This is a genomic window from Acinetobacter sp. ANC_7511, assembly GCF_056779975.1.
This window is the reverse complement of sequence record NZ_JBWYIY010000011.1, coordinates 1-115,343: the sequence shown is the minus strand read 5'-3', so window position 1 is coordinate 115,343 and position 115,343 is coordinate 1. Positions and strand designations below refer to the sequence as shown.

The window sequence follows — 115,343 nt, the reverse complement described above, 5'->3', positions numbered from 1 at the left end:
CGCTTTGATGCGTGTAGATTCAATTAAAGTGACTGAGCAACTTGAAGCCCTACCAGAGTCTAATCGAGTTACAGATCTAATCGATCAGCAATTGCCAGTCTCCATGGCACCAGCACTCGCTCAGCCTGCTGGCGCAACTACACTGAACTCAGCTCCATTAGCAACTCATGTTGCCTATCAACTGGATGAGCAACTCAATCTTCTTAACCAAGATCAAAAGAAAATTACTCATTTAAAAGATTATTTAAATGATTCAACACGACGTCATATTCCGCTATTAACGATCAATTCAGAAAAAACAATCCGAAATTTGAAAACGTTGACAGAAAACTATGATCTCGCTGATATCACCTTGGTGTCGGATCAGCCTGAACTCTTACGTAAAGCTCGTGTTGAAATCCCTGTATTGCGTACAGCACTCGACTATTCAAAACAATCTGGTTTAACCAATAGTAAATCAGATATTGTAAAAATTGCGCATAATACCAATTCTTCTTTATCAAAAATTGTCATTTTACCGCCGCACTTAGTGCAATCAGAAGTCGTATCTCATCTACAACGCTTATTGATTACACCTTGGGCAAGCACACTTCATCCAGATCAAAAAGATGGCATTGATGCATTCAAAGCAGCTGATATTTTAAGCACTGGGATTAATGGGATCTATACAAAACAGCCAGATGTTTTCCAAAACATTATGAAGCAGATGGCACCGAATACCCTGTTAAGAAAACCCCTGATCACAGGCCACCGTGGCATTCCAGCTTTAGAGGATGAAAATACTTTAGAAGGAACAATTAAAGCTATTGAGGTGGGTGCTGACGCAGTTGAATATGATGTTTATCTATCGAAAGATGGTCATGTTTTCCTGATGCATGATGGAACATTAACTCGTACCACAGGTGATAATAGAAATACTGAAGATCTTACCTTAGCTGAAATTCGTCAGTTACGAACGATTCCCAATGGTCGCCCAGTTCCAACCATGGATGAGGTTTTGGCTGCAGTCAAAAAATATCCCCATGTGACCAATTTCATCGAAATTAAAAGTGCTAAGCCTGAAATTGTAGCGAAGATTAAAGAACTTTTAGATAAGCACAATGCCTATGATCAATCGATTGTCATCAGTTTTAATGGTGATCAAATCTTACAGATGAAAAATACCTTACCGGGTGTTTCTACAGGCTTCTTAACGAGTACGCCGAACGCACAAAGCAATATTGTAAACACACGTCGAATATTAGACGCGACTCAAAAATATTCATCTACATTTAACCCGTCTTTTGCAGGATTAAGCAAAGAGTTAATGTCGATGGCGAGTTTACGTGGCGTAACTTTCTGGCCTTGGACTTTCCGCACCAATAAAGATGATTTTAATCGTATGTATGTACAAGGAACACATGGCTTAACCACCGATTATGCTCATGAATCTTCTGATTTAGTCGTCAAGATCAATACTCCAGGTCAAATTACTGCGAAAGTGGGACAGACTGTTGTTTTTAGTGGAGAAAAAGTTACTCAAATAGGTAAGGCTTCAGCACAAAACTTTAATTCAATGATTGTTCTGCCTGGTTCTGCCAAATATAGTAAAAATGGTCAGTCGATTACGTTTAGTGAAAAAGGCAAAGCCTATGTCATGCCGAGCTATCAATACACGATTGCTCCGAATTATAGCTACACCCTGTACGGTAAACCCGTGACAGTCACGATTCAGTAAGAAACTTTAAATTTACATGCCCAATTGTTAAGTTTAAAGCTTCAATTGGGCATTTCTTATTTTTTTAAATTTTGAATCACTTCGGGTAAAAAAGAACGGTGAAATCCATCATAGGCTTGATTATTCTCAGCCGGACTTAATGGAAATATACGTGTGCCTTGAGAAGCTGCGCCATCAATCCGTATCGTGACACCCGATATAAATTTAGACGCTTCAGACAATAAATAGACGATCGCTGACGACACCTCAGCTTCCGTTCCCATGCGTTGCAAAGGAACTTTCTCCGCCATACTTGGAATCACTTTTTCAGCCATTTCACCAGTATATGTATCCATACCTGATGACAAAATCCATCCAGGTGCTACGGCATTCACACGAACTCCAGATTTGCCCCATTCGACAGCAGCTGTCTTGGTCAGATTATCAACCCCTGCACGGGCTGCCCCTGAATGTCCCATATTCGGCATACCTCCCCACATATCAGCAGTCATGTTGACAATACTTCCACCATGCTTATTCATCCACTGATTGTAAGCTTCGCGCATAAGATAGAATGTAGCGTGTAGATTGTTTCGAATGACAGCATCAAATCCATTGGCTGAGATTTTTTCTAAATGCGCTGGAAATTGTCCGCCTGCATTATTCACCAAGCCATCAATTCGTCCGAATTTTTTAGTTACTTCGCTAATCATGGCTTTCACTTGTGCTTCATCACGATTATCACAAGCGATGCCATAGGCTCTACCACCATCTTCCATGATTTCAGCAACAACTTTATCGAGTTTTTCTTGGGTACGCCCTGTAATAATCACTTGTGCATCCAATGATGCAAGCTCATGAGCTGTACAACGTCCAATACCAGAACCACCTCCTGTCACAATGATGACCTGATTCTGAAATAAGTTTTCCTTGAATACTGAGTTATATGTCATGCCAATCCTTAGGTTGTAATTTTTATCGACTTGCAAAATTATCCCGATTTTTTAACAGTTGCAAGATCATAGAATTTTATAATTGTTGTTTTAAATGCTAATCAAACCTTTCATTCAAGGGCTATGGTATCGTTTTTACAAAACGCATTAAGATTTTTCTTACCACAGGTAAAAATATTAAGATCAATGGAAATGCGATTAACCAAGACATTGCCCACGTCTTTATCCAGACCGCCCAGATCCCATCAAAAAATCCACGATTCATTACAATATTAATTAAAGAAATTGAACCACTCATCAAACATGACAAAATTAACGGCATCAGCCAATTGAGATGTTTGGGGTGAAATTTTGGGAGTGCTTTATTCATTGTAGCGCCTAATCATTTCATCTCATTTAATTTAGCACCAATGCAATCACTATTCCTATATTTTTCAAGTTTCAAGCACACAAAACTAATCCAATATCGTTAAAATTTTGAACCTTGAGGCATGATTTAATAATTTTTCTTAGTAAATGTATATTAAATAGAATGGATTAGTTTCCATCTTAATCAAGACTCATGAGCAATAAAAAAATATTTAACTTTAAACGATGATTTTATTTTTTAGCTTTTCTACTCTACGAAAATGTTTTAAGTTTTTAGTCCAATTTTACCGTTAATCTCAATTCTTTAGATTCGAAGCATTTTTTTTGCAGTTTTTGCATAGCTTCTCTAGGCATAGGCGCTGTCATCATTTGTTGGTATTCTAAACAAGCTTTACTAGGGTGTTTTTGTTGTATCGGAGCATTAACACATGCTGTTAAGAGCATCAAAAGCAAATACGCTACTATTTTCATCATATCTCGAATTTATCGTTAATGTTCATTCTATCTTAGCTCATTAGGGCTAGTGTGGTCGTTATTGAATTTTAAATAAAAAAACCCGCCATCAGGCGGGCTTTTTTAAATCAGTCAATCTTAAAGACGAACCAATTCCACAATCTTCTCAGCCAATTCTTCAGCAGCTTCTACTTCAAAACTTGCATCCGTACCTGTTGCAGTATCAGTAATGACCACCACTCCAGTTTCACGTAATAATGCAACTTGCTCAGCAGTTAAACCAGCTTTAGCTATCGCGACAACACCTTGTTGGATCAATAAGCTTTCTAATACTTGTGCATTCACAATTGCAGCATTTGATACAGTTACCGCAGCAGGTTTTTGACCCAATCGCGCCGCACGTGCTTCTGATGTTACAGGCTCATTATGTGCAGTCCACTCAACTGCCTCTTCAACCATACCTGCACCAACTGTAACGTTGCTCAAGCGGTCAATAAAGATAAATGAACCTGTGTAACGGCTATCTTGATAACGGTCAAATACTACTGGTGCATCAAATTCAATCGTTACATTCGCAATCGCATTCAGCTCTAAGTTTTCAACTTGAACTTTTTCAAGCGTATTTACGTTTGTACGGAAGTTAATTGCTGTTACCTTAGCAGGAACAGTTTGCGTACCAATCTTCACGTTATATAACTTACCAATCGCAAGCGGTTGGTCAGCCATCCATACAACAGTCGCTTGAACAGAACGAGAAATTGCCGGTACTTCTTGGTCTGCACGTACAAGTACGTTACCACGAGAAATATCAATCTCGTCGTTTAACGTTAATGTCACTGCTTGACCGGCAACTGCACGTTCTAAGTTACCATCAAAAGTAACGATTTCTTTAACTGTAGATGATTTACCTGATGGCAACGCAGTAATCGTATCTCCAACGTTGATATCACCTAGGGCGATCGTACCGCAGAAACCACGGAAATCGAGGTTAGGACGGTTCACATACTGTACAGGGAAGCGGAAGTCAGCTTTAGCTGAAGTACGATTAATCTCTACAGATTCAAGCGTACCCATCAAAGTTTCGCCTGTGTACCAAGGTGTATTTGGTGATTTGTTTACAACGTTATCACCATTTAACGCAGAAATCGGCGTAAAGATGATGTTAGATGGTTTACGATCGCCAAGTTGTGCAACAAAGCCTGCGTATTCTGTTTGAATTTCATTGAAACGAGTTTCAGAGAATTCAACCAAGTCCATTTTGTTGATCGCAACAATAATGTTCTTAATACCAAGTAAGCTTGCAATATACGTATGACGACGTGTTTGCGTCTGAACACCGTAACGCGCATCAATTAAAATGATCGCAAGATCACACGTAGACGCACCTGTAGCCATGTTACGTGTGTATTGTTCATGCCCCGGAGTGTCGGCAATAATGAACTTACGTTTTTCTGTAGAGAAATAACGGTAAGCTACATCAATCGTAATACCTTGTTCACGCTCTGCTTGTAAACCATCTACAAGTAACGCTAAGTCAGGTGCATCACCTGTTGTACCGACTTTTTTAGAATCACGTGTCACTGCTTGCAATTGATCTTCATAAATCAATTTTGAATCGTAAAGTAAACGACCAATTAAAGTTGATTTACCATCATCTACGTTACCGCAAGTCAAAAAGCGTAATAAGTCTTTATTTTCGTGTTGTTTTAAATAACCCAAGATATCTTGGCTAATCAAATCTGATTGATGAGACATGGCTCATAGCTCCACAAATATGTTGAAATCGGTGTATTTGAATCCCCCTCGTTCCCCCTTTGAAAAAGGAGGATGACTCCTCTCTTTTACAAAGAGAGGAGCAACGCTGCTGCGCAAGAGAGATTCTAGAAGTAACCTTCTTGCTTTTTCTTTTCCATCGAGCCGGCTTCATCATGGTCAATCATTCGACCTTGGCGCTCAGAACTCGTTGCAAGCAACATTTCTTGGATAATTTCTGGCAAGGTGTTAGCAGTTGACTCCACCGCACCTGTCAATGGGTAACACCCCAAAGTACGGAAACGAACCGATTTCATTTGTGGAACTTCACCTTCTTTTAAAGGCATACGCTCATCATCCACCATAATTAATGTACCACTACGCTCAACAACAGGACGTTCTGCCGCTAAATACAATGGAACAAGTGGAATACTTTCTAAGTAAATATATTGCCAAATATCAAGCTCAGTCCAGTTCGACAATGGGAACACACGGATACTTTCGCCTTTATTCACTTTACCATTGTAAAGATTCCAAAGTTCTGGACGTTGGTTTTTAGGATCCCAACGATGTTTATCATCACGGAATGAATACACACGTTCTTTGGCACGTGATTTTTCTTCATCACGGCGAGCACCACCAAATGCAGCATCGAACTTGTATTTATCTAATGCCTGTTTTAAACCCTGAGTTTTCATGATATCAGTATATTTCGAACTACCATGATCAAATGGGTTAATCCCAGCATCCTTACCTTCTTTATTTTGGTGGACGATAAGATCGAAACCGTGTTGCTTAGCCATATTGTCGCGGAAAGCAATCATGTCCTTAAATTTCCAACCTGTATCTACATGTAACAGTGGAAAAGGGAGTTTTGCAGGATAGAATGCTTTAAGCGCTAAATGCAGCATAACTGCCGAGTCCTTACCAATCGAATAAAGCATGACTGGATTTTCGAATTCTGCAGCAACTTCGCGAATGATATGAATACTCTCAGCTTCAAGCTGTTTAAGATGAGTAAGTCTTTCCTCATTTAATGACATGGACAACACCAGCTAGAATATGTGTACTTATGACACTTTTGAAAATTTATATTCATTATAGTGATTTAGACAACGGAGCTTTATCTCGTTTTTTTATATTAATATACTCAAATAGAATATAAGCAAAGAGACAATCTAATTATGATAACAATTACAGGCCTTTCTAATATAAAATACCAAGAATGGTTAGCCCTTTGGTCAGCTTACCTTGAATTCTACAAGACCGAATTGAATCCTCAACAAGCGGCTCTGACTTTCAAACGATTATCTGATGCGTCGCAAACCGATATGTTTGGCTATGCCATTATAAAAAATCAAAATGTCGTCGGAATTGTACATCTCATTTCTCACGCAAGCACTTGGACTACACTCCCTTATTGTTATCTCCAAGATTTGTTTATTGATGCAAATTACAGGAATCAGGGCTTAGCCAGGAAATTAATAGAATTTAGCTATGATGAATGTAAAAATAATTATGATAGAGTGTACTGGCTAACCCATAAAAGCAATGATAACGCTAGACTTTTGTATAATCGTGTTGCAACCGAGACAGGATTCATTCAATATAAAAAATCTCTAAATTAGTTATTTTTATCTCCCATGCTTAGCCTTGAATCTCTTAAACAACATTTAGAGCGAGCTCAAATTGCTGGTCATATTTATCAGCATCATCAAATTCTAGTGTTACAAGAACCGTTTACTGAAAATGGTTCTGCTTTAAATATTTTTGTTCAGCACGAGTTAACTGCTGATCAAATTGGCTTACAGTTTGCTGTTGAACATACTGATCAAAAACTAAAGTTCTTGATTGGCGTTACACATAGCAATCAAGATCATAGAAGTGAAATTAGTATTGGTCATTTAAAAGGCAATCAAAAAGCTTTTAATTTGTGCTACGCCTTTTACAATTATCCAAAACACTTTTTTGTAGTTGAAACAGATTTATATGCGAACGCTGAGCAATTTAAAGACTGCTTAGAAAAGCAATTATTCAGTCAGCCTGAGCTTAGTTTTTTAGACACAGCCACTAAAGTAAATCCAATGGGACAGAATTACCCATGGATGAAGGATTATATCGCGCAACTTAGCTTAGAAATGAAAGTTCGGATACAAACAAGTCTCATATAAAAAAAGCCACCTTTTTAGGTGGCTTTTTCAAATGCTAATCTCAGAATATTAACGTCCCAGTTTTTTGACATCTAAAGGTATTTCAATACCAACAGAAGCACCTGCATCATTACCATGACGATCTGAATCTGCAATCCAACCATTAATCTTTAATGGCAAATTCGGCTTCACAAAATGCGTCCAAGTTAAATCTAATGCTTGGATATCATCTTCCTCAGAAAATGCAGCATTGGTATCTCGATTTGATTGATTTACTTTTGCAAATAATACGCGACCTGAAAGTCTATTCATGGCATCAAAACGAATATTTCCACCCAAAGAAATCATCTCACCATCTCCTCCAATCGCATGTGCAAGAGGATAGCCATGTTGATAATATCCATCTGTATAAACACTGTGATTATAAGATATTCCTTGGGCCTTCCCATTTGTAGTGGTGTCTACCCACTCAGCATAAACCTGATAAGGCATTTTTTTTAAAGATGAAGAATAATCCACCCCAGCCTGATACATTTTCTTAGCAGGTAAGCCACCTGCTTCATCTTCCCCCACGTATTGAGCATAGACGCCGATTGGCTGGTTCAATAAATAGCTTAGATTCAAACGCGCATCAAATCCAGCAATCTGGTTAGATGGATTAACAGTATCCCCGTAAACATTATCTTTACCAATCCAAGCATCCCAGAGAGTTCCTAAATCCTCAGGGCGACCTTCACCACCCCATTGAATAATGCGTGATGCACCGAACTCTAAATAAGGTAGTGGTTGTGCGGTCAAACGTAAACCAATAATTTTAGCATCAGGAACTGCTTTATAATCATCTACCTGGCCGCCAAAAGCTTGGTATTGCCAAGGCCCGATCCATGAGAGCCATTTATGATCAAAAGCAGACTGTTCAGCACGCTGTAGAGTGAAACCATATACTGGTCGACTTGCATCTCCACGTATCAAACTACCATCGTGTCCAGGTCCCCAGTAGGTTGGAATCTGACCAGCAATGAGCCATTGATTCCAAAGTTTACCCGCAAGATATGAGCCTTCTAGGTTAACGTCTTGCCCATTGTCTATCTGAGGGTCTTTTTCACCTCTAACTTTGAGCTTCGCATCCCAATTTTGCCCCCCAAGATTTAACTCTGCACCAAGCGCATATTGTGCTTTTTGATGATCGGCAAAAGATTGTGGGATTTTCTTTTGATCACTCTCCGCGAAAGCATCAACTTTTAATGTTTCATTTTGCTGCTTAATCGCTCTTTCGACTTCCTGAATAACCTTTTGTTGTTCAATGGAGTTAATTTTAGCATTGGAGAGGGCACGTTGGACTTCATCACCACTTAGCGGCCATGTCGAGGTGCTTATTTGAATCACACCTTGTTGATTCAGCCAATTTAAATCATCTCTCAGGTTTTCATCGTTGAGGAGAATACCATTGGCAAACACCAGTGGACTAGAAAATAGTAAGCTCGATGATAGGATTTTTATAAGTCTATTCGGGTTCATCACAAATCAATTTAGGATTATATCTTATTGATTATTTGAATTTTTAATTTATAAATCCATTAACTTTACATTAAGCATTTAATTAGATACATTTAATAACATTGTATAAATATTTTGATAAACATACAGCTGGTTAAACAGATTAGCCTTAATGATAATTTTCTATATTTTTTATCACCTTAATTAAATATTTTGTGATTAAAACCTCAAAATGCACTCACACTAAAAAACATTTAAATTTAATTTTATGTTAAGAAAAATTAAAAAAGCCCTTCAAAGAAGGGCTTTTTTAATTTCGCTATTACGCATTTTTGTGACGCATATGTGGGAATAAGATCACATCGCGAATACTTGGCGCATTGGCAAATAGCATTACCAGACGATCAATACCAATCCCTTCACCTGCTGTAGGAGGTAATCCATATTCAAGCGCCTCAACGAAGTCGGCATCATAGTGCATTGCTTCATCATCACCCGCATCTTTTTCAGCTACCTGTGCTTGGAAACGCTCAGCCTGGTCAATTGGGTCATTTAACTCTGAGAAGCCATTTGCAAGCTCACGACCACCAATGAAGAATTCAAAACGGTCAGTAATGTGCGGGTTGTCATCGTTACGACGTGCCAATGGAGAGGTTTCCGCAGGATATTCAGTAATGAAGGTCGGTTGACGAAGTTTCGTTTCAACAGTTTCCTCAAATACAATCGTTTGAAGCTTACCTAGACCAAAACCTGGCTTCACTTGCTCTTTAAGTTCATTCTTAACAAACTCAGCTAAGAACTCACGATCATTTACATTTTCAGGTGTAAATTGTGGGTTATGTTCAAGAATTGCATCAAACATTGAGATTTTCTTGAATGGACCTTTGAAGCTATACACTTCTTCGCCATAAGGTACATCTGTCGAACCTAAGATATCAATTGCTAGTTTTTCTAGCATTTGCTCTGTCAGTTCCATCAAGTCTTTGTAGTCTGCATAAGCTTGGTAGAATTCGATCATGGTGAATTCTGGGTTGTGACGTGTAGACACACCTTCATTACGGAAGTTACGGTTAATCTCAAACACACGTTCAAAACCACCTACAACCAAACGCTTTAAGTAAAGTTCTGGTGCAATACGTAAGAATAATGGCATGTCTAAGGCATTGTGATGCGTTTCAAATGGACGCGCAGAAGCACCACCTGGAATCACATGCATCATTGGCGTTTCAACTTCCATATAACGTTTTTCAGTCAAGAATTTACGAATACCAGCAACTACTTTTGCTCGAATTTCAAAAGTCTTACGCGTTTCTTCGTTAACGATCAGATCAAGATAACGTTTACGGTATTTAACTTCTGTATCTGTTAGACCGTGGAACTTATCTGGAAGAGGACGGAGTGATTTAGTGAGGAGTTCAAAATGTTCAATATGCACATAAAGATCACCTTTGCCTGAACGTCCAATGTAACCTTCAACGGCAATAATATCACCTAGATCAAGACCTTTAATGGTGTCTAAAGTCTCTGCAGATAATTCTTTACGTGCAACATAAAGCTGAATACGGCCGGTCATGTCTTGGATCACCATGAACGAACCGCGGTTCAACATCACCCGACCAGCAACTTTGACATAAACTTTTTCACTGCCTTCAATTTCTTCTTTTGATTTATCAGCAAACTGATCCTGAAGGTCTTGTGCATAATGTTCACGCTTAAACGTGTTTGGCCAAGGGCTCGTACCCTGCTCTTGAGCCTTATCTTGAATCTGTTTTAACTTGGCATGACGCTGTGCGATTAAATCGTTTTCGGAAATGGCTTGTTCAGAAGTCGATTGAGCGTTTTGTTGCGTCATCTCTGCCTCGTAATTTTATTTAAAAAAGAAGTTGCATAGCATAGCAGAATTCAAAGTACTTGAGCATTAGAAAAAATAATCAGCCATTTGAAAAACGCTTAATTTCATCCACTAAAGTCTAGGTCTGAACATTTCTTAGACCAAAAGCTAAGTTGTACTTTGAATACAGCACTCTACAATCATCCTATAAATTGTGGAAAAGTATACTTTCAACAATCATAAAAAATAGAATGGATTTAATGATGACTTATGAACACTCAAGAGCCTAAAGTATTGTTTATGCATGGATTAGATTCTTCAAGAGAATCTACCAAGTTTCAGGCAATTCTTTCTAAAAATAAATATTGCATTAATGTTGATTATCGAAATTTAAAATACGCTGCTGTTGAACGTTTTTATATCGATATGATCGAGAAAATTAAACCAGACATTTTAGTAGGACATAGTCTAGGTGGTTACTGGGCATTAAAGATGTCAAATCGATTTCAACTTCCTGCTGTGATTGCAAATCCGAGCCTAATGCCATCTTTTGATCCTGATTATCCAGCGATTACAATTGAGGAGCTTCAATCCAAAACCTCATCTCAAATCGCTTATATCGAACTTGGTGATGAACTGATTGATATGCATAGTACCTCTGACTTATTAGAGCCATACATGTACGTTGAAAGTATTATTGGTGGCCGTCATCAACTGGAAAACCCTGATCGCCTGAATTACCTGATCGGATTAGTCAGCCACTCAAATCATCAATCACATTAAAAAAGCCTTGTGAATCACAAGGCTTTTCGACTTAAATTTGAGGTTTTGATTTATCGTCCAAAACAGACCAAATATTCATTCCTAAATCCGCGTGTAAGTCTGGCAAATCAAGGAAAATACTCGCCCCTAAAACAGTGTGCTGACATTTATCCATCAATTGCTTAACTGCTTTTAATGTACCACCTGTGGCCAATACATCATCAACAATAATCACTTTTTGAGCCTGTACATCCGCAGACATTTCTAAACGGTCCATGCCATACTCAAGGCTATAGCCCACACCAATTACTGGTGGTGGTAATTTTCCAGCTTTACGAACCAACAACAACCCCTTACCAGTACGTTGCGCCAACAAACTCGCCAAAACAAACCCACGTGCTTCAACCGCAACGAAACTCTCTACCTCTGCCAATTGCTCCGCAGGAATACTTTCGATTAAGGCGTCAGTTAAAGGTGCAATGCTCTGCATGAACAAAGGAGTTAAATCAAAGAAACAAATTCCTGGTTTTGGAAAATCTTGGACCGTACGAATGTGTGACCACAATGATGTAGACAAAGAAGTAGACATAGGAGATAAAAATTAGACAAAAGAATGCGTGAATTTTAACGAATTATTGACAAAAAATATAGCAAACATGAGCTAAGAAAAAATACCAACCAATATAACTTATTGATTTTTAATAAACCATTTTTTAATTAAATAACAAGTATAAAACACAAACAGTATAAATTTTATATGAATAGCTAGTAAATCAATACGCGACAAAAGTCTGACAATTTTTTTTAAATCATAATACATATAATTTTGGCAAATATTTCAAAGATTTAATGCTCAGTCCTATCATGCATTAGCATAATTAGCATGCGTTTTGTCCTAATCTGCCATTCAGCTTCTCTTTTAGTCAGCTAAACTCCGTTATTTACTTTACTTTCCACCTCGAACTGCGTAAAAATTTGCTTGAATATGAACGATAAAAATTCATATCACTCGAGTCTAGGTGTGAGAAAGATTTTGGCTGACACCAATAAATGGAATTGTCAGTATTTTTTGGAGAATCAAATGAAAAAATATCAATGCATCGTTTGTGGATGGATTTATGACGAAGCAGAAGGCTGGCCACAAGATGGCATTGCTGCAGGCACTAAATGGGAAGATATTCCAGATGATTGGACTTGCCCAGATTGCGGCGTATCAAAAGCAGATTTTGAAATGATTGAAATCTAATACAGATTTCCTTTAAAGACCATTTTGATATGGTCTTTTTTCTTATTTACTAAAAAAATTATCAGTATTGGAGAGTACTATGCAACCGATCATCATTGTTGGCTCTGGCATGGCAGGTTACACATTAGCGCGAGAGTTTCGCAAACTGAATGCTGAACAAGCACTTGTTATGATTTGCTCAGATGATGCGGTGAACTATGCAAAACCAACTTTATCTAATGCACTTGTAGGTAAAAAAGCGCCAGAGCAAATTGCCTTAGGTGATGCTGAGAAAATGTCTGCGCAATTGAATATGCAAATTATTCATCATGCGACTGTAACTTCAATTTCTGCAAATCAACATCAATTGACCTACACAAAAGATGGACAAGCTGAAAACCTTATATACAGCAAATTAATATTAGCTGTAGGTGCTAACCCTATTCGTTTAGCCATTTCAGGTGATGGCGCTGATGATATTCATGTAGTTAACTCACTGATTGATTATCGTGAATTTCGCTCTAAGCTCGACCTTAAACAAGACAAGCGTGTTGTCATTTTAGGTGCAGGCCTCATTGGGTGTGAGTTTGCCAACGATTTACAGAACACTGGTCATCAAGCGACTGTGATTGATCTTGCCCCACAACCTTTGGGTCGCCTTCTACCAGAACACGTTGCACATGCTTTCCAGCAAAATCTTGAAGAAACAGGTATTCAGTTTGCATTAAGTACCACCGTAGATCGGGTAAGTAAAAACTCAGACGAAAGCTATACCGTAACGCTTGCAAATGGACAGAGCTTTACAGCTGACGTTGTTCTTTCTGCTGTTGGCCTGCAACCCAATACATCAGTTGCACAAGAAGCAGGAATCCATACCAGCCGTGGGATTGTGACTAACACTTTAATGGAAACCAATAAAACCGATATTTATGCATTAGGTGATTGTGCAGAAGTAAATGGTTTACTGCTTCCGTATGTCATGCCAATTATGCAACAAGCACGTGCTTTAGCTAAAACATTGTCTGGTGAAAATACACAAGTTCATTATCCAGCGATGCCAGTTGCAGTGAAAACTCCTGCTGCACCACTGACTGTATTACCTGTACCTCAAGGTGTAGAGGCAACTTGGGAAACTGAAGAACTCGATGACGGAATGATTGCTAAAGCACTTGACCAAGAATCAACGCTTCGTGGATTTGTGCTACTTGGACCAACAGCAGCGAAGCAACGTTTAACATTGACCAAACTGGTCCCAGATTTAATTCCAGCTGCCGTTTAATTATTCAAAGATTTAGGGTATTTTCAAATGAAAGTACCCTTTTAGTTTGGACACAATAAAAATGAATAACGCACTAGAATATCAAGTTTCACCTTATGCTCCATTCATGCAAGAAAGTAAAGTGAGTCTAGGCAATGGGATCGACCTTCATATTGAAGTTGGAGGCAAGGCTGAACATCCTACGATTATTCTCATCATGGGACTGGGTGCGCAGATGCTTTTTTGGCCAGATTTTTTTTGCAAATCTTTAATAGACCAAGGTTTCAGAGTCATTCGTTTCGATAACCGAGATATTGGCCTCTCAACAAAAATTAAGCACAAGGGACCTCGCCTCAATACATTTAAACTTATGGGTCGATTTGCTTTTGGTCTAGGAAATCAAGGCTCTCCTTACAATTTATATGATATGGCTGAAGATGTAGCGTTACTCATTGAACGATTAGGTCTTGAAAAAGCGCATATTATTGGTGCATCAATGGGGGGAATGATCGCTCAGATATTGGCAGCAAAATATCCAGAAAAAGTGGATAAACTAGGATTATTATTTACCAGTAATAATCAGCCATTTCTTCCGCCACCATTTCCAAAACAATTATTTAGTCTTATTGGTCGCCCTGCATCGAATGATGAAGATGGTATTGTAAATCATAGTATTAAAGTCATTCAGACGATTGGTTCACCTGGTTACGTCAATCAATTAGAAGTTATTCAAAACGCGCGTAAATTATATAAGCGTAGTTATCATCCAGCGGGTGTACTTCAACAGTTTTTAGCAATATTATGTACAGGCTCATTAGTTTCTATCGATAAGCAAATTCAAAAGCCAACACTGGTTGTACATGGCTCAAAGGATCGTCTACTCCCTTTTAGCCACGGCAAGGCAGTATCAAAAGCAATATCAGGCGCAAAGTTTGAATTAATCGAAGGAATGGGGCATGATATTCCTGCGCATTTCATCCCACAACTGAGTGGTTTGTTTGCAAAACATTTTAAATGATAAACACTAGGACACTATGGCTGCATTACCATCCCTAAGACAGCTGTCATATCTCGTGACTCTGTCTGAGACGTTGCATTTTACAGAAGCAGCACGTCGCTCATTCGTTACTCAGTCTACGCTTTCTGGCGGGATTATGGAGCTCGAGCGTTTATTGGGTGGCGTTCTCGTTGAACGTGATCGCCAAAATGTACGTTTAACCCCTCTCGGTGAGCAAGTGGTTGCACGAGCACGTGTCCTTCTTGCTGATGCTCAAGATCTCATGCGACTGAGCCGTGAGATGAGCGAACCACTTACTGGTGATCTTCATTTAGGAATTATTCCAACGATTGCACCATTTATTTTGTCGCAATTGTTAGAAGAAGTTCATAAAGAGCTGCCTAAAATTCAACTACATCTTCATGAAGCACAGAGTGAACATTTGGTTGAAAAGCTAGAACATGGCAATTTAGACATGATCATGTTAGCGCTCCCATTCGACACACGTGGCTTAAAAGTCGCTGAAGTTGCGAAAGAGAGTTTGTACTTAGTTGCAAACAAAGCTGACCACAAAACGGCGCAAGCTAAATCTCTAGAAGACCTTGATTTGACACACCTCATGTTGCTTGAAGAAGGTCATTGCTTAAGAGACCATACTTTAAGTGTATGCCCTATCGGTGAACGCAAGAATGATCATCGCCTTAAAGCGAGCTCATTACCAACCTTGGTTGAAATGGTGAGTTCTAATCTGGGCTTTACATTACTACCTCAGATTGCGGTAAATACACATATGCTGAAAAATAATGATCAATTGGTGATCCGACCAATTGAGAATGCCCCTTCACGCATTCTGTCATTAGTGACGCGTAAAAGTACGCCATTGCAAAGCGAATTTGATGTCCTTTTACAAATTCTACAGCGCATTACTGCTGATATTTGCTAATAAGTCATCACAAAAAAGGAGCCATTTGGCTCCTTTTTTTATAAAAATCATTTAAGATTTAAAGAGTTCAAGCAATTTATGTTGCGCATTATGAGGAGTCTCACCTTCATCGCATTGCGCACGTGACCAAGTTCCATCACCATTTAACAACCAAGCTTGTTGATTATCTTTCATATAATTCAATAAACCATGTTGATAAATGTGCTTTCTCAAAGTTGGATCCTCAACAGGGAAACAAACTTCAACACGATTAAATAAATTACGATCCATCCAGTCTGCGCTTGAACAATACAGTCGTGGTTGCCCTGCATTTCCAAAATAATACACACGTGTGTGCTCTAAGAATCGTCCAACGATAGAGCGCACACGGATATTCTCAGAAAGCCCTGGCAAACCTGGTCTTAAACAACAAATTGAACGTATGATTAAATCAATCTGCACACCAGCTTGTGATGCTTCATAAAGTTTATTAATCAGTTGCACTTCAGTCAGCGCATTCACTTTCACAATAATCTGAGCTGGCTTACCCGCTTTGGCGTGAGCAATCTCTTCATCAATATAACTAATTAACTGTGTATGCAACGTAAATGGCGCATGAAGTAATTTCTTCAATTTTGCCATTTTGCCCATTCCAGTCAACTCTTGGAATATACGATGCACATCTTCACAAAGCTCTTTGTCCGTTGTCATCAATCCGTAATCGGTATAGATCCGGGCATTGGTTGCATGATAATTCCCTGTACCTAAGTGCACATAACGAACCAATTTATTATTTTCACGGCGCACAACGAGAATCATTTTTGCATGTGTTTTATAGCCTACGATGCCATAAACCACCACAGCACCAGCCTCTTGCAAAACATTTGCTACCGCAATATTTGACTCTTCATCGAATCGCGCTCGAAGTTCAATGACAGCTGTGACTTCTTTACCATTACGTGCAGCTTCAGCCAACACTTGAACAATCTCAGAATCAGGCCCACTTCGATATAATGTTTGCTTAATCGCTAAAACTTGTGGATCTCGTGCTGCCTCACGTAATAAATTAATAACTGGAGCAAATGATTCGAATGGATGATGTAAAAGAATGTCCTGTTTCTTCATCGCAGAAAAAACATTTTCAGACTTCTTTAATACTTTAGGAATGACCGGCGTATGTGAGTCATATCTCAAATGCGGACGTTTAAAATTAGACACTAAACGTGCCAAGTTCACAGGTCCATCAACTTTATATAATTGTTCTTCATGCAAGTCGAATTCGTTGAGAAGGTAATCATAAATATGTTTTGGGCAATTTTCTGTCACTTCTAAACGGACAGCACGTCCAAATCGACGAGAGTTTAACTCCCCTTTTAATGCTTTTGCCAAATCTTCGACATCTTCATTAAGGGCTAAATCCGCATTTCGCGTCACACGGAATTGATAGCAACCTGTCGCAGTCATTCCTGGGAATAAATCAGAGACATGCTCATGAATAATCGCTGACAGCATCACGTGGTGTTCTTTACCATCGGTTAACTCGTCAGGTAAACGAACCACACGTGGTAAAGAACGTGGCGCAGGGACAACGGCTAAATCAATCTGTCGTCCAAAAGCATCTTTGCCTTCTAGCGTGACGATAAAGTTGAGTGATTTGTTGACTAAACGCGGGAATGGATGTGCTGGATCTAAACTAATTGGAGTAAGTACTGGCGCAACTTGTTCCTGAAAATATTTTTTAATCCATTGGGATTGAGCAGGTGTCAACTCTCCACGACGTAAGAAGCAGATATCTTCTTCACGTAATTTTGGAAAAATTTCATCATTCAAAATACGATATTGACGCTCTATTGCAGCATGCGCAGTCTGTGAAATTTTCTCAAGAACTTGCTTTGGTGTTAACCCATCTGGACTACGGCTTTCATTACCGAGCTCCAATTGCTCCATAACACCCGCAACACGAATTTCAAAGAATTCGTCCATATTTCTTGAAAAAATCAATAAGAAATTCATTCGCTCAAGCAATGGATGCAATGGATCAACCGCTTGTTCTAAAACACGAAGATGAAAATCTAAAATTGAAAGTTCACGATTGATATATCGTTCATTATAAGTATATTCAGTTGGAGTATTTGTCATCGCGGTATTCATACCACAAAACCTGCATGCTAAAGATCTGTCTTAAGTATGCTTCAAATTTATGACAATTTCATAAAAAATGCACATGATCACTGTGCATTTTTGATCTCACGAAAGTTTTTTAGACAATTACATTTCACGGAATTCTTGAAGCATTCATGTAACGCAAAATAATTCGCTGTTTATTTTTGAGTTTACGATCTTGACGGTGGTGTTGATAATAACGCGGATTCGGCAAGATCGCTGCCAAAAATGCGGCTTGCTCACGTGTTAGACTGCTTGCCGATTTTCCAAAATAATGACGTGCTGCAGCTTCCACACCAAAAATATGATCTCCAAATTCAATGGAGTTCATGTATACCTCAAGAATGCGTTGTTTTGACCACATACGCTCCATCATGACAGTAGCGACCGCCTCTTGTCCTTTACGTAAAAAAGAACGCTTATTAAATAAAAATAGATTTTTGGATAATTGTTGGGAAATGGTAGATCCACCCGCAACCACTTGTTCTTTTTCTTTATTTCTTTCCAAAGCATGTTTTATGCCGTCAAAATCAAAGCCATGATGTTGCATAAATTTAGCATCTTCAGCTGCAATAATCGCACGTTTCAGATGATCACTGATATTCTCATAATCACGCCATTGATGCTGAATAGGCTTCGAACTGTCGGTCCAATATGTCCAACGCATGAGCATCGTTGTATCAACAGCATTGGTTCTCCACCATGCAAGACTTGAAAAAATCCATAGTTGAATTACAAGGATGATACTGACAATGACCAATAAAGTTCGAACAATAAATGCTTTCATGTCAGTGTGTTGCTCCTTTTGTTAGCGTAGTACATGCTTGACCTTAATCCATATCATTATCACAGAATACAATGACATGACTGAAATGCAACCACCCCAATTTCAAAGCCAATCACGTCTACCCTTAAGTCAGATTACGTTTTTAATCATTACACTGAATGTTGGACTTTTTATCTGGCAAATCTTTAGCGGGGTGGATATATCAAACCCAGCAACAATAGATGCTTTGCGCTGGGGTGCTGATTATGCACCGCTGACTTATTTAGAGGAACCCCTCCGAATCTTCAGCAGTACATTTTTTCATTTTGGTCTTATTCATTTAATGCTCAATATGTGGGCATTGTATATCTTTGGCAATGTCGCTGAGAAAACACTTGGACACGTTTATTTTTTAGGCTTGTATCTATTAGCAGGCATTATGGGAAGCTTGATCAGTGGACTGATTGATATTCGGAATAGTTACGAGTTATTGGAGCATGTCAACCATGATTTATTTCCACGTGTATCCGCAGGTGCATCAGGTGCCGTTATGGGTTTAGGTGGTGCTTTAACGCTCTTATCTCTTTTTCCCCCTTTACCACAACAACAATTTCTCTTTGATCGTAAATCGTTGCTGATCATCTTGGCATTAAATATTGGTATGGGATTCATGATCCCTGGAATAAATAATGCAGCGCATATTGGTGGAATGTTGATGGGTGCAGTCATGGCTTTATGTTGGTACATCGGTCAACGATCTAGACTAGGCTTCACCACCACCATCGTGGTACTTCCTCTAGGCATCTTCTTATGTTGGCTCATGTATCAATATAACTTAGGCTTAGTGAGCGGAATACAACCCATTTGGGCTGAAATGTTGCAGCAAATGAAAATGCAATTGGCGTATTAATTCCAATTGCATTTTTTAGACCTCATAAATTTTATGATTGATTGAGTTCGCGCAAGCTTTTTAATGGAGGAATCTCAGTTAAGTAGCTTAAACGATAACGACCAATCAGCGCACATAAGATCATCATGCTCATAGGTAGAATCACCCAGATTTCCCAATGCGGTTGTATTGCGAGATCCATTTTATAACTGGCGATCGCACTGATGACCTCAGCAAAAAAACACGATACTAAGCCAGCCATAAAGCCGATAAATCCAATTTCTAAACTCAGCATATTTTTCAAATTGGATTTTGAGCTGCCAAATGATCTTAAAATCGCGACTTCTCGCTTTCGCTCATCCATCAATAAATTAATGCAAGCAATCAACACCAAAAAACCTGAAACACTGACGAGAAGCGCAAGAATGGTAATAATCTGAACCAGAACAGATACTAAGTTTTTAATTTCCTCTAAAATTAAGGAAACATCGATAAATACAGTATTTGCGAACTGCTGAATCAGATTGACCAACTTGGATTTTTCATCTTGAGGTACAAAAAAACTTCCTAAATAACTTCCAGCATTTTCATCCATCGTATTCGGTGCAAAAATGAAGAAAAAATTTGGACTGAAGCTTTCCCACTCGACTGTTCTTAAATTTACAACTTTGGCTTGAAGTTCACCTTCTGGCAAGCTAAAGCTGAGTTGATCACCCACTTTTATCCCTAACTCTTCAGCAAGATTTGCTTCAACAGAAACATCTCCCACCTGCTGCAATTGTGGCTGCCCACTGACAATGACATTATCTTCTGGATAGCCTTGAGCTTGAGTCAAATTCAACTCTCGTCTGAGTGAGTTATTTTGCGCTCTTAATGATTCCGAAAATGGCTGACCATTATGTTTAATTAGGCGTCCGCGGATATTCGTATACAAGGGTGTACTTGGCCAACCTTCTTTTTCGATCTGAGCTTTAAATTGCTCAACTTCAAATGGAGGAAGACCATAAATAAATTGATTTGGCGTACCTTCAGGTAACTGTTGCTGCCAACGATCTAATAGATCCGTCCTTAATACTACAAGAACTGTAATCAGGCTCAGACCTAATGCAAGTGCAGTAATTTGAAATGCTGTTTGATTAGGTACACGTACATAGGCTGACCATCTATTTTTCAAAGATTTGATCATCTTTAATAGCAACCAAACTATGCTGAACATACTTGCACACAATGCGAGGATCGTACCGATAACGAGCAATGAGAGCTGTATATTTTGAGTGAGCAAAATACAAAATAAAATAAGACTTACAGCTCCCGCTCCCAATAAGGTCAAGAGAGAACGCGTAGATTTAACATCCTCACGGATAACACGAATTGGAGGCGTATTTAAGAGCTGCATCAAACTTGGGACAATAAATCCAAACATCACAATGACACTGGTGAATATTGCAATCGGCAAAGGACCCAAAACCAAATCAAACAAGCTAAATTGGATGTCTAAATGCGGAATTAATTGCAACATAAACTGCAATAAAATATAGCCTAGACCAATCCCTAACCCAGTACCGATGAACATCGCAATTGCGACGGCAATCATAAGCAATGCAATATAGTTCTTAAGAATTTGGAACTTTGCAGCCCCCATACATCTCATTAAAGCAACATGATCTTGATTTTGTTGAACGTACCGTTGACTGGTCAACGCAATTGCAATACCGCACAGTAAAATTGTAAGAATGTTTGCAAGCTGTAAAAAAGTATCTAGATTTTCAATTGGACGCATCAAGCGGGTATTCGCCTCATCCGCAGTTCTCAAGCGAATTGAGCTTTGGGTTTCCATTGCTTGCTGATCATCTGCATTTGGTTCAATCATTTTTTTAGGATAGAGCTGATCAAAATAAGCCGTAAACTCATTAAGTCTATTCGGCTCACCAGACATAAGCAGACGATATTCGATACGACTTCCAGGCTGAATCGCATTGGTTGCCGCAACATCAGATTGTGAAATGATCACTGTAGGTGAAAAGGCTGAAAATCCGAGTTCTTGGTTAGAATCCTTTTCAATGACTCCTGTGACTGTAAAACTCGCATCTGCGATTTGAACCCTCTCCCCTATTTTGACATTTAATAAATCTAAAGCACGTTGACTCAGCCATACCTCTTCTGACCGAATAGCAGTCTGATCAGGTTGAATAATGAGTTCACCACGTAGCGGAAAATTGGACTCAATCGCTTTGACATTCACCATGACAAATTGTTCATCAGTATGTGCCATTGAACCAAAAACCGTCACTTGGGACTGTTGTAGATTGAGTTGGTTCGCCTTCTGTTTAAATTTTTCATTGAGCGGATATTGATCACTCAACACTAGATCAGCAGCTTGAAGCTTAGCAGCCTGCAATGAAACAGCTTGTTGAATCTGATCATTACTGAACTTTAAAGCGGTTGTCGCACTAATCGCGAGACTCAATGCAAAAATGAGCAAATAAATCCCTGTGCTAGCAAAACTTTGCTTCAACAAAGGTTTGAATAGCGCACTCATACACGCTCTCCAGAAGCTGAAGCGCCTTGCACTTTTTCTAATTGACCATCGATCAATTCATAATGCGTCTCACATTTTTGTGCTAGCTTTTGATCATGGGTGACTAAAACCAATGTAGTGCCCAGCTCCCGATTCAAATCAAATAAAAGCTGTTCAATCTCCTGGGCTGTCGTCCCATCTAAATTTCCCGTTGGTTCATCCGCAAATACAATTTTGGGCTCAGCAATTAAAGCGCGTGCAATTGCTACGCGTTGTTGTTCTCCCCCAGACAGTACTTTAGGTGTTTGAGTACTTTGACGATCTAAACCCACTTTGTTCAACCAATAAAGGGCTTGTTGTTCTGCTTTGGCATAATCAAAATTCTTTTGAATTCTCAGCGGTAACATGACATTTTCAAGCGCAGATAAAGAAGGTAAAAGCTGAAAGGATTGAAATACAAAACCAATATTTTCAAGTCTAATTTGAGCGCGTTGCTCTTCGCTTAATTGCTCAACTGCTATACCATTAATCGACAATGTTCCTGAACTTGGCTGATCTAATGTCGCCAGAATTCCCAACAATGTAGATTTTCCAGAACCCGATCTGCCTGTGATTGCGACTTGCTCGCCAGAATAAATTTGTAGATTTAGACTCTCAAAAATCGTCAACTTTTTTTGTTGGATCTGTATCGTTTGTGTCAATTGCTGTGCAGAAATTAACGCTTGTGGCATGATTGAAGAAGTTGAGTCATTACGAAACATAGAAAGCCTTTATGCAAATCAGTCAAAGTTTAAATATTGTTACGTTGAGAAAAACTGCCTTTTTATTTATCTGCAGTTGTCTGTTTCTTTTACCGATCAATAGCTTTGCAAAAACTATCCTTATTCTTGGTGATAGTTTAAGTGCTGGTTACGGCGTGCCTAACGAGAAAGGTTGGGTCAATCTTTTGCAAAAACGTCTTGATCAACAGTATCCGAAACAACATCAAGTGGTCAATGCAAGTGTCAGCGGTGAAACAACCAGTGGTGCATTAGCACGTTTGCCCAAATTGCTTCAAACACACAAACCAGATATTGTCGTAATTGAATTGGGAGGTAATGACGGTTTAAGAGGTCAACCTCCAAAATTGATTCAACAAAACCTAACTCGATTAGTTCAATTGAGCCAAAAATCTAATGCCAAAGTCCTCATGTTTGGCATGAAGATTCCTCCAAATTACGGCTCAGCCTATAGCAAAGCCTTTGAAAATAATTATAGGGTTGTGAGCCAGCAATTTAATGTGAAGTTGCTCCCTTTTATTCTAGAAGGTGTTGCTGGAAATAATAAACTCATGCAAAAAGATCTGATTCATCCTAATGAACAAGCTCAACCTAAACTCTTAAATAATGCATATCCTTATATTAAAGGCGCTCTATAAAGTTATAGACATAGAGATCCATAAATCCCAATCAATAAAAAAGCCAGCTTAAGCTGGCTTTTTTAAAATGCTGGTATTAGAAGTCAAAGAATGTAACTTCACCTGTTTCAAGTGAGTATTCTGCACCTACAACTTTTAATTTACCTTGTGCAATCAAGTTTTCCAACACCGCAGAACCATGGCGCAACTGGTTAACTGAAGCAAAAACATTTGAGCGAACCGCGTGTACTGAAAGCTTTTTCAAATCATCTTTTAACTCAGTTTGCATTAAAATTTCGACTGATGGACGTACGCGATTGACAATAGACATCAAATTAACAGATGGCGGTTGTTGAGGATTACGTAATGCTTCAATCGTTGAGTCGATTGCGCCGCAATGTGTATGACCCAATACAATCACTAAAGGACAATTAAAACTTTCGGCTGCAAACTCCACACTTCCAACTTGAGATGGAGCTACGATATTGCCTGCTACACGAATAACAAATAAATCACCTAAGCCCTGATCAAAAACCATTTCAGCTGGAACACGTGAATCAGAACATCCTAATACAATCGCAAATGGCTCTTGAGTTTCAGCCATCTGAGCGCGCTCATGATGCGTCAATAATCGTTGATGCTTGGTTTGACCTTCAACAAAACGTTGATTACCAATTTTTAAACGTTCTAAAGCTTCTTGTGCAGTTAGCATCTTGTATCCATGGTTTATCAAGGTTTGAGGTAATTTTAATACTGTGCTTTTTGATTGTCACTGACAAAATTTAAACTCTGTTACAATTTTTGTTAATTGCTAAAAATATCTTCAATTTCTTCAAATCTGATGATTATGATCATTCCTTACTGAAACACTTTAGCAGCTGATTCAGCGCTTAAATTTATGTTTATGAAGTAAAACTTATTTAAATCGAGAACCAATTATCACAAAAATAGGATTTATTTTTTTACTTTTAACTACTACTTTATAAAAGTCACTTGATTATAATGTCGCCCTGTTTTAAGGGATTTCACCTGCATGTTTGTTCATCTTCCTTTACCCACATTGAAGCATCAACATTTATTTTCCATTTTACTCGCATTAATGCTCAGCCTCGGTATCTCATCTACTCGAGCAAATACTGTTGAATTTATCGACTATCAAAAAGTTTTAAATGAAGAACGTGCTTGGGCAGGACTATCCAATAAAACGATTCGCGTCGGAGATGTTGTGTGGTCTTATAGCGAAGGTGGTCCTGCTGATCGACCTGCCTTATTGCTCATTCATGGTATAGGCATGAATCGAGACAGTTGGAATTATGTAGCTCGGAATCTCACACAGCAATATCGTGTCATTATTGTTGACTTGCCTGGAAGTGGACAAACGCTAACACCAAAGGGATTTGACTTATCACTTCCTCATCTGACTGAACAGTTACGTCGTTTTGCAGAAGCATTACGCATTGAAAACCAGCTTAATCTAGCGGGTCACTCTGTCGGTGGATCAATCGGACTGATGTATGCTGCTAAATATCCTCAAGAAATGAAAAGTTTATTTCTGATCAGTGCCGGTGGATTATTCAGAAGCAACAAAACATTCTTCCTCAATAACCCAATTTATTTAAAGCAGCTTTTAATCTCACAACCTGGTGACTTGAATTATGTTTCTAGGAGAGTCATGCATAAAGCTCCCTTCGTACCCAGTTTAATCAAGAAACAACAAGAGCAAGCACTTATTCAACGCGCGGCGGATACATCTGAGCTGATTCATCAGCTTGTAAAACTCAATCAACAGTACACCGTTGAATCATTTGCTCAATTGTTAAAAAATATTGAGGTTGAAACATTGATTTTGTGGGGAAAACAAGATCAGATAGTCAATGTTGAAGTTGCACATGAATTAGGGACCGCCTTAAAAAAAGCACATCCCCCTATTTTATTAGATCAAATTGGTCATACACCTATCGTAGAAACACCTGATCTTGTGGCACAACATTACTTAAGTTTTTTAAATAAGATGAATACCGTTAAAACGTCATCGTCAAATTAAGGATATTGAGAATTTTCATGGAAAAAAATCCTAAAATCGAACAGTTGATTGAGGCACATTTGGCATTTCTTGATCATGAATTTTCTCAAGATGACACCATTGAAAATGAATTTTTATATTTTTATCAATGGTTTCGAAAACAACCTTTAAAGCAAATTTGGTCTTTCGAGGCGATTAATGCACTGCTTCAAAAACAAATTCTAAATACACCTGCAACTGATTCTCTCATTCAACAGATTGCGGAGCATATTCGATTTGCGTTGGTTCACCCGCTTAATGAAACGACTCAAATCGAAGATATTATCTCGGTTCACACCATTGATCGAATTGCACTTTACATTTCATCTAAAAGTGCTCATCGCCAAGCTCTAATTAAACGTATTGTGAACAATCCCGCATTTTCGAGTATGCTCACCGAGTTAATCCATCATTCTATTCAGGATTATATTGATAATTCAGTGATGAATAAAAAAGTACCCGGTGTCGGCCGCTTTATGAAAATGGGGAAATCAGTTCTTGAAAGTGTCACTGATTCAAATCTTGATGATACGGTCAAACATTATCTTCAAAAAAATATTATCAAGATCAGTCAAATTAGCGAACAAGTGATTAACCAACACTTTGATGATAATAAGCTATACCACTTTCAAGCCAATCTTTGGCACAAAATAAAGCAAGTCCCACTCTCTTCTGTTAAAAACTATGTTGAAATCAATGATCTACCAAATACTGTGGCAATGGGACATGATATTTGGGACAACCTCCGTCAAACTGAATATCTAAAGCAACAAGTACACGATGGTATTTACACGTGGTATTGCCATAATCAAGACCGCTCTTTTGATCTGATCATGCAAGATATCAATATCAACGAAAGCCTTGTTCAAAATGAATTAAGTGCTCTACTCTGCCCCGTAATCAAGCATATGATTTCTAGTGAACACCTTAAACAACGTGCACGTGTATATCTTGAAAAATTCTACTATTCTGAACCAGCACTAAGTATTCTCACATCTTAATTAGAAAACCGCTCCTTAGAGCGGTTTATTAGAAATATGTCGTCGGTATTTGAATCTCAATTTGATGCTCACTCAGCCATGAATTGAGACGTTCTATTTTACGTAGGTCCTTTGATTTTCTATGCTCGCTTATAGGGCAGATATAATGGCAATTCATCAATAAAAATATACTCTCAACAAGTAGTTTTAAATTTTGCTGAAAACAAGGAAGGTGATGTAACTGTTGAAAAGTTTTAGAACCTGTTCTTAAACTTTCAATAATGGCACTGATCACCTCCTTCGGAGCTTGAATTGGGCCAATTGATGTTTTTAAATTAATATTATCCAATCGCTCATTGTTAAGAATAAGATCTAATCTAATCTTATGTAAAATTCCTAAATGGTCTTCAAAACGGTAATTCACTGATTTTTTTTGAAACAAATCCATACGCTGCTTTGAATCCCGAGCAATATCTTTTAGATACTCTTTTGTATTCGAAATATTCACATCTGATATCAACTGTTGCAAGTCGACTGGAATGCTAAGAGAATCTAAGTTTTCAGTTGGAACTGCACTCCCAATATATGATAGATCAGCTTCGATCTTTAAAATCTCATGTACATCTACACTATAAAGGGGTTGCCAATAATCAGTTAAAAGTTCGTGAGCGAGATAATTGGTATCATTTTTTAATGTATTCACAATTCCTTGTATTTTGTCATATCCAATAAAAGCGCCTCTCCGATTTAATTCACTCACTAGTGCTGTAGACAATTCAATACTTTGAGCAGATTGCTGAGACGTATTTTTATCAACCAAGTTAAAGATTTTTTGAATAGGCTGTAAAGTAGCGGATCCAGGAAAGCACATATAGTGTAAATAGAATAGTCCTTGGTCCTTTAAAGATTTATCTAGAATCTGCCTAATAAAATATTGATTGTGTTCAGAAACCCAAGAATACACTCCATGACAGACAATGAAATCAAACACTTCATTATTATTTTTGTTAAATTTTTCAAAGTCTATATTTAAGAATCTTATATTGCTTAACTGTAAGAATTGAGCAAGCTCTGTAGCTCGTTGTATGTGTTTGTCATTAAAATCCACTCCGACAAACTCAGCGTACGGATTTGCAATTGCTGCCACAATCAAGTTAAGACCACAACCACAACCTAACTCTAAATATCGAAAATTTTGAGATATATCTGGCGCTATATAACCTTGAAATTGGCTGATTGTACTCAACCAAATTGGCTGCATCTCTGGATAAAAAAACATAGGATAGATAGTGTCAACCACATAGCCATCGACGCGCTTCATTATTTTCCTTCTAAACTCGACTATTCAAAGCTTGGAGTGAGATTCTCGCTCTCACTCCAAGCACAAGACATCAAAACTTATAATTCAAGGCAAAGCTGTAACGTCGACCATCAAGCACCCAATCATTTCCATCTTTCAGTACATTTTTGTTTGCAACATTATATACACCAGTAGATAGCTGGAATTGGTCACTATACTTATACACAGCTCCAACATCTACAAATGTATAAGCTGGTGTTTTATCTCCATCGGTATCACCCACTGTTTTGCCACGATAATTCAATTGAGTCCATAAATACAATTGATCATTAAAGTCCCAATCTAAGCCTGCATTAAACATATGTTTAGGCAAATTATTCAATGGTTTACCTTCATACTGTCCAGATTTTTGCTCACTATCTGTGAATGTATAAGAGTGTCTATATTTTAAGTAATCTGTAATGTTGTAATCTGTGGTCAGTTCAAGCCCTCTAATTTCGGCCTTATCAATGTTATAGTTGAGTGTATAACCATTTGCGTTATATGGCAGATTAAGGTTGGACTGATAGAAAGCACTGCTATTAACGAAATCATTAATTTCAGATTGAGTGTAAGGCGGCTCACCGTCATTTTTTGGGGGAAGTCGACTACCATCTAAACGACCAGATCGAGTAATTTTATCGTTAAAGTCAGTTTGATAGACCATAAGACTTGCAGATAAACCCAATTCAGGATGAGTGAATGCAAAACCTGTTTCATACGTTAAACTGGTTTCTGGCTTTAAATTTGGGTTTGGCATAATTGCCCCGCCCATTGAGTTCAGCATGTAATCTGGAGAAGAATTACGTAAGCTCGGCGCTTTATAGCCTGAAATTACACCTCCTTTTAAAGTCACGTTGTCTGTAGCTTTATAAACTGCATATGCCTTTGGACTGAAATTATCACCAAAAAACTCATTTTCATCGAAACGACCACTTAAGGTTAGTGCTAACTTATCACTGACATTCCAAGTATCTTCTGCAAAAATAGACCATTGATATCGATCCATTTTAGTGACTTTACCAGCCATCGCTGCATTTTGGTTACTTGTACCATCCTCAAGATTTTCTTTTAAATATCGCCCGCCAATGGTCAGACTATGATCTTCGAAAAAGTACGTTCCTTGGGTATTGGCTGTGATAGTCTCAAATAAAATCCCCCCTGGATTTTGAACTTTACCCACAGTACGCCCTGTAATTGCATTATTTTTATCTTTATCATATTGCAAGTAAGAAGTGAGTTTTAGATTGTCGTACTCACCATCATGAGTAAGGCTAAAATTATTTTTTTCTAATTCTGAGTAAGTCCCTGTATTCGGTACGACATCTGAACGATAGATTAGCTCACCATCATCATTACGATTATTCGTATTATATGCTGGATAATAATTTCCATTAGATAGAACGAAATCTTTACCATCAATATCAACTTTAGGACCCGTTACTGAAACATACTGGGTATAACTTTTACCTGGGTTGTGTGTACGCTCTTGTTGAGTTCTTACATATTCAGCAGTGAGTGTGTTTTTTTCATCTGGTGTAAAAACAAACTTTGTACCTAGATTTGTTTTTTGAAAATCTGGTTCACTCTCACCTGTTTCGGCTGTATTTTTTTGTAATGAACTTTCTTCAATCGTTTGAAGACCAGCTGTAACTTGAACCGAAAGAAGCTTATCAATTAATGGTGCATTTACATACAAGCTGGTATTGGTTGCGTCGTTGTTAACGTCATTCGATTTACCAGCTTTGATATATTCTGTTCGAATACTTGCAGTCAAACGATCTTGATGCTTTTTAGTAATGATGTTAATTACACCACCCATTGCATCAGAACCATATAGAGAGGATGACGGGCCTCGAATCACTTCAATACGTTCAATCGATTCTATTGGCGGTAAGAAGTTTACTGATGCTCCTTGAACCCCCCCATTTGTTGTTAAAAGACTACCATCATTCATTGGACGTCCATCTACTAAAAATAGGGTATAAGCTGATCCCATACCCCGAATGGAGATCGTCTGGTTCGTTCCACCGCCTTGTACAAATACACCTGGAACATTTTTCAATGCATCAGTTACATCACTATAAGATTTTTTTTCTAATTCTTCGGCAGTAATCACTGAAATAGTAGCAGCAGCATCCGCTATATTTTGCTCATAACCACTCGCTGAAGTTACGACAATTGTTTTTAACTTAGTTGTATCTTGTTTTGCATTAGTATCTTGACCAATTTGCTCTTGTGCAAAACTTGAAACCGACATGGTGGTTAAGACAGCAAACGCTAACTTAGATTTTAAAAATGTCTTTTGCATTGTGTAATTACCAAAGAATGTGTGGAGAGATCTTGTTCGAATTGTGTCGCATTGTAACAAATGATAATCACTTTGCAATAGATTATGATAACTATTCTCATTTATAGTTTTGTTTTTACATTTCAATTTTATTGATATTACTCATTTTGTTCAGTTTTCATAAAAAAAAGCCCCCTTTTAATGGGAGCTTTTCAAATCAACTTTTGTAAATTTAAAGGCAACTTATTTCATATAAGCGCCTTCTGATTGGCTGTGGTCTGTCTGGTCCACAACACGTTGTAACTCTGGGATATGCTGTTTTAGCGTAACTTCAACACCTTGTTTAAGTGTCACATCAATTGCTGAACACCCTTGACAGCCACCACCAAATTTCAAGACCGCTGTTAAACCATGCTCAGCATCTTCAACCACTTCAACCAATGCACAGCTTCCACCATGCCCTGCTAAACCAGGGTTAATTTCTGACTGTAATACATAGGTTATACGTTCTTCAATCGATGCATCTGGACCTACACGTGGCACTTTCGAGTTAGGTGCACGGAAAGTCAACTGACCACCAAAGCGATCTTTGTTGTAATCAATCACTGCATCCAATAAGTATGGGATTGATGGTGTATCAATATATGCAGCAAATTTTGGATATTCTTGTTTATAGTCGGTTGGAACGACTTCATCTGGTGCACTATACGCCATGCAGCATTCAGCACGTGGTGTACCCGGATGTTCTACGAAAACACGTACCGCGATACCAGGAGTATTTTGCTTCTCTAAAAGTTCAAACAAATACTCTTGCGCAGTTGGTGTAATTAATAAATTTGGAATTTCTTCAGCAACTGCAGTGCTGGTGTTCTCAGTCGACATAACAATTTTTCCTCAAGCTGAAGACTCTATTTTAACTGAAGATCGGGGATAATATTTAAAATTCAACTAAATTTGTCAGAATTATTATATTAATAACAATTAAATTTAAAAAAATGGCATGATGAATAGAATTAAAGCAATTTATTCAATCTTATCCATATGCTTGATTTACCTTTTAATCATACTGTCACCATCGTTTTAATTACGGTTGCCATTTCACTGGTTGCATTTTCCAATCAAAATATTATGAATCGTTTGATTTTTTGGCCTCCAGCCATGCAGAAAGGTCAATACGATCGATTTATCACGCATGGTTTTATACATGCAGATGGAACACATCTACTGTTCAATATGATCACACTCTTTTTCTTTGGAAGTGTAATTGAAAGTTTTTATCGACAATACTTATATGAACTCGGATTTGTTCTGTTCTATTTAGGCGGTTTAATCGCGGCAATTATTCCAAGCTATTTAAAACATAAAAATGATCACCGCTGGGCAAGTCTAGGGGCTTCTGGAGCAGTGTCAGCAGTCTTGTTTGCTTATATTTTATTTCAGCCATGGAAACTGATATTTGTCTTCTTTATTCCAGTTCCAGCCATTATTTTTGCCGTGCTTTATGTTGCTTATAGTATTTGGTCAGGTAAACGTGGAAACAGTAACATCAACCACAGCGCACATTTATGGGGTGCAGCCTACGGTGTCGTGGTTACGATATTGATTGAACCTCAAATTATTCCACATTTCTTCAGCAAGTTGCTTCAACTACCTTTTTAATTCTTAATCCTTGCGGAGGATTAAAACACTCCGCATAAATACCCTTCAATTCAAAGTAGATACTAGTAAGAAGATAAAAACACAAATTCAACAATGATAATGATTATCATTTATACATCCATGGTAAGCTTTTATCAAACCTCGAGGTATTGATATGACTTACATTAAACTTCCATTGGCACTCATTCTTTCATTCAGTGCCGTTGTTTCACATGCTCAACCTGTTCAATTCACTTATCAAGATCAAACTATTCAGCTGCAAAATACACCACAGAAGCTGGCTGTGTACGAATTATCCGCGTTGGATACACTGAATGCTTTAGGTATTCGAGCATCAATCGTACCCGAAACTACATATGTTGGTGCTTTGAAAAAATTTAATGACAAACAATATGTAAAAGCTGGATCTTTATTTGAACCCAACCAAACCATATTAAAAGAACAAAAGCCAGATCTCATCATTGTCGGCGGGCGTTCTGCTGCAAAATTAAATGAGGTCAAAAAAATTGCACCTGCAATCAACCTCTGGCCTGATACTCAAAACTTCAATCAAGACCTGAAAAATCGCACACTTTTTTTAGCAAAAATGTTTAATAAGGAACAACTCGCACAATCTAAATTAGATCATGTCTATGCCCTTCAAGCACAACTTAAACAACTTACTAAAGGTAAATCCGGCCTGATGCTTTTTGCCATGGGTGATAATTTTATACCGCATGCAAAGAATGAAAGATTTGGATTTGCCTATGATATTTCTGGCTTAAAGTCAGTGGTGCCAACTGCAGCACCTCAAGCCTCAAGTACTCGACCTGCTCCAAACTCACCAGAAGCTCTTGCTGCCGCGCAACGCAATTTAGAGCGTCTAACACAAGCAATAAAACAAAATCCTGATTTCATCATTGTGTTAGACCGTGGTGCTGTAAACACGCAAAACTATGCTGCGAAACAACATATTCAATCACATCCATTACTCAAGAATAGTCAAGCAATCAAAGAGAATCGTGTCATCTTTGTTGATGCCGATGCCTGGTATTTAACGGGCGCTGGCTTAGATAACACTGCATTTATGTTAGAAGAATTGATCAATGGTATAAAAAATACTAAATAATTGATTTTATTTATAAAGGAAGTCTTCGGCTTCCTTTTTTTAGAAATATCTCGTAATAATTCAATCAATATCTGGTAATTAATGCCACCTAGATCATTAATTTTGTCAGGATAATGTAGGCATCCGCGAATTTATTCATTTTTTTTTGAGATTTTTTGCATGTCTAATCAACCTGATGGTTTACAATTTTCTTCTAACACGTCCTCTAAGCCCAGCAGTTCAAAATCAGGCCAACGCATCGTCAGTGCGGCATTACAACAGATTCAGCCAGAATACGCTGATGCAGTTATCAATGAAAAGAATTGGCGAAAATCCTATCCGATTCATTTTAAACGGTTGGTAGAATGTGGGCTCTCATCACCTGAAGCTGCGCTGCGCATCGCTCAAGATGGACTTCAACAAGCTTATGAAGAGTTTAGTTTTCAACGTGATCAACATACACATGCATTGAATGAAGTGATGAATCTTAAATCAAAAGATTTAAATACCTACACACTTCAAGGAAACTCTAATGCTGAGCCGCAATGGTTTGTACCTTATCAGGGTAAAAATTTAGAAGGTCAAGCCCTACTCGACCAAATTCAACTTTGGTTAGACCGAGGTATTATAGAAGCATCACATGCTCAGGCACTACAAGCGTGTGTGCAGCATCCAGAGTGGTTTGACCTTTCGGATCGAACAATGGTGCTGTTTGGTGCAGCTTCTGAAGCAGGACCTTTACCTTGGCTGGCGAAATGGAAAGCCAATATCGTGGCGCTTGATTTAAATCATGAGCGAGTATGGACAAAGATTTTGAATACTGTTCTGCAAGGCAATGCGACCTTATACGCTCCAAGTGTCGAATCAATAGATTCATCTGCATCTATACGTGAAGCTGCAGAGCGTTTAGGCGTTAACTTATTAACAGATACCCCTGAGATTGCACATTGGCTCACCCAGTTTGATCAAGACTTAGATCTTGCCGCAATTGCGTATTTAGATGGCGAAAAGCACGTTCGTGTTTCTATGGGGATGGACGCCATTATGCAACATGTCAGCCAACAAAAATCCAATACCAGTTTAATGTATATGTGTACGCCCACTGACGTCTACGCTGTACCACAGGAAGTGATTCAAGGTGGATTAGATAAGTTTAAATCACGCTCTAAACTTGAAAATATTCTGTCCAAGAGTATTTCGACTGTCTCTCGTGATTATTTTTTCAAACAAAACGAAGAACGCTTATTCCAATGTCATGATAAACAGTATGGGATCTGCGACTGTCTTGTGGTTGAACAAGGTCCAAATTATGCGTTGGCGAAAAGGATTCAACAATGGCGCGCTACGTTAGCACGGTCACAAGGTCAACGTGTCAGCATTAATATTGCTCCATCGACCACTACACATTCGGTAACCAAAAACCCATTATTAAAAGCTGCTTTCAATGGTGCCAATTTGTTTGATGTTGAAGCATTTGAACCCGCGACGACCAATGCGATTATGGCTGCGTTGTGGATTCATGATTTGAGAAACCCACATTCGGTTGCCAATCCTGACATCGCCCTCAATCATCCATTAGACTTAATCATGCATGGTGCTAATCATGGTGGATTATGGCGTGTAGCATATCTCGCACGCACCGCCCTACCATTTGCCGCATTATATGGTTTTGCTGAGGAAAAACTCCCCTTGAAAAAACTTTGGTCTAAATTCCAAAAATAAGTGTCATAAACAATTGATCATAAAAAAAGCGCTGATTGTTCAGCGCTTTTTTAGTCTTTAAGTATTGAATTCAATCAGGTGAACTGAAGGAACAACCAGAATAAACCACCTGACAAACAGATTGTTGCTGGCAGTGTGAAAATCCACGCTGATAAGATTGTGCGAACCATTTGGAAGTTTAAGCCCGACTTATTCGCAACCATCGTACCTGCTACAGCAGAGTTTAAAACGTGTGTTGTTGACACTGGCATACCAAAGCCATCAGCAGCAGCAATCGTTGACATTGCAACTAACTCTGCAGACATCCCCTGACCATAAGTCATGTGTTGTTTACCAATACGTTCACCAACGGTAACAACAATACGTTTCCAGCCTACCATCGTCCCTAGACCTAATGCCAATGCAGTCGCAACTTTCACCCATGTTGGAATGTATTGAAGGAATGAATCTAAGTTATCACGGTAGTTGTCCACTGTTTTTTCTTGCGCTTCAGTCATGGCAGGTAAAGCTTCTGCTTTATCTAAACGCTTGAATGCAGTCGTGCTGAGGTACATATCATTACGGAATTCAGCCACTTGATCTTCAGGAACATCTTTAATGGATGTGTAGCTTCCTACTTTTTCACCTAAATGATCCGTCAAGCTTGCCAAAGCTGGCACAACTTCAGGTGTGATTTCTTTGGTTTGGATATATGACGTGATAATTTGACGTGCTTTTTCATCTGGAATATCTTGGTGATTTGGATAAATCAAATCAGCAGTTTGAGCAGATAACTGACCAAATGTTTGGATATGTTGTTGATCTAGACTCTTGTTTAAAGAGTAAGCCAATGGCACGATCCCGATCAGAATCAACATAATCAGACCCATACCTTTTTGACCATCATTTGAGCCGTGTGCAAAACTTACACCGGTACACGTGAAAATCAAAATGGCACGAATAAGTGGCGGCGGCGGTTTATTCCCTTCTGGTGGTTGGAATAATTCCACTTGTTTCTTAAAGATTTTTTTAACCAATAAGAACAATACAGCCGCAAATGCAAAACCGATTAATGGTGAGAATAAAAGTGCTTTACCCACTTTCATCACCTGTTCCATGTCTACACCTGACGCACCATTACCTGCGTTTAAGATGTAGTTCATGATGCCCACACCTAAAATCGAACCGATCAGTGTATGAGAGCTAGAAGCAGGGATACCGAGGAACCAAGTTCCTAAGTTCCATACGATTGCGGCAATCAACATGGCAAAGACCATGGCAAAACCAGCACCTGAACCGACGTTCATAATCAATTCAACAGGCAATAGCGCGATAATACCGTAGGCAACTGCACCACTTGCGACCATTACGCCAAGGAAGTTACAGAAGCCTGCCCACATTACAGCGACAGGTGCAGATAAAGCGTTGGTATAAATAACTGTTGCCACAGCATTGGCCGTGTCATGGAAACCGTTAACGAACTCGAAACCCAATGCGATAAACAATGCCGTGGCCAACATGATCACAGCATAAAGATTTAAAGCAGGCACATGAGATAAATCAGCAGCCAACTGAAAACCAATGTAAATCAAGGTTGAAACAATCAGTGTAAGGAACACTGGCATAAAGAATTTCGGCGTTGGCACGTGAACATTCGTCGACTGCATAGGCGTTGACGATTGTGCTGAATCTGAAACTGGAGTTTGATTAGAATTCATGCAAGCAGAGAAAGAGGATAAATATCCCCTCTATTGTTCAATTTAATTATTACAATTATATGACAAAGAGCTGTCATATAAGTCATCCAAATGACACTTATTTAAGAAAATTAAACTTTAAAAACTAATGATATTCAAAATTTAACAATAATAATCATATAGTTAATTCAAAACCCTCGTCTTTAATCTTTATTTCAATCGGTAATTAAATAGATGAAATAAAGATGACATCACTGTCACATTTGTTACAACGGCAGTTATTATTACATTAGATTATGACAACATGATGAAATATAGAAAGTTTCAGTTTTGATAGGTTGATCATCGTAGTTGATGGATGAAATTCATCCTTAATTTTTTGGGAATAGGTTCATAAATTTTTATTTATCAGAAAAGTGGACGTAACTCTGCTAAAATATTGCACCATTATTTGTGCAGATTTTTGTGAGAGTCATTTGATGTCTACCCTCGCCACCTTAAAAGCGCTTCTTGCCAAACGTATCCTGATTATTGATGGTGCAATGGGTACCATGATCCAACGCCACAAATTGGAAGAAGCTGATTACCGTGGTGAACGTTTTGCGGATTGGGCCTACGACCTTAAGGGTAATAACGACTTATTGGTTCTAACTCAACCACAGATTATTCAAGGCATTCATGAAGCTTATCTTGAAGCTGGTGCAGATATTATTGAAACCAACTCGTTCAATGGAACGCGTGTTTCAATGTCTGACTACCATATGGAAGATTTGGTTCCTGAGATTAACCGTGAAGCAGCTCGAATTGCCAAAGAAGCATGTAAAAAATACTCAACACCTGAAAAGCCACGTTTTGTCGCGGGCGTATTAGGACCAACGTCACGTACCACTTCAATTTCACCAAATGTAAATGATCCGGCATTCCGTAACATCACCTTTGATGAGTTAAAAGTTAACTATATAGAAGCGACTCGAGCATTAATTGAAGGTGGTGCAGACATCATCTTGATTGAAACGGTCTTCGATACCCTAAATGCCAAAGCTGCCATCTTTGCAGTGAAAGAAGTGTTTAAAGAAATTGGTTATGAACTCCCAATTATGATTTCGGGCACCATTACCGATGCATCAGGGCGTACACTCACAGGTCAAACCGCAGAAGCATTCTGGAACTCAATGCGCCATGCAGAGCCTTTATCGATTGGCTTTAACTGTGCACTGGGTGCAGATGCGATGCGTCCACACGTCAAAACCGTGTCTGACGTTGCGGATACTTTTGTATCTGCCCATCCAAACGCAGGCTTACCAAATGCGTTTGGTGGTTATGATGAAACCCCTGAAGAAACCGCAGCATTTATTAAAGAATTTGCTGAAAGTGGCTTAATTAACATTACGGGTGGTTGTTGTGGTACGACGCCGGATCATATTCGTGCGATTGCGCAAGCAGTTGAAGGTATTACGCCGCGTCAAATCCCTGAAATTGAACCTGCATGTCGTTTAAGTGGTTTAGAACCATTTAACATTACTAAAGATTCTTTGTTTGTGAACGTGGGTGAACGTACCAACGTCACAGGTTCTAAAAAATTCTTGCGTTTAATTAAAGAAGGCAACTTCACCGAAGCTTTAGATGTGGCACGTCAACAAGTCGAAGCAGGTGCACAGATCATTGACATCAACATGGATGAAGGCATGCTCGATTCACAAGGTGCGATGGTGCACTTCTTGAATCTGATCGCATCTGAGCCTGATATTTCACGTGTGCCAATCATGCTTGACTCTTCTAAATGGGAGATTATTGAAGCAGGTTTGAAATGTGTACAAGGTAAAGCGGTTGTAAACTCAATTTCCTTAAAAGAAGGTTATGACGAGTTTGTCGAACGTGCTCGCCTCTGCCGTCAGTACGGTGCGGCAGTCATTGTCATGGCGTTTGATGAAAATGGTCAAGCGGATACAGCTGAACGTAAAAAGGAAATCTGTAAGCGCTCTTACGATGTCTTAGTCAACGAAGTGGGTTTCCCATCTGAAGATATTATTTTTGACCCGAACGTGTTTGCGGTCGCAACAGGTATTGAAGAACACAATAACTACGGTGTGGACTTCATTGAAGCAACCGGTTGGATTAAACAAAACCTTCCAAATGCGATGGTGTCAGGCGGGATCTCAAACGTATCGTTCTCATTCCGTGGTAATGAGCCTGTTCGTGAAGCGATCCATGCGGTGTTCTTGTATCACGGCATTCAACAAGGCTTAACCATGGGTATCGTAAACGCAGGTCAGCTTGCAATTTATGATGATATCGATGCTGAGCTAAAAGAAGCTGTTGAAGATGTGGTACTGAACCGTAACCAAGGCGCAAGCGGTCAAGAAGCGACTGAAAAATTACTCGCTGTTGCGGAAAAATATCGTGGTCAAGCGGGTGCACAAAAGGCTGAAGAAAACCTTGAATGGCGCAATGAACCTGTAGAAAAACGTCTTGAATACGCGTTAGTTAAAGGTATTACGACTTATATCGATGAAGATACTGAAGAAGCACGTTTAAAATCAGCACGTCCACTTGATGTGATCGAAGGTCCACTCATGGCAGGTATGAACGTGGTGGGTGACCTGTTCGGTGCCGGCAAAATGTTCTTACCACAAGTGGTGAAATCTGCACGTGTGATGAAACAAGCTGTGGCTTGGTTGAACCCATTTATTGAAGCAGAAAAAACCCAAGGCGAAGCCAAAGGTAAAATCTTGCTTGCTACTGTTAAAGGCGACGTACACGACATCGGTAAAAACATCGTGGGTGTGGTACTTGGCTGTAACGGTTATGACATCGTTGACCTTGGCGTGATGGTACCGTGTGAGAAAATCTTACAAACAGCGATTGATGAAAAAGTTGACATCATCGGTTTATCAGGTTTGATTACACCGTCATTGGATGAAATGGTTTTTGTTGCCAAAGAAATGCAACGTAAAGGCTTTAACATTCCACTCATGATTGGTGGTGCGACCACGTCTAAAGCACATACCGCTGTGAAGATTGCACCGCAATATCACAATGATGGTGTGTACTACACTGCCGATGCATCTCGTGCAGTCGGTGTTGCAACCCAATTGCTTTCACCTGAAATGAAGCCTCAATTGGCAGCTGACTATGCTGCGGATTATGAAAAAATCCGTACGCGTCTTGCCAACAAACAACCGAAAGCAGCAAAACTTTCTTATGCTGAATCGGTTGAAAATGGTTTCAAGATTGACTTTGAAAAGCATGCACCTGTAAAACCAAACTTCATTGGTTCGCAAACATTCACCAACTATCCACTCGAAGCTTTAGTTGAATACTTCGACTGGACACCGTTCTTTATTTCTTGGAGCTTGGCGGGTAAATACCCGAAAATCCTTGAAGATGAAGTCGTTGGCGAAGCTGCACGTGATTTGTTTGAACAAGCACAAGCGATGCTCAAAGACATCATCGAAAATAAACGTTTCGATGCGCGCGCTACTTTCAGCCTTTACCCTGCGAATCGTGTGGCAGCAGATACTGTTGTGGTAACTGATGAAAATGGCAATGTGACGCATACCTTTGAGCATATTCGTCAGCAGTCTGACAAAGTCACAGGTAAAGCGAATTTCTCACTGGCTGACTTTGTTGCACCGAAAGATGTGGCTCAGGATTATTTGGGTGGTTTCACTGTATCGATCTTTGGGGCAGAAGAACTTTCGCAAGAATACAAAGTTAAAGGCGATGACTATAACGCGATTATGGTTCAAGCTTTGGGCGACCGTTTTGCTGAAGCCTTTGCAGAACATTTGCACCAACGTATTCGTAAAGAATTTTGGGGCTACCAAGCGGATGAACAGCTTTCAAATGAAGAGTTGATCAAAGAGAAGTATGTGGGTATTCGTCCTGCACCGGGCTACCCTGCTTGTCCTGAACATTCTGAAAAAGCGCCGTTGTTTGATTGGTTAGGTACGACTGATAAGATCGGAACTTACTTAACAAGTAGCTTTGCAATGTGGCCACCTTCATCAGTGAGCGGTTTCTACTATGCCAACCCTGAAACGGAATACTTTAACGTGGGTAAAATCTCTGGCGATCAGTTGGAAGATTATGCGAAGCGTAAAGGTTGGACGTTGGATGAAGCAAAACGTTGGTTAGCGCCGAATTTGGATGATTCTGTGGTTTAAGGATCTCGATAGTATAGAAAGAAGAATCCCCTCAAGTGAGGGGATTTTTTAATTACCATTCAAATCGCTCATTTCGTTGCTTTTCATCTTCTTCGTCTCTTTGAGCTTGTCTATCAATAGCAACTAGCCACTCTTTTTCTTTAGAATCTATTAATGATTCTAACTCTGGAAATATGGGTATTATTTTCTCTTTCAAACCTTGTATTGATGGTAATCTTCGCGACATCTCTTCTGACAAACTCCCACTTGCTTGTGTAACTTTAAATATTGATTCATTAAATAAGTGCTCTAGCAGTATTCCTCTTTCTTCTGATAATTTTAATAAATCCACCAACAAATCTAGCCATACAATTTTACTCTTTGTTTCTCCCGTGGTTTCCTCTTGATAATTTTCAACATGAAATAATCTAGCATTTTCTATCCAAAATTTAATTTTGTCTTGATCGCCACCTATCCACTTCAGTACATCATTTGAATCAGCAAAAAATAGAACTTTATTTAAATCACCTTTCCAAAATTTTGATAAAAACTCGTCACTCTCTAAAAATTCTTTTATAAATTTGATTGTATTCGTCTTTATTAATAATTTTAATATCTTAAATTTTTTATCTTCCCTATAAAGAGAAATGTATCGTTCACCATTAAAATAATCTTCAACAGCTTTAAATATTTTATTTTCAAAATCCTCTCCACAGCCTAATAATACTTTTAAACCATCCTCATAATGATTGAAGTTACTCTCACTACTAATAAATTCAGGAACATTGCCTAATAAAATAGATTGATATTTCTCTGATAATTTTTTTTGAAAAAAGCACTCCTCAACTAACTCATAATGAACTCTATCCCATTGCTCCAAATCAATTAGCCGATCTATAAACAGCTCAAATATTTCATTATTTATTCTGTTATGATATTTGCAACCTGCCAATCTTGGCAATTGAGTGATATTGATTTTATCTTGCTTGAAAAGTTGGTAAAAATACTGCGAATCTTCATCATTTTGACAACTATCAAAAATCATATGAGGAGCTATATTTCTCAAAATAGTGTGATCTAACAAAAAATCTACAAATTTTTCATAATCTTTCTGTGATTTTTTTTTAAAACCTTTTAATAATCCTAATAAAAACTCAGAACCCTTTATATCTATATCTATATCTATATCTATATCTGTATGCTGAATTGTATCAATGCAATTATCAATATTATCAAATATATGAACTATACTTTCACCTAACTGAATCAAATATTGATGTGCTAACCATCCACTACTTGCTTTGATCAATAAATCTAAGTTTTCTTTTAAAACATCAATATCCTTTAGATATTCACCTAAATATTGAATTAACTCCTCATAGGAATTAAATTCAGGAACTTTTATTGCATGTTTATCATTTTCACTTTTACTCATTCTATAGATATCATGATCTGGGGCTAAAATATAAGCCTCTAATAGCTCTCGAACTCTGCCTTTATTAGGTCTTAACTCTTGTTCTAAATTTTCTAATTCTTGTAATAATTTAGGTGCATTTATTCCTAATTCATCTTTGTTAAAGCTGATAATACTTAGTAGTTGTCTATGAGCTTCAGGAAAATATTTACGTTTATTAAATTGTAGTAAAAACTTTCTCACAAACTCAGCTTTTCCACATTTCCAAATAATAGCTTTAAGATTGTTCGTAAAAATCTGTCGGGCTTTACTAATCTTTCGGCTATCTAATTCGTCTAATAAACTAAGTAAAAACTCAATCCAACTCCAAATTTCGCCATAAGTTTTGGGCTGATAACCATACTCATTTGCTTGAGAGTTATCAAATGATTCTCGCACAAAGAATCCATAATCATAAAAACTCAATGCTTTAGCTAAACTATCTAAAAGGATAGACTCATACTCAGGTTTCATTTGTAACTGGGTCAAAACTTCTTTTTTTTGCTCTAAATCAGCCAATGTTTCTGATGTATAGAGCCTAAATAGTGAAGTTACTAAATCTCGAATAGAGTTGTTTCTTTCGCCTACTTTTTCATCTTTAGCAAAATAAATGAGTAAATCAAAAGCTTTTTTAAAATTATGTGGTTGATAAGCTAAAGATCGAACCAATCTAGAAATTTCAACAAAATGAGTATTTTCCCTAGTTAGAAAACTAGGATCTGCATTATGTTTTTGCTCTAGTAATTGTAAAACTTGATCTTCAGAAATATGAGCAAGTAATCTAAATTTAACTAAATCCTGTGAATCATATCTATCATTTAAAAGTTTCTCTCCCAACCATCCACTAGAAGAAAACCATGATTTCACTAATTCTTGTACCTTAGGAACATCATGTAAGTAGCTTAAACGTTTAATACAGGACATCTGCAAACGTGCAGGCATATTTTGAATAAATTCATCTAGATGTCTAACTAACTTCTTTGAAATACATTCTTTAGCTAAATGATTTGCTAGTACATGCGGTAAAATGGCATGCCATACCCCACGCTGTTGAACGATATCTTTACTTTTCAGCTCTTCGATTCTTTCAATTGCATCATAACTATCAACTCTTGCAAGTTTCGATAGATAATCCAATTCAGAATTTTCTTCGCCTTCATCTTCTAAATTAAAGGAATAAACTAAAGCAAAATTTTGAGCAACTTGATATAACTGCTCATTAGGCTCTCCTCTTTGCCAAAATAAACGTTTAAATAAATCTGAACCAGTGAGTAATGCTAAGTTATCATTACGTTCAATATTTGAAGCTACTGCCAAAGCTAATCGATAGTTACCACCTGAGAACTCAGCAATTTTTCTTGCGTTTAAATCATTAATATGTGGGTAATGTCGTTCTATAACTTTTTTAATAATTTCAGGGCTATTTGGCTTTAATTTATAAACTTCTGTACTTTCTGGAAAATCATCCTGAACATCATATTCAATAGTTAATAATGAAATTTGAGTATCTTGAATTTTTTTCGTTAAATTACCATGTGTACCTTGGCCACAATTATCGACAATTAAAATATAGGGTTGCTTTTTCTGAATCAGCTCTTCAACAAAATGCTGAGGTTGTGGGTTAGGTGAATCACCAAAATCACAATACCAAACATTTTTAATATCTAGGCTATTGCTTCCAATGCGCTCATCGAAAAGAGCTTGAGCAAAGCGTGTTTTACCTACACCTGAGAGCCCAACTAATCTTATAGAAGTTCCACCTAATGATAATTTTTGTCGAATTGTATTAATACCATCAATTACACTAATCTCATTTTTGTTAATATCTTTAGGTACAACAACTTTAATATCTTCATCAACTAAATATTCTGCTTCGACTTTATCCTTTTTATTTGACCAATCATCATAGCGTTGCCAACCTTCTAGATTTTGCTCTGTAAAGAAGTATTTAGCTAAATCATCATTCTGTAAACAAACGAATGGCGATTCAAAAAATAATGCTTCCCTCCATTCAATATCAATACCTAATCTTTGCGCTTTACTTTCAATCTCTAATAAAGCCTGTGGCACTACCATTCGCTTTTTTTTCTCTACAGTCTCCTGTCCTTGTGCCCACATTTTGTTAGTATAAATTAGTAGTTTATTTAGATTTGGATAGTCTCTATTAATTGTAGTCAACATCTTAAGAAGCTCATCTTTGTGAGCTGACAAAGATGTTTCATAAAATTTTGCTTGAAAACCAATTACTTCACTATCTTTTTCAATTGGATTTTTTTCAATACCTGACTGATTTTTAAATCCAAACCATCCTTTTGGTAAGTCAAATTCACGACAAAATAATAAATAAGCAAACCATTCAAATGTCACTTGCTGATTATTTGAAAATTTTGCCGAAAACACTTCCCAATTTGGTTGGATCACAAATCACTATCTCTATTATTTTTAATTTTAAATTAATTCAAAAATTTATTATTTACAATAGATCTCCTCTCCATTCCTCTCTCTAAGGTGTGAGTGCATTCATTGTGAATTAAATAAAGCTTTATACAATTAGTAATTTAAGTTCTCTATCCTTTTAGGAGATGAGCAGTATTGCTGTGCAAGAGTGAATATAATTCATCATCTCAAAAATGCCTTTTTTCTAACCACTAAACCTCAAATCATCCGTTTTAACATTTTAGATCAGCAAATATTTCAAGTTTAGTGAATAATTAATACTTATTAATGAAATTACCAAAAGTTTGATATTTCCATGAAAAAACTCATCAACCACCCTGAAAACTTGGTTGTCGACATGTGCAAAGGCTTTGTCTTGGCACACCCAGAACTTGCATTCACTGAATCACACAAAATCATTTCAAGAAAAGAAAAACATAACAATGTTGCTCTCATCAGTGGTGGTGGTAGCGGGCATGAACCTGCACATGCGGGCTTTGTCGGTCAAGGCATGTTAGACGCAGCCGTATGTGGCGATGTCTTTGCATCACCTTCGCAAATTCAGATCTATAAAGCACTACAACACGTCGCAACTGACAAAGGCGTGCTGATGATCATCAAAAACTATTCTGGTGATATGATGAATTTCCAGAACGGTGCAGCTTTAGCAACTGAAGATGGCATCAAGGTCGACTACGTCAAAGTGGCAGATGATATTGCAGTCAAAGATAGTTTATATACCGTCGGACGTCGTGGTGTCGCAGGCACAATCTTTGTTCATAAGATTGCAGGCGCAGCAGCATCTAAAGGCTTAGAATTAGGTGAAGTTAAAACAGTCGCTCAAAAAGCGGCTGACAATGTCATCAGTTTAGGTTTTGCCTATAGCTCATGTACTGTTCCTGCTAAAGGCACACCAACCTTCACCCTTGCCGATGATGAGATGGAATACGGCGTGGGTATTCATGGTGAACCGGGGATCCGTCGTGAAAAAATCTTGCCAGCAAAAGAACTGGCACAACGTATGGTCGATGACCTGTTTTTAGATCGTCCAGACATGAAAGAAGTTGCAGTATTGATCAATGGCTTTGGTTCTACCCCAATGCAAGAACTGTATCTGTTTAACCATGATGTATGCGCACACCTTGCACATAAGGGCATTAAAATTTACCGTACCTTTATCGGCAACTACATGACAAGTATCGACATGAATGGTGCATCCATTTCATTACTTGAATTGGATGATGAACTCAAAACATACTTAGATGCAGAAGCTAACACCCCTGCCTTTAAACTTGATGGTTCACCTGCTTTAGCCATTGAGTTTGCGATAAAAGATACGGCTACCCAACATCAAGGCAATAGCGAAGTTGAAACTGCAGCAGAACATGCTGAAATTCAAAATGAGCAATTCACCATTGAAAACATGCGCTATGTGGTCGATGTCATGGCTGCCTGTATTATTAAAAATGAAGTGCCATTTTGTGAGTTAGACGCACACGCAGGCGATGGTGACTTCGGCATGAGTGTGGCTAAAGGCTTTAAACAACTCAAGAAAGAATGGCAAAGCTTGATCCAAGCACAGCAGATGGATGAATTCTTACTCAATAGCTCCATGATCATCATGGAACATTGTGGCGGTGCATCAGGTCCCATCTGGGGTTCTGCATTTCGTGCCGCAAGTAAAGCCATTCAAGGTAAAACCACGTTAAGCGTGGCAGATTTTGCCGATATGCTGCAAGCCGCAGTAAAAGGTATTCAAACCACAGGTGAACGTTCATTTGGACGTGGCGCGGTAGTGGGAGATAAAACTCTCATTGATGCGCTCGTGCCATGCGCAGATTCATGGTCAGCCAACACCGACAAAAGCTTTAAGGAAAACTTTATCTTAGGTGCTCAAGCTGCTGTTCAAGGTGCTGAATCGACCAAAGAGATTGTTGCACGTATGGGTCGTGCAGGTACTGTCGGGGATCGTAGCTTAGGCTATCCTGATGCAGGTGCATATGGTTTAGGCGTGATTTTTACCGATATTGCTGATCATCTAAAATAACATCTAAACATGACATAAATGATTGATTAGTTATGTAAAAAAGCCCTGATGATTCAGGGCTTTTTTTGCTTTTTATTTTTTAAAACTTGATAATAATGCGCTGGTAATCGCCTGATTATGTGATGCCACACGAGACTTCTTCGCTTTCGCTGACTGGTCAGCTACACGTTGAATTTTGACAGCTTTTAATTTACCTTGATTTTCAACAACCTGAAATTTGACTCGGTCATTGCGTTTTGGCTCACCTTCATCTGCAGGAAAGTCAGAAATGTGGAAAAAAATATCCTCACCTGCACCAACAATAAAACCAAAACCTTTATCGGCATGATAAATTTTAATTTTTCCTTGCTGGACTTCAGACTTCATAACATTCCCAAAAAACGGTATACAATTTTCAATATTATACACGCATCTTAAAGTGCATCATCTTTGCTGATCACTTTAAATAATCATGCAAGTGCTGTTGGACAATGACGCGTTTGTGTCCTTTACTTTGTTGTTCCGATAACAATGATTCCGCATCTAAAACCACCACTTTGTGACCATCATCCTGTAGACGTTTCACACCTTCAAATAACATTCGAGCACCGACATCATGGATTAAAGTCAGATGTGTAAGATCAAGCACTACTTTATTTTTACCTACAGGCTCATTCTGTAACTCACGCAAGAACATTTCAGTCTCTGTAAATTGTAAGACACCACGTAGCTCATATACCACCATGCCATCATCATACTCACGGCGACTTTGGATAATGGTTTGTGCTGAAGGGGTTCCCTCCATCAAATGTAATCCCATATCACTTGATAGACGTTCAAAGATTTCCACACCTCGAACACTGTTGCCATGGCTGTCTAATTTAGGCGAAAAAACCGCAATTCCAACCTGACCTGGTAAGACACCAATGATCCCCCCTGCCACACCACTTTTGGCAGGAATACCAACGGTGGTCAACCAATCTCCAGCTGCATCGTACATACCACACGTCATCATGACGCTAAGTACCTGACGACATACCTGACGATCTAAAATACGTTTTCCCGTAACAGGGTCTTTTCCGCCATTCGCCAACACACTGCCCATTCGCGCTAAATCTTTCACGGTGACTTTAATCGCACACTGTTGAATATAACCATGAACAATATGCTCTGGGTCTTCTTCTAGCACGCCGACGGTACGCAACATATATCCAATCGAAAGATTACGAAATGCTGTTTTCAGCTCAGATTGATAGACTTGCTCATCAAAGGTTAATTCACGCCCACACAGTTCACTCAAGAAACGTCGTAAATGTTCTGCACGTGAAACAGTCTTTTTATGAGGTAATAAAGAATGTGTCGTAATCGCACCCGAGTTAATCATTGGGTTCTTGGGAATCGATCGTTCTTTTTCTAATGAGATTTGATTAAATGCTTCCCCCGAAGGCTCAACACCAACTTTTTCTAATACCTGAGCCAAACCATGTTCTTGAATCGCTAACGCATAAGCAAATGGTTTAGACATTGATTGAATCGTGAACTCAACTTCATCATCCCCTGAGGAATAAATCGTACCATCAATGGTTGAAAGTGCTAAAGCTATACGATTTGGATTGGCAGCTGCCAGTTCTGGAATATAGTCAGCCAATGCTCCTTCGGTATTCGCATGACATTGGTCCAATACATGGGCAAGATAATCAGGTACAGGTGTCTTCATTTTTATTCTCTTGGTGATCAATGGAGACCCAAAATAAGATCTCAAATGTTAAATTCAGCTGTCGATATCGTGTCACATCTGACTTGATTACGACCATTCTGCTTTGCAAGATATAGTGCTTTATCCGCTGCACTATAAATCCTTAGCTTTACTTCGTCTGTGTATAGATGTGGTAAATTTTGTGACATCGCCACGCCAAAGCTTGCGGTCACTTGAATAAAAGTCACTGGGCTAATCTCAATTTTTTCACTTTCGATCGTTCGACGGCAGCGTTCTGCGATGATTAATGCTTCGTCGATATCACCATCTTTAAGTACTAGAACAAACTCTTCACCACCGAGTCGTCCCACTATATCCTCTTCTCGTGTTTGCTGTTTTAAAATGAGAGCAATACGTTTAAGTACAAGATCACCAACATCATGACCATAATTATCATTAATCTGCTTGAAGAAATCGAGATCTAAGAGGATGAAAGCAAAGCTGCGATTTTGTTGAATTAACTTACTAGTAAACTGATTGATGTAACGACGGTTATAGAGGTTGGTTAACGCATCTTTCTGACTTAGTATTTCAATCTTACGCTCACGTCGTCTCCACTGCGACAAGATCAACTCAAAAAAAACTGCTGAGCACAACAGTATGGGTAAATATAGTACCGCCATACTTTTCAGCCAAAAAGGATTGGCATACAAATTAGATTGATTCAGTGCATCACTAAATAATGGTGCATAAGTCAGTTGACCATTGGCCGTCAGTACTGCCAACCACAAGATAATACAAGCAATAATAAAAGAGACGCTATAGATGATGCGCTGTTCATATAACACAAAACCAATTAATACAATATTGACCGTTCCCGCCATCACCGCAGGACTATAAATCCCAACCGTGTATCCTGAAAAAATGACAATCAATCCATAAAATAAGGGGATTAAATAGCCCAAGATTCGGCGAGCAGTAGCATTTTTACGAAGCATTAAAGCGATTATCAGAAAACACATGGTCAAAATCACTTGTGAACATGTGGTCAATGTCCGATGAGGATAATATTCTGGATCTAACCAAATTTGATATTCTGAATGGAAAGTTAGGTAGTACCACAACCAATGACCGATGAGCATCAACAGCCCAAATATAAGTAACAGAATCCCTTTATTAAAGTTGGACCAGTTAATAATAGAACGATCAGATTCTAACAAGACATATTTGATAGCTTGCAATAAACTGCGCTGTTGTTGTACTTCATTCTCTCGAGTCATCATCTAATTGTATTATCGAATATTCATATTTATTTTTATTAAAATTTGGATGTATTCAGCGATCATGTCAATGCGCTTTAAGCATTAAAAAGACTGCTTTATCGTTCAGATCAATTTATGGTATGAATTTGATGATCACTGACCAAAACAAAAGCATGCTATAAAAAAACCTAAACGTATGTTTCTCTATAGTTAGTAGTACCAAAACCGAAATTTAATCATTGAATTAAGCTGACTGATATAACTGTACCTGATTTCGTCCGCTTTCTTTGGCAATATATAAAGCGTGATCTGCACAATGCGTAATGACATCTTGATCAGATAACTCATGGGATAGTGCAATACCAAAGCTTGCCGTCACATTTAACGAGGTTCCATCATCCAGCACAATTGGCTGCTGTGCAATCGCGTTACGGCAACGTTCTGCGATATCAACCGCTTGATCACGACTGAGATTGTCCAGAATTAATATAAATTCTTCACCGCCATAACGTCCAACCGTATCACCAATACGAACATGATATTCCAAACGCGTCGCCACCTGTTTCAGGACTTCATCTCCTGCTGCATGACCATATTGATCATTAATTTGTTTAAAATGATCCAAATCCAATAAGATCACAGCATAATCAGCACGATCCTGCTGAAAATGTGATAACACTTCATTGATTTGACGACGGTTATAAACGTTCGTTAGTGCATCAAATTTACTGCTGGTTTCGAATTGTTTTTCACGACTGCGCCATTGGGTGAGTAAAATCTCAAAGAATAAAACACTCATAAGTAAAATGGGCACGTAGAGCTGTACCATGCTCATGACCCAAAAATCATTTTGGTAAACGATACTTTTATTCAACTCATCACTAAACATAGGTGCATAACGAATTCGATCGATATGCGTCAAGTAACACGTTAATAACGTGTATATCGTAATTGGAATTGCAATCCCATAAATAATTTTACGGCTATAAAATACCAACCCGACCAATACAATACTAATGAACCCTGCCATTGTTGCAGGACTATAAATTCCAATCGAATACCCTGAATAAATCATGGTCATTCCAAAGAAACTAGGGGCAAAGTAAGCAATGAAGGTTTGAAACTTAGCGATATGCTGAAACTTGAAACAACTCCAAAACAGGACAAGATAAATCACGGAGGTCACCAACAATTGGGTAACACGTAATTCAAAATAGTCAGGATTTAACCACTGTGCTTTTTCAGGGGTATAAAAAGCCACAATTAACCAGCGAGCGACCTCAAGTTGGCTTAGAATTCCAAAAAAGAGGATAAGCCGTCCCTTTTTAAAATCACTCCAATTGATCAGCATATTTTGAGGATCAAGGATGTACGTATTGGCCATACGATACAATCGCTTAATCATATGTTGAATCTTCCTGATTAACTTCATTCTGTCCTTTTATCTTTTATATTGTCTTTTTAAGCAGCGTGAACTCGCTCTACAAACAAGATCCCATCAAGATGGTCAATTTCGTGTTGAATAATTCGTGCAGGGAATCCTGAAAAAGTCTCAGTAATTTCCTGTCCTTGCATATTACGATAACGGACACGGATTGATGAAGCTCGAGCTACTTCCGCACGTCGATTCTCTACACTTAAACATCCCTCTTCTCCTAAAACAACATGATCAGAACGCTCCAATATTTCTGGATTAATCATGTAAATAGGCTCCATCTCAGGCGCATCGGGATACCGTATATTGGGTTTTGAAGCGACGATAATAATCCTTTTAGAGACATAAACTTGTGGCGCAGCAATACCGACACCATTGCGCTGTTGCATCGTAAAATTCATTGCTTCAACCAGATGCGTTAACCAGCTACTACTAAACTCAAGTTCACTTACCGGCGATGCAACCAATTCAAGGATCACTTCACCTTTTTGAGCAACGGGTAGTATCGTCATAATAAGTTCATCTCAATTATGATAAGAATTTGATCTTCATAATTTTTTAAATTTTAAATCAAATATTTGATTAATAGTCAACCAATCTTAAAGCATTTCAAGATGAAGTAAAACTGATTTAAATGAAGAATTTGTGACCTGATAATTTTACGGCTCAAGTTTCACTTTTTTGTATGACATCAGCATCCTGAAGTTCGTAGTAGTGTCTAACCTGATTACGACCACGTTTTTTTGCCAGATATAATGCTTGATCTGCATGACGAATCACCGCTTCTTTATTTAAATTAAATTCAGAAATGGCTATACCAAAGCTTGCTGTCACTCTGATCGTCGTACGTTCATCGATATAAAAGAGCTCATTTTCAATTTCTTTGCGACACCGCTCTGCGACCTCCATCGCAGCTCTGAGGTTTTTATTCTGCAACAGCATCACAAACTCTTCACCACCAAATCGCCCGACAATATCTGTATCACGTATATTTTGACGTAGTACATTGGCAACACGCTTTAAGACGTTGTCTCCGATATCATGACCATAGTTATCATTAATACTCTTAAAATGATCAAGATCTAACAGAATGAGAGCAAATTTTCGTTCTTGTAATTGAATTTCATTGAGTTCTAAACCTATTTTTCGACGGTTATAAATCCCCGTAAGCGGGTCCATTTGACTCATTAAATTAATTTGTTTTTCTCGATTTCTCCATTGCGTCAACAAAATCTCAAACAATACAAAAGTCGCAAAAAAAATAGGCACGTAAAAATAAAGTTGTGAATAAACCCAGAATTCATTAAATACCATGACTGAATAATTGAGCTGATCACTAAAGACCGGTGCGTAGGTCATATAACCCAATGCACTACTGACAATTGCAATGAGCATATATACAGTGACTGGTAAAAAAAGCAGATATACAATCTTGCGTTCAAATAAAACCAGACCAACTGTTAAAATACTGATAAATCCCGCAACGGTAGCAGGACTACTGATACCAACCGAATAGCCACCATAAATAAAGCTTACGGAAAATACCAAAATAATAAAGTAAGGTAAATATTGTCTCACCCATTCTTTATGACGCCATATGACACAAGGAATAATCAGTAAGAACTGTAATACACAGCACAGCAACATCCGTGATAGGTGAAAATAATAATAATCAGGATTGAGCCAATGATGTAATGCAGGATGATGAAATGAAAATAAATACCATGTAATCCAGGTGATATGTGCAAGCCCGCCCAATACCATGACCAGAATACATTTATTTAAGTTACTCCAATTCATCAACACACTTTGATTCATAAATGAATGAAGTGTATAGGGGCGAAAAATTCGATTGAATAGTCTTAACATAATGAACTAACTCAATTGAAACAGCTCATCAAAATAAACTATATTTTCATTTAACTGTGTAATCATTAAATCTATTTCACCCCTACAAAATATAGTGAATAAAATCACATATTTTTTATTATAATTGCACTTATTATCACAATCTAACCTTAAGATTAGGATTTATCAAGGTTTTTTTACCATTTATTCTATTTTTTTTTAAAGCTTTTTTTGCTTAAATCCAGCTAGCGATACGCTCAAGCATTTTGATTTGACTCAGCTAAAAATTGCTAAGTACACTCCTAACTCTTAGAACTCTTAGAGATCGAGTTCTCGATAAATAACTTTAATTTCTTGTGCAATGTGAATACTGACTCGATGATGCAAATATTGAATCAAAATATCAAACTGCTCTGCACCATCGTCTAATCCAGTACAAAAATATTCAGTATGAGGAGGAAGCGTTTTTAACCACTGACTTTGATAAAAATCGGCAACGGATTCAAAGTTAAGATAACGATGAGGATGCTGTTGTAATGATTTTACAAATTGCAGAAATCGAGCTTCCCAAAAGTGGATAATCATACATTTAAAGTCTACTGGTTAAATTCAATTTCATTGTTACGTCGATCTGCTTTATTTTGCAGATCGAATCATTCAAATCAATGTCCAAGGATGTAAATTTTTCAGAGTGAGTAGACGGTTTGCTGTTGAACTTGATATTTTTTCTTCCACTGAAGATAACCTAATAAGGCTAAAACAATAAATGCGCCATAAAGACCAGCCGTCAAGTATAGATCTTTATACATAAACATCATCACATAGATGATATCCACCACGATCCAAGCAGGCCAAATTTCCAAATATCGTTTTGACGTCCAATATGTAATGAGCAGACTTAAACTTGCCAATTGAGCATCTAAATAAGGAATGGAAGCATCCGTAAAATAATCCAAACCTAAACCAAAAATAAATCCTGCCAACATTGTAAAAAACACATGTTTGATAATTCTCAACCCTTGAATACGATTGATGGCAAGTTGCTCTTGCTGTTTAAACTGAGCTTTCCATATCCACCACCCATACACACCTAAACCGATAAACACGCATTGCAATATCGTTTCACCATAGAGTTGATAGTCATAAAATAACTTTGCATATAAGCCATAAGCCACGAGATTCACAGGCCAACACCATATATTACGACGAATCGTGAGGGTTACACCCAATACACTCATCAATACTGAAATAATTTCTAAAAGGCTCATACACTACTTAAAATGATCGTGGTTTATTTGATACGCCTATCCTAACGTATATTGAATGGCACCATACATGATTCTTAACGAACACGACTTAGCGATGTTCAATTTGAACTGCACAGTTTTGACCTAACCATTAAACTCCTCTAAAAATAGAATGTCCTCAATGGAAAATAATAATGATGAATACAACTCAAACGACCAGAATAACCATTGAAATTCGCAATCATCTGATGTTGATTGGTTTAAACCGTGCTGCGAAGCGCAATGCATTCGACAGTCATATGATTGATGAACTTTCACAAGCACTTACCACCTATGAAGACCAGTCCGATTTACGCTGTGCTGTGATTTATGCACATGGAGAGCACTTCACGGCAGGATTAGATCTGCTTGAGCTTCAGCCGCGTATGTCAGATGGTATATTTTCGGAAGATATGAATCTGATTAACCCATGGGGCACGACTGGTCGTAAACGAAAAAAACCAGTCGTTGTCGTTGTGAAGGGGTATTGTTTTACTGCTGGAATAGAATTGATGTTGAATGCCGATATCTGTATTGCCCATCAAAATACCCAATTTACTCAACTTGAAGTGCAACGTGGCATCCTCCCCTTTGGCGGAGCAACTTCACGCTTCGTTAAAACTGCAGGTTGGTCTAATGCAATGCGCTACTTATTGACGGGGGATTTTTTTGATGCTGCAACTGCATATCGACTTCATTTAATTACCGAAGTAACAGAACAAGATCCGCTTGACCGTGCCATTGAACTCGCCGAATCCATCGCTTCAGCTGCTCCACTCGCTGTTCAGGCCACATTGACGGCTGCTCATGAAGCAATTTCACATGATGAACAGTACGCTTTTAATCAGTTAAAGACTCATCTTCTTCCACTAATACAATCTGAAGATGCTGTCGAAGGTATGCGAGCAATGAGCGAAAAACGTCAACCTCGCTTTAAAGGTCAATAGTTCAATATCGGGAAATATAGACATGCAAGCTATTCCAAATGTGAACCAGATGCCGAGCATCAATAAAACTCAAGTTCAGTTTCCTGCCTTAGATAACTATATGCTCACCGGCACTCGCTACCTATCATCTGGTGTGAAGACTGTTGCACGTATTATTGTGGCTTCAGCGACAGCGGTTCCCCAACCTTTTTATCGCAGATTTGCAGAGTATGCTGCAGAACGTGGTTTTGAAGTGCTAACCTTTGATTATCGTGGTGTGGGGGCATCATCTCCAGCACAACTCAAAGGTTTTAAAATGAGTTATTTGGATTGGGGGAAACTTGATCTCGCTGGTGCCATTGAATACTTTTCTAGCGATACTTTCCCCTTATTTGTGACTGCACACTCTTATGGTGGTCAAGCCTTGGGACTTACCCCTAATCATCATCAAGTCAGTGCCATGTGTTGCTACGGTACAGGTGCAGGTTGGGCAGGATATATGCCGTTCAAAGAAAGATTCAAAGTATCCGTGATGTGGAGTATTGTGTTTCCACCCATTGTCGCAGTCACAGGTTATTTACCTTGGAGTAAATTCAATATGGGCTCTGATCTGCCTTTAGGGGTATATCAACAGTGGCGTCGTTGGTGCAAAAATCCGTTATATTTTTTCGCTGACCCCGAGCAACAAGATTTAAAAGCACAATATGCAAGTGTTAAAACCAAAATTTATGCTGTTTCAGCATTAGATGATGATTGGGCTCTCCCAAATTCGAGGCAAGCCTTTATGCAACATTATCATTCTGCTGATATGCGCTACATTGATATCACAGCCAAACAGTATCAAATGCCTGCAATTGGACACATGGGATATTTCAAAAAAGGCGCAGAAAAAATTTGGGATGACATGCTCCAAAATTATCTCAATTTAGTTAATGATTAAATTCTAAATTACTGAATAAAGTCAGATTGATGCTCTACCCCTTGTGCGTCAGTATGTCGATACATGATGCCATATTGACTCACATAGTATTCAAGGGATTGATTACGATATTCCCATAAAATCGACCACTCACCTAAATCAAATTGATTGATCTGACATAAAGTTCGTGATGGCATCTTGTTCAAAAACTCATATTGAATTTGCTGAGCAAACTTGATATCACGATGATTTACACGTTTCTCAAACAGTAATTTTGCAACCTCATCAAACATACGAATATCTTCGACAGAATCCGTATCATACACCAAGCGCGCCGGCTGGCTGAGATCAGTAGGCTTGAGGAGTTTTGTTAAATCAAAGTGCCTCTGCGTATTCCCCATAATCAATTTAGGTTGTAATAATAGTCGCCATACGGCATAGCAACTGACCAAAGCAAAACACACCACGATTAGCATCATATTTTTTACTCATTCCGATGATTATTCATTGAATCGTTCATTACAGAAATGATTATTTCTTTATTTTTATTGTTAATTTTCTTGGTGTTATTAAGTTTTAACTTTTAAAATATTAACTTAAAAACCAGTAGAGCGATGGCACGAAACGTAACAACTCATTTCAAAATCCACATGTTATGTAAACCGTGTAAATCTAGGTAATTTTACTTAATCAATATCACTTAAAAGCATATTAAAAGGTCTCATTAAAATAGGGTTTAAAATCTTAGTGTTCTAAATCATTAAGACATGTTTTGTCGTTTAACTTGATACGCATCTACACTATTCATATCTCAAATTTTATAATTTAACCATGAACTATTCCCGTAAACGCAAACCCATTACCAGTGCATGGCCAGTTGAGCATGATTGCTTCCTCATTGAAAACAGTCATCTTCAACTCGAAGCATTGCAACAGACGCTTCCTTATTCTGCTCAAGAAATTGAAGATCGCCAAGAAATCTTGGGGCTCACGAGACGTCGTCGTCAAATGAAAAAATTAGATTAATGAAAAAGTCTATCACGCACGCTATGACTATGACTTTAAAGACACTTCATTGAAAGGTCTAAAGTTTATGACTCGTTATAGTAAAGGCGATGATATTGAAATTCGTAACACCGACAATCAGACGTTTGAACAAGATGCTCTTGATTTCGAGCTCAGCTATCGTGTTCCAACGGGTAAACTCGAAGGTTTAAATATTCGTACACGTTATAGTTGCTACCGTAACAATATCCCACCAGTAGGTATGGCATTTAAGTCGGATGACGAAATGCGTGTCAACATTGATTACACTTGGAAATTTAAATAAAACAAAGTTAAAGGGAGTTCAACGGAACTCCCTTTAACACAAATACCTTTCATAGATCACAGCTCATATTTTAATTTCACATCCATTTCACAAGATTGCCAGTAGATTAAAAAATAAGAATAAATTAGTGGATTGAGATCATGAAACACGTCAAAAAAATTGTGGCTGCGACATTGAGCCTTCCTCTACTCTTTTTATCAGGCTGTGCAAGCATTCCAAGTTACTCTGATGATTATGCTCAAGCAAGATCGACAGTTCAAGGCATCACCATGACGCCTGCCAAAGCTCAAGATATAGGGGTTCGTTTTACCAGTGCATTCAATACTTTAGGTACACCTGAATTCACTAACCGAGCAAGCAATCTTTATGCTGACAGTTTATATATCAATGACACACTTTCACAATTTAGTAAGCGTGAAAATCTAGTCGAACATTTCAAAGGTATGAATAACCGTGTCAGTAATGTTTCAGTCAAATTGCTCAACACATCACATTTTGACGACTCAGCCTATGTGCATTGGCGTATGGCATATGATTTTAAAATCTTCGGCACGACTCGAAGCATGGAATCACATGGAATTAGTGAAATAAAACTCAATGAGCAAGACAAAATTGTGTTCCAGCAAGACTTTTGGGACCCAGCTGATGGCTTATTTCGCTCACTACCATATGCTGGAGGGTTATACGCATGGTTATTACCTTTCAAAAAATCGCAATAATGGCCCTCTCTGCTTTGAGTCTATTCTTCTTACCACTCGCGCATGCACAAAGTGTGCGTGAGTGTGGTCAAGGAGACCTCAAAGTCGGACAAAAAAATGTCGGTAAAGCAACTTATTACGCTCAAAATTGTCAAAGCACTTGGAAGAATCAAGATATTCGCATGGAGTTTGCTTATACTCAAAATATTCCAGAATGGGCCTTTAAAAGGGCTGCAACGCACTTTCTTAAACGAAATGTCAAACAAGCCAATACGTTGGAACAGCTTGACCAGATCACACAATTGTACCAACCCGTTCGGTCTGGTGATATTTATAGTCTAAGCTATACCCATACGACCCAGACTTTAACCTTAAGTTTAAATCAAAAAATTTTGGGTAAAATTCAATACATGAATGCCAATGATTATTTTAATATTTGGCTGGGTTCGTCTCCATTTAGTGATACTTTGAAAAAGCAATTATTGGACTAATCGTGTCGCCATGACTAAACATTTTATTTTAATGGTCGAAGATCATTACGAACTTGCTTCAACATTATGTGAATTTTTAGAAGAGCATAATTTTGTGGTTGATCATGCGCGTAATTTGGATGTGGCACGTCAACTGCTCAAGCAACATCCTTATCATATTCTACTGTTAGATATTAATTTACCTGACGGTACAGGGTATGACCTGTGTGAATGGCTTCGCAACAAACAGGGACTCGACCTCCCAGTACTGATGCTGACTGCTCGTGATACTTTGGATGATAAATTAAAAGGTTTCCGAGCTGGTACAGATGATTATTTAGTCAAACCATTTGATTTTAATGAATTGGTTTATCGTGTTCGTGCACTGATCAAACGCTCATTAGGAGAAGTATCTAACAGCCAAATCAAAATTCACGATCTCACACTAGACCCTGCTTTACAGCAAATCACACGTGCAGGTCAAATGATCGAACTGCCCCCTATTCAATTCAAACTTTTAAAATTACTTATGCGAAACTCACCTAAAGTGCTCACTAAACAGGAGATCATGCTTGAGTTATGGGGAGATGAAGAACCAGAAAGCGATGCGCTCAGAAGCCATATCTATAATTTAAGAAAAATGGTCGATAAGCCCTTTGAACAAAAATTAATACACACCGTTTCAGGGGTAGGTCTAAAGATCGCAGTTGAATAAAACTAGTTACTACTGAATTCACACTTCAGATCAAATTCCCCCAAATACACTATTTTGGAGGCTGATCATTCAAGTAAACGACCACAATCAGTCCTGAACTGAGTGACAAGTCAACTTTTGGATGAGTCATCAAATAGTATTCACGATCAAATAACTCTACTCTCCAGCCAAGTTGTTTACATAATTTTTGAACCAGTTGTAGCCCGATACCATGACCTTTGATATCGAGTTGCAGCTGCTGATTCGTTAATTCTTGCACTTTAGAGTTATTCGGTAAATCAATCCCGATCCCATTATCTGCGACCAACACTTTATTTTTTTCGAGAATGACATTAATGCTTGTCCCTTGAGAGTAATTCAATGCATTTCTTAAAATATTGCTAAACACCATTTTTGTCATCGATGGATATAAATGACGTTTGACCTCATCAACTTCGATGTTTAAATCGATACTCATTCCTTTTGCCAAACTGACACTATTCAAGTCACTTACAACATCTTGAAGCAATTCAGATAAACGGGTTTTTTCACTTTGTAAATTGCTTGTGGTATTTCGAGCAATCGCCAAAAGTGTATCGACCAATAACTGCATATCTTCGATTGTGTTTTGCAATCGAGTAAAGGATTTGTTATCACCATAACGGGCCTGACAAAGTTGTACATTTCCCTTCAATATTGTGAGCGGTGTTCGAAGTTCATGACTAACATCGCCAGTAAACTCTCTTTCACGCTGAATGAATTCGCTTAGAACTTGATGATATTTTTCAAGTGCTTGCTTAAGATATTCAGCCTCCAAATTAGAATCTGTCTTAATTTCTTTAAATGGTGATGCTCGATTATTTTGATGTTCCCAATCGATATGTTCGAGTGCATTGGCTAAGCGTGTGATGGGCGAAAAATAGCGGCGTGCACGGCGATTCCACCACCACAGCACACTGTATAGCAAAAATAAGCTGACCATGAGTGGCGCTAAACCAAACAGCCAAATAAGCTTATTAACATTACTTTCACCAAACACTAAAAAAACGTGTTCACCATTGCGTGTCCCATAAACCGTCATCCGGTCTTTACCATCGATATAGTGTCGATGTACACCCGATTGGAGTTTTAAATTACGAAATTCAGAGGGGGCTAACTCGTCATCGGACCAACGATATCCATATAAATTTTTAGTGTCGGGTAAAGCAGCTTCTGGATTACGCTCCATACGCTGCCAGTAATGCTCCATCTCCTGTTCGAGCGCTGTGGTCAGCAATGTTCCTTTAATGACCCAAGCACTGCAACCAATCCCAATCACAATAGACAAGGCAATAAGACCAATTTGTAGCCAATAATAGCGGTTAAACACCTCACCCAAAGGATGATCGCGTTTATCCCTAAATAGCCTCATCATGGACATGTACCCTCTTCACCTTATCGCTAAAATTAGTTTGAACTTCAAACAGCTCGCTTCTTAAACAAATAATGGCCAATCACCCACTCACGACCTTTGTCATAACCAAACAGTTCTGCACAAGCCATGAAAAAGATTCTCCAACGTTGCCACCAGATTTCCGCATCTTGACCATAAGTTTGCTTAAATAGTGGTTTAAGTAAGTCCTTTTTTTGATCCATATTATTTAACCATGCATTGGCTGTATGTTCATACTGTTGTCCAGACCATTGCCATTGGTTTTCTAACTGTAAATGATCCTGAAAGTGCAGGAAAGTCGAAACAGCAGGCATTAAACCGCCTGTAAAAAAATATTTAGACATCCAGTCATAATCATTTTTAACTTCAAATGGATAGTGAATAAATCGATGGCAGAAAATATGACACCACAATAAACCATCTGCTTTGAGCCATTGGCTAATATTGGCAAATAATCGCTGATAGTTTCGAACATGCTCAAACATTTCAACGGATACAACACGATCAAAAGAGTTTTGCTCCAACTCGAGTTGATTTACATCACAGGTGATGACTGTCAAATTGTTAAATTGCTTTTCTTTGGCTTGTTGTTGAATGTGAAGACGTTGAGTGTTGGAGTTTGATACTACCGTAATGTTGGCATTTGGATAATGCTCTGCCATATACAAACTGAGTGATCCCCAACCACAGCCTATTTCTAAGATGTCCTGACCATCTTGTAATTGCGCACGTTCACAGTAGACCTGCAGGGCATTTTCCTCAGCTTGATCTAAACTGGTTTTAGCATCATGGAATAAACTGGCACTGTACTTTAAACGCTTGCCCAACACGGCCTGAAAGAATGCTGTAGGCAATTCATAATGTTGTTCATTTGCCTTGTCTGTATCAATCGCGATTTCACTTTTTTTCAAGTCTCTTAATACATCCATATAACGCTGTGAAGCGAATACAGGGTCAAAACGACCTTCTTGCTCAAGACGTTTTTTGCAAAGTGCTTGGATACCAAGACGAATAACTTGATCTGGAACTTTGCCACTTTCAATGAGTTTTAACGATTGTTGAACGATTGAATCCATGTAATTACCTACTTTTTCGGTGGCCAAGGAAGAAACATTGATGTTTTTTGTTGGTACATCTTGTAGTTTGCACCACGATTTTTGAGCGCTTGCTGTTCACTAAATGGAATACCCGTGATGTAGTACAAAAAGAGCCACATCAACACCGGATAGATCCACAACCAAGGCGTTCCCGCCGCTATACCTAAGATTGGATAAGCAAACCAATGTATCCATTCAAAAAAGTAATTCGGATGGCGTGAATATTTCCATAACCCTTGATCCATCGTTTTGCCACGATTATTCGGGTTCAATTTAAATTGATACAACTGATGATCTGCGAGTGCCTCACCGATAAATGCAACCAGCATGATTAATCCTGAAATCAGCAGCAGCAGTTCTGTCGAGTTACTCCACAGCATCGCAGGTATACTGAGCAATTTGATCATTGGATATGAGAATAAGGAGATCAACCCAGCCTGAAATAGAAAAAAGAGAAGAAAACCTAAATGTTGAAAGTCTCCCATCGCACGGCGCATATTGGCATAACGCGTGTCCTCAGCATCTTCTCGGATATATCGTCTGAATAAATGCAATGCTAAACGGAGAAACCAAAGACCACTCGCGATCGCTAGAAAAATGCGAACAGATGTAGGGGCTTCATTCATTACATTTGCTGCGATGAGGACATTTAAAGCTATTCCAAAGCTCCAAATGACATCGACCAAACCTGCACGATGATTAAATGTCACCCAAATCCATGCACAAAGCATCAGGAAAACATTCATCACAAATAAATTGAGCAACATCGAGATGTCCTCTCACTGATTTAGTATGGACTTGCTTCAAACAATAAATGCACATCACTAATGACGCCTTCGAGAAAACCTCCTTCGCAATAACATAAATAAAAATCCCACATGCGAATAAAGTTTTCATCAAAGCCCAGTGCTAAAACTTGCTCACGCTGTTGTAGAAAACGTTCACGCCAGCAGTGAATCGTTTGTGCATAACTTAAACCAATATCTTCAAGATGCTTTAGACGTAATTTTTGTTCTGATGCAACGTTGGTCATCACGCTGATACAAGGAATAAAACTACCTGGGAAAATGTATCTTTTGATGTAATCGACCGTACTCAATGCCTTTTCATATCGCGCATCTTCAATGGTGATGGCTTGAATAAGCGCCAAACCATTAGGTTTTAACAGCTGTCTACACTTTTCAAAATATGTCGATAGATATTGAGCACCAACGGCTTCAATCATTTCAATTGAAACCAATTTATCGAATTTACCTTCAAGTAAACGATAATCTTTTAATTTAACTTCAACACGATGAGACAGACCCGCAGCGTCAATTCTAGCTTTAGCTTCGTCATATTGAGCTTGAGAAATGGTAATAGTAGTCACTTTACAACCATAGTTTTGCGCAGCATAGATCGCAAAACCACCCCATCCACTGCCAATTTCAACCAAATGATCCATCGGTTGAAGTTTCAATTTTTGGCATATGATTTCTTTTTTATAATCGGATGCTTGTTCCAAAGTCATAGATTGATCTTTGAATACCGCGCTGGAGTACATCATGCTCGGATCAAGAAATAACTTAAAAAAGTCATTACTTAAATCATAATGCTCAGCAATATTTTTGCGACTACCTTCCAATGAGTTTTTACGCGATGCATACCAAGTTTTGAGCAAGAGTTGACTCGCCTTTGCTAAGGCACTTTGGTTCATACGATCTAAAATATCGCGATTTCTCGCAAGAATTCGCACAATCTTCACTAAATCTGGTGTCGTCCAATATCCTTGAATGAAACCTTCAGCTGCACCAAGAACCCCCTGACGAAAAAGTAGATCCATCAACTTTGCATCATGGACCTCAATCACTGCGTCTAGATCACTTACCTCACCGACTGAACCCTCCCAAATCCCTTTAAAATGAATTTGGCCGTGTTTTAATTTCAGTAAATGACGTAACACCAGCGGTAGTGAAGATTGCTCTCCCATTAACAATGATTTCATATCACAGCTTGTCCTTCGTTTTATTGGGATGCCGATAAAATGGAACTCTATTTATCCAAAGCTTAAAGGCATGATAATAAATACCTGCAACCATCTTGATCGGCTCAAATAGTTTAAAAACAGCATAGCGATGAAGTTGTGAAGGAAGTGTGATGGGAGTTAACTCAAAACGCATTGATGCATCGAATTGTAATTTTTCCTCTTTAAACAATTGCATAAGCACATAATTTTGTTTTTCAGCCAAACTAAACGTCCATTGATACTTCAGATCCATTGGCATGAAGGGTGACACGTGAAAAGCTTTGTCAAACTGGAAGTGGAAGCTCGTATATTCGGAATGCTGCTCCCCCCCGGTGCGACAATCGTGAACATATACCTGTCTTTCTAACCAGGGTGTATTGGTGATTTCACTGAGAATGAACTGTAATTTTTGCTGGGCATTAAATAGAAAATAAAAAACCACCGAATTAAATCTGAAGCCAAGCGTGCGCGGCAAAGCCAACACCCGAATTTCAGCGAGCTCCGTCGGCTCTTCTAAAGTATGCTCTTCCAACACATGCAGAACCTTCTCTCGAATCGTGCCTTGATAGTTTGCCAAGAAGTCATCAGAATCTAGGCTCAGAAAGTTCCATTTTTTCGTTGACCAAAGTATCGAAGTTTGCGCGAAGTGTTCGAGCTGTTCTGGATCAAACCACAAATACGTCAGCTGACTCTGAAAAGCATAAGGCTTAGGCAAGTAACGGCGATGACGAATGTCAGCAACTGCAATTGCAAGCGGATACAGCTGCATAAGTACTCCTAAGCGGCTTGATTTGATGAGTTTAATAAGGCTTCAACCACCCATGACGCACTTCTTGCACCATCTTCATGAAAGCCCCATCCCCAATAAGCACCACAAAAATAGGTCCGATTTAAACCGTTTATTTCAGACCATCTTGACTGAGCTGCAATAGCTTCCGCATTAAATACAGGATGACGATAGTTACGCTGAACCCAGACTTTGTTTGGATCTAAATCAAAATTAGGATTTAATGTCGCAAAAATCTGAGTTTCACATTTCAAATTTTGTAGCTGATTCATCCAGTAACTAAATCCATAATGGACACTACTTTGCTGAAATGGAGTGACTTGACCCGCCCTATTCGGTGTGACATGCACATGCCAACTCGCCCACTGACGTTTTGATTTTGGCATAATGCTAGTATCTGAGTGCACCACCATATGATTGTCTTGATACTGAAAATTTTCTAATATTTCTATTTCTTTAACTGTCGGTTCAGCGAGCAACTTCAGTGTGTCATCTGCATGACTTGCAAATACTACCCAATCAAACTGTTCAATTCCCTGTACCGTTTCAATACTCACGTCATTTGCTGAGCGCTTGACTGACTTCACTTCTACTTTTTTAAACTGAATATGCTTTGCTTGAGTTTGAATTGCACGGATATATTTAGAAGACCCGCCTTTTACGGTTAACCATTGTGGTCGATCTTTGAGTTGCAACATACGATGATGTTGAAAAAAACTGACTACAAATTTATATGGAATTTGACCTGCTTGCTCTACTGGGCAAGACCATAATGCACCGCACATCGGATAGAGATGCTCTTGCCTAAACGCATCCGAGTATCCATGCTCGTTGAGATATTGCTCAATAGTGTAATGCGGGTCGGTCCCATCTACATCAAGATCTTTATTCGCTGCATAAAACCTGAATAGATCTGACAGCATCGCTCTAAAACGGGTCTTTAAAAAGTTCTGTGGTTTGAATAATAATGAGAATTTCTTGGAAGGATTATATTGCAGTCCTGTAACCTGATTATTAACTGAAAACCCCATATCACTGCTTTGAGCTTGTACACCAAGCTCCTTCAACATCTCACAAAATAAAGGATAGTTGTGTTCATTAAAAACAATGAATCCGCTATCCACTGCAACTTGCTCACCATCGATCTTTAATTGATGAGTATCAGTATGTCCCCCAAAATAATTATTCTTTTCAAATACGGTCACTTCATGGAACTTACTCAACTTCCAAGCTGCATAAAGTCCTGAAATACCCGATCCAATAATTGCAATTTTCATCTTGATTCCTTTGACTGAACTTGAGAATGTTGGAGTTTGGCCTTTTTCGAACGCGTAATTTTACTTGCTTCATAGACTCGAGCTGGTATGGGTTTCATTCCCCAAACCAAGCCGAACCATGACATAAATTTTAAGATGTAATAGGTCACATCGATCTGCCACCAATAGAACCCTTGGCGCGTACTTCCTGCATAAAAATGATGATTGTTGTGCCAGCCTTCACCAAGTGTAATTAGAGATAAAAATAAGTTGTTGCGACTATGATCATTCGTCTCAAAATCTCGGCTTCCATAATGGTGAGCCAGTGAGTTAATGCATAATGTGGCATGAATAAGCAGAACAGTAGAAATTGCGCCTCCCCATACCAATAACTGTAAACCACTGGTTCCCCAATGCGGCCACATCCAAGCAACCCATTCCCCAAGACCATAAATTCCGATAGCCGTCATTAATACGATCATCAAACTAAAACGATCCAACCAAATCAGCTCCGGAAACTTCAGCCAATCTTTAATGACACTTTTACGCGTTGAAAAATTATATTCATTTAAAAACCAACCAACATGGCTATACCAAAATCCATGCGTTGATGAATGTGGGTCTTGAGGAGTATCTGTATAACGATGATGATATCGATGATGTGCTGCCCACCATAATGGCCCACGCTGCGCACTCATTGTGCCAATTAAAATAAAGATAAATTGCAGCCATCTCGAAGTTTGAAAAGTTTTGTGTGACAAATAACGATGAAAAAAAGCCGTGATTGCGAACATGCGAATAAAATAAAAAAACAACATAAATGCAAAAGCAAACCAAGAAAATCCGACCCAAAACACTGCCAGACAAGCAAGATGCAGTAGGATAAAAGGAATTATTCTGAGCCATTGAATCTGTTTACTCTCAGAGGTCAATGCATCATGTGGTACGCTTACGGACCAACTATCCAGCCATTGCATGAGGCTTTTCAACATACAGTCATCCCAAACTAAGCAATCGATCTTTATGATTTAAATAAAGTGTAGTTCTTGATATATGAAGTTTATGTGAAGCACACGCTGTATCTTGAATTTCACGCTGAATCATTGAATTTAATATTAATTTAATTTCATCATATAAACTTAACTCACCCTCATTTTGACTACACAAATGCTGATCAATGAGCACTTCAACCCCTTTTATAACCTCTTTGAGTTACATGACTGCACACTGATAAGCCAAACCCAAAAGGTATGTATCTCGATTCAACAAAATAATCATAGGCAAACCTATTGAATCTCGATATAAACTATAGGGAGAAATAAAAAACCAAGAATATTGATGAAAAAGTTGAGACAACGATGTCTGAAACGAATGTAGAAACTGTATCGGATTCTAAACTCGCCCCTGATTTAAGAATGGTGCAAATCAATCAAAATTATGTTGCTTGTGAAGAGTGCGATACTCTCTTTCGTAAATCCGATTTATATAAGAATGAACGTGCCTATTGTTCGGCTTGCGGTTCCGAGCTCTATCGTAAAATTCCAACATTTAACACACTGTTGGCCTTAGTCTGTACTGCGTTAATTATCTTTGCGATTGCCAATAGTTTTTCAATTGTTAAAGTTGAACTCCAAGGCATTTATTCAGAAACCACATTATTGGGTGCGGCTTGGGCAATGTTCGAGGCAGATCGTGCTTTTGTAGGCTTTCTTATTCTGATGACCACTTTTATTGTCCCCTTGGCCTACTTACTTCTGATGGGATATATTCTTTTGATGGCAATGTTCAATAAAAATATTATTGCAACCCAACAGTATGCATCACTTAAACTCGCATTACGGTCACTTTTTCAATTGAGAGCTTGGGGAATGGTTGAAGTATTTCTGATCGGCGTTTTGGTCACCTTAGTGAAATTAGTGGGTATGGTGGTTGTGATTCCTGGAATTGCCTTATGGGCATTTGCCATTTTAAGTGTCTTGTTGGTCTATTTGGTATCAATCAAAATCAAAGATCTATGGAACGCAATTGATGGAAATCAAATCTCATGACCATCACTTCAACTCATACGAATCAACCTGATCAGATGAAGCATTCTCCACACACTGTGCAGAAATCTGTCTTTTTAGAAACGCTTGCACCGCGTGCAATTGATCTTGAACTCACACTTTGTCATTGCTGTGGAACACTCAACCGCATGACATCTTTGTCTGCCATCGAACAAGCACGAAAATCCCGCTGTACTCGTTGTGATAGCCCATTACATACCCGTAAAACGCGAAGTTTAGAACGAACTCTAGCTTATTTAATTGCAGCGAGTATTCTTTATATACCAGCCAATGTTTTACCGATGACGATTACAGAATCTATTCTTGGTCGTCAACAAGACACGATTATGAGTGGAGTCATCTATTTCTGGAAAAGTGGTGACTATTTCGTTTCGTCCGTTATTTTTATTGCCAGTATATTTATTCCACTACTGAAATTGGTCATCCTTGCTCTCCTGCTCAGTGCTGTACATTTACAAGCCTCAAAAAAAATTCACCTCTCACCTAAGCATTGCTCGATCATGTATAGAGTCGTGGAGTTTATTGGCCGTTGGTCAATGATTGATGTTTTCGTTGTCGCCATGCTAGCAGCACTAATCCAAATTCAATCATTGGCAACTATTTTAGCAGGCACAGGTGCAGTCGCTTTTGGTGCAGTTGTGGTTTTGACCATGTTAGCCTCACTGAGTTTTGATCCTAGAATCATTTGGGACAACTATTACGTTTCAATTCTGAGTCAGCATGAAAAAAAAAATGACGCTACAGAACATTGAGATTTACATAAAACCCTTTCACTTCTTGCTTGATATTCATATGATGAAGCGTACAAACTACAACCACATTACGATTTAATAAGATCAATAACTATGTCAGAAAACCAATCGAGTAATGGTCATCCTCATGATGAACAAGTTCTGAGTCAGGTCGGTGTACCTGATAAGAAACGTAGCAAATGGAAACCTTCTCTCATTTGGATTATTCCAATTGTGGCATTACTCATTGCATTTTCATTAGCTCTCAAGGCGTATTTGAATACTGGTCCTGTTATTGAGGTTTCTTTTAGGACTGCAGAAGGCATTGAAGCTGGCAAAACTACAGTTCGTTATCGTCAAGTTAATGTAGGTCTAGTGCGTGAAATTGACCTTTCGGAAGATCGGTCTCATATCATTGCTAAAATTGAACTTCGGAAAGATGCCAGTAATTTTGCTACGGAAGATTCACGTTTTTGGGTAGTGAGACCACGTATTGGTGCAAGTGGGGTTTCAGGTATCGATACTTTACTTTCTGGCGCATATATTGAAGTAGATGGCGGTAAATCAGATGTCAAAACCACTTCATTTAAAGGGCTAGAAACTCCACCCGTCGTGACTTCCGATGTTCCTGGAAAAATCTTTTTCTTAAAGGCACAAGATTTAGGTTCGCTCGATTTCGGTTCACCTATTTATTATCGAAGAATCAACGTTGGACAAGTAACCTCATACCAACTGGCTGATGATGGAAAAAGCGTTGAACTTCAAACTTTCATTAAGTCACCTTATGACAAATTTGTCACCACAGATGCGCGTTTCTGGCAAGCCAGTGGTGTAGATGTCAATTTGAATGCTTCGGGCTTTAGTTTAAACACACAATCTTTGGCAAGCATCATTTCGGGAGGGATCGCATTTGGTTATCCTGAAAATTCTGATGCAGCTCCTGCTCCGAATAAAATGAAATTTGAATTATTTGACTCTGAAAAGCTTGCGCTTAAAGAGCCTGATCTTAATCCAAGACGGATCGTAATGTATTTCAATGAGTCATTGAGAGGTTTATCAGTAGGAGCTCCAATTGATTTCATGGGTGTCGAAGTCGGTACTGTGAAAAAAATCAACACTGAGTTCTACAATAATCATTCGCAAATTCGAATGCGTGTTGATGCTGAAGTTTATCCTTCACGTATTGCTGGAGGTCATGAGTTGGACCCGCAAGGTACAGTATTCAAGCAATTTGTTGAGCGTGGTTGGCGAGCTCAAATGCGGACTGGCAATTTACTTACAGGTCAAAACTACATTAGCTTTGATCTTTTCCCTAAAGCTAAATATGCCACTGCAATCCGTCGAAATGATGGTGTAGTTGAAGTTCCAACAACTCCTACAGAATTAAAAGGCCTTCAAGCACAAGTGTCCCAAATCGCCGATAATGTATCTAAATTTCCATTGGTTGAAATTGGTCAGGACGTTCGTCAAACCTTGGCAAACTTAGATAAAACTATACAATCTTCAAAAAGTTTGGTCGATCAACTGGATGGCAAAGTTGCGCCTAATTTACAAGCCACTTTGGATGATGTTCGTAAAACAGTTCAGTCTTCTGAAACCATCTTGGCAAGTGATGCACCATTACAACAAGATCTACGTCGTGCTTTACAACAAATTACCCGTGCCGCAGCTTCATTGCAGTTAATGGCAGATCAAATAGAACAAAATCCTGAGTCATTGATTCGTGGAAAAACAGCGGAGCCGAAGAAAGATGACAGAGAATAAATTATTGAAATCTCAGCAACGCTGCTACCTAAAAGTCCTTTCAAGCTTGAGTGTTGGTTTGTTTGCACTCATCGTCAGTGGGTGCTCTTCATCCCCTACGCCTAAGTTCTATTCATTGAGCACTCAAACGCTAACATCATCTTCGTCAAATCAAAAAGTGAGGATGATTGAGGTGCTTCCTGTTGGATTATCTGATCGTTTAAACCGAATTCCCTTGGTGATTCAACAAGAAAATGGGCAGGCTAAAGTATTGTTCGATGATCGTTGGACTTCTACTTTGTCGGCTGAATTGAGAGATGCTGTTTCTGCGCGTTTACAGCAAACATTAGGTGCAGTGGATCGTTATAATAGTGGTATGACTGGTGGACAAGCAGCTTATCGAATTGCCTTAGATTTTTCTAACTTTGATTTCATCGAAAAATCAAATCAGCAACGCTTTATGCTCATGAATGCGACTTGGACTTTAAGATATGATGATCCTAATCGCCCCTTATCCATACCCAAAAACGCTCAAACATTACCTCAACGTCATCAACTCAGTTGTCGGATGAGTTTTTATGAAGAAATTCCACAAAAAAATAAAGACTTAAACACTTTAGTCACTGTTTCGCAAAAAGCCATTGATCAACTTTCAATCAGTATTGCAAGTTCAGTCAAGCACTTAGAAAATAGGAATCAGCCGATTACTGGTGGGGTATGTAGTTAATTTTCATAAAAACTTGAGATTTCTTTTGAATCTGTTTTGAATACAGCAAAGCTCTGAGTTGTATTTAAAACATCTATCTTTGATAAATTGGTATATAATTTTTTAGATAAAGACATTCAACAATAGAATTCTTTCATAATTCATTTTTATGCAGTTCCATGTTATAGATTCCAGCAATTTAATTGAATCTTAAACCTAGTCTTTTGACTCGATTACGATATCGCGCCGCAAGGACTTTGAAGGCTTTCAAACTGCCCAATACATGTTCAATCCCAATTCTTCTTTTATTGATTTCTCAATTGTAAACTTTTAGCTCGGGATCTAGTTTGCAGTATCTCTTTGCTTTTAGAGGCAATGAGCTATTTGGATACATTGCATAGATTCCTTGATAGCCTTCATCTGCATGAATAAAAGCACCTTTAGGAATCGGATTCAAGTTGCGTTTGAAAAGCTCGAAATCATGTACAGCAATACGACTCGTGCATAAACTCAGAAATTGCTGTGTTCTATAATAGATAATGGCTTGAACTTTAAATGTATGTGCCTTCTTCTTGCCACTATAGCTTTTCTTCTGTTTTTTAGGTCTTTGTGTTGGAGTTTCTGTGGCATCTACGATCACCACATTCCAGTCGATACCTTCGCCTTCAGGCAGACTCTCGGGTAAATTAAATAGATTGGACTTGATCAGGCAATCCTTTACGTGGCGGACGATTCTTGAAGCAGTAGGCTCTGACACGCCAATAGCTCAGACGGAGTAAAGCCTGATTTTCTTCACTTAACTTGAATAGTCTACCTTTAGCGGGCACAAGCATTTTTAGTAGTTCAACCATTAAGTCAATGGTTGACTATAAGATGCCTGTGTATCGCTTGAAATGTGTATCAAAAAGTTTCTTTCAGTTGATGATTTTAGTCCGCAAATTATGTATGGATTTTTAAATTTTTCGGTACAAATAATCAGCAAGAGATAGATCGTTTTGTGATTTATGAAACAGATCTATCATCGATCGTGATTTTCAAACAGCGAAAACATTTAATAACTGTGCAACTACGCTAAGCGGGGTATTTAAATTGGCTGTTAAGCATAATCTGATTTCTCCAAATCCTATGCATACAATTAAGAATCGTAAGGTTCAGGCAGAAATACCTGCCCTCTTCACACGTAAGGAGATGGAAGCCTTACTAGCTTGGCTCGACAAAAGCTTACATGATGAGGATAAATTTTGTGGCTAGTATTTTGAATTTGCTTTTTGGACAGGCTGTAGACCTTCAGAAATGATTGCTCTCAGAAAAAGTGTTATTGACTGGTTCAATGGCACATTCAAAGTTAACAAAAGTCATGTACGTGGTTTAGAAAAGAAAGTGACCAAAACACATACTTCTCGTGAGGTCTATTTGAATGAACGCTTGACTTTGGCTTTAAAAGCTTTGCTTCAATTTAAAAAGGATCTAGGCTACACATCTGACTATCTAATGCTTTGTCCACAAACTAAGGAACCATTTTTTAACGAAAAGCCACCTAGAGAACGCCTTAGAGCTGCTATGAAAGTCGCCATCGGACTGCCTACAATGCACGGCATACCTATGCAACGATGTTACTTATGGATGGCGTCAATCCAATGTTTGTAGCCGACCAACTTGGTCATAGTTTACTAATGCTGATTAAGCGCTATACGAAATGGTTGCATGGGGATAAAAACAGGCAAGAAATAGCAAAACTCAGCGTGGCATTAACAGCATAAATTCATCAATGTAGTCAGATGTTGGTATAAAAATGTGGCAAATAAAAAAGCCACTTAAAATAAGTGGCTTTTTTATTACAAGAATTTTGGTGGAGATGGCGGGAGTCGAACCCGCGTCCGCAAGCACTACACTCGAGATTACTACATGCTTAGATATCGTCTATTGTTTTAACCCTCAAAGACCCGACGAACAGGGTTAAGAGAGCGATCCTTTAAGTTTAGTACAACACCCCAAGGCTTGATGTTATACGGACTTGTGTGCGTGCGCTTCAGTCGGGATCTCTAACCACAAGTATTCAGAGATGCGGACAAGCTGCCCTTAGGCAGCTAGAGCGTAAGATTCGTCGTTTGCGACTATTTAAAATGCAAATTTTATTTACGAGAGAAAATGCGCTCTCGGCATGCATCTATGAGTTTCATCACCAGCGTCGAAGCCAGGAACATCCCCAAAGTACAACGCAATCATAGCATAAAAGTTTGAAAATACGACCTCTAATTTCACAACAATTACACATACACATGCGCTTATTTCAATAATTGAGATAAAATCCCTTTTTTCAAGTTCAAAATTGCATATTTTATGAGTTATTTACTTGCACTGGATCAAGGGACGACGTCAAGTCGTGCGATCATTTTTGATGAACATGGAAACGTTCATGCAACAGCTCAAAGAGAAACTAAAATACGAACACCAAAGTCAGGCTGGGTAGAGCAAAATGCACAAGAGATTTGGAGTTCACAAATCGCAGTAGTGCAGCAAGCAATTGCTGATGCACGATTACTGCCTAAAGATATCAAAGCTTTAGGCCTAACCAATCAACGCGAAACGACAGTGATTTGGGATAAAAAAACTGGTGAACCTCTAGCCCCTGCGATTATTTGGCAAGATCGCAGAGCAAGTGATTGGTGTAATTCCCTCATTCAACAAGACTTACAAAACAAGATAAATTACACCACAGGACTCCGCATTGATCCTTATTTCAGTGCTGGAAAATTAGTGTGGTTACTTGAAAATATGGATGGTTTAAGAGCTCGTGCGGAACAAGGCGAAGTGGCTTTTGGAACCATTGATAGCTGGCTAGTTTGGAATCTCACTCAAGGTGCTGAACACGTAATTGAGGTTTCTAATGCTTCAAGAACCATGTTAATGAATTTGCATACCCAGCAATGGGACGATGAGTTGCTCGCACTATTTAACATCCCAAAAGCAATACTACCCAAAATCGTGGCTTCTGATTGCCATATTGCCAATACAGCCAAAGGTCTCTTAGGTGCAGAAATTCCAATTACAGGGATTCTAGGTGATCAACAATCAGCCTTATTTGGTCAATCATGTTTTGATATAGGCTCAGCAAAAAACACCTATGGTACTGGCTGCTTTATGTTATTCAATACAGGTGATCAAATTCAACTGAGTCAGAATCAGCTTCTCTCCACTTTAGCTTGGCAATGTAAAGAACACACCTCGTATGCGCTTGAAGGTAGTGTTTTTATGGCTGGTGCAATTGTACAATGGTTACGTGATGGACTTGGAATTATTCAAAGTAGCCAAGAAGTTGAACAATTGGCGTGTCAAGTTAACAGTACCGATGGTGTCGTACTTGTTCCTGCCTTTACAGGCTTAGGAGCACCTCATTGGGATACGGATGCCCGCGCATTATTATGCGGTATGTCTAGAGGGACAAATAAAGCACATATTGCGCGAGCAGCTCTCGAATCAATCGCATTTCAAGTCGCTGACGTTTTGAATGCCATGCAATCTGATATTCGAAACCCTTTAAAAGAATTACGTGTAGATGGTGGTGCGAGTCAAAATGATATGCTAATGCAATTTCAAGCCGACTTACTGAATGTTCCTGTGTTAAGACCGCAACTTTTGGAGTCAACGGCTTGGGGAGCTGCGGCAATGGCAGGTTTAACTGCAGGTGTATTTAAAAATCCGTCTGATATTGCGGCATCATGGAAATTGGAAAAAGCCTTTGAGCCAACAATGTCTGAAGATCAACGTCAATTTCATTTACATCAATGGAATAGTGCGTTAAAACGTTCAAGATCAGATGTTTAGTATAAAAAACCGCCTACAAGGGCGGTTTTCTTATAAGAGATACATAGATTTTTCAATATGCGTATGAAGCAATACCTGTTGCAATTGCTTTACCTTCATCATTCACCATATTCATGCGCATCGTACAACCTTTGCGACCCATGCGTAGGACTTCAGCAGTGGCAATAAAATACTTTCCGCGCCCTGGTGATAAATAATCCACTCGCATATCCACTGTTGCTAAACGTGAAACTTTCTTTAAAGTTTCAGGCAACATATCAGGCTCTGCACGCTTGTAAAGCTCGCCCATTGCAACAATCCCGCCAATACTATCGAGTAATGTTGCTGCTACACCGCCATGCAAAATTTGGAAAGAAATATTACCAATGAGATTCGGTTTCATCTCAATATAACCTTGGATTTCACCTTCTACGACACGCATTTGCATTTCGTTGTAAGCGAAATAAGGAGAGGTATTAAATACTTGAGTGAGTTGATTTAATACCACTTCAAGATCTGGTTTAGCACCTAAATGGAGGTTACCCATCCATTTTTTTTGGGAATCGTTCATACAAAACTCAAATTAACATCATGAGAAAAAACCATCAGCATTTTCCCAAAAACCGCCTTAAGGGGGCTACAATTAGACCCAAGTAAAATACCAAACATCGAGATTGTGATGACTTATACGTTTAATCGCCCTGCTTTTCCTGCAACACGCATGCGCCGTATTCGAAAAAATGACAAACTCAGAGCGATGGTGAGAGAAACACATCTTTCTGCTGAACATCTCATTTATCCGGTATTTGTTCTACCAGGTCAAAATCAAACCCAAGAAATACCTAGTATGCCAAATATTCACCGTCTTTCAGCTGATTTGTTGTTAAACAAAGCTGAAAAACTTTTAGAATTAGGTGTATCTAAATTAGCTTTATTCCCAGTTACCCCACAAGAAGACAAAAGTTTAACTGCTGAAGCAGCATGGAGAGATGATGGTTTAGTTCAAAGCACTGTCCGTCTTCTAAAAAAAGAATTACCAGAAATGGTACTCATCACTGATGGCGCTTTAGACCCTTATACAACACACGGTCAGGATGGCATCATAGATGAAACAGGTTATGTCCTGAATGATGAAACTGTTGAGTGTCTGATTAAACAAGGTTTAAGCCATGCAGAAGCAGGAGCCGATGTTTTCGCACCGAGTGATATGATGGATGGTCGTATTGCTGCGATTCGTCAAGCATTTGAAGCAAATGGTCATATTTATACCAATATCATGGCTTATTCTGCCAAATATGCATCAAGCTTCTATGGTCCTTTCCGTGATGCAGTGGGTTCAGCATCTAATTTAAAAGGTGGTAATAAGTATAACTACCAAATGGATGTAGGAAACCGAGCTGAAGCTCTTCACGAAATTGCACTAGATATTCAAGAAGGTGCAGACATGGTGATCGTAAAACCAGGGATGCCATATCTAGATATTGTACGTGAAGTTAAAGACACATTTGGCATTCCAACATTTGTTTATCAAGTGAGTGGTGAATATGCCATGTTGGCAGCAGCAATCCAAAACGGCTGGCTTTCTGAAAGTGTGATTTTAGAATCATTGATGAGCTGTCGTCGTGCTGGTGCAGATGGAATTTGGACCTATTTTGCTGAAGATGCTGCAAAAATGCTTAAAGATCTGTAATACACTATTGAATCAAAAGCGCTTTTCCATAAAGCGCTTTTTTTCTACTAAAATCATCATCATTGTATTCGAGACCCAACTTTTAACTGACTCATTTAACATCTTACATCTCATCGATCTCTTTACATCATTGAGATTATTTGCACGATTAGAGCTTGAATATGGTCTAATACACCCCGTCATTTTGAAGGTGGATAAAAATGCACGTTGCCATCATTGGATGTGGAATTAGCGGCTTACTAACAGCGCTTGAATTACTCGAACAAGGTTGTGAAATTACCCTCATTGATCAAAAACAAGCAGCTAAAGCTGCATCTTGGGCAGGTGGTGGTATTTTGTCACCTATGTATCCTTGGCGTTATCCCAAAGCAGTCAATCAATTGGCACAACATGGTAAATCGTTATATCAATCTTGGAAACAAAAAATTCAACCATTGAGTGGCATTGATTTCGAAATTCACGATTCAGGCATGTTAATTTTTGATGAAGATGATTTTGAGATTGGACTCAGTTATAAGGCGCAATATAACGAGCCGATGCAGCATTGCGATTTACTCGACGAGACTCAATTAAGAAATCTGAATCCACGAGTTTCTAATACTTTCAAGCAGGCTTTGCATTTTCCACAATTGTCTAATGTTCGTAATCCTCGTCTTTTAAAGTCTATTCTGACTTATCTTAAATCACATTCAAAAGTAAAGATTATCGAGCATAAGTGGGTAGAAAAATTACTGATTCAAAATCAGCAAGTGCAATCCGTTGTTCTGCATGATCAACATCAAATTAAAGCTGATCAGTATGTTATCGCTACTGGAGCTTGGTCGGCACATTGGGCATCACAACTCGATTTCAATATCCCTGTTCAACCTGTTCAGGGGCAGATGATCCTATTCAAAACCCCTGAAAACTGGCTACCCACGATGTGTATGTACAATGTCATGTATATGATTCCACGTCGAGATGGCCATATCGTCTGTGGTTCCAGTATGGCGGAATTAGGTTTTGAACATCGCCCAAATTTGAAAACACAACAATCCATTTACCAAGCATGCATTCAACTCATACCTGAACTTAAAAATTTCCCGATAGTGCAACAATGGGCAGGCTTGAGACCTAGCTCACCTGATGGAATTCCATATATCGGTTTAATGCCTGAAATGAAAAACTTATGGGCGAATTTTGGTCATTTTAGAAATGGTTTATGCATGGGGCCAGCTGCAGCGCAGTTACTACGACAACTCATGCTGAATCAGACCACCCTCGTTGATCCTAGACCCTATGACCCATCTTTGAAGTTTCAAGTTTAATGTGATGGAAGTAGTTGCTCCAACGCCATTTTGAGTTCTGGATACTGAAATGTATAACCTGCTTGAATAAGTGCTTCTGGTATAACGTATTGTCCATTTAAAACCAATTGAGACTGCTCACCTAACATGATTTTAAACAATGAATCAGGCAGACTTAAAAGCGGTTTCTTGTTTAAAATTTTTGCTGCGGTGCGAACAAAATACACCTGATTCGTTTGTTCAGGAGCAACGAAATTAAAAACTTCTTTTGGAGTCTCATTCAACATCAGAAATTCAATCGCCTGAATCACGTCCTGAATATGAATCCATGCTAAGGGCTGCTGACCTGAACCAATTTTACCTACCAGATTAAATCGAATCGGTAAGAGTAATTGTTGTAAAATTCCTCCGCCATGCCCAAACACCACGCCTAAACGAATGACCTTAATATCAAACTGATTTTTGTGTTGGAGAGCCGACCTCTCCCACTCTTGGCAAAGTTCGGACATAAAGATCGGTTGAGATAATCCCTGCTCATTGTTTTTTTCTGACCATTCTTGATCAGGATCAATACCATAATATCCTACAGCAGAACCAGAAATAATTCGCTTGGGATGTTGCTGATGGGTCAGCAGATAATGTAATAATGCATCGGTCGTATTCACTCGGCTGTCGATGAGTTTTTGTTTTCGCCTTTGCGTCCAGCGACCATCACCAATACTTTCACCCGCTAAGTTAATAACATAGTCAATTTGAGCGTGTTGGATATCATCGAAAGATTGAACCCATGTCAAACGTGGATGCTTCATTTTTGGATTGGACTGTCGGCTTAAACCAATCACTTGATAATCTTGATCTAGCAAATATGCAACCAAATAAGATCCAATAAAACCTGTTGCACCAGTAACCAAAACGCAAGGATGATACATAGAAATACTCTTATGATCTGATCTCTCTATCATGGTGAAAGATGCCTTTGAGCTCAATTCATGATTACTTATTTACCACCAATTTATTCGCCATGCGCTTCGCTTGTGGACCATAAAACCAAAAGGTAATTAAATATAATGGTATCGCTAGCATCAAAATCATAATTACACTGAGACTTAAGAAACTGGAATTTTGGACATAGAGTAAAAAGTTCTGCCAAATTTCAGGGTCTTTTCTCGAAAAAAATAAAATACTTAAAAAAACACCAAGAAAGTTATAGCCCCAAAAGATCAACGTAAAACCTAATGTGAATTTTTTACGTTCTTGATCCGAAGGTGCACGTTGTTGTTGATAAATAAATTTATATAAAACAACAATCATCGCTATTAAATATGGAAGTGCAGTGACTATTCCTGCAATTGCCGAAGGCAATAACGCTGCCAAAATACCTGCAACCAGCGTTAATCCTAAGCAAAGTAAAAAGAACCATAAAAAATATTTTCTTAAAGAAACCATAACTCTCAGACGCAATAAATTCCTGTCACAAAGCATAACCGAAAATAAATCAAATATTTTTAATTTTCTTGTCAACCGAATCACAACCTTATGCGTTATATAAGGTACAAGGTCAGTAGCAACCGCGTAGTCATTGCACCGGCATCCGCAATGATACACGGTGACCTTATACCCCAATGAGACCTATAAATCATGCTTCATGCTTCTTGCAGAAAATTTAGTTTAGCAGCCTAAATTTGAATGACTGAAGTATTTTGGCCGACGATTTCACATCACTCGAATCGTCGGCTTTATTTTTGAAATTTATAAATTTTCTAAATATACTTTTATCCATAAAGATGAGATAACAATCAGAATAAATCCTAGCACCAATGTATAAAGAAAAAATTAAACATAAAATTAGTCTAAAAAAACGTCTAAATTTTAAATCAGACTTTTGGGATGTATTGAATTATCCATTCACTCGCTTTCTTATCAGTATCGTATTAGTTTGCTATTGCTTTGTTTTTATTAAAGCATTTATTAATCATCAATTTCACATACCGCTTACAATCATCAGTTTACTCTGTGGTGTTTTTATCAAAGTTATCAAATCATTAGAAACAAAGAAAAAATCTTAATTTATTCAATTTTAAGCCTATTTTTGAGTGCACTTTCATTTATTTCTATACAGAGTAATAGCTCGAATCCATTAATAATTTGGGTCTATTTCTATCTTGGTGCTTACTTAATAGTTTTTTCTCTAGAGCATCATCAGAGTTTAACCACACCTTTTGGTGAAGGGCTTAGTTTTTTATTCGCACTTGGAATTTGCTATTGGTTTTTCGAAAAACAGATGCTTGGTGTTGATACAGTATTATCGACATTCATCACAATAATCTTGTTAATATTTTTACTCTATTCGATTTTACATGCCTTTTTTGAAATTAAGCATCATCATTTAAGCCGTTTTCTACTGAGTTTCTTTACTTGTTGTTCAATTTTAATTTTGTCTATTGATCAAATTATAGAGCTTTATTCACAGGGCGATATTACATCTGAGCATCGTTGGGTTGAGCGTTTAATTTTATTATTTCGATATTTTTTACTCGGTTTATCGTCTTTATATCTTTTTCAAAACTTAATGCTGCCTCTCAGCTATTTTCCCAATAAATACACGCGCTCTTATTTTTCAGATGTCAAACAAAATACGCTGATCCATATCAACCGTTTTTCAGAAGATCAAATTTCTAAAACAGAAGCTTGGTTTGCACTCATTTTTACGGTTTCAGTCTATTCTTTAAATTATATCTATCAAATAATTCCCATCAATATGAGTATTTGGCTAAGCATTCTATTGGTACCCTTAGTCATCCAATCTTTTTTTCATCATAAAGTAGATCAATCGTTAACAGCAGCTAAACTGCATGCATCCTCTTCTCATAAGCAAATCTCGATCAACTCGAGAATCAAAAATAGAAACAAGAGAAAAAGACGAAAAAAGAGTAAATCGAATAAAAAATAGCGATTAAAAGCTGTCTTATAGAGATGTTAAAAATTTCGATGTTTTAAAGTCCGATATTGGATAAGATGACAATTGAGATGTTTTGGGGTTCGGTAATGGCAGTGCGTTTTTTTCATACTTCAGATTGGCATTTGGGGCAATTTTTTCACAATCATGATCGTGACTATGAACACACACAATTTTTAAATTGGCTACTTGCGCAAATTCAACAAAAACAACCGAATGCCCTGCTGATTGCCGGTGATATTTTTGATGTGGTCAATCCTGCATCATCTGCTCAAAAACAGTTATACCAGTTTCTCACCGATGCCCATGCCATTGCCCCGCATATGCAAACCTTAATGATCGCAGGTAATCATGATTCCGGTTACCGCATTGAACAGGTTGAACCTTTTCTAGCGAAATTCAATGCCAAAGCGGTCGGTATTATTGGCAAACAGGATGGTGAATTTGATCTCGATCGTTTGTTGATACCTATTTATGATGCTGATAAAAATATCGTTGCTTGGTGCTTAACCCTGCCTTATTTACGCAGTGCCGAAATTACAGGCTTAAATGAAAATACCACCAACAGCCAAAATGCCATTGCCTATTTACACCAACAACTTATTGCGGAAGCTAAAGCGCGTAAACAACCCAATCAAGCCTTAATTTTGATGTCACATGCCCATATGCAAGGCGGTGAAACCTCAGATTCCGAACGTCCAATTGTGATTGGTAAGGAAGAGGCTTTATCCACTGCATTATTTGATGATGTGATTGATTATGTGGCACTCGGTCATTTGCATAAACCGCAAAAAGTTGGACAGGAACATATTCGCTACAGTGGCTCACCTATTCCACTGTCTTTTAGTGAACGCAACTATAAACATCAAGTGGTTGAAGTCACCATTGACCCCGAAGCTGATGAACAAAATCATTTTCAATATCAAGCGCACGTTATTCCACGTACCGTGGATTTGATTCGAATTAGTGAACCCTTGTCTGAATTAATCACTACGGTACATGCCCTGCCAAAAGGCGAAATTGACAATCTCAATGCACGACATTTTCTAGAGATTGAATATACGACAGATGCCCCACCGCCTGTAGACTTACGTCAGCAGATTGAACTGGCACTGCCACCAAATCGTTATCGTTTACTGCGTATAGCTCGAATTTATCAAAAAGCAACGGAGCAAAACGATGAAAGTCACAAAGTCGATTTAGCGCCCCCCACCCCTGAAAAATTATTTTTAAGCTTGTGGGAAAAAATGGGCTATGAGCAGGATGAATCGGTGAAGCGTGATTTCTTAACTTTGCTTGAAGCGGCACAACACGATTTGGATCAAAAAGCACACTAAGGACAGGTCATGAAAATTATTCGACTCAGTTTAAACAACTTGGCCTCTTTAGCCGGTGAACAACATATCCATTTTGAACAAGCGCCATTGGCTCAGGCAGGTCTGATTGCCATTACTGGTAAAACAGGTGCAGGAAAATCGACGCTGCTCGATGCCATGTGTTTAGCTTTGTACGATGAAATCCCACGTTTACGTGGCGCAGCTGGCAGCATGAAAGATGTAGGCGGTAAAGACATTTCAATTAAAGATTCGAAGAATATTCTGCGTCGTGGTACCACCGCTGGTTTTGCTGAACTTGAATTTCTTGCCCTTGATGGTAAACGCTATTTGGCGCGGTGGGACATTAGCCGTGCGCGTAAAAAAGTTGATGGCAATTTAAAAGTCGAGCGCTTTGTTCAATGTTTAGATGATGGCGCGACCTTAACGCAAAAAATCTCGGAAGTGACGCCACTGATTGAAAAGCTGATTGGTCTCAGTTTTGAGCAATTTACCCGTGCAGTCCTGTTAGCACAGTCTGAAGTGGGGGCATTTTTAAAAGCCAAAGACCATGAACGTGCAGATTTACTCGAATATTTAACCAATTCGCAAATTTTTAGTGAAGTCAGTAAAAAAGCCGCTGATAAATTTAGTGAAATTAAACAGCAACGTACTGATTTAGAAAAGCAACTCGGTCATATTGATATTCTGAGTGAAAAACAACTTGCAGCCTTAAATCAACGACATCAGCAGTTAAAACAACAACTCGTACATTTGGCACAATCAGAAAAGCTGCTTGAAAATGAACGTAAATGGTATCTTGAGCGTGATCAATTGTATGCTGAAGTCCATGGCAAAAAAGAGATTTATGAAGTTCAGCTTGATGCCGTAAATAAATCCGCAGCACAACAACAATTGCTACAACAGCTTGATGCATTTCAAGCCATTCGTGAACAATATGTACAGCGTGCACGTTTAGAACCACAAAAACTTGAGGTGCAACAAAAACAACTGGCCTTTCAAGCTGAGTTTGTCTCTTTACAACAACAAGCTACTACTGAACAACAGCGCTTAAAAGCCTATGAACATGCCCAAGCGCAATTTGAGCAGCAACGTTTGGATATTAAGCCTCATCTTGAACAAGGCTTAAAGTTGGATCATGACATTCACAGTATTTCTGAACAGTATAAAAAACTCAGTGCAGATAAAGATCAGCTTGTTCTCAATGAATTAGAACCGTCAAAACATGCTGTTGAACAACAACAGACCAGCGTATTGGCTTGGCAAAATAAACAGCAACAAATCAACTTTGAGTTAACCCAAAGCCAATTTTTACAATGCTTTGACCAAGAACCACAAAGTACTTTGCAGGCGCTACAACATTATGTCGAGCAATATCAGTTGCTTCATCAACAAGAGCCAGAACTATTACAACAATCCTTTGCAACTTTAGAACAGCAACAGCAAACCATTGTACAACGTCTGCAAAGCTATGTGGCTCAACATGAAAGTCTTGACGCTTTGATACAATCGCTAAAAAACATCCAACAACAGCGTGAACATCAGCAAAGTACGGTATTACGACTGCAACATCAACAGCAGCAGCTTGATCAAGCCATTACCCATATCAGCGAAACACACGACCTGACAGGCTCAATCGCTGAACAACAAAAGCAACTGCAGATTATTCAACAGACCCTTGAAAAACGCTTGAGCGAAAAAGCCACACAAGAAGCCGCCTATACCCAGCTACAAAGCATCTTGGAGGCACAGCGTCTATTGCATAGCGAAAACGTGCAGCATTTACGTGAACAGCTCAAAGCCAATCAACCGTGTATGGTCTGTGGTAGCCATGAACATCCGTTTTTAGACCATCATCAACGCTTAGAACAAGGTTTATTGCAACTACACGAGCACCAATTGCAAGAGGCTCGTCAACAATTGGAACAGGTCAATCGTGAGGTACAGCAAGCACAGATTGAGCAATCCAAAGTACAGACCTTACTTGAACAGCAACAACAGCGTATGGAACAGCTCACGCAATTCACTCAGCAACAGCTCGAGCACATTCAAGCAGCATTACAACAACTGGGTTCAAATCTCGACACGGCAGACCCGATTCAGTTGCAGCAGCGCATAATGCAGCAGATCCAAACACTGCAATCGCACATTGAACAACAACAGGTGCAAGAACAAGAACTTAGTCAATTGCTTGAGCAATGGCGTAAAGATCAGCAGCAACAACAGCAATTACTATTGAATATTCAACGTCGTGTACAGCTTGAACAAGGTATTCAACCTATTGTGCAGTTACTGCCTGCTCGCTATCAGCAAGACACACCAATACATTGGGTTGCCGAATTGCAACAGCAGCTGCAGCAGCGTGTTGCATTGCTCACGATGCAAAAACAAGTAGAGACATCACTGCTGCAAGCACTGCAAGAACTTGAAAAAATGACGCTACGCTTTGAAGCAGCACAAAAACACGAACAACGCCTGACACAACAGATTGAACAACTGATTGAGCAAGGCAAAATGTTACGCTCGAAACTTGCGGAACTGACCCAAGACTATGCCGGTCAAAGCTACCGTTATGCTGCGGATTGGCAAAAACATTTAGAGGAAACTGCTGTCACTCATGCCAATGAAGTTCATGCACAACGCAGTAAAACTGCACATGCTGAACAACAGCTGAATGCAGCCAATTTACAACAGCAGCAGTTGCTCAGTGATTTACATCATCTTGAACAGGCATTACAGCAAGTACAACAGGCTATTCAGCAATGGCAACTGAGCCATCCGACCGTGACCACAGATCAAATCACGACATGGTTAAGCATTGATTTAGCCCAACATCAACAAATACGCCATGAGTTAAATACGCAGCGACAACTTTTAGAGAATGCCAAAACCGCTTGGCAAGTTTTAGAAGAACGTTATCAAGCCCATTTAAAACATCAGCCTGAACATGATCTCAGCATGCTCGAGCAGGAACTTGCGAACTTGCAAACGGAAAAGCTCGCTCAACAAGAAGCACTCACTGATACAGAAACTCAGTTACGTATGAATGCTGCCAATCAAGCCAACTATGCTAAGTATCAAGGCCAAATAGAACAAATCAAGGCGGAAGAATATCGTTGGGGACGTATCTACGATTTGATTGGGCATAAGGAAGGCACCAAGTTTAAAAAGATTGCTCAAGAACACCATTTAGATATTTTGGTGGAATATGCCAATCAGCAATTACAGCCACTTGCGCCACGCTATCAGTTGCATCGTATTCCTGACAGTTTAAGTTTGGCCATTATTGACCTAGATATGAACAGCGAAGTTCGACCTGTGTTGTCCTTATCAGGTGGTGAAACTTTCTTAGTGTCTTTAGCCCTTGCTTTAGCGATTGCTAACATGGCATCAGGTTCAATGAAACTTGAATCACTGTTTATTGATGAAGGCTTTGGCACGCTCGATCCTGCATCACTACATATGGTGATGAATGCCTTAGATCATTTACAAAGTCAGGGACGTAAAGTGGTATTGATCTCGCATGTACAGGAAATGCATGAACGTATTCCGGTACAGATTCAAGTGAAACCTGTGGGTGCAGGTGCGAGTACCATTAATATTGTCGGTTAATGATTAATGATAAAAAGTTGAAGCCGTCAAATGACGGCTTTAATCTAAGCCAGTTTTCTTAAAGTTAAAATTTGCTCAGCTCGTCCAAAAGGTCCGTTCAGATCATGAAGAATAGATGAAGTTAACCCGATACCGTCATCACCATATTGTTGCACTGTTTCCAGACCTAGCCACTTACCTATTGGCATACGATAGAGATGTATCTGTAAATCTAAATTTGGGAAAGTATAGTTAAACGGCCAACCTTGTCGTGTGACAATTCCATTCGCTGTATCGACCATTCCCATCAACTTCACAAAGTCTGAATGTATTTGTCCTTCAACCATGTCATAAGGATTGGTTAGCCATACAATTCCCTTGCCTGCCCGTCGATCTAAACGGCGTGCCTCAAGTGATTGAATATAGCCTCCAGGCCAGTTTCTAATTGCTTCCCATAAGATCCCCTCGTCAGGATCAGCAACTTTTTTATCTTCTAATCCTGCGACTGCCTGAGTATCACTCATCATCATTCGCCAAGTACGTGCCTGAATGCAGCTTTTACCATGTGCAGACATGGTCGACTCGATCAATTCAATGGTTTTTCCAGGTCGAATAATTCGAGTTTCAATTTGAAACTCCCCAGCGGGTATCAGGCCCAAAATATCTAAACTTATACGTCCAATCCGTAGGTCAGACCGAGCAGAAAAGTGATCCAACTCTGCACAAATAATCCCTGTTGCGGGCGCCATATGCTGTTCGTGCGCATTCCATGCGCCTTGAGCATGTATAGTCGACTTATACTTAGCCAGTACTGATCCATCATCACACACTTTTCGTTCTAAAAGCTGATAATACGAACTCATCCAATTCTTCCCTGTTTTATGATTATGTGAAATATATTGGTTTATTTTTATACATAAAAAGTTGTATTTACAATAACAGTGACTCAACCCGAAAGTTCAGTGCAGACTGAATCCAATCATTTTGAGTAATCTCGCGCCCCAAATAAGGCCGTCCCTATGCGAACCATAGTCGATCCAGCGCTAATCGCATCTTGTAAATCACCCGACATTCCCATACTCAAGGTATCCCAATCAGAAGGATGTGCATGATGCTCTTTCATCTGATCAAAAAGTGTCTTGGCATCATAGAGTGCATCTACATTGCCAGGTGCTGGAATGACCATTAACCCTCGTAATCGAAGTCGAGGTAATATGCTCATTTGAGCAACCAGATCTTCGACCTCTGAAACTGCACAACCATCTTTGCTTTCTTGAGCATCAATATTCACTTGAAGACAAATATTGATAGGCTCCTGTTCGATTGTGCGTTGATTAGAGAGTCGCTCTGCGATAATAAAGCGATCAACCCCATGCACCCATGCAAATTGTTCAGCCAACTGTTTGGTTTTATTGCGTTGTACATGACCAATAAAATGCCATTCGATGTCTAAATCATTCAGCGCTTTGATTTTATCTAATGCTTCTTGCAGGTAATTCTCACCAAATGCTCGTTGACCAGTCTGATACATTTCTCTCAAAATATCCGCTGGATGCGTTTTGGAAACAGCAAGGAGTTTAACCTCGTTAGATTGTCGTTGAGCAACTTCACAGGCTTGTTCAATTTGTTGAATGACACTATTTCTCGCTTGCTCTAGACTCATCATGTATAGCTATCTCAGTTAATTCATCTTTTTTTACTTTCTTGCACGCTAACTGTTGGTTAAGCTGTAGGAAAGCCTTATTATTCTATCAAAATAATTACGATTTTAATGCGTTCGGGGAATTTATGGATATTACAGAATTACTGGCATTTTCAGTGAAAAACGGGGCGTCTGACTTGCACCTTTCTGCAGGAATGCCACCGATGATTCGTGTTGATGGTGAAGTTCGTCGTATTAACTTACCAGCCTTAGAACACAAAGAAGTACACCGCTTAATCTACGACATCATGAATGATAAACAACGTCGCGATTATGAAGAAAAATTAGAAACCGATTTCTCATTTGAAGTACCTGGTGTAGCACGCTTCCGTGTCAACGCATTCAACCAAAATCGTGGCGCTGGCGCGGTATTCCGTACCATTCCTTCTCAAGTGATTTCTATGGAAGACTTGGGCATGGGGCAAATTTTCAAAGACATTTGCGCCTATCCACGAGGAATTGTTTTGGTCACAGGACCAACGGGTTCAGGTAAATCGACTACGCTTGCGGCGATGATGGATTACATTAACGACAACCGGTACGACCATATTTTAACCGTCGAAGATCCAATTGAATTTGTGCACCAATCCAAAAAGTGTTTGATTAACCAGCGAGAAGTGCATCGTGACACACATGGTTTTAATGAAGCGCTACGCTCTGCACTGCGTGAAGATCCAGATATTATTCTCGTCGGTGAAATGCGTGACCTCGAAACCATTCGACTTGCACTCACTGCTGCGGAAACTGGTCACTTGGTGTTTGGAACACTGCATACCACATCTGCCGCAAAAACAATTGACCGTATTATCGACGTGTTTCCTGCCGATGAGAAAGACATGGTTCGTGCCATGCTTTCTGAATCGCTTCAAGCCGTCATCTCTCAAACACTTTTGAAGAAAACAGGTGGCGGTCGGGTAGCTGCTCACGAAATTATGATTGGAATTCCAGCGATTCGAAATCTCATCCGTGAGAACAAAGTTGCACAAATGTATTCTGCAATACAAACCGGTGCAAATTATGGCATGACCACTCTCGATCAAAGTCTCAAAAATCTTGTCGCGAAAGGCATTATTACCCCGCAAGTTGCACGTACTGCGGCTAAACAACCAGAATCATTTTTATAAAAAAGTGAACGTCATTTGATTTAGGGGAATCAAAATGGATTTTAATGACCTGCTCGACATGATGATTGCGCGCAAGGCTTCAGATTTATTTATCAGTGCAGATATTGAACCATCAATGAAAATTAATGGTGAAATTGTGCCTGTAGTTAAAACAAAACTCACTGGTGAAATCATAGGTCAATTGATTCACTCGATTATGAGTGAAAGACAACGAATTGAATTTGCTGCAACACACGAATGTAATTTTGCTATTGCCAATCGTGATAAAACTGCACGTTTTCGTGTCAGTGCTTTTCAGCAACGTGATCAACCTGGCATGGTCTTACGTCGGATTGAAACTGTCATTCCAAGTATTGATGAGCTGAAACTACCGCCCGTACTTAAAGATTTAGCAATGACTAAGCGCGGGATCATCTTATTTGTAGGTGCTACTGGTACAGGTAAATCGACTTCGCTTGCAGCAATGATCGGTCATCGTAATCAAAATTCTAAAGGTCATATCATTACCATTGAAGACCCAATCGAATTTATTCATCAACATCAAGGCTGTATCATTACTCAACGTGAAGTTGGCATTGATACAGACTCCTTTGAAATTGCACTGAAAAACACACTCCGCCAAGCACCTGATGTCATTCTTATTGGTGAAATTCGCTCACGTGAAACCATGAACTATGCGATTAGTTTTGCTGAAACAGGACATTTAGTATTTGCGACCTTACATGCCAATAATGCTAACCAAGCCTTAGATCGTATTATTCATTTCTTTGAGACAGATCGTCACAGCCAACTGTTTATGGACCTCTCACTGAACTTGAAGGCGATCATTGCACAACAGTTAATTGCGACTCCTGATAAAAAATCACGTCATCCTGCAATTGAAATCTTAATCAATTCTCCACTGATTTCAGACTTAGTGCGTAAAGGCGAAGTTCATGAAATTAAGGAAGTCATGAAGCGTTCCCGTGAAATTGGAATGCAGACGTTTGATCAAGCGCTATTTGACTTATATAAAGCTGAGAAAATCACTTATGACGAAGCATTACGTCATGCTGACTCTGCCAACGATTTACGCTTACAAATCAAACTCTCTGAAGAAGATCCAAACTATCTGTTGAATTCTGGCCCCCGCCTCACTTTTGATGGTCAAGATGATTAATCAATAGTGAATAAAAAAGGAGCAATCATTGCTCCTTTTTTAATGCAATCAAGATTTATTTTTTACGGTATGCTTCTTGGCATTCAGGCGCATCGCAATAACCATATAAATTCAAAGAGTGACCTGTTAAAACAAAACCAAGTTGTTCAGCAACATTATGTTGTTCTTGTTCAATCAAATCATTGTGGAATTCAACAACTTTGTTGCAGTTCTGGCAGACCATATGATCGTGGTGATCATCTTGCATGATTTCGAATACAGAGTGATTATTCTCGAAATGATGACGTTGGATAATACCAGCAGCTTCAAACTGAGTTAACACACGATATACAGTTGCTAGACCGACATCTTCGCCCTGCTCAAGTAAGGTCTTATAGATATCTTCCGCGCTCAAATGATGCTGTCTTGAATTTTCTAATAATTCCAAAATCTTGATTCGTGGAAGGGTAACTTTAAGTCCAGCTTTGCGTAAATCTTGATTTGAAATAGGCATATAAAAAGGTCTCTCAACAAATTTTAAGTTGGAATATGCAACAGAGTTGAGATGCAGTATGATCTATCCTTGGATCAATTGCATCATAATTAATTTGGGATAGTGTAGCAAAATGCAAAAAATCATGCTGACGTTATTCGTCGCTTCTTTACTGGGTGGTTGTTCTGTCTTTGGTGTATACAAAGTTGATATTCCTCAAGGAACACCATTAACCCAAGCGCAAGCTTCAAAAATTCAAGTCGGGATGACTTACCAACAAGTTCGTTTTTTACTTGGTAGCCCAACCATTTCAGATCCTTTGAATCCTTTACGTTGGGATTACATCTACAATTATACCCCAGGTACATATGCTAAAAAAGCAAATATTCCTGCAACTCAAGGTCAGCATCTAAAAGTATATTTCGATGGTTCTGGCGTCGTGAATAAAATCGAAGGTTTAGAAACTATCCCAGAAACTCAACCTGGTTTACCAGGTTCGAAAGATGCGATTTTGAACGCGCCACCACTATAAAGAATTAGACATAAAAGAAAACCCCTCAAAGAGGGGTTTTTCATATCATTTCAATTGTTTAAAGCGATTGCCACGACAATAGCGCCCAACTGGATTCGCTGCCGCTCGCTTACGGCGTATATCTTTTGGATTAATCGTTAATGCCCGATAGATTTCCACCCGATCACCTGCTTGCAAAACATGCGATTGATCTTGTACTTTCATCCCAAAAATTCCAACAGCATACTCATCTGGCAACTGCGTACACGACGCAATACCACTTTGTGTAATAGCATCCGCAACAGACATGCCTTCCACAAATTCTAGTTCAATGTGAAACTGCTGGTCTACAGCAGCATAAGCAACCCAAACTTTTGCATTTTGGATCATGGTAACAATTGACCTAAGTAAGAAATCATCGCAACCACAATTGCTAAAGGTGTCACAATACGCACAGCCACACGCCAGATATTATAAAAAGCTTCATTACTAAAATTCAGCGCTTTACGTAAATGACTAATTTTCATGATCCAACCCACGAAAATTGCATAGATTAAACAAATGCTTAATCCCCAAAGCATTAAAATCGGAGTTAAAAATAGATCAGCTGCAGGGAATACCCAAATTAAAAGTGGTGCAAGCAATAAAATATATTGCACCGCTTGTGCTAATCCACGATGTACGAGTTGTTCCTTGCCAAGTTGCAGGAGTAAAGCTACTGCAAATATTGTCGCGATTAAAACGATATATGCTGGAATTGCAGCACTAATTGCAAAATATCCAAATCCAGCCACAGCCACCAGTTGCGCTAGCCAAATCGGTAAAGTTTTTGGCGTTGCAGCATCTTGTTTCTCTTGATTGAGATTTGTCTGCCAATATAATCCAAGCCCAAGACCAGAAGCCACTAAAGCGAGAATAGTTGCATTGCCCCACTCTTTAAACTCAACAGAAGTCAGCTGCCAATCATTGACTTGGACACCAAAAACTTGAGCCGCGATTAAACTTGCAATCGTTGCAATCGCAGTAAGTACAACCAATACAGAACGTTGAAGAAATGATAAACCAAATGCAATGAATGCTGCGATACCCATCAAAATATTTAAACCAATACCAAAATCATTTTGTTGTGCTACAACATTAGAAGTATTGAGTAATATACCGCCCGCTAAAAATGGAATAAAAATAACAGCAAGCCAGCCCACTACTCTCCAACGTTGGTTTGCATCGGCTTCACGGGTCAATTTTGATAATGCGTTCAGCGCTGAAGTTTGAGCTCGTTTCGCCAATCCAATTTCTAAATAAATAATTGGCAACGCTAAAAACAACATCGTTGCAAACCAAAGTAACCAAAAATCGAGTTGTCGATCAATTTGCAAGCCTAAGCTTGGTGCCAGACCCACAATAATGATAAATGATAAACAAAATGCCATCAGCGGCGATAACCATCGTGACATAGCGGTGTCCTGCATGAGGTATTCCATTAAAAAGTTTTACGCTATTTTGCCTAGCTCAATCATTAAAATCAAAGTCTGGCGTTAAAAAAGTAAGTGTAGATCTTAGCCACTTCAAATTAAATTTTTAATATTGATCCGCGCGAGTAACACGCTTCAAGCTTGGGTCACGGGCTTCTCTGACCAATCGCTCAACGTGAGTTATTGTACGTAATGTTGGCTTACCATCCTGAAATAAAATCATTTCGCCGGGCGTATATGCAAACCAAGCTTCATTATCTGTTAATGGTTCTGTCGTAATTACAGCCACACGATCTTCAGGTGTCGTGACCTGACTAAAATCGACTTCAACATCAATATCAATTAATCGTGCAGGTTGAAATGGATATTCGCGAACAATCCAGTGTAATTTTGTGGTCGCATAACTATACAAAGCCTGTCCATTTGATAAACAAAAATTGAATGTCCCATGCTCTGCTATTGTTGGTGAAATTTCTTCTAATGCATGAAATACATCGTGGACACTTGGCTCTACATAACCAAACTTTTGTACGAGATGTTCTAATAAATAGCAAAATGCAAGCTCACTATCTGTATTACCTACTGGTGTGAACTGTCCCGACAACCTTGGATGAAAATTATGCAGATCACCATTATGCGCGAAAATCCATTGTCTCCCCCACAATTCACGAATAAATGGATGAGAATTTTCTAAAGTAATTTTTCCCTGTGTTGCTTTACGAATATGGGCAATGACATTACGCGATTTAATCGGGTAATTACGAACGAATTCTGCAATTGGAGACTCGACTGCAGATTGGTTATCAACAAATAAGCGACATGCCTTATCCTCAAAGAAAGCGATGCCAAAACCATCTGAGTGATCTGACGTTATTCCAGCGCGCTGAGAAAAACCACGAAAAGAAAACGTAATATCCGTAGGGGTGGCACAATTCATTCCAAGTAGTTGGCACATAATCTTTCATTTTGCTTTAATTATCAGTTTTATTGTGCATCAGCCTTATAGATCTTGCAAATATGAATATAGCAATTGAATATGTTTTATGCTGGATATATGGGACATAAAACGATTATTCTTATCAAACAAAAAAAGCCACCGAAGTGACTTTTTATTATGTGATTATGAATTAGTGCGCCGACTTAGAACGATTGGTAATCAATGTTCCAACACCGTGATCCGTAAAAATTTCCAACAAAGTCGCATGTGGAACACGACCATCCACAATATGCGCGCTCACTACACCCCCTTTCACCGCATCAAGCGCACATCCCACTTTCGGAATCATACCGCCGTAGATCACACCTGTATCTATCAAGCGATCGACTTCTTGTGTTGTTAGTCCAGTGAGTAGGTTTTTATTCTCATCCAATACACCACTGATATTCGTAAGAAGAATTAACTTTTCTGCACCCAAAGCTTCAGCAACTTTACCAGCAACTAAATCTGCATTGATATTGTAAGTATTACCTTCCTCATCAACACCAAGTGGCGCAATCACTGGAATAAAATCACTTTGAGTGAACATTTCCAGAACGTCAGTTTTTACACCGACCACTTCACCCACTAACCCAAGATCAATTTGTTGAACAGATCCATCCTCTTGGGTTTTTTCCATCAACAACTTTTGAGCACGAATTAAGTTACCGTCTTTACCCGTTAATCCAATTGCACGACCACCATGTTGATTGATCAAATTCACAATAGACTTATTTACACTTCCGCCCAACACCATTTCTACAACTTCCATAGTTGCAGGATCAGTTACACGCATTCCATCAATACGGTCTGATTCACGCCCAAGTTGTTTCAAAAATGAATCGACTTGAGGACCACCACCATGAACCACAACCGGATTAAGACCAACTGTTTTCAGAAGCACGATATCACGGGCAAACGAACTTTCTAATGCAGGATCAGTCATTGCATTGCCGCCATATTTCACTACAAGTGTTTTACCTGTAAATCTTTGGATGTATGGCAAAGCTTCTGTCAAAATTTGAGCTTTGTCGATGCCAGTTTGTTGGTGTGGCATTCGCCTCTCCTTCATTCCTACATTAGTGTGCATTCAAAATACTTTGAGCAAGCACAGGATATTTTTCATTTAAAATTTTTACAAAATGCTGGCGAATTTCATAAAGTTTTGATGGACTATCTGCATCAAACCGTACCGTGAAGTATTCACCAGTATTTGATGCTCGCATAATGCCAAATCCGTAGTCAAAATCAAGGCGAATACCATCGATTTTACTCATTTTAGCCCCAGTACTTTTACAATTCTGCTCTATCAAGGCTAGGACGTCTTGCGGATTTGCATCTTGAGTTTCAATATAGGTATCTTCAGTACCAAAGCGATCTGGGAATTGAGCGAGATATTCAGATAGCGTGATATTAAGTTGACTCAATGCCTCCATGACCCGTAATGCTGCATAGATACCATCATCGTAACCAAAACCACGACCATCATTGAAGACATAATGACCCGCATATTCTCCCCCAAAAACAGCTCGACCTTTGGATTGGGAAATATAACGGCGCATGAAACTGCTGCCAGTACGAATCATTTTTGCGATGCCTTGTAATTGTTCAATGGTTTTTGACACCATCGTTGAACATTTTACGTCATAAACAATTTCATGATGTGGATGCTGAGTTAAACACAATGATGCGAATAATGCCAACAAGCGATCAGCAGACACAATGTGAGCATTCTCATCCAGAATGACGGCACGATCACCATCACCATCGAGAGCAATCCCTAAATCCGCCTGATGCAACAAAATTTTTTCTTTTAACTGCGTCAAATGCTTCGCTTGTGAAGGGTCTGGAGGATGATCTGGAAACTCTCCATTTTCACAACAACGTATTGAAATGACTTCGCATCCCATTTTTTGTAGTACTAAATCAGCACAACGCCCAGCGGCACCATGCATACCATCTAATACAACCTTGAGTGGACGCTTTAATTGAATATCCTTGAGCAAAGCATGCTGATAAGCCAAGCAATACTCTGATTTAATCTGATGTGTCAGTTGAGGTGGCGTTGGAAAGTGATCATGTTGAAAATAGAAACCTTCCGCATATTCCCCAACATTTTGAATCATGTCTGGACAAGGCGGTTCGTATTCAATAATCCATTTAATCCCATTATCATGTCTAGGATTATGACTCGCGGTCACCATGATGCCATTTCCATTTTTATGTCGAGCAGCAAAATACATTTGTGGGGTTGAACAACATCCAATGTTTTCGACATTCATCCCTTGGTTTTTGAAGACTGATTCAATAATCCAAGCAAAAGTAGGACCAGTCAATCGAGCATCGTAACCTAGCACAATACTTTTCTGGCCACGTGATTGATACTGAGCAGCGAGCCCATGCGCAATCGCATAAATTGTTCTTGTATCCAATTGACTGACTTTTCCGCGAATATCATAAGCGCGGAAAATTTGTCTTGGAAAAATAAGTGGTTGGGTATTCATTCTTAATTAACACCGTTGACTGCTGAGACAGAACAGCGTGATGAGAGTTGATCCAAATAAATTTTGAATATATTGAGTAATAGAAAATATCGTTATTCTTTATATAACGTGTACCAATTTCAATTTATATAATCTTTGTTAATATTTTGCAACATATAAATAAAAGCCTGATTTTACAGGCTTTTATCCAAAATACTATTGTTTTCCAGTGTGTCCGAATCCACCAGCTCCTCGCTCACTTGCCTTGAATTCGTCAACTAAATCAAATTCAGCTTGTAAAACAGGAACCAATACGTATTGAGCCAATCGCTCACCCGGCTCTAATGTAAATGCATTTTGACTGCGGTTCCAAACTGAAACCATTAATTCACCTTGATAATCTGAATCAATTAGACCGACGAGATTTCCTAATACAATCCCGTGTTTATGACCTAAGCCAGAACGAGGCAAAATCAAACCCGCATAACTTGGGTCTTCGATATAAATTGCCATACCTGTTTTAACTAAAACAGTCTGACCAGGCTCAATAGTGATTGCTTCATCTACACATGCACGTAAATCTAAACCTGCCGATCCTGTTGTTGCATAAGTAGGTAATGGCCATTCTTGACCAAGTCGTTGGTCGAGTACTTTCACTTGAACTTTCATATTCAATCCTGTTTTAAAATGTAATTAACGTTTGAGTAAAGCTTTCAGATTTTGCAGATAATGCTGTGCCTGTAATTTTGGATCGATATTTTCAGCCAATTTCTTTTTTCGACCTAGCCAATCGACTTCATCTTGTGGCAATTCATCCAAGAAGCGACTTGGTGTCATTTGTTTCATCTGACCGCCATTTTTACGCTGTTCTGCAAGCGTCAAAGTCAGACCTTGTTTGGCACGGGTAATACCAACGTACATCAGTCGACGTTCTTCTTCGATGGTATCAGCCACAATTGAATTCTTGTGCGGAAGCAACTCTTCCTCAAGCCCCATAATATAAACGAATGGGAATTCCAGGCCTTTAGAAGCATGCAAAGTCAGTAAGTTTACTTTATCGATATCTTCATCTTCTTGCTGTTGCTCCAACATATCCAGCAACACCATCTTACGAATGACACTTTCGATATTTTTTTCATCGACATCTTCAGCACGATTGATCAAACTTTGAATACTGCTATAAAGCACTTCAATATTGTCAATTTTAGTTTTTTCTTGTGCTGGCGTCGCTGCCGTTTCTTTGATGTAGTCGATATATCCTGCCTCAACCATCATTTGGCGGACTTTAGGCACAGGTTCATCATCATCTAACAGTTCACGCGTAAAACCTTCGATAAAATCAGCAAACTCAGCCAATTGAGATGTCGCCTTCTTCGGTAATACCATACTTAGGCGCTGATCATTCGCGGCACCTAGTAGAGAAAGATTATTCTCTTGCGCAAATAAACCTAGTTTTTCTAAAGTCACAGGTCCTATGGCGCGTTTAGGTGTGTTGATAATCCGTAAGAAAGCACTGTCATCTTCAGGATTAATAATGAGACGTAGATAGCTCATAATATCCTTGATTTCAGCACGACCAAAGAACGACTGACCACCAGAAAGTTTGTAAGGAATCTGCATCTGACGAAGTTGTGTTTCTAAAACACGTGCTTGGAAGTTTCCACGGTATAACACGGCGTAATCTTTCCAATTTTTGCCATTCATCAATTTATGAGTCAGCAAATCTTTAACAACACGTTCCGCTTCATCATCATCATTACGACAAGTAATAATACGGATCACCTCACCATGTCCTTTATCACTCCACAATTTTTTATCAAAAATATGTGGGTTATTCTCAATCACATGGTTTGCAGCTTTTAAAATACGACTGGTTGAACGATAGTTTTGCTCAAGCTTAATGACTTTTAAATTGGGGAAATCTTCCTTCAATAAGGCCATATTTTCTGGCTTTGCCCCCCGCCAAGCATAAATTGATTGGTCATCATCCCCTACAGCCGTAAATTGTCCCATGACACCAACAAGCAGTTTGACCAAGATATATTGGGCGGTATTGGTATCTTGATATTCATCAACCAATAAATAACGTACACGGTTTTGCCATTTATCACGGACTTCAGCATTTTCTTGAAGAAGGCGTGTCGGCATTACGATTAAATCGTCAAAATCGACCGCATTATAGGCACGTAAATTACGCTCATAAAGTTGATAGAGATGCGCAAATTGAACATCTTCAGCCGTTTCACAAGTCGTATGTGCTTGCTCAGGCAAAATTAGATCGTTTTTCCAATCTGAGATCATCTTCATCGCTTTTGCGATCAGCTCTTTACTTTCTGCACCAGACAAATTATCTCGGTGCATTAAATCCATTAAAATACGCTTACAGTCATCAGCATCTAAAATGGAAAAGTTTGCTTTAAGTGGCGTATGTTTTAATTCTAGTCTTAATAAATTCAAACCAAAGGTGTGAAAGGTAGAAACAGATAAACCCTTTCCATCCTCTTTACCAAGCAATTTACCGACACGCTCTTTCATCTCTCGTGCAGCTTTGTTGGTAAAAGTCATCGCAGTAATACGATGTGCTGGTATACCGCATTTTTTGACTAAATATGCAATTTTCTGTGTGATTACAGAGGTCTTACCTGAGCCTGCCCCAGCAAGTACTAACAAGGGTCCTTGAGTGTATTTCATGGCTTCAAGTTGCTTGTCGTTCAAATGACTGGCTGATGACATATTCTTTCCTCTTTTCCTTCAGCGCTCGATTATAGTCATCTGCTTCGAATATGACTAACGTTAAATTTAATGAAGGTATATTTGAATAAATTTCAGACATAAAAAAACCACCCGAAGGTGGCTTTTTTCAGATCATGTATTATTGAACTGCGTAAACAGCAATCTCTACACGACGGTTTTGTTCTTTACCTGCTGCAGTTGTGTTATCAGCAATTGGGTTTGAAGAACCTAAACCTTGAGCATTAATACGTGCTGTAGAAACACCCTTAGATGCTAAATAGCTAGCGACAGATTGAGCACGTGCTTGTGACAATGGGATGTTAATCGCATCATTACCTGAACTATCAGTATAACCAGTTACAAGGATACCGCTCTTGTTGTCTTCAGTTAAAACTTGTGCAACACGGTTTAAAGTGTCATAGAAGTTTGGCTTGATATTTGATTTATTTGTATCAAACGTGATAGCACCTGGCATTACTAAGTTAATAGAGCCATCTGGATTACGGTTTACATCAATACCTGTACCAGCAGTTGCTTGGCGTAATTTTTTCTCTTTATTGTCGAGATATACGCCTGCAGCACCACCTAATACAGCACCAATCGCTGCTGCACGGTTATTTTGACGGCTAGTGTTCGCATTACCTTTAGAAACACCGTAACCAGCTGCTGCACCAATTAAAGCACCCAATGCAGTTTTGTCATACTCGACGCCACCAATATTGTTACCTGTTGTTTGACAACCAGAAAGTACCATTGCCCCAACCACTGCAGCTGAAATAGCTAATGCACGCATGGGATGACTCCTTTTATATGTTTTTGTATGTGATGAATAATGATTTGTTAGAAACAATTTAACCATTACTATTTTGTTAATAATAAACAGTTTATTAACAATATGTAATCTTTTGTAGCATCTTTCGTTAATGCTTCATCATATTTTATACATAGTTAAGAAAACGGGCTTTGTGATTTGAGCGACTCGATTTATAGTGTTTTAAAAATTTCAATCACATGCAATCACTTTTTAGGACTGTGCAATGGCAGCAGAGAAGCAGAAACAACCTATTTTAAAAAAAATTTCTAAGGGTTTAACCGTAGGTTCTGTGATCACAGGAAGTACATTTTTTCGTGGCCCACCTATTCTTGCATTAGGTTTGACTAAACTCGTAAAAAAATCATCAAAAATCGATGAAACCAATATCAATATCGCCAATGGTTGGATTGGTACGAATAACTGGCTCATTGAAAAAGTTCTCCCTGAACTTAAATGGCACATCACGATTGATGAAGATCTAGATCTCAATCTACAAGGTCGTTACATCATGACCTGTAATCACCAAAGCTGGGTGGATACAACTGTTACTCAATATTTTGGTCTTAAACGTATGCCGCTCACACGTTTTTTTACGAAATGGGAACTCATTTTTATTCCTTTTGTTGGGCAAGCATTCAAGATCCTTGGTTTTCCTATGATGAAACGTCATACCAAAGCGCAAATCGAAAAAAATCCTGCGCTGAAATATCGTGATATGGAAGAAGCGCGTAAATCGTGTGAACAACTGCTCAGCCAACCTTTTACCTTATTAAATTATTTAGAAGGTACACGCTATACCCCTGAAAAACACGCCCAACAAAAATCTCCGTATAAAAATTTACTTAGGCCCAAAGCAGGTGGTTTAGCACTTGCCCTAAACATTCTAGGAAGTGAAATTGATGCGCTAGTCGATATGACCATTGTCTATCCAGATGGTGTGCCAGGTTATGGAGATTTTTGGTTAGGAGAAGTTTCTCAAATCGCCGTGAATTTAAGAAAAATTGAAATTCCTGCTTGGGTGCATGGCGGCAATTATGAGGATGATGCCGACTATCGCGCTCGTTTCCAAAAATGGGTTGATGAGCTTTGGACAGAAAAAGATCAGTTAATTACACAGTTAAAACAACAGCTTCAAACTGAATCTGTAAATTAAGCTGTCCTCAGAATGTATTGCATATGACAGAACGCATGACTAATTCTCGAAAAACTTTCCGTCCACAGCGTCACGATACGTTATTTTGGAAGATGTTCCTGATTTATGACATCTTTATGATGCTCATTATTTTAGTCAATTTGTTTTGTCTATGTGCCAATGCATTTTTAATGAGTAATTTTGGCTCATGGGTATTTGACACGGTTCAATTACCTCAAATTCTGGAGTTTTATAAATCCGAGCTTCACCCATGGGTCATCATTACTGAAAGTTGGTTTATCACATTTTTAATTGTTGAACTCGCTGTAAGATGGCTGATTGCAATCGTCAATAAACATCATCAGCGTTGGTTTTTCTTTCCCTTCATTCATTGGTATGAAATATTAGCTATTATCCCTTACCTTCGCTTTTTACGTTTAATTCGCGTCGGAGTGATTGCCTATAGACTGCATGAGCTAGGCTATAAAGTCATACCTAATAAATGGTTCAGACGTCTTAATTTTTACTATAACGTGATCATGGAAGAGCTCTCTGATCGTGTGGTGATTACTGTCATTGATAGTGTAAAAAAAGAGTTAGACACTAGCTCAACCCATAAAAAAATCATTCATGATCTGGTGAATCACCATCGAGACATGTTTGCCACGACATTAGCGCAAGTCTTACAAGAATCTTTAGCAACCGAATTAAAACTTCAAAAAGATAATATCTCGCAAGGCGTTGGTCACATTGTCATTAAAGCAATTGAAGACACACCAGAGCTAACACAGCTCTTAAAGCTGATTCCATTGGTGGGTGGTCGTATAGAACAGCAAATCCACAACATTGGGCAACGATTAGGTGAAAATATTACCGACGGTTTAGTTGAACCTTTTATTTCTGGAACCATTGATAAACCGAATGCGCATTATCAACTCATTGCTGAAAAAATTAGCCAGCTCAATATTGATAATCATGCATTAGAACAACTCGTTGAATCTGTCGTTTATGAAAGTCTTGAGTCTTTAAGAAAACAGGTGGCAGTAAAACAATGGCAAATAGAGTTATCAAAAAACAATCAAGTCAAGGAATGATCATTTCTCTATTAATTTAATATATCCGCTAGAGAATTCTTGAGAATTGAACTAGCATTTGCACAATTAACAATTTTTACTTCGATTATAAAGCGCGAAGCAAGCAAGGAATGAATATGGCAGATATTCGGATTACCGGTAGAATGGTGAATTTTACCCGAATTACCTTTGACACCAATGATCATAATGTTATCCGCCAACAATTAAGTGCCATGATGAGTGAAACCTCTTATGAAGGTGCGCTTGTCATTCTAGACACAACCGTTGAACAAGAACTCATTGGACTCATTCAATTGGTCATCAGTTTAGGGTTACAGCCAATGGCTGTCGTTGATGGTTTAATGGGTGATGAAGCACGTACGATCCAATTCCCAGTTCTTGCGGCTGATCGTCCTTTGCAGCGCATCAAAGCAACAAAAGAACAAGTGGTAGAAGCTCCAGCAAATACCCCTGAAGCTGAGAAGGCTCCAACACACATAGCTCCTGCAACCACACATAAAACTTCGTATCACAATGAAGTGCTTAGAACAGGACAATGTCTGGTACAAGATCACGGCGATATTATTTTAACTGCTGGAATTAATAGTGGCTCTGAAATCATCGCTTCAGGAAATATACATATTTATGGCTCTGCTCGTGGTAGAGTCATCGCCGGCGCCGGTGGCAATACAGCAGCACGAATTTTCTGTCATGTTTTAGAAGCTGAATTAGTATCTATCGCAGGAACATATTGTGTTGCAGATGATATTCCACCACATATGCTAAAAAAGTCAGTACATATCTATTTAAATGATGCTCAAGAGCTTGTCTTTGAAGCACTCGAATTTTAATGTATAACTAAACATGAGAACCCCTATAGTATTGGGGATAAACATAACAGGAGTGGATTCGGTGGCGAAAATTGTTGTCGTAACATCAGGTAAAGGTGGCGTAGGTAAAACAACTACCAGTGCATCTTTTGCAACAGGTTTAGCCCTTCGTGGCCACAAAACTGTTGTAATCGATTTTGACGTAGGTTTACGTAACCTCGACCTTATCATGGGTTGTGAGCGTCGTGTTGTTTATGATTTTGTGAATGTATTAAATAACGAAGCGAGATTACAACAAGCACTTATTCGCGATAAAGAAATCGAAAATCTATATATTTTACCTGCATCACAAACCCGTGATAAAGATGCGTTAACCGATGAAGGTGTTGCACGTGTTATGGACGAACTTTCTCAAGAGTTCGACTACATCATTTGTGACTCTCCTGCAGGTATTGAACGTGGTGCGATTTTAGCAATGTACCATGCTGATGAAGCAATCATTGTAACGAACCCTGAAATTTCATCTGTCCGAGATTCCGACCGTATTATTGGTATGTTGGACAGTAAAACGAAGAAAGTAGAAAATAACGAAGGTCGTATTCGTAAGCATCTTTGTATCACACGCTTCAACCCTGAACGTGCTGATAAGCAAGAAATGTTAACAGTCGATGATATTTCTAAAGATATCCTTCGCGTGCCAACGCTCGGTGTAATTCCTGAATGTAAAAGCGTGTTACAAGCTTCGAATGAAGGTAAGCCTGTTATTCTTTATACTGAAGAAGCAGCTGGACAAGCTTATGACGATCTTGTTGCACGCTTCCTTGGTGAAGAACGTCCATATCGTCACATCTCTGTGAAGCCGAAAGGCTGGTTAGCACGTTTATTTGGAGCATAAAGATGGCAGGATTCTGGAGTAAACTTTTTAGTAGTGATGACAAACCATCAAGTGCACAAACAGCTAAAGATCGCTTAAAAGTTATCGTGGCATCTGAAAATGGTCTAGGTAAGCGTTTAAGCCAAGATAAAATTGATTTAATGAAAAAAGAAATCATGCAAGTTGTGAATCGTTATGTGCGTGGTGTAGATGAACAGCATATACAAATGTCGGTTCGCTCAGAAGCAAATATCGAAATGCTAGAAATGAATATCAATTTGCCTGAAGAACGTTAATCTGATTTTTGATTAGTCAAGCAAATTGAATCAGGGCAAAATATGAGAGTGGCAGAAATAGGCTATTAGCTATATTCCGCCCACTTGAAGCAGAGCTTCAAGTCTTGCGACTAGACAAAGCAGTGCTTCGCTCATCTAGTCTCATATTTTGCCCTTTTTTATTGATTAAAAATACCAAGGAGATTGTGATGGCATTATCACAGCCAGCCACGTTCAATGAAGAATGGTCAGACGAGCGTGTTTTTGCCTATTTAAATCAGTTACCTCCTGAAGGTGTAAACGCTGATTTTCATGTTCTCTATCATGCTTTTAAACATATGCGTGCTAATGACTATGAGCGTTTACTCACTAAATTTATAGCAGATGGTCGAGATCTTAACGCTCAAAATCCTGAAGGCAAACGTATTCATGATGTGATCGCAGAATTCCCACGCCAAAGTGCAGAATTCCTTGCTGTTTTAGCAAAATTTGCCTAAAAACAGATAAAAAAGCCTGCTTGAGCAGGCTTTTTTGATTTAAATCTATCTTATACCTGTTAAAAAATAGTTTCGTATTAAGGTTACTTATACGTTTGGGTGAAACTTAGATTATTTCCATTGCCAACCCAATGCAATAGCACCACCAACATCACCTTGTGAACTTGCGGTTCCAGATGCTTTATAGACAAAGCGATTCGTTTCAGAAACCCCACTAAATCCAATGGCAATACCTTGCTCACCATCCCATGTACCAGCAGCTGCACTGAACATACTTGCACCAGCATAAGTTGGCTGGGGTAATGAAGCGACAGCCAAAGACGCTGCAATAGCTGCTCGAGTGTCACGTCGTTCATCGGCAAAACTCTGTTCTAAAGCATTTACACGTCGACTAGTATACTCATTGGCCTGATTCAATATTTCATTGGTTCGTATATTCGTATATTCCTGTGCATCGCTCAAAACTTGCTGATCTGCTTGACGCATTTGTTTTACATTGACTGCGTCGGTATCCGCTGTACCTGCTGCCACATTAACAATTTGGCGCTGTTGCGTAGAGGAACCCACTGAAACCGTATTGTCCCGATCGGTAGACGAAGCATTTCCTAAAAGAACAGCATTATTTGCGTCAGACGTTATATTATTCCCAAGAGCTACAGTACTATTTCCTGAAATATTGTTGAAATTACCAACTGAATGCGTATTTTCACCCGTAACCGTATTGTGATTTCCTAAAGCTGTTGCATGTTCACCAGCGACTTGTGATTCAGCCCCAATTACAATACTCTCACGACCCGATGCTACTGATGAACTTCCGATTGCAAGAGCATCTTCACCTGTTGCATTTGGTAATATTGCATTTTCACTAGGATTTGTTCCAACAGATATTGCGACAGTTCCACCACTAGCCAAAGACGTTAGCCACTGTTGTTCGGTGCCATTAAAGCCATTTTGTACAGCAATCTCAAAAGCACTAAAACCTTGATCACCTTTGTCACCTTTGTCACCTTTTAAGCCTTGAAGTCCTTGATCACCTTTATCGCCCTTGTCGCCTTTTAAGCCTTGAAGTCCTTGATCACCTTGATCTCCCTTATCACCTTTCAATCCTTGAGGACCTTGGTTACCTTTATCTCCTTTGAGTGACGTCAGCCAATCTTGCTCTGTTCCTACAAATCCATTATTCACCGCCACTTGGTAAGCACTATCACCTTGTGGTCCTACACCGCCACCAGGTCCACCGCTTGCACCTGGTATACCTTGATCCCCTTTGTCACCTTTCAACCCTTGTGGACCTTGATCACCTTTATCTCCCTTATCGCCTTTTTCACCTTTTAATGATGTAAGCCAATCTGTTTCAGAGCCCTCAAATCCATTACTCACAGCAACCTCGTACGCACTTGGTCCAGCTGGTCCAGTGGTACCTGTACCTGTTTCACCACCAACACCATTATTTTCGAGTGCAGACACTCGGTCTTTTAACGCTGTAAATTCAATATCAATCCCTCTAATTGTTTGATTTAGGTTTTGGTATGTAGAGCCTTGCATTTCAAATGAAAGGGGCATCACACTCCCCTGAAACATAGTCACCCCAGTACCCAGAATTCTTTGTAAACTGGCTGTCAATTGATCAACATTAATAGCATCATGAGTATCTAATCCCCATGCTAAGTTCATGATTCGGCGTTTTAATTGATCACTACCGACTGAAATAACATTCTCTCGATCTGCAACCGATGCACTACCTAAAGCAACAGAGTTGCTCGCATAAACCTGACTCAGCTCACCAATCGCGACTGACTCTCTTACGGATGTATAATTTGGTCCTGGTCGAATAATAATAGAACCACCGACAGCCACATTAGTGTGACCTTGCACATTACTGTTGGAGGCAAATATATGAGAACTCGTCGCACCAACCTCATTAAATCCACCAAAAATCATCGAGCCATTAGTGTTGACGTCGTGAATATTATTCATACCAACAACAACAGATTTTACAGACGAGTTTAAATTTGAAATACCTATAGAGATACCCCCTTCAGCAGTATTTGAACTACCGATCGCAATACTCCCTTCCCCCTTAACCACTTGATTATTACCAATGGCAATATTACTTGTATGATGCGTTGTGTTTTGATTTCCAATGACCACATTATTTTGCGTTGTCGTTACAGCGTTTGGTGTCACCGTATTATTCAAACCAAAAACAGTATGATTCATCCCAATATTGACGTTATTGCTTTGTCCCATAACCACACTGTTCGGTGCAACCACTGAGTTATTTTCACCACAGATGAAAGATGTAGTGTCTGAATTCGTCGCTGTGCCTGTTGAACCCTCACATTCATCAGCTTGCACCTGACTCGTCATTGCGGTTAATGCCCCAATTAAAATCAGATAACCTGTCGTCATTCCAATATTTTTTAAAGATTGTGTAAAACGTGTACGTCCAAGTTCCCCTGTTACGACTAATTTTCCATTACGATTACGGATAACTCGGTATATATGGTTCATGTAATTCCCCTTAGTTTTTGACATGGTCATGTCACTTGCAGGTTTTCCATAGTTTGCAAGAAAGACCTTTTATAATGAGGAAAATCAAACCATAAAGCTGATAATCTAGAAGCCCCCCTTTAAGGGGGGATGAAAAAAATATTTTTGTGAAAAAATGATTAATATTTACTTTTTTATCTCAATTTTTTTAAAAAAATCTATAATTTGAATTTGTTATAATCAAAACAGTTCAATCGAAGATGAATTCAATAAGTTTTCGTAAAAGTGATCGAACAAGGCTCGGCACCCTCCATCGCCTGAGAAATCTTTGCTGTACTCAACTTCCGCTCCTTACCATTGCGCCCAGTATTTTTGACTATTTGAATTTTTTGATTCCACATGATGCCTACGGTATGGCACTGACCTATCCAAATGGTGAACCTTATATACTGTATTACAAAAATCTTAACCCTCGGTCGATGAGGTATGTGCAAGAAAATACTGAATTATTCTTAAACTTAAAAACCGAAAGCCATATCCGCTGGCTCAACTGCCCTATGTTACCCAAAGTCGGAAATCTTTTACGCCCAGATGATCCGTATTTTCATAGCTTAACCTACCAGATGATTGTGCGCCAAAGCGGTCTTCACCATACACTAGATTTAAGATTAGAACGCAATCATATTCCTGCAGGAGGTATTACCCTCTATAGGCGTATGTCACACCCCTTCCAATTACAAGATCATCGTTTATTAGAACAAGCTGGTGTCTATATCGAATATGCGCTTAACAATCAAATGGAGGATGGCGACGATGTAATTGAATCAGATCAAGCGTTGTTAATCGTGAATTCTCAAAATGATTTAGTCATGATGACTGATGCTGCAAAGGATTTACTGAATCTCTTCCCGATACATTATGAATTTTGGGAACCATATAAAGCGTTGCCAAAATCATGCTATCAAGTCATCAATGAGCTTAAATATGGGCAACAAATCCCCAAGCTTAGTTTGACCATTCCTAATGGAATATTAACCCTTCGTGCTGAATGGTTAAGTAGTCAAAATACAACCGATACAAATATCGCCTTATACTTAAAGCGCTCATTACCACGCTCCCTCATTATTTTAAAAAAACTAGAAGCACTTGATCTATCCCCCCGAGAATGCCAAGTGGCTTTTTCGTTAATTACAGGCATGAATAAAAGTGAAATTTTACAAAAATTATCCATTAGCCCTGCGGTATTTAAAGATTGTGTCAAGTCAGTTTATCAAAGCTTGAATGTTCACTCTGTGAGTGAACTGATCACATTTGCCAGCCAATGGACTACCCCCAAAAACAACACTTTTTTGAGTTAAATAAAAAAAAGCAACCTATGGTTGCTTTTTCTGAGTCAGTCTTCGTTAAACTAAAATTTCACGTTTACCATTTGCGCCCATTGCACTCACGATACCGTTTTCTTCCATTTGGTCAATAATACGTGCGGCACGATTATAACCCAGACTAAACTTACGCTGTAAAGATGAAGTGGATGCTTTGCGGGTTTCTAAAACAAAAGCAACACATTGATCATAAAGTGCGTCACGGTCAGAAGCACCATCACCATCCTCAAAGCCACGTGATGCTGGCTCTTCATCAAATGGGGTGAGAATTTCATCCACATAGTTTGGTGCACCACGCTCACGCCATGCATCACAAATACGGTTCACTTCGTCATCGGCAATAAATGCACCATGCACACGCTCAGGCTCAATTTTACCTGGTCCTAAGAACAGCATATCACCATGTCCAAGCAAATCTTCTGCACCACCCGCATCCAAAATCGTACGCGAGTCAATTTTAGAGTTTACACGTAGCGCAACACGCGTCGGTATATTCGCCTTAATTAAGCCCGTGATTACATCGACGGATGGACGCTGTGTCGCAAGTAATAAATGAATGCCAGCAGCACGTGATTTTTGAGCTAAACGAGTGATCATTTCTTCCGCTTTCTTACCCACCTGCATGATCATATCTGCGAATTCATCTGCAACAATCACAATCGAAGGCAATGGTGTAAGTCTAGGTGCACGTTCTCCAGCAACTGACTCACTGGCTTTCCAAGTTGGATCAAATAGATCTTCACCATTGGCAATTGCTTCTTCAACTTTACGGTTATAGTCACTCAATTTACGTATTTTTAAGAACGACATCAGCTTATAACGACGCTCCATCTCATTCACACACCAATTTAAAGCACTGACTGCATCTTTCATGTCAGTCACAACAGGCGTGAGTAAATGCGGAATATCGTTATAGTTCGCCAATTCAAGTTGTTTAGGATCAATCAAAATAAGGCGCAATTGATCTGGCGTATATTTTAAAAGCATCGATAGAATCATCGAGTTTACAGCAACAGATTTACCTGAACCTGTGGTACCCGCAACCAACATATGTGGTGCCTTGCCCAACTCAGTAATGACTGGGTTACCAGAAATGTCTTTACCCATGGCCATGGATAAGATTCCATCTGGATCCTTAAATTTTGGAATTTGTACCAATTCAATCAGGCGCACCATCTCACGTGTACTATTCGGAACTTCAATGCCAATGTAAGGTTTTCCAGGGATCACCTCAACAACACGTACTGATGCCATCGACATTGATCGTGCTAAGTCACGAGAAATATTAGTTACTTTCGAGGCTTTCACACCAGGCGCAAGATCCAGTTCAAATCTGGTCACGACTGGACCCGGTTGAGCTTCAATCACTTTCGCTTTGACATTAAATTCTTGTAATTTAATTTCTAACAGTTCTGATAATCTTGATAATTGTTCTGCAGTGAAGTTTACTTTTTTGTTTGGGTCTACTTCATCAAGTAAATCCAAACCAGGAAGTGGTGATAAATCTTTACGGCGCTCCGCAACTTGCATTGCACGAGACATTGGACGACCAGCAGCATCTGTTAATGTCGCATCGAAATCAAACTCATCCTCTTCAACTTCAGGCTTACCTACCGTTTCTTGCCAAGCTTCTCTAAAAGCATCTTTATCTGAAGATATACGTTGTTTTTCCTCATCACTCACTTTAGTAACAGGAATTGATGATCCCTCTTGCTCAACAATGTTTTGTGGTGATGGGGCAATAGTGTCTTGCTCTGATTCATATTCTGCGACTGTATCTGACTTAGGTGAAGTCATAAATTTAATATTTGGCGTCACCAAATTTGGACGCTTGACCTCTGGATTAGACAAAGCTTCTGCTTCATCCGCAAGTGATGCAAGACCATCAAGCTCAGAAGCTAACAGATCTGCTTTAGTGATCGCTTCCGCCGCTGCGCTCGATTGACTTGCGTATACAGCACTTGCACCAATAGCTGAGGTATTTTGGATTAGGGATGCTGTATTTTGATCATCAGCAGATTGACCTGAAGGATTTGTTTGATGATGAAAAGGAGTATGAATATCTTTGGCGTGCTGTCCTTGTGGAACAACTTCAAGCAATTCATCAAAGATTTGATCATCATTCCAGTCCAAAGCAGTATCTTGAACAGTTGAGCGCTGCTCTACTCGAACGTTTTTACTTAATTCATTAATTTCTGAAGTACGTTGATCAAGCTGATCCTCCTCTGCTGCGCGCAAAAGCTCATCAATTTCTCTTTTATGATCTTCATCGCTATGCAAGGCTTTCCAAACTTCACCCGTTGGAACAATACGTTGACTCTCACGCTCTAACTCATGCGCTTTCGCGATGGTACGCTCGAGCTCAGCCTCATCATCTTCATCAAAACGATGATTTTGTTGAGACTCTTGGAAACGCATATCTTCAAATAGTTTTTCAGCAGTACGTTCATGACGCGCTTGTAATTGATCTTTTTCTTCTAAATGACTGACATCATTGAGCTCAGCTTGATGAGGGACTGGAGCTGAATCTTTTACAGAAGGTTCAATTTCTTTTTTCGCTTTTGGCTGAGTCGTCAAATCATAAGCTGATTCAGTCTCAGGTACATTTTTATAGAATAAATCTTGCAAATAAGCGGGTGTCGCCTTCAAAGTAGACCATGTCTTGTTCCACTGAATACCAAAAGCCAGTGTGATTAGAACGATGCTGAGTACGATCAGAAAAAAAACGGCGCCATAAATCGTCAAAACCTGTTTTAAACTCTCACCCAATTCGTAACCAATGATTCCACCTGAAGCGTTAGCAAGCGTATCTGCAGGCACTGACCAAAGTAAATAAAACAAACTCGCGACGGTAAGTAGAATGAAAAATTGAGCAGCAAAACGAAATGGACGACTCAAAAAACTTCTTGGCCACCACACTTGAATCGCTTCAATGAATAAATAAATTGGGATCAGTAAACTTGCCCAGCCCAGAAATCCAAATAAGAGGTCTGCAATCCAAGCACCTGCGACACCACTTGCATTTGAAACTTGTTGAGTATCACTCGAAATATGCATCCAACCCGGATCAAATGGCGTATAAGTCACTGTTGCTAAAAACAGATAAATACCAAATGATATTAAGAAGAATGTTAAAACTAAGCGCTGTGCATATACACTCGACACCGCAGTCATATACTGTCCTGTAAACGATTATTCATTAATGTTCTAATGTTGAAATGGAACAATTTCTTCATTATAGAAAACTTACTATTATGCACCTGTTCATTAAAAAAAGGTGCAGCTTTCTAAGGTTTCCTTGTTAACACTTTTAACTATATAGCTCAATTCGATTTAGTTGATCAATATAATCCACATTCATTCCACACAACTGTGGTGAAGTTTCACGTATAATTTTCAGCAAGTCGATATATCAAATTAAAAGGATGCTTATACATGAGCGCTCGTCACTCAAGATTGATTATTTTAGGTTCTGGTCCTGCGGGTTATAGCGCAGCTGTATATGCTGCACGAGCAAATTTAAAACCAACTTTAATCGCAGGTATGCAATTGGGTGGTCAGCTCACCACAACTACAGAAGTTGATAACTGGCCAGGTGATCCTGAAGGCTTAACAGGTCCTGCTTTAATGGAGCGTATGCAAGCTCACGCAGAACGTTTTGGTACTGAATTGGTTTACGATCACATTAACGAAGTTGACTTAAATGTACGTCCATTCGTTTTAAAAGGTGATATGGAAGAATACACGTGTGATGCTTTGATCATTGCAACAGGCGCTACGGCTCAATACTTAGGATTAGAATCCGAAGCTGCTTATATGGGTCAAGGTGTGAGTGCATGTGCAACTTGTGATGGTTTCTTCTATAAAAATCAAAAAGTCATGGTTGTCGGTGGTGGTAACACTGCGGTTGAAGAAGCGCTTTATTTATCAAACATTGCTTCACATGTAACACTTGTACATCGTCGCGATAAATTACGTTCTGAAAAAATCCTTCAAGATCATCTTTTTGCAAAAGAGAAAGAAGGGAAAATCAGCATCATCTGGAACCATGAAGTTGAAGAAGTACTTGGTAACCCTCAAGATGGCGTTACTAGTGTTCGTTTGAAATCTACAACTGATACTACAACTCAAAACGTTGAAGTGACTGGATTGTTCGTCGCTATAGGCCACAAACCTAATACTGCAATGTTTGAAGGTCAGCTTGAACTACGTGATGGTTATATCCAAGTTCAAAGTGGTACACGTGGTAATGCAACTGCGACTTCTGTTGAAGGCGTATTTGCTGCAGGTGATGTTGCAGACAATATCTACCGCCAAGCAATTACATCAGCAGGTTCAGGTTGTATGGCTGCTTTAGACGCTGAGAAATATTTAGACAACTAATATTTATTTAAAAACCCAAAAAACCACCTTCGGGTGGTTTTTTTATTCTTTCAACTTGGCATAATCATTTTAAACATTTTTATCTTCGGTTTTTCATTATTATTTTTAGAACTTAATCCCTATGCTCCCTCCTTCTGAATTTATTTTCCCTAATCCAATTGAATCCGATCCCGAAGGGCAAGGACTAATCTGTATAGGTGCTGACCTCTCCCCTTCTACATTATTTGAAGCTTATACACATGGTTTATTTCCTTGGTTTTCCGAAGGTGAGCCGATCTGCTGGTGGAGTCCAGAACCTCGCTGCATTATCTACCCTTCGTCATACCATCCAAGTAAATCACTCATTCGTAACATGAAAAAACATGATTATACGATTACCATTAACCGTGATTTTGAACATGTGATACGTTCTTGCTCATTACCACGAAGTTATGCCAATGAAACATGGATTAATGAAGATATCATTCAGGGTTACTGTTCATTATTTGAGTCAGGCTATGCATATAGTGTCGAAGTACGCAGAGAAAATTCGATTGTCGGCGGGCTGTATGGTGTCTCTATAGGTCAGGGTATTTTTGGTGAATCCATGTTTAGTCGAGAGACTGATGTTTCAAAAATGGCTTTTTATACCCTCATGTTGATCAGCCTTGAAAACCAGGCACCCTGGGTTGACTGTCAATTGGTGAATGATCATCTCATGAGCTTAGGTGCTTGCACAATTTCTCGCCAAGACTACCTTAATTCGTTACAAGATGTGATAAAACAGCCTCAGATTGATTGGCAAAAGTATAAAGACGGTGTATTTTCAAGTAAAACAATAGCATTTGATCAACGACTCATGGATTGAGAAATAGGAGGGACAATATGAATTCTTATCAACCCCAGTCCCTATTAAATGAATTGCAGTATTACATTACACCACCGCATGACTGCAGTTATCTTCCCGAGAAATCAGCACGGATGGTCTTTTTAGATCCTGCTCATAAAATCGACGTTGTAACTTTATCAGAATTGTCTCGTGTAGGATTTCGAAGAAGCGGAGATTTTGTCTATCGACCTGAATGTCATTTGTGTCGACAATGCCTTTCATGTCGTGTACCTGTTGATGCTTTTAAAATGAACAGTCAACAAAAGAAAGCTTGGAAACGTAATCAAGACTTAGAAGTTAGAATAACCCAAACTCAAGATGCTACTGATTTACACTATCAACTCTATGAACGTTACATCAATGAGCGTCATTCAGATGGAGATATGTTCCCCCCTAGCTATGATCAATTCGAGAAGTTTTTGATTCACAGTTGTAGCAATAGTTTCTTTATAGAACTTTGGAAAGATGATCGACTCATTTGTGTCTCAACCTGCGATGTATTAGATGATGGAATATCCGCCGTCTATACATTTTTTGATCCAGATGAATCCAAACGTTCTTTAGGTGTTTTTGCAGTCCTTAAGCAAATTGAATATGTAAAGCAGCACAATCAAGAGTTTGTATATTTAGGATATTGGGTACCCCATTCATTCAAAATGAACTATAAGTCCCAATATGCGCCTTTTGAATTATTACTGGATGGTCAATGGCGACGTGTTAATAAAATGCTCAGCAACGAAGAAATCGATCAATTAGGTCATATGCTGATGACGACACTTCCCTCTGAATGGAATAACTTTATTGTAAAGTAGGGTATTGAATTTTGTCACTTGAATAAATCTGCAAAATTATCACTGCATGCCTTTACCATAATGATGGCATGCTCTTTTCCACCATCTAATGTTGGATAATAGTTTTTACGCATATCAATTTGATGAAATCCGGATTTCTCATATAGTGCAATCGCAGCCTTATTACTTTCTCGGACCTCTAAAAAGATTTGTACGGGATCATTATTGAGTTGAGCCATTGAAGCTTCAAGCAATTGATATCCCAACCCTTTTCCACGCATTTTCGGATGAACTGCCATCAACAGCAAATTTGCTTCATCCAATACAGGCTGTAAAATACAGAAACCAACAACACGATTCTGGTATTCAATCACTGTGGATTGATATGAATCAACCGCTTCTGAAAATTGTTTTTTTGTCCAAGGATGCGTCTGCCCCAAACTTTCAATTTCATATACCACCTCAACATCTGATGTCAGCATCGGTCGAATCATAATCATTACATTGCATTTTTTAAGTTAGTACATTATAGAAAGTTCGAAAATAAATGAAATAAAAAAAGGCAGCTTACGCTGCCCGAATGCACAAAAGTAAATACTTAAAAACCGAGTTTTGCTTTCCATGTTGCCAATAAACCCACGGTATCCAAATCATTCGGATGGAAGCCTGGTTTAAAATAAGCCAACATTTCCTTACCCATACCAGAAATAATGCCTTTAGATGGACTATATCCATAGGTATAAATATCTTTCAAAGATGCAATATTTAACTGTTTATCGTCTTTCAATAAACGCGCTACAAAATAAGTCTGCACCATGAATAGCACAACCATTGCTGCCACTAAAGAAGATGTTCGAGCAAGATAAGATTTGATTCCTTTACCGAACACACCTTCAAATACATCATATGCGACAGCCTTATGCTCATTTTCTTCAATGGCATGCCAAGCCCACATCGTCGCCATTGTTTCATCAGTCATTAATGCTTGAATATGTTCGTTACGCAATAATTCTGAGGCAATGGTTGCTGTAAAATGTTCTAGCGCAGTCGTTCCCATCAGATCGATCATTTCTTGTGAAATACCAAATGGTTTCATAACGGTGCTAGCTGACTTACGAAAAGTTTGAATGACCGTATCTGTGGCTTTTTCAAGTGCAGCAACATCATGACCAAATTTTTGTGCTGATGCATTAAAGCCAGCATGCTCATGTGTATGCATTGCTTCCTGACCAATAAATGCTGAAATCTCTTTTTGGAGATCTTCATTATCTTTAATGGCTGGATGTTGGCGAACTGCACGGACTGAATCGATAAAGAATTTTTCACCTGCAGGAAATAATGCAGATAACGCTGTCATGAAATGAGTTAATCCTGCTGAACCATTCATCCAATATTCTGGTACGTGATCAAAATCAAATTGCATACGACGTACTGGAAATGATGCACCGGCACGATTTGTAATATTTACTTTAGCATTCATTGCTGGACTCCTATTCGGGATCTATCCAAATCTAGTTTTATGATTCTTTTCATTACTTCATCTTAGTGATTTATTATTTTTATGATAAATGCCTTATAGGTCACATCATTATCAGTTAAGGACAGCTTACAACTCTTATTGTCTAACAATTTTATAGATTCCATAAAAAAAACGCCCCAAAGGGGCGTTTCTTTCACACAATCAATACTTATGCAGTTACTTTAGCAACAACACCAGCACCAACTGTACGACCACCTTCACGGATCGCAAAACGTAGACCTGGGTCCATTGCGATTGGG

General features: G+C 38.9%; 99 protein-coding genes, 1 other RNA gene and 1 pseudogene (1 of these 101 running past the window's edge). 47 read left to right on the top strand and 54 right to left on the bottom strand.

Annotated elements, in window-relative coordinates; translation table 11 throughout:
- Positions 1–1,717: the 3' portion of a glycerophosphodiester phosphodiesterase family protein gene (locus AC1M9L_RS09240; RefSeq protein ID WP_481591942.1), read on the top strand. 704 nt of this gene lie to the left of the window's left edge; 1,717 of the gene's 2,421 nt are visible here — the last part of the coding sequence; its start codon lies off the left edge, out of view; it ends in the stop codon at positions 1,715–1,717.
- A gap of 56 nt (positions 1,718–1,773) precedes the next feature.
- Here AC1M9L_RS09240 and AC1M9L_RS09235 read toward each other — a convergent pair whose 3' ends face one another.
- From AC1M9L_RS09235 to cysD, 4 genes are all read right to left on the bottom strand, one after another.
- Positions 1,774–2,649 (bottom strand): SDR family oxidoreductase, encoded by an 876-nt coding sequence (locus AC1M9L_RS09235; protein ID WP_092766872.1) that lies wholly within the window; start codon positions 2,647–2,649, stop codon positions 1,774–1,776.
- A gap of 121 nt (positions 2,650–2,770) precedes the next feature.
- Positions 2,771–3,019, bottom strand: a complete 249-nt coding sequence (locus AC1M9L_RS09230) for a DUF2798 domain-containing protein (protein ID WP_035266689.1) — start codon at positions 3,017–3,019, stop codon at positions 2,771–2,773.
- A gap of 590 nt (positions 3,020–3,609) precedes the next feature.
- Positions 3,610–5,226, bottom strand: coding sequence for a sulfate adenylyltransferase subunit CysN (gene cysN / locus AC1M9L_RS09225; RefSeq protein ID WP_481591941.1), 1,617 nt, complete (start codon positions 5,224–5,226; stop codon positions 3,610–3,612).
- Between the two features lie 125 nt (positions 5,227–5,351).
- Positions 5,352–6,266, bottom strand: coding sequence for a sulfate adenylyltransferase subunit CysD (cysD, locus tag AC1M9L_RS09220; protein ID WP_035266686.1), 915 nt, complete (start codon positions 6,264–6,266; stop codon positions 5,352–5,354).
- A 141-nt stretch (positions 6,267–6,407) separates the two neighbouring features.
- Here cysD and AC1M9L_RS09215 point away from each other — a divergent pair, with 141 nt between their 5' ends.
- Both AC1M9L_RS09215 and AC1M9L_RS09210 read left to right on the top strand, forming a co-directional pair.
- Positions 6,408–6,851, top strand: a complete 444-nt coding sequence (locus tag AC1M9L_RS09215; RefSeq protein WP_481591940.1) for a GNAT family N-acetyltransferase — start codon at positions 6,408–6,410, stop codon at positions 6,849–6,851.
- Between the two features lie 15 nt (positions 6,852–6,866).
- Complete coding sequence (locus AC1M9L_RS09210) at positions 6,867–7,394, top strand: hypothetical protein (protein WP_481591939.1); 528 nt, start codon at positions 6,867–6,869, stop codon at positions 7,392–7,394.
- A 48-nt stretch (positions 7,395–7,442) separates the two neighbouring features.
- Here the strand turns inward: AC1M9L_RS09210 and AC1M9L_RS09205 are convergent, their stop codons facing one another.
- A complete protein-coding gene (locus tag AC1M9L_RS09205) occupies positions 7,443–8,891 on the bottom strand; it encodes a capsule assembly Wzi family protein (RefSeq protein WP_481591938.1) in 1,449 nt (482 codons plus the stop codon).
- Between the two features lie 301 nt (positions 8,892–9,192).
- Positions 9,193–10,722: a lysine--tRNA ligase gene (gene lysS, locus AC1M9L_RS09200; protein WP_481591937.1), complete on the bottom strand. Its 1,530-nt coding sequence runs from the start codon at positions 10,720–10,722 to the stop codon at positions 9,193–9,195.
- Positions 10,723–10,971: 249 nt separating this feature from the next.
- On the opposite strand from lysS, the gene AC1M9L_RS09195 reads away from it, so the two are divergent.
- The gene (locus AC1M9L_RS09195) at positions 10,972–11,484 is read left to right on the top strand and encodes a YqiA/YcfP family alpha/beta fold hydrolase (protein ID WP_179997703.1); all 513 of its coding nucleotides are present in this window, start codon (positions 10,972–10,974) and stop codon (positions 11,482–11,484) included.
- 31 nt (positions 11,485–11,515) lie between these two features.
- Here AC1M9L_RS09195 and AC1M9L_RS09190 read toward each other — a convergent pair whose 3' ends face one another.
- On the bottom strand, positions 11,516–12,052 hold the full coding sequence (locus tag AC1M9L_RS09190; protein WP_035266671.1) for an adenine phosphoribosyltransferase: 537 nt from the start codon (positions 12,050–12,052) through the stop codon (positions 11,516–11,518).
- Between the two features lie 492 nt (positions 12,053–12,544).
- Between AC1M9L_RS09190 and rubA the strand changes: the two genes are divergently transcribed.
- The 4 genes from rubA (at position 12,545) to oxyR (ending at position 15,886) form a co-directional block, all read left to right on the top strand.
- The gene (gene rubA / locus AC1M9L_RS09185; protein ID WP_000760495.1) at positions 12,545–12,709 is read left to right on the top strand and encodes a rubredoxin RubA; all 165 of its coding nucleotides are present in this window, start codon (positions 12,545–12,547) and stop codon (positions 12,707–12,709) included.
- 79 nt (positions 12,710–12,788) lie between these two features.
- On the top strand, positions 12,789–13,967 hold the full coding sequence (locus tag AC1M9L_RS09180) for an NAD(P)/FAD-dependent oxidoreductase (RefSeq protein WP_481591936.1): 1,179 nt from the start codon (positions 12,789–12,791) through the stop codon (positions 13,965–13,967).
- Between the two features lie 61 nt (positions 13,968–14,028).
- Complete coding sequence (locus AC1M9L_RS09175; RefSeq protein ID WP_092766881.1) at positions 14,029–14,964, top strand: alpha/beta fold hydrolase; 936 nt, start codon at positions 14,029–14,031, stop codon at positions 14,962–14,964.
- Positions 14,965–14,980: 16 nt separating this feature from the next.
- Positions 14,981–15,886: a LysR family transcriptional regulator OxyR gene (oxyR, locus tag AC1M9L_RS09170; RefSeq protein WP_035266662.1), complete on the top strand. Its 906-nt coding sequence runs from the start codon at positions 14,981–14,983 to the stop codon at positions 15,884–15,886.
- A gap of 51 nt (positions 15,887–15,937) precedes the next feature.
- Here oxyR and ppk1 read toward each other — a convergent pair whose 3' ends face one another.
- Together ppk1 and mtgA are read right to left on the bottom strand one after the other, a co-directional pair.
- Positions 15,938–18,016, bottom strand: coding sequence for a polyphosphate kinase 1 (gene ppk1 / locus AC1M9L_RS09165; protein ID WP_035266707.1), 2,079 nt, complete (start codon positions 18,014–18,016; stop codon positions 15,938–15,940).
- 124 nt (positions 18,017–18,140) lie between these two features.
- The gene (gene mtgA, locus AC1M9L_RS09160; RefSeq protein ID WP_035266660.1) at positions 18,141–18,815 is read right to left on the bottom strand and encodes a monofunctional biosynthetic peptidoglycan transglycosylase; all 675 of its coding nucleotides are present in this window, start codon (positions 18,813–18,815) and stop codon (positions 18,141–18,143) included.
- Positions 18,816–18,891: 76 nt separating this feature from the next.
- On the opposite strand from mtgA, the gene AC1M9L_RS09155 reads away from it, so the two are divergent.
- On the top strand, positions 18,892–19,704 hold the full coding sequence (locus AC1M9L_RS09155; RefSeq protein ID WP_481591935.1) for a rhomboid family intramembrane serine protease: 813 nt from the start codon (positions 18,892–18,894) through the stop codon (positions 19,702–19,704).
- 31 nt (positions 19,705–19,735) lie between these two features.
- Here the strand turns inward: AC1M9L_RS09155 and AC1M9L_RS09150 are convergent, their stop codons facing one another.
- A complete protein-coding gene (locus tag AC1M9L_RS09150; RefSeq protein ID WP_481591934.1) occupies positions 19,736–22,222 on the bottom strand; it encodes an ABC transporter permease in 2,487 nt (828 codons plus the stop codon).
- The gene (locus AC1M9L_RS09145) at positions 22,219–22,932 is read right to left on the bottom strand and encodes an ABC transporter ATP-binding protein (protein WP_481591956.1); all 714 of its coding nucleotides are present in this window, start codon (positions 22,930–22,932) and stop codon (positions 22,219–22,221) included. Before AC1M9L_RS09145 ends, AC1M9L_RS09150 begins: the two co-directional genes overlap by 4 nt.
- Positions 22,933–22,973: 41 nt before the next feature.
- On the opposite strand from AC1M9L_RS09145, the gene AC1M9L_RS09140 reads away from it, so the two are divergent.
- A complete protein-coding gene (locus AC1M9L_RS09140) occupies positions 22,974–23,618 on the top strand; it encodes an arylesterase (RefSeq protein ID WP_481591933.1) in 645 nt (214 codons plus the stop codon).
- Between the two features lie 76 nt (positions 23,619–23,694).
- On the opposite strand, the gene AC1M9L_RS09135 is transcribed toward AC1M9L_RS09140, so the two are convergent.
- Complete coding sequence (locus AC1M9L_RS09135) at positions 23,695–24,309, bottom strand: carbonic anhydrase (protein ID WP_035266649.1); 615 nt, start codon at positions 24,307–24,309, stop codon at positions 23,695–23,697.
- Between the two features lie 321 nt (positions 24,310–24,630).
- Here AC1M9L_RS09135 and AC1M9L_RS09130 point away from each other — a divergent pair, with 321 nt between their 5' ends.
- Both AC1M9L_RS09130 and AC1M9L_RS09125 read left to right on the top strand, forming a co-directional pair.
- On the top strand, positions 24,631–25,641 hold the full coding sequence (locus AC1M9L_RS09130) for an alpha/beta fold hydrolase (RefSeq protein ID WP_481591932.1): 1,011 nt from the start codon (positions 24,631–24,633) through the stop codon (positions 25,639–25,641).
- A gap of 17 nt (positions 25,642–25,658) precedes the next feature.
- Positions 25,659–26,660, top strand: coding sequence for a hypothetical protein (locus tag AC1M9L_RS09125; RefSeq protein ID WP_481591931.1), 1,002 nt, complete (start codon positions 25,659–25,661; stop codon positions 26,658–26,660).
- Positions 26,661–26,688: 28 nt separating this feature from the next.
- On the opposite strand, the gene AC1M9L_RS09120 is transcribed toward AC1M9L_RS09125, so the two are convergent.
- The 3 genes from AC1M9L_RS09120 to nfuA all read right to left on the bottom strand — a co-directional run bounded on the left by AC1M9L_RS09120 (position 26,689) and on the right by nfuA (position 31,150).
- Positions 26,689–27,939: a class I SAM-dependent methyltransferase gene (locus AC1M9L_RS09120; protein WP_481591930.1), complete on the bottom strand. Its 1,251-nt coding sequence runs from the start codon at positions 27,937–27,939 to the stop codon at positions 26,689–26,691.
- A gap of 91 nt (positions 27,940–28,030) precedes the next feature.
- Positions 28,031–30,289: a TonB-dependent receptor domain-containing protein gene (locus AC1M9L_RS09115; protein WP_481591929.1), complete on the bottom strand. Its 2,259-nt coding sequence runs from the start codon at positions 30,287–30,289 to the stop codon at positions 28,031–28,033.
- A 222-nt stretch (positions 30,290–30,511) separates the two neighbouring features.
- Positions 30,512–31,150, bottom strand: a complete 639-nt coding sequence (gene nfuA, locus AC1M9L_RS09110; protein WP_481591928.1) for a Fe-S biogenesis protein NfuA — start codon at positions 31,148–31,150, stop codon at positions 30,512–30,514.
- A gap of 159 nt (positions 31,151–31,309) precedes the next feature.
- Between nfuA and AC1M9L_RS09105 the strand changes: the two genes are divergently transcribed.
- The 3 genes from AC1M9L_RS09105 (at position 31,310) to AC1M9L_RS09095 (ending at position 34,736) form a co-directional block, all read left to right on the top strand.
- Positions 31,310–31,927, top strand: a complete 618-nt coding sequence (locus AC1M9L_RS09105) for a rhomboid family intramembrane serine protease (protein WP_179997692.1) — start codon at positions 31,310–31,312, stop codon at positions 31,925–31,927.
- 154 nt (positions 31,928–32,081) lie between these two features.
- Positions 32,082–33,035, top strand: coding sequence for an ABC transporter substrate-binding protein (locus AC1M9L_RS09100; RefSeq protein ID WP_481591927.1), 954 nt, complete (start codon positions 32,082–32,084; stop codon positions 33,033–33,035).
- A gap of 159 nt (positions 33,036–33,194) precedes the next feature.
- A complete protein-coding gene (locus AC1M9L_RS09095; protein WP_481591926.1) occupies positions 33,195–34,736 on the top strand; it encodes a hypothetical protein in 1,542 nt (513 codons plus the stop codon).
- 74 nt (positions 34,737–34,810) lie between these two features.
- Here the strand turns inward: AC1M9L_RS09095 and AC1M9L_RS09090 are convergent, their stop codons facing one another.
- On the bottom strand, positions 34,811–36,433 hold the full coding sequence (locus AC1M9L_RS09090) for an inorganic phosphate transporter (RefSeq protein WP_180027990.1): 1,623 nt from the start codon (positions 36,431–36,433) through the stop codon (positions 34,811–34,813).
- A gap of 458 nt (positions 36,434–36,891) precedes the next feature.
- Here AC1M9L_RS09090 and metH point away from each other — a divergent pair, with 458 nt between their 5' ends.
- Positions 36,892–40,578: a methionine synthase gene (gene metH, locus AC1M9L_RS09085; protein WP_481591925.1), complete on the top strand. Its 3,687-nt coding sequence runs from the start codon at positions 36,892–36,894 to the stop codon at positions 40,576–40,578.
- A gap of 52 nt (positions 40,579–40,630) precedes the next feature.
- Here the strand turns inward: metH and AC1M9L_RS09080 are convergent, their stop codons facing one another.
- Positions 40,631–44,431, bottom strand: a complete 3,801-nt coding sequence (locus AC1M9L_RS09080) for a hypothetical protein (protein WP_481591924.1) — start codon at positions 44,429–44,431, stop codon at positions 40,631–40,633.
- Between the two features lie 331 nt (positions 44,432–44,762).
- On the opposite strand from AC1M9L_RS09080, the gene dhaK reads away from it, so the two are divergent.
- Positions 44,763–46,493, top strand: coding sequence for a dihydroxyacetone kinase subunit DhaK (gene dhaK / locus AC1M9L_RS09075; RefSeq protein WP_481591923.1), 1,731 nt, complete (start codon positions 44,763–44,765; stop codon positions 46,491–46,493).
- Between the two features lie 72 nt (positions 46,494–46,565).
- Here dhaK and AC1M9L_RS09070 read toward each other — a convergent pair whose 3' ends face one another.
- From AC1M9L_RS09070 to pnuC, 8 genes are all read right to left on the bottom strand, one after another.
- Positions 46,566–46,859: a cold shock domain-containing protein gene (locus AC1M9L_RS09070; protein ID WP_481591922.1), complete on the bottom strand. Its 294-nt coding sequence runs from the start codon at positions 46,857–46,859 to the stop codon at positions 46,566–46,568.
- A 70-nt stretch (positions 46,860–46,929) separates the two neighbouring features.
- Entirely contained in the window at positions 46,930–48,189 is a 1,260-nt protein-coding gene (locus AC1M9L_RS09065; protein ID WP_481591921.1) for a glutaminase, read from the bottom strand.
- Positions 48,190–48,230: 41 nt separating this feature from the next.
- Positions 48,231–49,448 (bottom strand): GGDEF domain-containing protein, encoded by a 1,218-nt coding sequence (locus AC1M9L_RS09060; RefSeq protein ID WP_481591920.1) that lies wholly within the window; start codon positions 49,446–49,448, stop codon positions 48,231–48,233.
- 226 nt (positions 49,449–49,674) lie between these two features.
- Positions 49,675–50,835, bottom strand: coding sequence for a GGDEF domain-containing protein (locus AC1M9L_RS09055; RefSeq protein ID WP_179997681.1), 1,161 nt, complete (start codon positions 50,833–50,835; stop codon positions 49,675–49,677).
- A gap of 56 nt (positions 50,836–50,891) precedes the next feature.
- Complete coding sequence (def, locus tag AC1M9L_RS09050) at positions 50,892–51,380, bottom strand: peptide deformylase (RefSeq protein ID WP_481586554.1); 489 nt, start codon at positions 51,378–51,380, stop codon at positions 50,892–50,894.
- A 151-nt stretch (positions 51,381–51,531) separates the two neighbouring features.
- Entirely contained in the window at positions 51,532–52,665 is a 1,134-nt protein-coding gene (locus AC1M9L_RS09045; protein WP_481586539.1) for a GGDEF domain-containing protein, read from the bottom strand.
- Between the two features lie 366 nt (positions 52,666–53,031).
- Positions 53,032–53,298 carry a hypothetical protein gene (locus tag AC1M9L_RS09040; protein WP_481591919.1) on the bottom strand — a complete coding sequence of 89 codons (267 nt, stop codon included), beginning with the start codon at positions 53,296–53,298 and terminating at the stop codon, positions 53,032–53,034.
- 101 nt (positions 53,299–53,399) lie between these two features.
- Positions 53,400–53,981, bottom strand: a complete 582-nt coding sequence (pnuC, locus tag AC1M9L_RS09035) for a nicotinamide riboside transporter PnuC (protein WP_481591918.1) — start codon at positions 53,979–53,981, stop codon at positions 53,400–53,402.
- 173 nt (positions 53,982–54,154) lie between these two features.
- Here pnuC and AC1M9L_RS09030 point away from each other — a divergent pair, with 173 nt between their 5' ends.
- Positions 54,155–54,946 (top strand): crotonase/enoyl-CoA hydratase family protein, encoded by a 792-nt coding sequence (locus AC1M9L_RS09030; RefSeq protein WP_481591917.1) that lies wholly within the window; start codon positions 54,155–54,157, stop codon positions 54,944–54,946.
- A gap of 22 nt (positions 54,947–54,968) precedes the next feature.
- Positions 54,969–55,865, top strand: a complete 897-nt coding sequence (locus AC1M9L_RS09025; RefSeq protein WP_481591916.1) for an alpha/beta hydrolase family protein — start codon at positions 54,969–54,971, stop codon at positions 55,863–55,865.
- An 8-nt stretch (positions 55,866–55,873) separates the two neighbouring features.
- Here the strand turns inward: AC1M9L_RS09025 and AC1M9L_RS09020 are convergent, their stop codons facing one another.
- The gene (locus AC1M9L_RS09020; RefSeq protein WP_051586611.1) at positions 55,874–56,323 is read right to left on the bottom strand and encodes a hypothetical protein; all 450 of its coding nucleotides are present in this window, start codon (positions 56,321–56,323) and stop codon (positions 55,874–55,876) included.
- A 352-nt stretch (positions 56,324–56,675) separates the two neighbouring features.
- Between AC1M9L_RS09020 and AC1M9L_RS09015 the strand changes: the two genes are divergently transcribed.
- The 5 genes from AC1M9L_RS09015 to AC1M9L_RS08995 all read left to right on the top strand — a co-directional run bounded on the left by AC1M9L_RS09015 (position 56,676) and on the right by AC1M9L_RS08995 (position 59,057).
- Complete coding sequence (locus AC1M9L_RS09015) at positions 56,676–56,870, top strand: acyl-CoA thioesterase (protein ID WP_481591915.1); 195 nt, start codon at positions 56,676–56,678, stop codon at positions 56,868–56,870.
- Positions 56,866–57,174, top strand: coding sequence for an OprD family outer membrane porin (locus tag AC1M9L_RS09010; RefSeq protein ID WP_481591955.1), 309 nt, complete (start codon positions 56,866–56,868; stop codon positions 57,172–57,174). The genes AC1M9L_RS09015 and AC1M9L_RS09010 overlap by 5 nt, the downstream gene beginning before the upstream one ends.
- A gap of 140 nt (positions 57,175–57,314) precedes the next feature.
- Entirely contained in the window at positions 57,315–57,893 is a 579-nt protein-coding gene (locus AC1M9L_RS09005; protein ID WP_171260728.1) for a nuclear transport factor 2 family protein, read from the top strand.
- Entirely contained in the window at positions 57,863–58,363 is a 501-nt protein-coding gene (locus tag AC1M9L_RS09000; protein WP_481591914.1) for a chalcone isomerase family protein, read from the top strand. Before AC1M9L_RS09005 ends, AC1M9L_RS09000 begins: the two co-directional genes overlap by 31 nt.
- Before the next feature lie 10 nt (positions 58,364–58,373).
- Positions 58,374–59,057, top strand: coding sequence for a response regulator transcription factor (locus AC1M9L_RS08995; protein WP_481591913.1), 684 nt, complete (start codon positions 58,374–58,376; stop codon positions 59,055–59,057).
- A gap of 49 nt (positions 59,058–59,106) precedes the next feature.
- Here AC1M9L_RS08995 and AC1M9L_RS08990 read toward each other — a convergent pair whose 3' ends face one another.
- The 7 genes from AC1M9L_RS08990 to AC1M9L_RS08960 are packed head-to-tail and all read right to left on the bottom strand — an operon-like array spanning position 59,107 to position 66,605.
- Positions 59,107–60,450 (bottom strand): sensor histidine kinase, encoded by a 1,344-nt coding sequence (locus AC1M9L_RS08990; RefSeq protein ID WP_481591954.1) that lies wholly within the window; start codon positions 60,448–60,450, stop codon positions 59,107–59,109.
- Positions 60,451–60,494: 44 nt separating this feature from the next.
- On the bottom strand, positions 60,495–61,544 hold the full coding sequence (locus AC1M9L_RS08985) for an SAM-dependent methyltransferase (protein WP_180028022.1): 1,050 nt from the start codon (positions 61,542–61,544) through the stop codon (positions 60,495–60,497).
- 8 nt (positions 61,545–61,552) lie between these two features.
- A complete protein-coding gene (locus AC1M9L_RS08980; RefSeq protein WP_481591912.1) occupies positions 61,553–62,332 on the bottom strand; it encodes a DUF1295 domain-containing protein in 780 nt (259 codons plus the stop codon).
- A gap of 20 nt (positions 62,333–62,352) precedes the next feature.
- Positions 62,353–63,549: an SAM-dependent methyltransferase gene (locus tag AC1M9L_RS08975; RefSeq protein ID WP_035269391.1), complete on the bottom strand. Its 1,197-nt coding sequence runs from the start codon at positions 63,547–63,549 to the stop codon at positions 62,353–62,355.
- Position 63,550: 1 nt separating this feature from the next.
- Positions 63,551–64,339, bottom strand: coding sequence for a DUF1365 domain-containing protein (locus AC1M9L_RS08970; RefSeq protein ID WP_035269389.1), 789 nt, complete (start codon positions 64,337–64,339; stop codon positions 63,551–63,553).
- An 8-nt stretch (positions 64,340–64,347) separates the two neighbouring features.
- A complete protein-coding gene (locus AC1M9L_RS08965) occupies positions 64,348–65,634 on the bottom strand; it encodes an NAD(P)/FAD-dependent oxidoreductase (RefSeq protein ID WP_481591911.1) in 1,287 nt (428 codons plus the stop codon).
- On the bottom strand, positions 65,631–66,605 hold the full coding sequence (locus AC1M9L_RS08960; protein WP_481591910.1) for an acyl-CoA desaturase: 975 nt from the start codon (positions 66,603–66,605) through the stop codon (positions 65,631–65,633). Before AC1M9L_RS08960 ends, AC1M9L_RS08965 begins: the two co-directional genes overlap by 4 nt.
- 423 nt (positions 66,606–67,028) lie before the next feature.
- Between AC1M9L_RS08960 and AC1M9L_RS08955 the strand changes: the two genes are divergently transcribed.
- The 4 genes from AC1M9L_RS08955 to AC1M9L_RS08940 all read left to right on the top strand — a co-directional run bounded on the left by AC1M9L_RS08955 (position 67,029) and on the right by AC1M9L_RS08940 (position 70,880).
- On the top strand, positions 67,029–67,661 hold the full coding sequence (locus AC1M9L_RS08955; RefSeq protein ID WP_481591953.1) for a paraquat-inducible protein A: 633 nt from the start codon (positions 67,029–67,031) through the stop codon (positions 67,659–67,661).
- Positions 67,662–67,696: 35 nt separating this feature from the next.
- Positions 67,697–68,431, top strand: coding sequence for a paraquat-inducible protein A (locus tag AC1M9L_RS08950; protein WP_051586617.1), 735 nt, complete (start codon positions 67,697–67,699; stop codon positions 68,429–68,431).
- 93 nt (positions 68,432–68,524) lie between these two features.
- Entirely contained in the window at positions 68,525–70,174 is a 1,650-nt protein-coding gene (locus tag AC1M9L_RS08945) for a PqiB family protein (RefSeq protein WP_481591909.1), read from the top strand.
- Positions 70,161–70,880 (top strand): PqiC family protein, encoded by a 720-nt coding sequence (locus AC1M9L_RS08940; RefSeq protein WP_180028029.1) that lies wholly within the window; start codon positions 70,161–70,163, stop codon positions 70,878–70,880. Before AC1M9L_RS08945 ends, AC1M9L_RS08940 begins: the two co-directional genes overlap by 14 nt.
- Positions 70,881–71,175: 295 nt before the next feature.
- Here the strand turns inward: AC1M9L_RS08940 and AC1M9L_RS08935 are convergent, their stop codons facing one another.
- Positions 71,176–71,616, bottom strand: coding sequence for a transposase (locus tag AC1M9L_RS08935; RefSeq protein ID WP_481591908.1), 441 nt, complete (start codon positions 71,614–71,616; stop codon positions 71,176–71,178).
- Between the two features lie 260 nt (positions 71,617–71,876).
- Here AC1M9L_RS08935 and AC1M9L_RS08930 point away from each other — a divergent pair.
- Positions 71,877–72,619 (top strand): annotated as a pseudogene (locus tag AC1M9L_RS08930) (tyrosine-type recombinase/integrase); the annotation flags it as partial.
- An 87-nt stretch (positions 72,620–72,706) separates the two neighbouring features.
- Here the strand turns inward: AC1M9L_RS08930 and ssrA are convergent.
- Positions 72,707–73,067: a transfer-messenger RNA gene (ssrA, locus tag AC1M9L_RS08925) on the bottom strand.
- 132 nt (positions 73,068–73,199) lie between these two features.
- On the opposite strand from ssrA, the gene glpK reads away from it, so the two are divergent.
- On the top strand, positions 73,200–74,684 hold the full coding sequence (glpK, locus tag AC1M9L_RS08920) for a glycerol kinase GlpK (RefSeq protein WP_481591907.1): 1,485 nt from the start codon (positions 73,200–73,202) through the stop codon (positions 74,682–74,684).
- A 52-nt stretch (positions 74,685–74,736) separates the two neighbouring features.
- On the opposite strand, the gene AC1M9L_RS08915 is transcribed toward glpK, so the two are convergent.
- Entirely contained in the window at positions 74,737–75,234 is a 498-nt protein-coding gene (locus AC1M9L_RS08915; protein WP_035266285.1) for a thioesterase family protein, read from the bottom strand.
- A gap of 108 nt (positions 75,235–75,342) precedes the next feature.
- Here AC1M9L_RS08915 and hemB point away from each other — a divergent pair, with 108 nt between their 5' ends.
- Both hemB and thiO read left to right on the top strand, forming a co-directional pair.
- Positions 75,343–76,353, top strand: coding sequence for a porphobilinogen synthase (gene hemB / locus AC1M9L_RS08910; protein ID WP_180000234.1), 1,011 nt, complete (start codon positions 75,343–75,345; stop codon positions 76,351–76,353).
- A gap of 200 nt (positions 76,354–76,553) precedes the next feature.
- Positions 76,554–77,660, top strand: a complete 1,107-nt coding sequence (thiO, locus tag AC1M9L_RS08905; protein ID WP_481591906.1) for a glycine oxidase ThiO — start codon at positions 76,554–76,556, stop codon at positions 77,658–77,660.
- Here the strand turns inward: thiO and AC1M9L_RS08900 are convergent.
- On the bottom strand, positions 77,657–78,568 hold the full coding sequence (locus tag AC1M9L_RS08900; RefSeq protein WP_481591905.1) for a TIGR01777 family oxidoreductase: 912 nt from the start codon (positions 78,566–78,568) through the stop codon (positions 77,657–77,659). The genes thiO and AC1M9L_RS08900 overlap by 4 nt on opposite strands.
- A gap of 64 nt (positions 78,569–78,632) precedes the next feature.
- Positions 78,633–79,085 carry an ABZJ_00895 family protein gene (locus AC1M9L_RS08895; RefSeq protein WP_481591952.1) on the bottom strand — a complete coding sequence of 151 codons (453 nt, stop codon included), beginning with the start codon at positions 79,083–79,085 and terminating at the stop codon, positions 78,633–78,635.
- Positions 79,086–80,684: 1,599 nt separating this feature from the next.
- Here AC1M9L_RS08895 and AC1M9L_RS08890 point away from each other — a divergent pair.
- The gene (locus AC1M9L_RS08890; protein WP_481591904.1) at positions 80,685–81,932 is read left to right on the top strand and encodes an exonuclease SbcCD subunit D; all 1,248 of its coding nucleotides are present in this window, start codon (positions 80,685–80,687) and stop codon (positions 81,930–81,932) included.
- A 9-nt stretch (positions 81,933–81,941) separates the two neighbouring features.
- Positions 81,942–85,541: an AAA family ATPase gene (locus AC1M9L_RS08885; protein WP_481591903.1), complete on the top strand. Its 3,600-nt coding sequence runs from the start codon at positions 81,942–81,944 to the stop codon at positions 85,539–85,541.
- Between the two features lie 44 nt (positions 85,542–85,585).
- On the opposite strand, the gene AC1M9L_RS08880 is transcribed toward AC1M9L_RS08885, so the two are convergent.
- Positions 85,586–86,383: a thioesterase family protein gene (locus AC1M9L_RS08880; protein WP_481591902.1), complete on the bottom strand. Its 798-nt coding sequence runs from the start codon at positions 86,381–86,383 to the stop codon at positions 85,586–85,588.
- A gap of 116 nt (positions 86,384–86,499) precedes the next feature.
- Positions 86,500–87,186: a YggS family pyridoxal phosphate-dependent enzyme gene (locus AC1M9L_RS08875; RefSeq protein WP_035267462.1), complete on the bottom strand. Its 687-nt coding sequence runs from the start codon at positions 87,184–87,186 to the stop codon at positions 86,500–86,502.
- Between the two features lie 122 nt (positions 87,187–87,308).
- On the opposite strand from AC1M9L_RS08875, the gene AC1M9L_RS08870 reads away from it, so the two are divergent.
- On the top strand, positions 87,309–88,346 hold the full coding sequence (locus AC1M9L_RS08870; protein WP_092768204.1) for a type IV pilus twitching motility protein PilT: 1,038 nt from the start codon (positions 87,309–87,311) through the stop codon (positions 88,344–88,346).
- A gap of 34 nt (positions 88,347–88,380) precedes the next feature.
- The gene (locus AC1M9L_RS08865; protein ID WP_481587875.1) at positions 88,381–89,505 is read left to right on the top strand and encodes a PilT/PilU family type 4a pilus ATPase; all 1,125 of its coding nucleotides are present in this window, start codon (positions 88,381–88,383) and stop codon (positions 89,503–89,505) included.
- A gap of 55 nt (positions 89,506–89,560) precedes the next feature.
- On the opposite strand, the gene fur is transcribed toward AC1M9L_RS08865, so the two are convergent.
- The gene (gene fur, locus AC1M9L_RS08860) at positions 89,561–89,998 is read right to left on the bottom strand and encodes a ferric iron uptake transcriptional regulator (protein ID WP_035267453.1); all 438 of its coding nucleotides are present in this window, start codon (positions 89,996–89,998) and stop codon (positions 89,561–89,563) included.
- 112 nt (positions 89,999–90,110) lie between these two features.
- Between fur and AC1M9L_RS08855 the strand changes: the two genes are divergently transcribed.
- A complete protein-coding gene (locus tag AC1M9L_RS08855; RefSeq protein WP_092768200.1) occupies positions 90,111–90,509 on the top strand; it encodes an outer membrane protein assembly factor BamE in 399 nt (132 codons plus the stop codon).
- 45 nt (positions 90,510–90,554) lie between these two features.
- Here AC1M9L_RS08855 and AC1M9L_RS08850 read toward each other — a convergent pair whose 3' ends face one another.
- From AC1M9L_RS08850 to AC1M9L_RS08815, 8 genes are all read right to left on the bottom strand, one after another.
- A complete protein-coding gene (locus AC1M9L_RS08850) occupies positions 90,555–90,878 on the bottom strand; it encodes an RnfH family protein (protein WP_035267448.1) in 324 nt (107 codons plus the stop codon).
- On the bottom strand, positions 90,875–91,957 hold the full coding sequence (locus AC1M9L_RS08845) for a hypothetical protein (RefSeq protein ID WP_481591901.1): 1,083 nt from the start codon (positions 91,955–91,957) through the stop codon (positions 90,875–90,877). The genes AC1M9L_RS08850 and AC1M9L_RS08845 overlap by 4 nt, the downstream gene beginning before the upstream one ends.
- A 109-nt stretch (positions 91,958–92,066) precedes the next feature.
- Positions 92,067–92,915 carry a class II glutamine amidotransferase gene (locus AC1M9L_RS08840; protein ID WP_035267429.1) on the bottom strand — a complete coding sequence of 283 codons (849 nt, stop codon included), beginning with the start codon at positions 92,913–92,915 and terminating at the stop codon, positions 92,067–92,069.
- Between the two features lie 172 nt (positions 92,916–93,087).
- Positions 93,088–93,993: an acetylglutamate kinase gene (gene argB, locus AC1M9L_RS08835; RefSeq protein ID WP_481587878.1), complete on the bottom strand. Its 906-nt coding sequence runs from the start codon at positions 93,991–93,993 to the stop codon at positions 93,088–93,090.
- A 22-nt stretch (positions 93,994–94,015) separates the two neighbouring features.
- The gene (locus AC1M9L_RS08830) at positions 94,016–95,440 is read right to left on the bottom strand and encodes a phosphomannomutase/phosphoglucomutase (protein WP_481591900.1); all 1,425 of its coding nucleotides are present in this window, start codon (positions 95,438–95,440) and stop codon (positions 94,016–94,018) included.
- Between the two features lie 195 nt (positions 95,441–95,635).
- Positions 95,636–96,088 (bottom strand): dUTP diphosphatase, encoded by a 453-nt coding sequence (gene dut, locus AC1M9L_RS08825; protein ID WP_035267418.1) that lies wholly within the window; start codon positions 96,086–96,088, stop codon positions 95,636–95,638.
- 24 nt (positions 96,089–96,112) lie between these two features.
- Entirely contained in the window at positions 96,113–98,152 is a 2,040-nt protein-coding gene (locus tag AC1M9L_RS08820) for a UvrD-helicase domain-containing protein (protein WP_035267404.1), read from the bottom strand.
- Between the two features lie 139 nt (positions 98,153–98,291).
- A complete protein-coding gene (locus AC1M9L_RS08815) occupies positions 98,292–98,945 on the bottom strand; it encodes a YiaD family glycine zipper/OmpA-like lipoprotein (protein WP_092768184.1) in 654 nt (217 codons plus the stop codon).
- A gap of 244 nt (positions 98,946–99,189) precedes the next feature.
- Here AC1M9L_RS08815 and AC1M9L_RS08810 point away from each other — a divergent pair, with 244 nt between their 5' ends.
- The 6 genes from AC1M9L_RS08810 (at position 99,190) to AC1M9L_RS08785 (ending at position 103,647) form a co-directional block, all read left to right on the top strand.
- On the top strand, positions 99,190–100,119 hold the full coding sequence (locus AC1M9L_RS08810) for an acyltransferase (protein ID WP_481591899.1): 930 nt from the start codon (positions 99,190–99,192) through the stop codon (positions 100,117–100,119).
- 35 nt (positions 100,120–100,154) lie between these two features.
- On the top strand, positions 100,155–101,192 hold the full coding sequence (locus tag AC1M9L_RS08805) for a preprotein translocase subunit SecA (protein WP_416202018.1): 1,038 nt from the start codon (positions 100,155–100,157) through the stop codon (positions 101,190–101,192).
- 116 nt (positions 101,193–101,308) lie between these two features.
- Positions 101,309–102,022, top strand: coding sequence for a septum site-determining protein MinC (gene minC / locus AC1M9L_RS08800; protein ID WP_481591898.1), 714 nt, complete (start codon positions 101,309–101,311; stop codon positions 102,020–102,022).
- Positions 102,023–102,083: 61 nt separating this feature from the next.
- Positions 102,084–102,896, top strand: a complete 813-nt coding sequence (gene minD / locus AC1M9L_RS08795; RefSeq protein WP_035267390.1) for a septum site-determining protein MinD — start codon at positions 102,084–102,086, stop codon at positions 102,894–102,896.
- Between the two features lie 2 nt (positions 102,897–102,898).
- Positions 102,899–103,171, top strand: a complete 273-nt coding sequence (gene minE / locus AC1M9L_RS08790) for a cell division topological specificity factor MinE (protein WP_035267388.1) — start codon at positions 102,899–102,901, stop codon at positions 103,169–103,171.
- Positions 103,172–103,359: 188 nt separating this feature from the next.
- The gene (locus AC1M9L_RS08785; protein ID WP_035267385.1) at positions 103,360–103,647 is read left to right on the top strand and encodes a PA4642 family protein; all 288 of its coding nucleotides are present in this window, start codon (positions 103,360–103,362) and stop codon (positions 103,645–103,647) included.
- Positions 103,648–103,758: 111 nt separating this feature from the next.
- Here the strand turns inward: AC1M9L_RS08785 and AC1M9L_RS08780 are convergent, their stop codons facing one another.
- Positions 103,759–106,161: a YadA-like family protein gene (locus AC1M9L_RS08780; RefSeq protein WP_481591897.1), complete on the bottom strand. Its 2,403-nt coding sequence runs from the start codon at positions 106,159–106,161 to the stop codon at positions 103,759–103,761.
- Positions 106,162–106,400: 239 nt separating this feature from the next.
- Between AC1M9L_RS08780 and AC1M9L_RS08775 the strand changes: the two genes are divergently transcribed.
- On the top strand, positions 106,401–107,498 hold the full coding sequence (locus AC1M9L_RS08775) for a helix-turn-helix transcriptional regulator (protein ID WP_481591896.1): 1,098 nt from the start codon (positions 106,401–106,403) through the stop codon (positions 107,496–107,498).
- A 45-nt stretch (positions 107,499–107,543) separates the two neighbouring features.
- Here AC1M9L_RS08775 and AC1M9L_RS08770 read toward each other — a convergent pair whose 3' ends face one another.
- Positions 107,544–110,696: a DNA translocase FtsK 4TM domain-containing protein gene (locus AC1M9L_RS08770; protein WP_481591895.1), complete on the bottom strand. Its 3,153-nt coding sequence runs from the start codon at positions 110,694–110,696 to the stop codon at positions 107,544–107,546.
- A 261-nt stretch (positions 110,697–110,957) separates the two neighbouring features.
- Here AC1M9L_RS08770 and trxB point away from each other — a divergent pair, with 261 nt between their 5' ends.
- From trxB to AC1M9L_RS08755, 3 genes are all read left to right on the top strand, one after another.
- The gene (trxB, locus tag AC1M9L_RS08765) at positions 110,958–111,905 is read left to right on the top strand and encodes a thioredoxin-disulfide reductase (protein ID WP_035267378.1); all 948 of its coding nucleotides are present in this window, start codon (positions 110,958–110,960) and stop codon (positions 111,903–111,905) included.
- Positions 111,906–112,020: 115 nt separating this feature from the next.
- Positions 112,021–112,752, top strand: a complete 732-nt coding sequence (aat, locus tag AC1M9L_RS08760) for a leucyl/phenylalanyl-tRNA--protein transferase (protein ID WP_481587889.1) — start codon at positions 112,021–112,023, stop codon at positions 112,750–112,752.
- Between the two features lie 17 nt (positions 112,753–112,769).
- Positions 112,770–113,585, top strand: a complete 816-nt coding sequence (locus AC1M9L_RS08755) for an arginyltransferase (protein WP_481591894.1) — start codon at positions 112,770–112,772, stop codon at positions 113,583–113,585.
- 14 nt (positions 113,586–113,599) lie between these two features.
- Here AC1M9L_RS08755 and rimI read toward each other — a convergent pair whose 3' ends face one another.
- The 3 genes from rimI to AC1M9L_RS08740 form a co-directional block, all read right to left on the bottom strand.
- A complete protein-coding gene (gene rimI / locus AC1M9L_RS08750; RefSeq protein ID WP_481591951.1) occupies positions 113,600–114,058 on the bottom strand; it encodes a ribosomal protein S18-alanine N-acetyltransferase in 459 nt (152 codons plus the stop codon).
- Between the two features lie 104 nt (positions 114,059–114,162).
- Positions 114,163–115,044 carry a metal-dependent hydrolase gene (locus AC1M9L_RS08745; RefSeq protein ID WP_035267371.1) on the bottom strand — a complete coding sequence of 294 codons (882 nt, stop codon included), beginning with the start codon at positions 115,042–115,044 and terminating at the stop codon, positions 114,163–114,165.
- A gap of 208 nt (positions 115,045–115,252) precedes the next feature.
- Positions 115,253–115,343 (bottom strand): EF-Tu C-terminal domain-related protein (locus tag AC1M9L_RS08740; RefSeq protein WP_019509660.1); only part of this gene is annotated, 91 nt, incomplete at its 5' end.

Bases quoted from the DNA above. Each gene is read 5' to 3' on its own strand.
- AC1M9L_RS09235 (WP_092766872.1), bottom strand. From the start codon at position 2,649: ATGACATATAACTCAGTATTCAAGGAAAACTTATTTCAGAATCAGGTC.
- AC1M9L_RS09230 (WP_035266689.1), bottom strand. From the start codon at position 3,019: ATGAATAAAGCACTCCCAAAATTTCACCCCAAACATCTCAATTGGCTG.
- cysN (WP_481591941.1), bottom strand. From the start codon at position 5,226: ATGTCTCATCAATCAGATTTGATTAGCCAAGATATCTTGGGTTATTTA.
- cysD (WP_035266686.1), bottom strand. From the start codon at position 6,266: ATGTCATTAAATGAGGAAAGACTTACTCATCTTAAACAGCTTGAAGCT.
- AC1M9L_RS09215 (WP_481591940.1), top strand. From the start codon at position 6,408: ATGATAACAATTACAGGCCTTTCTAATATAAAATACCAAGAATGGTTA.
- AC1M9L_RS09210 (WP_481591939.1), top strand. From the start codon at position 6,867: ATGCTTAGCCTTGAATCTCTTAAACAACATTTAGAGCGAGCTCAAATT.
- AC1M9L_RS09205 (WP_481591938.1), bottom strand. From the start codon at position 8,891: ATGAACCCGAATAGACTTATAAAAATCCTATCATCGAGCTTACTATTT.
- lysS (WP_481591937.1), bottom strand. From the start codon at position 10,722: ATGACGCAACAAAACGCTCAATCGACTTCTGAACAAGCCATTTCCGAA.
- AC1M9L_RS09195 (WP_179997703.1), top strand. From the start codon at position 10,972: ATGAACACTCAAGAGCCTAAAGTATTGTTTATGCATGGATTAGATTCT.
- AC1M9L_RS09190 (WP_035266671.1), bottom strand. From the start codon at position 12,052: ATGTCTACTTCTTTGTCTACATCATTGTGGTCACACATTCGTACGGTC.
- rubA (WP_000760495.1), top strand. From the start codon at position 12,545: ATGAAAAAATATCAATGCATCGTTTGTGGATGGATTTATGACGAAGCA.
- AC1M9L_RS09180 (WP_481591936.1), top strand. From the start codon at position 12,789: ATGCAACCGATCATCATTGTTGGCTCTGGCATGGCAGGTTACACATTA.
- AC1M9L_RS09175 (WP_092766881.1), top strand. From the start codon at position 14,029: ATGAATAACGCACTAGAATATCAAGTTTCACCTTATGCTCCATTCATG.
- oxyR (WP_035266662.1), top strand. From the start codon at position 14,981: ATGGCTGCATTACCATCCCTAAGACAGCTGTCATATCTCGTGACTCTG.
- ppk1 (WP_035266707.1), bottom strand. From the start codon at position 18,016: ATGAATACCGCGATGACAAATACTCCAACTGAATATACTTATAATGAA.
- mtgA (WP_035266660.1), bottom strand. From the start codon at position 18,815: ATGAAAGCATTTATTGTTCGAACTTTATTGGTCATTGTCAGTATCATC.
- AC1M9L_RS09155 (WP_481591935.1), top strand. From the start codon at position 18,892: ATGACTGAAATGCAACCACCCCAATTTCAAAGCCAATCACGTCTACCC.
- AC1M9L_RS09150 (WP_481591934.1), bottom strand. From the start codon at position 22,222: ATGAGTGCGCTATTCAAACCTTTGTTGAAGCAAAGTTTTGCTAGCACA.
- AC1M9L_RS09145 (WP_481591956.1), bottom strand. From the start codon at position 22,932: ATGCCACAAGCGTTAATTTCTGCACAGCAATTGACACAAACGATACAG.
- AC1M9L_RS09140 (WP_481591933.1), top strand. From the start codon at position 22,974: ATGCAAATCAGTCAAAGTTTAAATATTGTTACGTTGAGAAAAACTGCC.
- AC1M9L_RS09135 (WP_035266649.1), bottom strand. From the start codon at position 24,309: ATGCTAACTGCACAAGAAGCTTTAGAACGTTTAAAAATTGGTAATCAA.
- AC1M9L_RS09130 (WP_481591932.1), top strand. From the start codon at position 24,631: ATGTTTGTTCATCTTCCTTTACCCACATTGAAGCATCAACATTTATTT.
- AC1M9L_RS09125 (WP_481591931.1), top strand. From the start codon at position 25,659: ATGGAAAAAAATCCTAAAATCGAACAGTTGATTGAGGCACATTTGGCA.
- AC1M9L_RS09115 (WP_481591929.1), bottom strand. From the start codon at position 30,289: ATGCAAAAGACATTTTTAAAATCTAAGTTAGCGTTTGCTGTCTTAACC.
- nfuA (WP_481591928.1), bottom strand. From the start codon at position 31,150: ATGTCGACTGAGAACACCAGCACTGCAGTTGCTGAAGAAATTCCAAAT.
- AC1M9L_RS09105 (WP_179997692.1), top strand. From the start codon at position 31,310: ATGCTTGATTTACCTTTTAATCATACTGTCACCATCGTTTTAATTACG.
- AC1M9L_RS09100 (WP_481591927.1), top strand. From the start codon at position 32,082: ATGACTTACATTAAACTTCCATTGGCACTCATTCTTTCATTCAGTGCC.
- AC1M9L_RS09095 (WP_481591926.1), top strand. From the start codon at position 33,195: ATGTCTAATCAACCTGATGGTTTACAATTTTCTTCTAACACGTCCTCT.
- AC1M9L_RS09090 (WP_180027990.1), bottom strand. From the start codon at position 36,433: ATGAATTCTAATCAAACTCCAGTTTCAGATTCAGCACAATCGTCAACG.
- metH (WP_481591925.1), top strand. From the start codon at position 36,892: ATGTCTACCCTCGCCACCTTAAAAGCGCTTCTTGCCAAACGTATCCTG.
- dhaK (WP_481591923.1), top strand. From the start codon at position 44,763: ATGAAAAAACTCATCAACCACCCTGAAAACTTGGTTGTCGACATGTGC.
- AC1M9L_RS09070 (WP_481591922.1), bottom strand. From the start codon at position 46,859: ATGAAGTCTGAAGTCCAGCAAGGAAAAATTAAAATTTATCATGCCGAT.
- AC1M9L_RS09065 (WP_481591921.1), bottom strand. From the start codon at position 48,189: ATGAAGACACCTGTACCTGATTATCTTGCCCATGTATTGGACCAATGT.
- AC1M9L_RS09060 (WP_481591920.1), bottom strand. From the start codon at position 49,448: ATGACTCGAGAGAATGAAGTACAACAACAGCGCAGTTTATTGCAAGCT.
- AC1M9L_RS09055 (WP_179997681.1), bottom strand. From the start codon at position 50,835: ATGATTAAGCGATTGTATCGTATGGCCAATACGTACATCCTTGATCCT.
- AC1M9L_RS09045 (WP_481586539.1), bottom strand. From the start codon at position 52,665: ATGAATTGGAGTAACTTAAATAAATGTATTCTGGTCATGGTATTGGGC.
- AC1M9L_RS09040 (WP_481591919.1), bottom strand. From the start codon at position 53,298: ATGATTATCCACTTTTGGGAAGCTCGATTTCTGCAATTTGTAAAATCA.
- pnuC (WP_481591918.1), bottom strand. From the start codon at position 53,981: ATGAGCCTTTTAGAAATTATTTCAGTATTGATGAGTGTATTGGGTGTA.
- AC1M9L_RS09030 (WP_481591917.1), top strand. From the start codon at position 54,155: ATGATGAATACAACTCAAACGACCAGAATAACCATTGAAATTCGCAAT.
- AC1M9L_RS09025 (WP_481591916.1), top strand. From the start codon at position 54,969: ATGCAAGCTATTCCAAATGTGAACCAGATGCCGAGCATCAATAAAACT.
- AC1M9L_RS09020 (WP_051586611.1), bottom strand. From the start codon at position 56,323: ATGATGCTAATCGTGGTGTGTTTTGCTTTGGTCAGTTGCTATGCCGTA.
- AC1M9L_RS09015 (WP_481591915.1), top strand. From the start codon at position 56,676: ATGAACTATTCCCGTAAACGCAAACCCATTACCAGTGCATGGCCAGTT.
- AC1M9L_RS09005 (WP_171260728.1), top strand. From the start codon at position 57,315: ATGAAACACGTCAAAAAAATTGTGGCTGCGACATTGAGCCTTCCTCTA.
- AC1M9L_RS09000 (WP_481591914.1), top strand. From the start codon at position 57,863: ATGGTTATTACCTTTCAAAAAATCGCAATAATGGCCCTCTCTGCTTTG.
- AC1M9L_RS08995 (WP_481591913.1), top strand. From the start codon at position 58,374: ATGACTAAACATTTTATTTTAATGGTCGAAGATCATTACGAACTTGCT.
- AC1M9L_RS08990 (WP_481591954.1), bottom strand. From the start codon at position 60,450: ATGATGAGGCTATTTAGGGATAAACGCGATCATCCTTTGGGTGAGGTG.
- AC1M9L_RS08985 (WP_180028022.1), bottom strand. From the start codon at position 61,544: ATGGATTCAATCGTTCAACAATCGTTAAAACTCATTGAAAGTGGCAAA.
- AC1M9L_RS08980 (WP_481591912.1), bottom strand. From the start codon at position 62,332: ATGTTGCTCAATTTATTTGTGATGAATGTTTTCCTGATGCTTTGTGCA.
- AC1M9L_RS08975 (WP_035269391.1), bottom strand. From the start codon at position 63,549: ATGAAATCATTGTTAATGGGAGAGCAATCTTCACTACCGCTGGTGTTA.
- AC1M9L_RS08970 (WP_035269389.1), bottom strand. From the start codon at position 64,339: ATGCAGCTGTATCCGCTTGCAATTGCAGTTGCTGACATTCGTCATCGC.
- AC1M9L_RS08965 (WP_481591911.1), bottom strand. From the start codon at position 65,634: ATGAAAATTGCAATTATTGGATCGGGTATTTCAGGACTTTATGCAGCT.
- AC1M9L_RS08960 (WP_481591910.1), bottom strand. From the start codon at position 66,605: ATGTTGAAAAGCCTCATGCAATGGCTGGATAGTTGGTCCGTAAGCGTA.
- AC1M9L_RS08955 (WP_481591953.1), top strand. From the start codon at position 67,029: ATGGTGCAAATCAATCAAAATTATGTTGCTTGTGAAGAGTGCGATACT.
- AC1M9L_RS08950 (WP_051586617.1), top strand. From the start codon at position 67,697: ATGAAGCATTCTCCACACACTGTGCAGAAATCTGTCTTTTTAGAAACG.
- AC1M9L_RS08945 (WP_481591909.1), top strand. From the start codon at position 68,525: ATGTCAGAAAACCAATCGAGTAATGGTCATCCTCATGATGAACAAGTT.
- AC1M9L_RS08940 (WP_180028029.1), top strand. From the start codon at position 70,161: ATGACAGAGAATAAATTATTGAAATCTCAGCAACGCTGCTACCTAAAA.
- glpK (WP_481591907.1), top strand. From the start codon at position 73,200: ATGAGTTATTTACTTGCACTGGATCAAGGGACGACGTCAAGTCGTGCG.
- AC1M9L_RS08915 (WP_035266285.1), bottom strand. From the start codon at position 75,234: ATGAACGATTCCCAAAAAAAATGGATGGGTAACCTCCATTTAGGTGCT.
- hemB (WP_180000234.1), top strand. From the start codon at position 75,343: ATGACTTATACGTTTAATCGCCCTGCTTTTCCTGCAACACGCATGCGC.
- thiO (WP_481591906.1), top strand. From the start codon at position 76,554: ATGCACGTTGCCATCATTGGATGTGGAATTAGCGGCTTACTAACAGCG.
- AC1M9L_RS08900 (WP_481591905.1), bottom strand. From the start codon at position 78,568: ATGTATCATCCTTGCGTTTTGGTTACTGGTGCAACAGGTTTTATTGGA.
- AC1M9L_RS08895 (WP_481591952.1), bottom strand. From the start codon at position 79,085: ATGGTTTCTTTAAGAAAATATTTTTTATGGTTCTTTTTACTTTGCTTA.
- AC1M9L_RS08890 (WP_481591904.1), top strand. From the start codon at position 80,685: ATGGCAGTGCGTTTTTTTCATACTTCAGATTGGCATTTGGGGCAATTT.
- AC1M9L_RS08885 (WP_481591903.1), top strand. From the start codon at position 81,942: ATGAAAATTATTCGACTCAGTTTAAACAACTTGGCCTCTTTAGCCGGT.
- AC1M9L_RS08880 (WP_481591902.1), bottom strand. From the start codon at position 86,383: ATGAGTTCGTATTATCAGCTTTTAGAACGAAAAGTGTGTGATGATGGA.
- AC1M9L_RS08875 (WP_035267462.1), bottom strand. From the start codon at position 87,186: ATGATGAGTCTAGAGCAAGCGAGAAATAGTGTCATTCAACAAATTGAA.
- AC1M9L_RS08870 (WP_092768204.1), top strand. From the start codon at position 87,309: ATGGATATTACAGAATTACTGGCATTTTCAGTGAAAAACGGGGCGTCT.
- AC1M9L_RS08865 (WP_481587875.1), top strand. From the start codon at position 88,381: ATGGATTTTAATGACCTGCTCGACATGATGATTGCGCGCAAGGCTTCA.
- fur (WP_035267453.1), bottom strand. From the start codon at position 89,998: ATGCCTATTTCAAATCAAGATTTACGCAAAGCTGGACTTAAAGTTACC.
- AC1M9L_RS08855 (WP_092768200.1), top strand. From the start codon at position 90,111: ATGCAAAAAATCATGCTGACGTTATTCGTCGCTTCTTTACTGGGTGGT.
- AC1M9L_RS08850 (WP_035267448.1), bottom strand. From the start codon at position 90,878: ATGATCCAAAATGCAAAAGTTTGGGTTGCTTATGCTGCTGTAGACCAG.
- AC1M9L_RS08845 (WP_481591901.1), bottom strand. From the start codon at position 91,957: ATGCAGGACACCGCTATGTCACGATGGTTATCGCCGCTGATGGCATTT.
- AC1M9L_RS08840 (WP_035267429.1), bottom strand. From the start codon at position 92,915: ATGTGCCAACTACTTGGAATGAATTGTGCCACCCCTACGGATATTACG.
- argB (WP_481587878.1), bottom strand. From the start codon at position 93,993: ATGCCACACCAACAAACTGGCATCGACAAAGCTCAAATTTTGACAGAA.
- AC1M9L_RS08830 (WP_481591900.1), bottom strand. From the start codon at position 95,440: ATGAATACCCAACCACTTATTTTTCCAAGACAAATTTTCCGCGCTTAT.
- dut (WP_035267418.1), bottom strand. From the start codon at position 96,088: ATGAAAGTTCAAGTGAAAGTACTCGACCAACGACTTGGTCAAGAATGG.
- AC1M9L_RS08820 (WP_035267404.1), bottom strand. From the start codon at position 98,152: ATGTCATCAGCCAGTCATTTGAACGACAAGCAACTTGAAGCCATGAAA.
- AC1M9L_RS08815 (WP_092768184.1), bottom strand. From the start codon at position 98,945: ATGCGTGCATTAGCTATTTCAGCTGCAGTGGTTGGGGCAATGGTACTT.
- AC1M9L_RS08810 (WP_481591899.1), top strand. From the start codon at position 99,190: ATGGCAGCAGAGAAGCAGAAACAACCTATTTTAAAAAAAATTTCTAAG.
- AC1M9L_RS08805 (WP_416202018.1), top strand. From the start codon at position 100,155: ATGACTAATTCTCGAAAAACTTTCCGTCCACAGCGTCACGATACGTTA.
- minC (WP_481591898.1), top strand. From the start codon at position 101,309: ATGGCAGATATTCGGATTACCGGTAGAATGGTGAATTTTACCCGAATT.
- minE (WP_035267388.1), top strand. From the start codon at position 102,899: ATGGCAGGATTCTGGAGTAAACTTTTTAGTAGTGATGACAAACCATCA.
- AC1M9L_RS08785 (WP_035267385.1), top strand. From the start codon at position 103,360: ATGGCATTATCACAGCCAGCCACGTTCAATGAAGAATGGTCAGACGAG.
- AC1M9L_RS08780 (WP_481591897.1), bottom strand. From the start codon at position 106,161: ATGAACCATATATACCGAGTTATCCGTAATCGTAATGGAAAATTAGTC.
- AC1M9L_RS08775 (WP_481591896.1), top strand. From the start codon at position 106,401: ATGAATTCAATAAGTTTTCGTAAAAGTGATCGAACAAGGCTCGGCACC.
- AC1M9L_RS08770 (WP_481591895.1), bottom strand. From the start codon at position 110,696: ATGACTGCGGTGTCGAGTGTATATGCACAGCGCTTAGTTTTAACATTC.
- trxB (WP_035267378.1), top strand. From the start codon at position 110,958: ATGAGCGCTCGTCACTCAAGATTGATTATTTTAGGTTCTGGTCCTGCG.
- AC1M9L_RS08755 (WP_481591894.1), top strand. From the start codon at position 112,770: ATGAATTCTTATCAACCCCAGTCCCTATTAAATGAATTGCAGTATTAC.
- rimI (WP_481591951.1), bottom strand. From the start codon at position 114,058: ATGATTCGACCGATGCTGACATCAGATGTTGAGGTGGTATATGAAATT.
- AC1M9L_RS08745 (WP_035267371.1), bottom strand. From the start codon at position 115,044: ATGAATGCTAAAGTAAATATTACAAATCGTGCCGGTGCATCATTTCCA.